Below are 115,343 nucleotides of genomic sequence, written 5' to 3' on the forward strand. Positions count from 1 at the left end.
GCCTGCACGCACGCTGGCAGAACCGGTGCGGTACCCTGCGTGGGTGTTAAGTTGCCTGGAACTCGATTGATCACTGGTCGCGCGGCTGGCGGAAAAACCGTAGTCGAACTCGGCGTTCTCGCCCAGGAAGCCGTTGATGCCCACTTGCTGCTGGCTGCCCCGTGTATCGCCACTGTCCCGAGACAGCGAAGTATTGATGGTCGGCGACCTCGGTTCGCTCCCCAGCGGCATCGATAACGTCAGCATGTAGCGGTTATCGATGCGCCCGGGTTGGCCGATACGCCCGAAAAACACATCGTCACTGAGCTCGCTTTGAGTCAGTTGTCGCGTGTCCTGGACCCTTGAGCGCTGCGCCGAGAGGTTCCAGTTGACCTTGTTCCAGGTCGAGCCGTAACTGGCGGTGAATGAAACCTGGCGCCCTTCCTGCCCGCCCCAATAGTCGACAGAGCTGCCGTACAGGCTCAAGGTGCCTATGCCCAACTGCTGGCTGATGGTCAGGTCGAGCCGACTTTTTTGCCGGGCATAACCGTTGACATCACCGGACTGGCGAGCGATTTCACGCACATTCAGTGCATCCGGAAGGTTCAGGTAACCCTCTGTAGAGAACCGGTATGCACCCAGCGCAAAATGCGTACCCGAGGCGGGCAGACTTTTGTTGTAGCCCACGCCCAGGCTTTGGCCGGACAGGCGTCCATGATCAGCCACCTTGGTATGCGAGGTGGCGCCGTCCAGCGAGAAAGCACCGATGGACGTATTCAATGCAATACCGATCTTGCCCTGCTCATAACCGTTGGAAAGACTGCCGCCGCCATACACCGTCAAGTCATCGGTCAAGCCGTGTTGGAGAGTGCCTTGAAAGACGTTTGCGCCCTTGGCATCGATGCCCTTTTGCTGCACCTCACCCAAGGTGGCGCTGTATTTTGTCGTGTCGGCCCGCAGTAATTCCGGGGCCACCGAGTACGGCACGACGAAGGTGTTTCGGCGCCCGTCGACTTCCGTCACGCTGACGATCAAATCACCGCCATAACCCGTGGCATGCAAATCACTGATGACAAAAGGGCCAGGCGCGACTGTCGTCTCATAAATGGTGTACCCGTTCTGGCTGACAGTGACCGTTGCATTACTGTCGGCGACACCGCGTACCTGCGGTGCATAACCTTGCTGCGTCTGCGGACGCATGCGGTCGTCGGTTGCCAGGCTTACGCCTCGCACGCGTACCCCGTCGACAATCTGTCCGTTGCTGAAGGTGTCTCCAATAGTGAGTTGTGATTGCCAGGGGATGATGCTGCGCTGCACATAAGTGGACGTGTTCTGATAAGTCTCAAACCCTGTGCGGTTGCTCCAGGCTTGGGCACCTTGGTGCCGCAAGCGCCAGGCGCCCAGATTAATCCCCGCATTGAGGCCCAGGTAAGTGCGACCGTCGCCTTCACCAGCGGTGACCGCATTGGTACTGAAGTTGTAATTGAGCAGCCCGGCGGTAATGCCCTCATCCAACAACTCGGGGTCAATGTAGCCGCGCATCGACCGGTTCATGTAGGCCTGCGGCACGCTGGCGGCTAACTCAAGGGCGCCCGGATCGAACGAGCTGGACGCCATCGGAATCCACTGCCCCAGGTCGCCGCAATACTGGCCGGCTGCGGCAGGGTTCGCGAGCTCGCGCCCACGGGTATCGGTATCGACTTTATCCATCGCGATACCGATTTTTTCCAATACTTCGCGACTCAAACACGGCTGCGCACCGGTCTTTGCGTGGGCCGCGACGAACTCCACCTCCCTGCGCCCCAAAGCCTGGCCGTTGACCACGATATCTATGCGATATAGGCCAGGACTCATCTGGTTGCCGGTATTGAACCGTGACATGTCAACCGACGATGCCAGGCCGCTGGAGAATGCGTTCAGATCAAAGCTCAACTCAGACGCAAGCGCGGAATCGCTTGCGATTACGGCCGCACTCATCAAACCGCCCAACATCATCTTTCGATGCTGGAATGGCAAAATCGGGGCGCAACGATGCACCCGTACTTGGATGTGACTAGGCATAGTTATGACTTCAGTGGACGCTGAGAAATGTACGTTTGCTTGCGATCAGCAACGTTCCGGGGACGCGTTCAGCGATGCAATACAGCAGGCTGCGCCGATGAAAAGCTGCCGAAATCGTTGATGTAGGTGAAATTCACCCGCGCATCGGCGGGTATTACCTTCGCGGCGTTCGGCACCGGCAACTTCAACGTGCCTCCCGGTTCCACCATCGCTTCGGGCAGTGACAATTTTTTCGCGTCGGGATGGGAGCCCATAAGCAGGTAAATGTCGTTGAAGGTGACGTGATAAGCCGAAGGGTTGTGCACCTGTATCACGGTGTCTTGGGCGACCTGCTCCAGGGACCAGCGCAACAGCCCTGGCGCCTCCTCGGGTGTTCCAGATAACTGCGCCGGGCGAAAAAACACCTTGGTGCGGATACGGAACGCAAACTTGAAGTGATTCCGCTGGCTGTCTTCGAGGGTGGGATCAAACTCATTGGTGGCGCCCGGCACTTCAAGTACGTTCAACCAAAACAGCGACTCTCTATCCGCAGGTAGCGGTGCCTTGGTGTAGGACAAGCGCATGAACTGGCTTTTGCCGGCGTCCAGGCGAAATACCGGGGGAGACAGCACGAAAGGCACATCGCTCAGTGTCGGCGCTGCCTCGGCATCACCTGCGTCCAGCCACGCCTGGACCAGACGGGGTGCGTGTTTGTCATCATTGGTCACTCGTATGGTGACCTCGCGTCGCTGCTCGGGGTAAATCTGTCGCGTACCGTCGATAACTACCCCCGCGTGCGCCGCATGCGAGGCTATGCACAAGGCCAGACTCAGCGCGACGGACACCACGCGATGACTTAAGAACATCATTAAATCCTGCATCGGGTAATCCTTGAAAACAGTTGTCCTGCGCCCGACCGCAGGGTCGAGCGAGGATCTCAGGCAACAAACGCAATGGTTATCAGCGCGGCTGCATCAAGGAAAGGTGACCGAGTACTGCACGCTGCTGGTGACATTGCCCGCGCCTGCCGCTCCGCCATTGGCGATGTAGCGTGCGTAGAACGGTAAGGTCGCCAGACCATTGGTCACGGTGGCAACGGTTGAGTTATTACCTACGCGCAAGTCCATTGGCGTGTTGGAAGCGCCATCGAGAATTTGTACCTCCACCCGCGAGGCGGGTGTTGCAGTGGCGGTATTACGCAGGTTGCCGGTTGCCGGGTTGATGCCAGGGCTGGTCGGCTCGTAACGTACGGCGACCTTGGTACCGTTCGGGCATCCGCCCGAGCCGCCCACATAGACAAAGTAGCGCTTGCTGCCGGCCGTATCGCCTGCGGCCTTGAGGGCCGAGGTTTGCACGCGATCAAGAACGACCGGGAAGTTGGCACCTGAACCTGGCGAGGCTCCGGTGCCGCCGCTGATGGTGCAGGTAGTGCCACTGACCGAGCCGGTGATCGTGATGGTACCGTCTGCTGCATAAGCGGAGCTGGCAGCGAAGCCGCACAAAGCCAGCACTGCAGCCGCCAGAGTGTGTTTTGTCATAATCAGTCTTTCCTTAAAATTAGGGGTCGCGAAACGCACACTTATGACGCAGGAGAGGATCAGCTCTTGCGACGTCCATGGGTGGAGTCTCGTAAAATTTTGTTCCACAGCCCCAAGGAGTTGTCTGTTGCAAAACCTTTCTGACGTGTTTGGCAGGCAAAAAAAAAGCTCCGTACCTTTCGATACGGAGCATGTTCTTGAATTGCCCGAAAAGCCTGACAGGCTTTGGATGGCTAGTCGGCGGTCAATACGCCACGGCGGACTTGATCGCGCTCGATCGACTCAAACAACGCCTTGAAGTTGCCCTCGCCAAACCCATCATCGCCTTTGCGCTGGATGAACTCGAAAAACACCGGGCCCATCAGGGTTTCCGAGAAGATTTGCAGCAGCAGGCGCTTGTCACCTTCGATGGATGAGCCGTCCAGCAGGATGCCACGAGCCTGCAACTGATCCACCGGTTCACCGTGATTCGGCAGGCGGCCTTCGAGCATTTCATAGTAGGTGTCCGGCGGCGCGGTCATGAAGCGCATGCCGATCTTCTTCAGCGCGTCCCAGGTTTTGACCAGGTCGTCGGTGAGGAACGCAACGTGCTGGATGCCTTCGCCGTTGAACTGCATCAGGAACTCTTCGATCTGCCCGGCGCCCTTGGACGACTCCTCGTTCAGCGGGATGCGGATCATGCCGTCCGGCGCGCTCATGGCCTTGGAGGTCAAGCCGGTGTATTCGCCTTTGATATCGAAGTAACGCGCCTCACGGAAGTTGAACAGCTTCTCGTAGAAGTTCGCCCAGTAAGCCATGCGCCCGCGATAGACGTTATGAGTCAGATGGTCGATGACCTTCAGCCCTGCGCCTTGTGGGTTGCGCTCCACGCCGTCGAGGTAGACGAAGTCGATGTCATAGATCGAGCTGCCTTCACCAAACCGGTCGATCAAGTACAACGGCGCGCCGCCGATGCCTTTGATTGCCGGCAGGTTCAGCTCCATCGGCCCGGTTTCGATATGGATTGGTTGAGCGCCCAACTCCAGTGCGCGGGTATAGGCTTGTTGCGAGTCCTTGACGCGGAATGCCATGCCGCAGACTGACGGGCCATGCTCGGCCGCGAAATACGAGGCGATGCTGTTGGGTTCGTTGTTGAGGATCAGATTGATCTCGCCCTGGCGGTACAGGTGCACGTTCTTGGAGCGGTGGGTCGCGACTTTGCTGAAGCCCATGATCTCGAAGATCGGCTCCAGGGTGCCCGGGGTCGGCGATGCGAATTCAATAAATTCAAAGCCCATCAGGCCCATTGGGTTTTCGTGTTGGACGGTCATGGTCGGTGCCTCATCATTCTTGTAGGTAGCAAGGGGTTATTTGCAAGCAAGGATGAGGTGGGAGGGAGGCGCGCAGGACAGGCCTCGCACGCTGCGGGCGAGGAAGTCACCAAAGATGAGGGGGGAGCCGAGTCGCTTCATGGTTACATCAGTCTCTGACGGCTGAGGCTTGCGTGAGCGCAAGTCCATATTCTTGTATGCGTAAATCGATTCTACACAGCGTAAAGATGTTTGTCCGTACTCTTCATCAAATCCCTATTGCCCTTGCCCGTGCAAGGGGTTTGTTACACAGGTAAATGCCAGCCAAAATGAAGGCACCGCCTATCAGCATGGGCAAGGTCAACGCTTCACCCAGCAATAAGGCGCCGCAGATCACTGCGGTCAGCGGGTTAAGCGCGATAAATACACCGGAACGTGTCGTGCCAATCCGCCGGATGCCGTCGTAGTAACCGATATAAGCCAGCGCCGAGCCGAGCACACCCAAATACAGCAGGCTCAGCAGCTGTGAAGGCCCAAGGCTTGCGACCTCTTTGAACGTGAAGTTTCCTGACAGCGCTGTGGTTGCGGTCAACATCAGGGTTCCCAGCAATACCGACCACGTCACGGTCTGCAATGGCCCCAGGCTTGCGTTCAGCCCGCGGGAAGCCAGCGAATAAACGCCCCACGCCGCCACACAACCAAGGATCAGCAAGTCACCCCACCAACTATGGGCGCCTGCCTGCATCAGCTGAGGGTTGCGACTGACAATCACAGCGACTGCGCCAGCCACGCACAATGCAATCCCTATTACCTTGGTGCGATTCAGGTGCTCTTTGAACAACAACCACGACGCCAGGCCAATCACCGCCGGGTTCAACGCCACGATCAATGACGCCCGCGACGCATTGATGTACTGCAGCCCATAAAAGAAGCACAGGTTGTAGATGAAAATCCCGAAGAACCCCAGCGCCGCCAGTTGCGCAAGTTGCCGAAGACTCGGGCGAGCCAGTGGGATGCGTGCGAAGGCCATGAACAGCAACAACGCCAGGCTCGCCAGGATAAAACGCAGGCTCGCGGCCAGCAGCGGATTGAGCTGATCGGCCAGGTAACGACCAGCGATAAAGGTGCCGCCCCAGATCATGGTGACGGCGGCGAGTTTGCAATAGGTCAGGCGATCCGAAGCGGGGCTCATTGGGTTGGCTCAAGTGAAGGAAGATCTGGGTTATTCTTCTGCTAATGATCAATCATCGTAAAATGAGTATTTGCTCATGACCTTGACCCAACTGGAAATTTTCTCACTGGTGGCCGAACTTCAGGGCTTTACCAGCGCAGCGCACCGGCTGGGCATCAGCCAGTCGGCGGTGTCCCATGCGATCAAGGCGTTGGAGCAAGAGCTCGGTGTCGAGCTGTTCCGGCGCCATCAAAACCTGGTGGAGCCGAGCGAGATCGGCCAGCAATTGCTTGGACGCGCCCGTGCCATGCTCGGCCTGGCCAACACGCTGCAACAGGAAGCCGCAGATGCCCGTGGCATGAAGCGCGGCACCCTGCGCGTCGGCTCGTTTGGGCCAACTGCGTCGATTCGCCTGCTGCCCGGTATCCTCAGCCAGTTTCGTGCAGCCTACCCGGGCATTGAGGTCCACGTGGATGAAGGCCCTGACCGGCAAGTGTTGCAGTGGCTGGATGAGCGGCGGATCGATGTAGGCTTTGTGGTCTTGGAGCAGGAGCGCTTCGACACCTTCGCCTTGTTTGAGGACCAAATGGTCGCGTTGTTGCCTACGGAGCACCCACTGGCCGATCGCGATGCCCTGACTCTGCAGGAGCTGTGTGACGACCCTTTTATTCTCACCGAGGCAGGATCGTCGGAACTGGTGTCCCGACTGTTCGGTGCGGCCCAATTACGGCCCAAGGTGCGGTATCGCTGCGCCCAACTGCTGAGCACTCTGGAAGCCGTCAGTCGCGGGGACGGGTTGAGCATCGTGGCCGAGGCGTCGTTGCCACCGCTGGACGACCCGCGCTATGTGAAACGCCCCCTATCCCCTCGTGTACCGCGCCAGATTGGCTTGGCAGTGCTTGATCGGCGCCAGTCATCACCCGCGACGCTGGCGTTCATCGAGATTGCGCAACGCGGTGGTAGGGCAAGCAATTGTCCACCGAGCCATCTATTATCGAAATAATACTGACCGGCCTGCCGGCGCATCCCCTACTCCGCAACAGGCCGCACAACTCATGCCCCTCACCGTCAAAGGCCCGCGAGAGCCAATCGTCCGCTACTCGATCAGCGCCCTCTGCGGTCTGCTGCCAATCCTGCTCGGCTTGGCCATCCTGTATTGGCAAGCAGAAAGAACCCTTGAGCAAAGCACGGCGCAAACCGCCGAGGAAGCGGTGCGCCAATTCGACCTGATGCTCGATAACACCGCCCTCGCCGCGCAGGCCCTGCTGCCGCTGGCAGGCCAGCCCTGCGATAACGGCACGCAATTGGCGTTGCGCGAGCAGGTCACAAGGCGCCCGTTCGTGCGCGCCACGACGTTGTCCTGGCAGAAGAATATCTATTGCAGCTCACTGTTCGGCAGCAACTATGAGTCGCCCGTAAACCCCGACGACTATGTGGACGGTCGGCTTTGGTTGATGAATGGCAACCCGGTGACGCCGGACACTGCGCTGCTGGTGTACCGACTGGTCGACGGAGGCCAAGGCGCGTTTGCTTCAATTGACGGTTATCACCTGACCAACGCCTTGCGCCTGATCAGCCGCTATGCACAGTTGGTCCTGCAAGTGGGGCCCAACTGGCTGGCTGCCGACGGCAGTGTTCATACCACGGAAGTGCCGAAATTTGCCGTAGCCCATCATCACTTGGCCTCGCAACGCTATGGTTACAGCGTCGACGCCGGCATGCCGGACGGCGAGGTCTGGCGTTACATGCAGGCGCGCTATCGTGCGATGTTCAGCCTGGTGGTGTTCTTTGGCGCAATGGCAGGCCTGCTCGCGCATTGGCTGCAAAAACGCTCCTCGGCACCGACCCATGAACTGCGACGGGCGTTGGGCGCCGATGAGTTCATTCCGTATTTTCAGCCGGTGGTACGCGGCGACACCCGCGAATGGGCCGGCTGTGAAGTGCTCATGCGCTGGCAGCATCCCAAGGAAGGCTTGGTACGGCCTGATCTATTTATCCCGCTGGCCGAACATTCCGGCCTGATCGTGCCGATGACCCGCGCCCTGCTGCGCCAGACCGCCGTACAACTGGCTCCCCATGCGGCACGGTTTTGCCCGGGGTTCCACATCGGCGTGAATATCACCGCCCGCCATTGCCTCGACCTGACGCTGGTGGACGATTGCCGTGAGTTTCTCGCCGCCTTCATACCGGGCCAGGTGACCTTGGTGCTGGAGTTGACCGAGCGCGAGCTGATCGAGCCCACCGATATCACCCGTCGCCTGTTCGACGCCTTGCACCAACTGGGCGTCATGATTGCCATCGATGACTTTGGTACCGGCCACTCAAGCCTGGGCTACTTGCGCAACTTCAATGTGGACTACTTGAAAATCGACCAGAGTTTTGTCGCCATGATCGGTGCAGACGCACTGTCGAGGCATATCCTGGACAGCATCATAGAGTTGTCCGGCAAACTGGATCTGGGTGTCGTTGCTGAAGGTGTGGAAACGGTCGAACAATGCGAATACCTGGCTGCTCACGGCGTGGATTTCCTGCAGGGCTATCTGTTTGGAAAGCCACTACCCAGCGATGAATTCATTAAAAACCTGACCAGCCATTGAATAGCCACGTATTAGCGACGTTGAAATAATGTTAGTAAGACAAAAGACATGATTTACTCGTAGCGGATTAACTACTACAATTTTTCTTGCCTGTGCAGAACTCGCAGGACGACGTCCTCTTTGAGTCGCCTTAACGCTATTGGCTAATAGCTTTGTCTGCAGTTGATATCAGCCAACAACACTATTGGAGTACAGATTTTGTCCAGACTCGCCGAATTTCGCGCAGCAGAAAAAGCCCTTCAAGAGCAGCTTGCCCAGCTGGAATCCCTGAAGAACGATGCTGGCCTGAAGAAAGAAATCGAATTCGAAGAAAAACTTCAAGGGCTGATGAAAACCTACGGCAAAGGCCTGCGTGACATCATCCTGATCCTTGATCCAAACCCGGGCAAGGCCAGCGCTGCTGCTGCCAACGCACCAAAACAACGCCGTGCGCGCGTGGTCAAGGTCTACCACAACCCGCACACCGGCGAGCTTATCGAAACCAAAGGCGGCAACCACCGCGGCCTCAAAGCATGGAAAGAACAGTACGGCGCCGCCACTGTAGATTCCTGGCTTCGCGGCTGATTACACCGCACTAATAAAGAGCCCCGCGTCAGCGGGGCTTTTTTATTCAAGGGTTCGAAACCGAACTTAAATAACATTTCATTTTGTTCAAATTCGACGCGCAACACGCACTTAAAGTTTGAGGCTGTCGCGCACCGAACGGACTTCATCCTTACTCGCCTCGTAAGCATCGGCTTGACCCGCGTATGAGAAAACATACGCTTTATCGGTATCAACAGCTCCCACCAATGTTTGTGAAAGCACGTGCCGTCCATTCTCGGTAATCACACAGGTAGTTTCCATGGCCTCAAGCCGACTCAATGTTGTCGAGTGCATTTTGCTGCAGACACTTTGGTAACCGCTCTGGGCAAAATCTTTCTGGATGGACTTGCGCATTTCCAGCAATACACCCTGAAGATTAACGTTATGGCCCGCCTCAGTCGGCGTTGCCGTCAACTCCATCACCATCAGCGTGTTGCCGTTTTCATCGTTCTTGATTGAACGCTGACGCGAAACCGGCTGTGGCGTTGCCGGCGTTTCACCATCACGCACCACCTCCTCGACTTGCCAGCCGCTGGGCCAGTGGATTTCCGGATCCGCCGCCGAAACGAAAGGACTGGCCAACAGCAGGCATACAGCACTCAACAGCGGTTTACGACGTTCGGTCATGCGAAAGATACCCAAGGTTCAAGCGACAAAGTGTGAGGCCCGCTACCCGCTGATCGCAAGACCCGCGTGACCTTTTTCATTTGGCGCAGCAGGCGGGCCTTGCGTATCATGGCCCGGCTGCACGGATGCCAGCCGCAAGCCAAGGGAACGCTCCTCTCACCTGGAGCCGCGTTTGCCCCATTTTTTTCTGGAGGGCCCATGAGCCTGCACGAACTGAACACTTTCCCGGGCGTCACCGCCCAACCTGACACCGCCACCACGAACTTCGTGTTCAACCACACCATGTTGCGGGTCAAGGACATCACCAAGTCCCTGGACTTCTACACCCGCGTACTGGGTTTTTCGCTGGTTGAAAAGCGTGATTTCCCCGAGGCTGAATTCAGCCTCTATTTCCTGGCCCTGGTGGACAAATCCCAGATCCCGGCCGACGCCGCCGCGCGCACCCAGTGGATGAAGTCGATCCCTGGCATCCTGGAACTGACCCACAACCACGGCACCGAAAACGACGCCGACTTCGCCTACCACAACGGCAACACCGACCCGCGTGGTTTTGGCCATATCTGCATCGCGGTGCCGGATATCGTCGCTGCGTGTGAACGCTTCGAAGCCCTGGGCTGCGATTTCCAGAAGCGCCTGACCGATGGCCGCATGAAGAGCCTGGCGTTCATCAAGGACCCGGATGCGTACTGGGTCGAGATTATCCAGCCCACGCCGCTGTAACGAAAAAACCCCATGAGTGATCATGGGGTTTTTCATTTGCAGCTGGGTAGTTACGCTGGCGCGGAGGTGCGGATCAGGTGATCAAAGGCACTCAGGGAAGCCTTGGCGCCCTCGCCTACTGCAATCACGATCTGCTTGTACGGCACGGTCGTCACGTCACCCGCGGCAAACACTCCGGGCAGTGAAGTTTCGCCACGCGCATCAACGATGATTTCGCCACGCGGGGTCAACTCTACGGTGCCTTTGAGCCAGTCGGTGTTAGGCAGCAGGCCGATCTGCACGAAGATACCTTCCAGGTCGATGGTCTTGAACTCGCCGCTGTCACGATCCTTGTATGCCAAGCCCGTGACTTTCTGGCCATCGCCTTTGACTTCACTGGTCAGCGCACTGGTGATCACGTCAACATTCGGCAGGCTGTAAAGCTTGCGCTGCAACACCGCATCGGCGCGCAGCTTGCTATCGAACTCCAGCAAGGTTACGTGGCTTACGATGCCCGCCAAGTCGATCGCTGCTTCCACGCCGGAGTTACCGCCGCCGATCACTGCCACACGCTTGCCTTTGAACAACGGACCATCGCAATGCGGGCAGAAGCATACGCCTTTGGCTTTGTATTCCTGCTCGCCCGGCACGCCCATTTCACGCCAGCGGGCGCCAGTGGCCAAAATCACGGTCTTTGACTTGAGCGTCGCGCCGCTTTCAAAACGAATCTCGTGCAAGTCACCAGGGTTTTTCGCCGGGACCAGGCTGCTGGCACGCTGTAGGTTCATGATATCCACGTCGTACTGACGCACATGAGCCTCCAGTGCGCTGGCCAGTTTCGGCCCCTCGGTTTCCTGTACCGAGATGAAGTTCTCGATGGACATGGTGTCCAGCACCTGACCACCAAAACGCTCGGCGGCAACACCGGTGCGGATGCCTTTACGCGCAGCATAGATCGCGGCCGCTGAACCGGCTGGACCACCGCCGACGACGAGTACGTCAAAGGCGTCTTTGGCGCTGATTTTTTCGGCGGCTTTTTCAATACCACTGGTGTCGAGCTTGGCGAGAATTTCTTCCAGGCCCATGCGGCCCTGGCCGAAGTTCACGCCATTGAGGTACACACTTGGCACCGCCATGATCTGGCGCTCGTCGACTTCAGCCTGGAACAGCGCACCGTCGATGGCGACGTGACGGATGTTCGGGTTGAGAACGGCCATCAGGTTCAGCGCTTGGACCACGTCCGGGCAGTTCTGGCACGACAGCGAGAAGTAAGTCTCGAAGCTGAACTCACCTTTAAGGGCGCGAATCTGTTCAATCACTTCGACACTGGCCTTCGACGGGTGGCCACCGACTTGCAGCAGGGCCAACACCAGCGAAGTAAATTCATGGCCCATGGGGATGCCGGCGAAACGCAGGCTGATATCGGCACCTGGGCGGTTGATGGAGAACGACGGTTTACGCGCGTCATCGCCATCGGTTTTCAGGGCGATCAGCGTGGTGAGGCTGGTTACGTCCTGCAGAAGGGCAAGCATTTCCTGGGATTTCGCGCCGTCATCGAGGGAGGCGACGATCTCGATCGGCTGGGTGACCCGTTCCAGGTATGACTTCAACTGAGCTTTAAGATTGGCGTCCAACATACGGGCGATTTCCTTTAATTCTGGGTATAAAAAAACGCCCGAGCGAATCTCGCCCGGGCGTTTTTGAGGGCGGTTGCAGCTTACTTGGTAGGTGCGGAAACCCGCCCTTGATGCTTCATAGACTTAGATCTTGCCGACCAGATCCAGGGACGGAGCCAAGGTGGCCTCGCCTTCTTTCCACTTGGCTGGGCACACTTCGCCTGGGTGGGCAGCGACGTACTGGGCAGCTTTGATTTTGCGCAGCAGCTCGGAAGCGTCACGGCCAACACCACCGTCGTTCAGTTCAACGATCTTGATCTGACCTTCTGGGTTGATCACGAACGTACCGCGATCTGCCAGGCCAGCTTCTTCGATCAGCACGTCGAAGTTGCGGGAGATGGTCAGGGTTGGGTCGCCGATCATGGTGTATTGGATCTTGCCGATGGCTGGCGAGGTGTTGTGCCAGGCAGCGTGGGCAAAATGGGTGTCGGTGGAAACGCTGTAGATTTCGACGCCCAGTTTCTGGAATTCGGCGTGGTTGTCAGCCAGGTCTTCCAGCTCGGTTGGGCAAACGAAGGTGAAGTCGGCTGGGTAGAAGAAGAACACCGACCACTTACCTTTCAGGTCAGCATCAGACACGTCTACGAAGTTGCCGTTTTTGAACGCGGTAGCTTTGAACGGTTTTACTTGGCTGTTGATGATAGGCATCGTTGACTCTCCGTCAGGGGTTAAGAAGTTGATGGGGTGAATCCTACCCACTCTTTCCGACGCTGGCTCATTGGCAAACCTGATGCTGACGATTGGTTTTCCCTATCAGGAGACTGTATTAATAGAAGAAATCTCAAAGCAGCGGTTGAGTCGCCAATGTCATGCCGAGGAAGGGCGTCGCTTCAACATAGCGCATGGCGGATTTCATGTCGTTCCAGCCGACATAACTCATCAACGACTTCAAATCCCAGCCGCTGCGATGGGCCCAGGTGGCAAAGCCCCGACGCAAGGAATGGCTGGTGTACTGCTCGGCGGCGATGCCTGCGCGCTCCAGCGCCTGACGCAACAACGGGATCACGCTGTTGGGGTGCAAGCCCTCCTCGCCCAGGTTGCCCCAACGGTCGATGCCCCGGAATACCGGACCACGCACCAGCGCTGCTGCGCTGAGCCATTCGCTGTAGGCCTGAACGGGGCACAGGCGCAGCAGCGCAGGCGTGTGATAGGTCTTGCCGAGGTTGTCGCGGTCACTTTTGCTGCGCGGAAGGTACAGGCTGATGCCGGTTCCGGGTGTGGCCTGAACATGTTCAATGCTCAGTCGACACAACTCATCGCTACGAAAGCCACGCCAGAAGCCGAGCAGGATTAACGCGGTGTCGCGCTTGGCACGGAGCAGGCGCGGCTGATCGTGTGCGTGGGCTGCCTCTTGCGCTTCAGCGTCAAGCGATGCAACCACCTGCTCCAAATGCTTGAGCTGCAATGGCTCGGCCTGCTTCTCCTGCACAGGGTGCACGGCGCGAATACCCTTGAGCACTTTGCGCACCACGGGGGCTTTGGTCGGGTCGGGGAACCCCTGGCTGGTGTGCCATTGCGCAAGCGCCGACAGCCTCAGCTTCAGCGTGTTAACCGCAAGCACGCCCGCATGGGCCGCCAGATAGCGCGCCACGCTGTCACTGGTGGCCGGCAGAAACCCGCCCCAGCTGACTTCAAAGTGCTCAATCGCCGCGCGGTAGCTACGGCGTGTGTTGTCGCGGGTGGCAGCGTTGAGATAACGATCAAGATCGCTCATGGGAGGCCTATTCGTACTGCGGGCATGCGTTTCTGCGCGTGAAGCGCTTATGACGCGGGATAATACGCCAATATCCCATCTGAGAAAGCTTGATTTTTAAGGACTTTATATTCGTGATATAGTACGTATATACATACCATGTACCACAATACTAAATCGACGGAGACCCCATGGCTCGCGGCGGCATAAACAAAGCAGTAGTTCAAACGGCACGCCTGGCGATCCTTGCCCGCGGCGAGAACCCAAGCATCGACGCAGTACGCATCGAAATGGGCAATACCGGTTCGAAAACCACGATCCATCGCTACCTGAAGGAGCTGGACGACAGCGAAAGTCGCCTAACCATCACCGAAGCGCCGATTGACGACGAGTTGGGTGAACTGGTTTCGCGACTGGCTCAGCGCTTAAAGGAGAAGGCTCAAGAGCCGATTGACCTGGCCTTGGCGCAGTTCGAACAGCAGAAAGCCGCCCTACTCGCCGAGCTCGACGCGCTTCAAGAGGCCCACGGCCAACTCAAGCAGCAATTCGATATTCAGGCCGCGGCGCTGGCCGAAGAAAGCGCTGCGCTGCAAACAGCCAGTACCAGCCTTCAGACCGAGCAAACCCGTAATGCAGGGCTTAGCCAGGCGTGCAGTGATTACGAGCTGAGGATTAGCGATAAGGACGAACAGATTCGCTCACTGGAAGAAAAGCACCTTCACGCCCGCGACGCGCTGGAGCACTACCGCAATGCAATCAAGGAGCAACGCGAGCAGGAGCAGCGGCGCCATGAAGGCCAGCTGCAGCAGGTACAGGCGGAACTGCGCCAGGCCCAACAAAGCGCTATGGTGCGCCAGGATGAGATCACTCAACTGCATCGCGACAACGAGCGCCTACTGATCGAGCATCGGGTGACGGCGAAGGAATTGACGACGCTGCAGGAGCAAACCCGCAAAGATCAAGCGCAGCAGGCGAAGCTGAGCGAACAGATGAACCAGATAGATAGCGAGCGCGCCCTGCTTCAAGAGCGTCTGCGGGTAGCCGTGCTGGAAAGCCAGTCACGCCAGGAAGCACTGACCGAACACCAGCACGCCAACAAGACCCTGGAACTGGACCTTATCAAGGCTCAGGCCAGTATCGAGGCATTGCGACTGGCGGCCGTCGTTGCAACGGCGCCAGAGGCAACGCCTAAAGCCTGATCAGTCCGCCACAGGCGTGCGCATGGTGACGAACTCTTCCGCCGCCGTAGGGTGCACGCCGATGGTTTCATCGAAGTGACGCTTGGTGGCGCCGGCCTTGAGCGCAATCGCAAGGCCCTGGACGATCTCACCGGCGTCCGGGCCGACCATATGGCAACCCAGCACCTTGTCGGTGTCGGCATCAACCACCAATTTCATCAGGGTTTTCTCCTGGCAATCCGTTAGGGTCAACTTCATTGGCCGGAAACGGCTTTCGAAGATCTGCACCTTATGGCCGTTCTTTTTCGCCTCTTCTTCCGTCAAGCCGACAGTGCCGATATTCGGCAAGCTGAATACCGCCGTCGGAATCATTGCGTAATCCACCGGGCGATATTGCTCAGGTTTGAACAAACGACGCGCCACGGCCATGCCTTCAGCCAGCGCCACCGGCGTCAGCTGCACGCGACCGATCACATCACCGATAGCCAGGATTGACGCTTCGGTAGTTTCGTACAGGTCATTGACCTGAACAAAGCCACGCTCATCCAACTCGACGCCTGTGTTTTCCAGCCCCAGGTTATCCAGCATCGGACGCCGGCCCGTGGCGTAGAAGACGCAATCAGCTTCCAGCACACGACCGTCCTTCAGGGTGGCCTTAAGACTACCGTCGACTTGTTTTTCAATGCGTTCGATATCGGCATTGAATTGCAGGTCCAGGCCACGCTTGGTCAGCTCTTCCTGCAGGTGCTTGCGCACCGCACCATCAAAACCACGCAGGAACAGATCGCCGCGATACAGCAGCGACGTCTTAGCACCCAGCCCATGGAAAATACCCGCGAACTCAACGGCGATATAACCACCACCAACCACCAGCACGCGCTTGGGCAGCTCTTTAAGGAAGAACGCCTCGTTGGAGCCGATGGCGTGCTCACGCCCTGGAATATCCGGAATCTGCGGCCAGCCGCCAGTTGCGATCAGGATGTGTTTGGCGGTGAAACGCTCGCCATTGATCTCCACTTGATGTGGATCAACCAAGCGCGCATGCCCTTCATGCAGGGTCACGCCACTGTTGACCAGCAAGTTGCGGTAGATGCCATTGAGGCGGTTGATCTCGCGATCCTTGTTGGCGATCAGCGTCGCCCAATCAAAATTCGCCTCCCCAAGGGACCAGCCAAAGCCACTGGCCTGCTCGAAGTCTTCGGCAAAATGCGCGCCGTACACCAACAGCTTCTTAGGTACGCAGCCCACGTTAACGCAGGTGCCGCCCAAATAACGGCTTTCCGCCACGGCTACCTTGGCGCCAAAGCCCGCAGCAAAGCGCGCCGCACGAACACCGCCGGAACCGGCGCCAATCACATACAGATCAAAATCGTAGGCCATTTCACTCTCCTCGGCAGGACATCAGCATACCGACTTACATGGGGCTGAAAAACGAAAAAGCCACCCGAAGGTGGCTTTTTAGCAGCGGGCAAGCGTGAATCAGTAAGCCTTGCCAGTCTTGTAGAAGTGCTCGTAGCAGAAGTTGGTTGCTTCGATGTAGCCTTCGGCGCCACCGCAGTCAAAACGACGACCCTTGAACTTGTACGCGATCACGCAACCGTCTTTGGCCTGCTTCAACAGGGCGTCGGTGATTTGGATTTCACCACCCTTGCCTGGCTCGGTTTCTTCGATCAACTTGAAGATGTCCGGAGTCAGGATGTAACGACCGATGATCGCCAGGTTCGACGGTGCATCTTCAGGCGCCGGCTTCTCAACCATGTCGCGTACGCGGATCAGGCCATCACCAATGTCGTCACCGGCGATCACGCCGTACTTGTTGGTCTCTTGAGGATCAACTTCTTGAACCGCAACGATGGTGCAACGGTATTTCTGGTACAGCTTGACCATTTGGGTCAGTACGCCGTCGCCTTCCAGGTTCACACACAGGTCGTCCGCGAGCACCACGGCGAACGGTTCGTCACCGATAAGCGGGCGACCGGTCAGGATGGCGTGGCCAAGGCCTTTCATCTGGGTCTGACGGGTGTAGGAGAACGAGCACTCGTCCAGCAGCTTGCGGATACCGACCAGGTATTTTTCCTTGTCGGTGCCCTTGATTTGGTTTTCCAGCTCGTAGCTGATGTCGAAGTGGTCTTCCAGGGCGCGTTTACCACGACCGGTAACGATGGAGATTTCGTTCAGACCGGCATCCAATGCCTCTTCGACGCCGTACTGAATCAGTGGCTTGTTTACCACCGGCAGCATCTCTTTAGGCATGGCCTTGGTCGCTGGCAAGAAGCGAGTGCCGTAACCGGCTGCTGGGAACAAGCATTTCTTGATCATATAAGTCCTTACAAAGGGCTGTGCGTACGGAATTCGGCGCAGTCTAATCACGCCGCAGTCACCTTACAATGGGTCCTGCTGGCGTTGCGATGTCAACATAGAGAAAAAATGTCGGCGTAAGTTCCACTTATCTTACGAAGAACGTTTGCACCGCCACGGCAAAAAATGCCCCGCGCCCCTGTTTAAAAGAGCGTAAACCCTTTTAGCACGCTTTCAAGGCCGGAACACTGCCTTGGAATAACTTGCGCGGCTGCTCGGCATTTGGCGCTATCATGATGACCTTGAACCAGACCACGAGATTGTTAATAGATGTCAGAACCCAAAGGCGTGAACGGCTACCTGATCACCAAGCGAGCAGACGGCTGGCACCTGATCAACTTCCACGGCGACAGCGTCGCGGGCGTTTTCGAGACCGAGAGCATGGCGATTGCCGTAGCCGAAGTGTTTGTGGATGAAGCGGGCCACGCGTCGAGCAAACGACCGAAGACCAAGTAAGCCTACAGGCCTACGCAAAAAGCCCCCGATTTAAGGGGCTTTTTTTGTGTTTATCTGTACCTAGATGGCAGTTAGCTATAATCTGCCGAAAACGCCCCACGACAGTGTCAGCGCCCTTCCCACACCCTCGACGACGAACACTCATGAACAAACTTCTGGCACTGACTGCGGTACTGGCGCTTGCCGGCTGCACCACCACTTCTGATGTCTACCTAAAAAACGGCGAGCAAGGCCTGACCATCGACTGCTCCGGCGAAGCCAACTCTTGGGCCAGCTGCTACGAAAAAGCCGACGCCTCCTGCGCAGGCACCGGCTATCGCATCGTCGGCACAGAGGGCACGCCATCCTTGAAGGAAAGCGACAAGACCTTGGGCCAGGACGTCGGCAATTTTAAAAACCGCAGTGTGGTGGTGGTCTGCAAGTAACTGCAGGCTACAAGTGGATCTCGGCAAACTTGATGCCCAGCTCCCTTAGGATCTCGGTCAGCTCATCAAGGCTGGCAAAGGATTCGACCTCATCCTGATCATCGACCAGGAAATAACTGCGCCCCCCGCTTTTCTTGAAGAACACGATCCATTCGCCAAGGTCGGCAGGATTCTGGATGACATGGGTCGCCGAGATTTGCCCCTCGGCATGCCGGGCTTGGACGTGTTCACGCTTCATATCTGATTTTTCCACAACGGCATCAGCCAGAAATGCATTCTTCCCCGGCCTTCTTTACGTCGCCCGGGCGGATCGGCACGTTGGACATGCTCTCGTACAGCTTGATGCTGCTACCACTGGAACGCTCGTCAATTTCGAAAATCGCCGAAGGATCGGCCGAGAACTTCTGTGGAACGATCACCTGCACGCCACCGTCCTTATGCGGTTCGATCTGGGGCGGCCGGCGGGTAGTAGATAGTTTCCGAACCACACACGCGGCGTATTCCTGGGGTTTCTTCCCGGAAATGACCGCCAGCGTCGGTGGGGTCTGCTTGATATCTGCAACCGAAGCACACCCACCTATCGCCAAGGCCAGAACCAACACACTCCACTTCATACAAAATCTCCACTTAAAGACCCTACGACAGCCGGGATGGTAATTTTCTCCCGCCCACGTAGGATTTATCCCTGATTACTCGGTAAATAACTGTTTTAAATTGTCGACGACGTTGAAGACAGGCCGATAATAAACGCGCTGGGGCTGATAAACTCCATCTTAACCTACGTATCGTTCTGATTTTTCAGAAAAAGCCCTTCTGGAGACACCCTCATGAAATTCATTCACCAGCGCGAGCACCTCAATGAGGGAGATATCGTCGTCATCGAATGCTCGCAGACTTGCAATATCCGCCTGATGAGCGATGCGAATTTTCGCAGCTTTAAAAATGGCGGCCGTCACACTTACCACGGCGGCGCGTTCGACAAGTTTCCCGCCAAGATCACTGCTCCCAGCACCGGATTTTGGAACATTACCCTGGATGTAGTGACCCGCCGCGCCATCAGCGTTACGCGCAAAGCCGCGCTGTCCCACAAGATTCGCATTGTACGTCGCACCAGCACCAAGCTGAGCTGATTCGAACACGCCACAGGAAATCACCGTGACCACCACCAAATACGTAATCAAGTACAAACTCAACGGCGAACGCCGCTTTGAGTTCGCCCAACTGACGACCAACAGCGTGGAAGAGGCCTTGCAGGCTTTGGCGAAAATCCATGATGCCAGTGATGTGATCACCGACATCAACGTGAGCAAGGCGCTGTAAGAACATGCCCGGCCCCACAGCCGACCTTTTCGCCGATGACGCCTTGCAACAACCCGCAGGGCGCGAGCAAATTGGTGAACAGTCCTACGTATTACGGGGCTTCGCCCTGCCGTGGATTGAGCGGCTTCTGCCCGAGTTGCGGCGCGTGCTGGCTCAATCCCCGTTTCGGCAAATGGTCACCCCTGGTGGTTTCACCATGTCCGCGGCGCTGAGCAGTTGCGGCGCCCTGGGTTGGACCACCGACACCAGCGGTTACCGCTACAGCCCGCTGGACCCGCGCAGTCAACAACCGTGGCCGGCACTGCCCGATGTTTTGCGACAACTTGCCGTCCTGGCGGCGGCAGACGCCGGGTTTATCGACTTCGCGCCCGACGCTTGCCTGATCAACCGCTACGTACCAGGCGCCAAAATGTCGCTGCATCAAGACAAGAATGAACGTCAGTACAGCGCGCCCGTGGTGTCGGTTTCGCTGGGGTTACCGGCGATTTTCCTTTTTGGTGGACACCAGCGCAGTGACAAAACCCAAAAGGTCTCGCTGTTCCATGGCGACGTGGTTGTCTGGGGCGGCGTTGACCGCCTGCGTTTCCATGGTGTGATGCCGATCAAGGAAGGCGTGCACCCGATCATGGGCCCGCAACGCATCAACCTGACTTTTCGCACCGCTGGCTAATTTGAGCGCAAGCTTCGGAGTGCCTGACCGGCGCGGCACGGCTAATCTGGCCGGGATCCGTCAAGAGTGCCGAACATGACTACCGAACAAGATCCGCGCTGGGCGGCGATACTCGCCCGTGATTCCAAGGCCGACACGCTGTTCGTCTACGGTGTGAAAACCACCGGCGTGTATTGCCGTCCCAGCAGCGTCTCGCGCTTGCCGCGCCCGGAAAATATCGAATTCTTCGACACACCCGCGCAGGCCGAAGCAGCCGGTTATCGTCCCAGCAAACGCGCCGCCGGTGATCAGACTCAACGGGCCGCGCAAGACGCACAACGGGTGGCCGACGCCTGCCGCCATATCGAGCAGGCAGAAATCCCACCCAACCTCAACACCCTCGCCACCCTCGCCGGGCTGAGCCCTTTCCATTTCCATCGGATCTTCAAAGCCGTCACCGGCTTGACGCCGAAGGGCTACGCCAGCGCACATCGCTCACAAAAAGTGCGCAACGGACTCAAGGCAAAACAGACGGTGACCAATGCCTTGTACGACGCTGGCTTCAACTCTAATAGCCGCTTTTATGAATCAGCCGACCAGTTGCTGGGGATGAAACCCAGTGACTACAAGGCCGGCGGCACCAACAGTGCAATCCTGTTTGCTGTCGGAGAATGTTCACTGGGTTCGATTCTGGTGGCCCAGAGCAGCCGCGGGGTGTGCGCGATCCTGCTAGGGGATGAGCCGGACCAACTGGTGCGTGACCTGCAAGACCAGTTTCCCAACGCTGACCTGGTGGGAGCCGACCACAACTTCGAACAGCTGATCGCACACGTCGTAGGTTTCATCGAGGCACCCGCCCTCGGGCTGGATTTGCCGTTGGACCTGCGCGGCACCGCATTCCAGCAACGGGTCTGGCAGGCGTTGCGCGATATACCGGTAGGCGACACCGCGAGCTATGGGCAAATTGCCGAGCGCATTGGCGCGCCCAAGTCGTTCCGGGCTGTAGCCCAGGCCTGCGGCGCTAACTGTTTGGCGGTCGCGATTCCGTGTCACCGCGTGGTACGGAGCAATGGTGATCTTTCCGGCTATCGCTGGGGCGTTGAGCGCAAGCAGCAATTGCTCGACCGTGAACGCGACCACTAAACCCGCACGAAAACGCAACGTCGTCCAGTGAATAAAACGGACTGGCCGCACAGCGGATGCCCTGCTAAAACAGCGAAAAGTCCGACGATCGCTGGAGACGCACCCCATGAGCAACTGGCCAGACACGCGCATTCTCGACCTATTGGGCATCGACCTGCCCATCATTCAGGCGCCCATGGCCGGTGCCACTACCGCTGCAATGGTCATTGCGGCCTGCCAAGCCGGTGCACTCGGCTCAATGCCTGCGGCGACACTGAGTATCGAGCAACTGCGCGAGGCGCTGACCACTATTCGCCACGCCAACGCCCGCCCTATCAACGTCAACTTCTTCTGCCACCAGCCGCCCGAAGCAGATGAAGCGCGGGATCGCCGCTGGAAGGCGTTGCTGGAGCCTTACTACCGTGAATTGGGCGCTGACTTTGAAGCGCCTCCCCCTGTCAGTGACCGCGCCCCGTTCAACGACGCTGCCTGCCGGGTAGTGGAAGAATTCCGACCCGAAGTCGTCAGTTTCCACTTCGGCCTGCCGGAAACATCCTTGTTGGACCGGGTAAAAGCCACCGGCGCCCGGGTGTTGTCGTCGGCCACCACAGTGGAAGAGGCCGTTTGGCTTGAACAGCACGGTTGCGACGCAATTATCGCCATGGGCAGCGAGGCCGGCGGGCATAGAGGATTATTCCTCAGTGATGACCTCAACACGCAGATAGGTCTGTTCGCCCTCTTACCCCAGATCGTCGACGCCGTGAAGGTGCCAGTGATTGCCGCCGGTGGTGTTGGCGATGCACGGGGTATTGTCGCGGCGTTTGCCTTGGGGGCGAGCGCGGTACAAATCGGCACAGCGTATTTATTCACGCCTGAAGCGACGGTCAGCGCGTCCCATCACCGCGCACTGCGTCACGCACAGGCCAGCGAAACTGCGCTGACCAACCTGTTCACCGGCCGTCCGGCGCGAGGCATCGTCAACCGGGTGATGCGTGAACTGGGTGCAATCAACCCGGCAGCACCCGCGTTTCCGCGTGCTGGCGGCGCTTTGATGCCCCTCAAGGCCAAGGATGAAGCGGGTTTCAGCAACCTGTGGTCAGGCCAGGCACTGCGCCTTGGCAAAGACATGACGACCTACGACCTGACCCGCGAACTGGCCGAACAAACGCTGGCCAAACTTAAATAGCCCAGAAATAGGTGGCAACTTTGCGCTGTACCGGGGATGGTTAACCGCTATATATTCCAATACATAGCGGTTAGCCCTTCTCCCTAGAACAAGCCGTACATCCCAAGGAGCTGCTTCATGATGATTCACGCCTCACGCCTTGCCTTGCTGGTCGCTGCATTCTCTTTCGGCTCCGCCCACGCTGATGAGGTGCAAGTGGCCGTCGCCGCCAACTTCACCGCGCCGATCCAGGCTATTGCCGCCGACTTCGAAAAAGACACCGGCCACAAGCTGGTTGCTGCCTACGGCGCGACCGGGCAGTTCTACACCCAGATCAAGAACGGTGCCCCGTTTGAAGTGTTCCTCAGCGCCGACGACACCACCCCGCAAAAACTCGAAAGCGAAGGCGACACCGTCAAAGGCACGCGCTTCACCTACGCCGTGGGCACCCTCGCGCTGTGGTCGGCCAAAGACGGCTATGTGGACGCCAAGGGTGAAGTCCTGAAGAAAAACGACTTCAAGCACCTGTCCATCGCCAACCCGAAAGCCGCACCTTACGGCCTGGCCGCGACCCAAGTACTGGCGAAAGAAGGCCTGACCGAGAAGGTCAAGGACAAGCTCGTCGAAGGCCAGAACATCACCCAGGCATTCCAGTTCGTGTCCACCGGCAACGCAGAGCTGGGTTTTGTCGCCTTGTCGCAGATCTATAAAGACGGCAAAGTCACCAGCGGTTCGGCGTGGATTGTCCCCGCAGCCATGCACGACCCGATCAAACAAGACGCGGTGATCCTCAACAAAGGCAAAGACAGCGCCGCTGCCAAAGCGCTGGTCGAGTACCTCAAAGGGCCGAAAGCCGCTGCCGTCATTAAGTCCTACGGTTACGAGCTGGCCAAATAAATGCCCCTATCGAGTGCCGATTTTTCCGCTATCTGGTTGACCATCAAACTGGCGTCACTGACCACCGTGATCCTGCTGGTCATCGGCACTCCAATTGCCCTGTGGCTGTCGCGCACCCGCTCCTGGTGGCGCGGTCCCATCGGCGCGATAGTGGCCCTGCCGCTGGTGTTGCCACCCACGGTAATCGGCTTTTACCTGCTGCTGACCATGGGCCCCCATGGCTACTTCGGCCAGTTCACCCAATGGCTCGGCCTGGGCACCCTCACCTTCAGTTTCGCCGGGCTCGTCATTGGTTCGGTGATCTATTCCATGCCGTTCGTGGTGCAGCCGTTGCAAAACGCCTTCTCCGCCATCGGCACTCGCCCATTGGAAGTGGCCGCGACCTTGCGCGCCAATCCATGGGATACATTCTTTACGGTCATCCTGCCCCTGGCGCGCCCGGGGTTTATCACTGCCTCGATCCTCGGATTTGCCCACACTGTCGGTGAGTTTGGCGTGGTGCTGATGATCGGCGGCAATATCCCGGACAAGACCCGCGTGGTCTCGGTGCAGATCTACGACCATGTTGAAGCCATGGAATACGCCCAGGCCCATTGGCTGGCCGGCGCCATGGTGGTGTTCGCGTTCCTCGTGTTGCTGGCGCTCTACTCCAGCCGTAAAACCAAGATGGGCTGGAGCTGATGTCGATGATTGATGTACGCCTGCAACTCAACTATTCCGGCTTTGCCCTGGAGGTGGACCTCCATCTTCCAGGGCGTGGTGTCACCGCGCTGTACGGGCATTCCGGCTCCGGCAAGACCACCTGCCTGCGCTGCATCGCCGGGCTGGAGCGCGCCGCCGACGGTTTTATCCAGGTCAACAATGACGTCTGGCAAGACAGCCGCAGCGGGTTGTTCGTACCGCCTCATAAGCGCGCGCTGGGTTATGTGTTTCAGGAGGCCAGCCTGTTCCCGCATTTGTCGGTGCGGGCCAACCTGGAGTTTGGTCTCAAACGCATTCCCCGCCAGCAGCGCCGGGTGGACATGGCCCAGGCCACGGAGCTGTTGGGGATCGGTCACCTACTTGAGCGAAACCCCCAGCACTTGTCCGGCGGTGAACGCCAGCGCATCGGCATCGCCCGCGCCTTGCTCACCAGCCCGAAACTGCTGTTGATGGATGAACCGTTGGCCGCCCTCGACAGCCAGCGAAAAAATGAAATCCTGCCTTACCTGGAACGCCTACACGACGAACTGGACATCCCGGTGCTGTACGTCAGCCATGCCCAGGATGAAGTCGCGCGCCTGGCCGACCACATCGTGCTGCTCAGTGACGGCAAGGCGTTGGCCAGCGGCCCGATCGGCGAAACCCTGGCGCGGCTCGACCTGCCGTTGGCGCGGGGCGACGATGCCGGCGTGGTGATCAACGGCACCGTCAGTGCCTATGACGCGGACTATCAGTTGCTGACGCTGCATCTGCCCGACAGCGCCCTGTCCATGCGCGTGGCCCATGCACCGCTGGCCGTGGGCAAAGCGCTGCGGGTCAAGGTGCAGGCGCGAGACGTCAGCCTCAGCCTGCAAGGATCGGAACCGAGCAGCATCCTCAACCGCTTGCCGGTAACGGTCATCCAGGAAATACCCGCAGACAACAGCGCCCACGTACTTGTACGCCTGGAAGCCGAGGGCACGCCCCTGCTGGCGCGCATCACCCGCTTCTCCCGCGACCAGTTGCACCTGCATCCTGGCCAGACGCTGTGGGCACAAATCAAGGCAGTCGCGGTACTGGCGTAACCATTTGGCACGACCGCAAAACGCTGTGGTCAATCAGACATACCGGCCTGATTTGTTGCCAAGGAACCCGCTATGCCTGACTCCGCGATCCCCGCCGACCTGCCCCGCGACCTGCATTACGTTGACGACACCCAGCCCGGCATTCGCCGCAAACATGTGCGCGGCAAGTTCCAGTATTTCAATGCCAAGGCTGAGCGCATCACAGACAAGGACGAAATCAAACGTCTGAACGCCCTCGCCGTCCCGCCCGCCTACACCGACGTGTGGATCTGCGCCGACCCGCGTGGCCATCTGCAAGCCACCGGACGCGACGCCCGTGGACGCAAGCAATACCGCTACCACCCACGCTGGCGCGAAGTGCGCGACACCGACAAATACTCACGCCTGCAAGCGTTCGGTAGCGCACTGCCCAAGCTGCGCAAGCAGCTGGAAGCGCAACTGGCCGAACCCGGTTTTACCCGAGAAAAAGTGCTGGCCACGGTTGTGATGCTGCTGGACGCCACCTTGATCCGAGTCGGCAATACCCAGTACGCACGCGACAACAAGTCCTACGGTTTGACCACGCTGCGTAACCGCCATGTGGACGTCAAGGGCAGCGAGATTCAGTTCCAGTTTCGCGGCAAAAGCGGCGTGGAGCATCAGGTCAGCGTCAAGGATCGACGCTTGGCGAATGTGGTCAAGCGCTGCATGGAATTGCCCGGGCAGGATCTGTTTCAGTATCTGGACGAAGACGGCGAGCGGCGCACCGTCAGTTCCCATGATGTAAATGCGTACCTGCACAGCCTCACCGGCGCCGACTTCACCGCCAAGGACTATCGCACCTGGGCCGGCACCGCCATGGCGCTCGCCGTGTTGCGTGAGTTGGAGTGGCAGCCCGAATCCGACGCCAAACGGCATGTGGTGGCCATGGTCAAGGACGTGGCCCGGCAGTTGGGCAATACACCGGCAGTGTGCCGCAAGTGCTATATCCATCCGGCAGTGCTGGAGCATTTCAGCCTGGGCGAACTGCACACCTTACCCAAGCCTCGGGTGCGCAAAGGGCTCAAGGCTGAGGAAGTCGCACTGGCCATGTTCCTTGAACAGCTCGCCAAGGCGAGTTAGGCTCTGTCTCCTTTCTGCCCCATGGGATGACCGCCGACGTGAACCACTAAGCCTTCCAGAATGTACCTGCAACGAGCCGCCTGGCGTGCTTGTTGGCCTGTTCGACATTGCTTTGGAGGTGCTGATGACTCACGTCAACCGGCTGCCCGCGTTGGTTTCCCTGCAACACCTATCTTTCCAATTCGCCAACGGCGAAACCCTGCTGGAAGACCTCACGCTGTCCATCGACCTTACGCCCACCGGGATTGTGGGGCGCAATGGCCGGGGCAAAAGTGTTCTCGCCAAGCTGATCGCCGGGTTGCTTTCACCCTCCTCCGGCGCGCTGGATCGCCCGCCAAACGTGGCATATGTGCCACAGGCGGTTGTCGTCGAACCGGGGGATACCGTCGCCCAACTCACGGGAATCGCAGACGCCTTGGCGGCGTTGGAGCGCATGGCCCAAGGCACCGCCAGCGTGGAAGATCTGGCATTGATCAATGAACGCTGGGACCTCGCCGACCGCTTACGCAGCGCTTTGGATACAGCGGGGTTGTCACAGCTGAGTGCCAGCACGCCTGCCGAGCAACTCAGCGGTGGCCAACTGGCGCGGGTTGTGGTGATCGGTGCGCTGTTGTCTGCGCCGCAGTTGCTGGTGCTTGATGAGCCCACCAACCACCTCGACAGCGCAGGCCGCTCGTGGCTGCTGCGGGTTCTGGCTGATTGGCGTGGCGGCCTGGTGGTGGTCAGCCATGATCGGCAGTTGCTCAATAGCCTGGGGCGCATCATCGAGCTGTCGCCCCTCGGCGTGCGGGTGTATGGCGGTAATTACGATGCCTATCGCGTGCAACGAGACAACCAACAGCAGGCCGCTGTCGCCGCATTGGAGCACGCACGCCTGGAGCGCAGCCGCGAACGCAAGCGCCTGCAAAAGGACCACGACAGCCTGCAACGCAACGCAGCCCACTCCCGCAAGCAGGCGCAAGTCGCCAACATTGACCGTTTCACCAAGGCACGCTGGAAAGGCGCAGCCACACAAATCGTCAGCACCGTACGCAGCGCCCATCGGCACCGCAAAGAAGATCTGGACAGCCACGTGCGCCAGGCTTACGAGCGGGTGCAGGATGAGTCAACAACGTTGCTCGCATTACCGGCGTCGACGGTGCCCAGCGGGCGCACAGTCGCGACCTTAATCGATGCCCAACTGCCGTGGCTGCCCGCGAGGTGCGTCAACATGCACCTCACAGGCCCGGTACGTGTCGCGGTGCATGGGCCGAACGGTTGCGGCAAGTCCACGCTGCTCAAGCTGTTGGCTGGCCAATGGCAAGCGGTCACGGGGCAATGCCGCGTGCACGTGCCCAGTGCCTACATTGATCAGCATCTCACCCTGCTGGACAACCAGCGCTCGATCATCGAACAGCTCAACCTGCTCGGTACGCCGCTGACCGAAGCCGAGTTGCGTGCGCGCCTGGCCTTGCTGCAACTGGACGCCCTGCGCGTGACACAACCCGCGGTGCAACTCAGCGGCGGCGAACGTTTGAAAGCCGCGATGGCGATTGCCCTGTGGCGCCACGTGCCCGCGCAACTGTTGCTGCTCGACGAGCCTACCAATCACTTGGACCTGGAATCGGTGAGGGCTTTTGAGCAGGCGCTGCAAGGGTTTAGCGGAGCGATGGTGGTGGTGTCTCATGATGAGGCGTTTGTGCAGGCGATCGGGCCGACGCACCGCTTGAACTGGACGCAGGAGGGCTGGCGCCTGGAAGCTGTCTGAGGTCATTGCATGCGTGGTCAAAGCGCCCTACCGTAGTGGCCGGATAATCTCACCGTGGAGCCCGGTCCTATGCTGCCTTCGTCCCGAAAGCCTTACGTCAATGCTGCACTTGCCCATCGACAGCGTTGGCGCGGCCGGGTCGGCATGATGCTGGTGGCCAGTCTTTCGGTGCTGGCGGGCATGACCGACGCCATCGGTTTTATGGCCAGCGGCGACTTCGTTTCGTTCATGAGCGGCAACACTACGCGCCTTGCGGTGGCAATCAGTGCCGGGGACTTGGGGCTGACGGCGCGATTGTTATTGCTGGTCGCCACCTTCGTGGTCGGCAACGCATTGGGCGTAGTAGTGAGTCGTTTTGGCAAGCGGCATGCACTACCTTTGCTGCTGTGTATTGCTGCGTTGTTGTGCGCAGGCGCGCTGTGGCCGTCAGACGATACCTTGCCCGCGTTGCTGGCAGCCATCATTGCAATGGGCATGCTTAATGCGGCCGTCGAAGAGGTCAACGGTTTGCCCGTAGGCCTTACCTACGTCACGGGTGCGTTGTCTCGTTTTGGCCGTGGCCTGGGGCGTTGGATGCTGGGCGAGCGTCGCAATGGCTGGCGGGTGCAGTTGATCCCGTGGGGCGGGATGTTTGTGGGGGCCGTGATCGGCGCGTTGCTGGAGCAGCAGATGGGCCTGAAGGCGTTGCTGGTCAGCGCTGTGTTGGCTGGGGTGTTGGGGGTGGTGTCACTGAAGATCCCTCGTCGCTGGCACTTGGGTTTCATGCCGCGATAAGGGGAAAAGATGCTCGCCCGACAATTTGGCCTCGACGTCCTTGTACTGGTAAAGAGCCATCAAGCCGGGCGAGCAGTGAGAATGATAAGCGAATGTCCGGCGGCTGTCCCGCCGGGCGTTTCCTAAACAGACTAAGGCAAGGGACTACAGACAAGTCGCCAGCGCGGCCAAACGACGCTTGGCGGGCATCTCATCCTCGGCGGCGTAGTATTTGACGGACGATCCGGCACCCGCGCTTTGCACGTCGACGAAGTAATCGCCACCGGTGGTGTAGACGGTGAAACCACCCGCCCCGTTCGGCTCTTTGAAGCCGCCGGCATCGACGCCAAACACGCTTTCATCCTGCCAGCCAAACTGGATGCACTCGGCAACCACCAGGGTGGCCTTGTCCGATGCCAGAGTCTTGTAGGGGGCTCCCGAACGGGCTTCGTTCATCTTCGAACCTGCGCAGCCGGTCAGTGCTGCCAATACCAATGCGCCCATTACCACCTTGTACATGCCATCGCCTCCATTAAAAAAGCGCGACTGTAGCATTGCCGCGCAGCTGACTGACGCCTGGATGAACTTTGTTTCACTGTGACGCAGGAGCGTGCCATCTATAGTGGCTTGGCTCATTTTTAGAAGTCTCCCTTCTGCCCGCCCTCCCGCGGGCTTTTTTTTGCCTTCGCGTCAGAGCCACCAACGGAACAGATAGAACAACGCCATGCTCAGCAGCACCGTGAGCAGCACATTGCGCGTCCAGAACATCAACGCGACCGCACTGATACCCGCCAGCAAATAGGGGTTGGCCGGGCTCAGGTTGAGCTGATGGTCAGCGAGAAAAATAATTGGCCCGCAAATCGCTGTCAGCATCCCCGGCACGGCAAACCCGAGAAACTCCCGCGCCCCACGGTTGAGGCGCACCGGCAGGCGCGGTTCGATAAACAGGTAGCGGTTGAGAAATACCACCAGGCCCATGGCCACAATCATCAGGTAAATCATCGCTGCCCTACTCCCAATCGCTTGCAGACAAACCCTGCGCTCATGCCCAGCACGCCGGACACCACCACCGCTGACTCCCAGTGCAGGAAACTCAGCCACACCGAACACAGCAGTGACACCGCCACGCAGACCACGGTCGGCACATCCCGCACAACGGGAGTGATCAGAGCGATAAACGTCGCGGCAATAGAAAATTCCAGGCCCAGTTGATCAAGACCGGGAATGCTTTTGCCCAACACGATACCGGCCAGGGCGAACAGGTTCCAGGCGATATAAAACGTCAGGCCGACGCCCAAGGCATACCAGCGATTGAAGGTCTGGCGATCATAGTGGCTGACCAGTGCGAAGAACTCATCGGTCAGTAGAAACCCCAGGCTCATGCGCCAACGGCTATTAAGTGCCGACAACGTGGGGCGCATATGCATGCCGTACAGCAAATGCTGGGACGTCAGCAGCAAGGTGGTCAGCACGATGGAAATCAGGCTGGCGCCACTCTTGACCATCCCGATGGCAACCAGTTGCGCAGCACCGGCGAACACAATGGCGGAAAGGCCTTGGGCCTGCAGCGGGGTGAATTGCGCATCGATGGCCATGGAGCCGGCCAGCAGCCCCCAAGGGGCACACGCCAGGGACAGGGGAATAACGGCGATGGCGCCGCGAGCGAAGGCGTAATGAGGTAAGGCAGTAGGCATGGAGACGGCTCATCGACAGACAGTCGACAAGCATGCCAGCGTAATCAGGGAGTTGTCTTGAACGATCTTGCTCAAGCGAGCTTTACAGAGACCTGCTCCACCGAGTCGCGAGCTTCACGCAATTCGTAGGCGTCCTGGTTCAGACGATGAATCGTATTGAGCAAGCGTTGACGCAGCACTTCATCGCCGAGCTTTTCGACGGCGCGCATCAGGTCAAACGCCGCGGTTTCGTTATTTTCCGCGACGGAATCCAGGGTCTTGCGCAGGTTACGAGTGGCACGGGTCACGCGGGGTCTTCCTTCTTCAGCAATGGGCGGGCACTTTAGGACATTCGTGTTTCATTTTAATTTCAATCACTTGTGGTTGATTTGTCGGTGTTTGATCCACGTCAATTGAAACAAGGTTTGGCTGAAATATCGGGAAATACGTATATTCCCTAACCCCCTTCATACAACCCGCCATGGTTGCAGACCACAACGGGCCAGCACCTGCCGCTGAGCCACCGGAGCGTTAATTCATGCTTGTCGCCGTTGCTATTTTTATCGCCACCATCGTCCTGGTTATCTGGCAGCCCAAGGGGCTTGGCGTCGGCTGGAGCGCCACCTTGGGCGCGATCCTGGCCCTCGCCTGCGGCGCGGTCAGCCTTTCGGACATCCCCGTGGTATGGCACATCATCTGGAACGCCACCGGCACGTTTGTCGCGCTGATCATCATCAGCCTGCTGCTGGATGAAGCCGGTTTCTTCGCCTGGACCGCGCTGCATGTGGCGCGTTGGGGCCGTGGACGCGGCCGTCGCTTGTTTGCCTATATGGTGCTGCTCGGTGCGCTGGTGTCGGCGCTGTTCGCCAATGACGGCGCGGCACTGATCCTTACTCCGATTGTCATGTCGATGCTGCTGGCCCTGCGTTTCTCGCCGGCGGCGACCCTGGCGTTCGTCATGGGTGCAGGCTTTATCGCCGACACTGCAAGCCTGCCGCTCGTGGTATCGAACCTGGTGAACATCGTCTCGGCGGACTACTTCAAGATCGGCTTCAACGAATATGCGGCGGTGATGGTTCCGGTCAACTTTGTCAGCGTCGCGGCCACGCTGGCGGTGTTGCTGTGGTTCTTCCGCCGCGACATCCCGCAAACCTACGACCCCGCCGACCTAGCCGACCCCGCCAGTGCCGTCCACGACCGTGCCACCTTCCGCGCTGGCTGGTGGGTGCTGGGCATCCTGCTGATCGGCTGTTTCGCGCTTGAGCCACTGGGCATTCCCATCAGTGCGATTTCCGCCGTATGTGCCGTGCTCTTACTGGTCATCGCCGCCAAGGGCCATAAGATCTCCACGCGCAAAGTGCTGAAGGAAGCGCCGTGGCAGATCGTGATCTTTTCCTTGGGCATGTACCTGGTGGTCTACGGCCTGCGTAATGCTGGCCTCACGGATTACCTCGCCACCTGGCTCGACACCTTCGCCGAGTACGGCGTGTGGGGCGCGGCCATGGGCACCGGTGTGCTGACGGCCTTGCTGTCGTCAGTCATGAACAACCTGCCCACAGTGCTGATCGGCGCGTTGTCCATTGAGCACAGCCATGCCGTGGGCGTGGTTAAGGATGCGATGATCTACGCCAACGTCATCGGCAGCGACCTGGGCCCGAAAATCACCCCCATCGGCAGCTTGGCCACATTGCTGTGGTTGCATATCCTGGCGCGCAAAGGCATCACCATCACTTGGGGTTACTACTTCAAGGTCGGGATTGTGCTGACCTTGCCGGTGCTGCTGGTCACCCTCGCCGCCCTCGCCCTGCGTCTGAGTATCTGACGGAGAATGCCGATGAAAGCCCTGCAACACGCCTGGCTTGGCAACTACGAAGTCAGCAGCACGGTTTGCACCGGCTTGACGTTCGCTCGCCATAGCCACGACGAGTGTGTGATCGGCGTGAACCTGGTGGGCGAGGAGAAAGTCTGGCTGGACCGCAGGGAATTCGACGCGGGGCCGGGCAGCATTACGCTGTACAACCCAGGGCAGATTCAAGGCGGCGGTGCGGCGGATGGCGCGCCCTGGCAGTTCGTCAGCCTCTACGTCACGGCGGATCAATTGGCCGCGGACTTGGGCTTGGCGCACCTGGAGTTTGATCGCCCGTTATGTTTTCAACCGCTGCTCGCGCAACGCCTGGCGGCGGCGGTGAAAGGCGCATTGAGCGTCGACGCCTTGGTTCGCGAGCTGAACGAAGACGCCTTGGTGTCGCTGCTGGGAGAGGTGGTCGCGATCAGCGGCGTGCGTCTGCCCAGCACCCCTGCCACGGCTAACCCCATGGTCAGCCGCGCCCAGGAGTTGCTGGCGGCGCACCTGCATCAATCGCTGCCGTTGGACCACCTCGGCGATGAGTTGGGGCTGTCCAAGTTCCACCTGCTGCGCGCCTTTCAGAAAGCCACCGGGCTAAGTCCTCGACAGTGGGCCATGCAACTGCGCACCCGTCGCGCCAAGGGTTTGTTGCGCATGGGCGCGCCAGCCTCGGACGTCGCCCATGACCTCGGGTTTGCCGACCAGAGCCACCTCAATCGGCATTTTCGCGCGGCTTACGGCATGACCCCGGGTCGTTACCAGAGCGTCGTGAAACGTTGAACTGCGCAATCTGGTTCAAGACACCCTCCAACCTGCGTCTCACACTGCCCCCATCAATTGAAGGAACGCGGGCATGTTGACGATCTTTTTCTACGCGCTGGTATTCGGTTTTGTGTTTTGCCTCTCCCCTGGCGCCGTGCTGGCGGAGACCTTACGGCGCGGCTTGCTCCATGGCTTTACTCCCGCGCTGATGGTGCAGATCGGCTCACTGGTCGGTGACGCCGTCTGGGCCGTGATCGGCCTGACCGGCATTGCCCTGCTGATCCAGCACGACGCCGTGCGTGTGCCGCTGACCATTGTCTGCGCGCTGTACCTGGCGTGGCTCGGCGTGCGTAGCCTGATCGACGCTTGGCGGTTGCCTGAAGCCGGCAGCGCACCGGCCAGCTCCGGGCAGAATGCCTTGGCGGTGGGCGCGGCGATCTCGTTGGCCAATCCGAAGAACATTGTTTACTGGGGGGCATTGGGCAGTGCCTTGTCTGGCATTGTCGGCGCCACGCCCAGCCATGGGCAAACCTTGATGTTTTTTGCAGGCTTCATGCTGGCATCGGTGTTGTCCTGCTTTCTGATCGCGGCGCTGGTTAACCTGTTACGCAAAAACGCTTCGCCCCTGTGGCAACGCATCAGTTATGGCGCCTGCGGGCTGGTATTGATATATCTGGCGATTCTCGCCGCGCACGGTATATGAAGTTATATAGCCAACAACTTCCGACGCGTTCTGTCTGAATGAAGTCTGAACACTGGTCAGTTTAATTAATCATGCGTTGACATTTTGTAACTGTCTGAGTAGATTGCCCCTGCCCGCAACTGGGGCCTTTTTTAAACCTCACAAAAGAAGCCAATGGACACAGTATCTAGTCGCTGTCCGAGCACCGCATTTGCGGGCGTCGGGCGCCAAACCCAGAATATGACAGGACTCGTCTCCCCGGTCCGGTAAGCTGCGCTAGAGCTTGATGCTCCACCGTAACTGCCTCACCGGATGCCCGTCCGGTCCCGAGGTGTGTTATGACCTTCCAACTCCTTGTTTTACCCGATGTACGCACGCTGGCCGCTGCCCTGCGCGCCAAGCCAGGCCGAGCACCCGCAGGCTTTTGCCCTGCCCGGTCGACCTTTGTTGCACCCTCCCCTCAAGTGCATCCAGCCCGACCGCTGGCGCACTGGCGTATCTGCCCGCAAAGCGGCCAATTGATGCAGCACTGGGAACATGCCGACCCTCAAGACCCGCAGAGACCGAAGGTTTCCAGCCTGGCTCACGCTGGCTTGATGCTCGGTCTGTATGTGAGCGCTCGCGCCGCCTGACCTGGCTGAAAACAGCAACTTTCTTATTAATTCCCTGGAGTTCTTTATGAACGCATCCAGTCGTAGCCCGCTGCACGTTAGTTAACTAACGCGCTGTTGGCGGGCCTTATAGAAGTTATGTGAACACTTTAATAAAACCGATCGCGAAGTCCGCGGCTCGGCATGCTTTTGCTCGCCTGTATTCAGGTAAGTACCGGGTATGTTTTGTCGAGAATTGGCGACAGGAGTACAAACAATGAGCGCCGTAAAAAACACGCCACTGAGCAAGAAAAAGAGCACCTGCGAAGGCACCAAACTGTCGATGCGTGCCGCCCGCGAAGCCCAAAACGGCCTGCAAGCCACCCTGGCCAACGTACGCGCCACCCAGGATGGCCTGACCGAATTGGACGCCTCTGCACGTCTGCAACGGGAAGGCGCTAACGAAGTCGCCCATGACAAGCCGCCGCACGCCCTCATCCAGTTCCTGCACGCACTGAACAACCCGTTCATCTACGTGCTGCTGACCCTGGGCGCCATCAGCTTCTTTACCGATTGCTGGCTGCCGATGCAGGAAGGCGAAGACGCTGACCCGACCAAAGTCATCATCATCATGACCATGGTCCTGCTCAGCAGCCTATTGCGCTTCTGGCAGGAGCACCGCTCGGCAAAATCCGCCGAGGCCTTGAAAGCCATGGTGCGCACCACCGCCACCGTACTGCGCCGTGAGCAAGTGGGCAGCCAACCGACCCTGCGCGAAGTACCGATGCGCGAGCTGGTGGCGGGCGATATCGTGCAACTGTCGGCCGGGGACATGATCCCCGCCGACATCCGCCTGATCGAATCCCGAGACCTGTTTATCAGCCAGGCCGTGCTCACCGGCGAAGCCTTGCCGGTGGAGAAGTACGACACCCTGGGCGACGTTACGCAAAAAACCGCCGGACCGGTGATCGCCGACCAAGGCAACCTGCTGGACCTGCCCAATATCTGCTTTATGGGCACCAACGTGGTCAGCGGCCGGGCCACGGCCGTGGTGGTGGCCACTGGACCGCGCACCTACTTTGGCTCCCTGGCCAAGGCGATTGTCGGCTCGCGAGTGCAGACCGCGTTCGACCGTGGGGTCAACAGTGTCAGTTGGCTGCTGATCCGCTTCATGCTGGTGATGGTGCCCATCGTGTTCTTCCTCAACGGTTTCTCCAAGGGTGACTGGGGCGATGCCTTCCTGTTTGCGCTGGCGGTTGCCGTGGGCCTCACCCCGGAAATGCTGCCGATGATCGTCAGCGCCAACCTGGCCAAGGGCGCCACGGCCATGGCCAAGCGCAAAGTGGTGGTCAAGCGCCTCAACGCGATCCAAAACTTCGGCTCCATGGACGTGTTGTGCACCGACAAGACCGGCACCCTGACCCAGGACAGAATCATCCTCGAACATCACGTCAACGCCTTTGGCCAGCGTGATGATGCCGTGCTGTCCCTGGCCTGGCTCAACAGCTACCACCAGAGCGGCATGAAGAACCTGATGGACCAGGCGGTGGTGCAGTTTTCGCAACAGAACCCGACATTCCAAGTGCCGTTTGCCTACAGCAAGGTCGATGAGTTGCCCTTCGACTTTGTACGCCGCCGCCTGTCCATCGTGGTCAGGGACGCGGCCGGCGACCATCTGCTGGTGTGCAAAGGCGCCGTGGAAGAGATGCTGGGTATTTCCACCCATGTAATGGACGCTGGCGCCGCGGTGCCGTTGGATGAGCGCCGTCGCGAGCAACTGCTGTCAATTGCCAACGATTACAACGAAGACGGCTTTCGCGTGCTGGTGGTGGCGACTCGCACGATCCCCAAGGCGTTGGCACGCCAGCAGTACACCACCGTCGATGAGCGCAACCTGGTGATCCACGGTTTTCTGACCTTCCTCGATCCACCGAAGGAAACCGCCGGCCCTGCGATTGCCGCACTGCAACAGATCGGCGTGGCGGTCAAAGTGCTGACCGGCGACAACGCGGTCGTCACCAGCAAGATCTGCCGTCAGGTCGGCCTTGAGCCCGGCCAACCGCTGCTGGGCGTTGAAATCGAATTGATGGACGACGTCACCCTGGCGCGCCGAGTAGAGGAACGCACGGTATTCGCCAAACTCACGCCGTTGCAGAAATCCCGTGTGCTCAAGGCCCTGCAAGCCAACGGCCATACGGTGGGCTTCCTCGGGGACGGCATCAACGATGCCCCTGCGCTGCGCGATGCCGACGTGGGCATCTCGGTGGACAGTGGCACCGACATCGCCAAGGAGTCGGCGGACATCATCCTGCTGGAAAAAAGCCTGATGGTGCTGGAGGAAGGCGTGCTCAAGGGCCGCGAAACCTTCGGCAATATCATGAAGTACCTGAACATGACCGCCAGCTCCAATTTCGGCAACGTGTTCTCAGTGCTGGTGGCCAGTGCGTTTATCCCGTTCATGCCGATGCTGGCGATCCACTTGCTGCTGCAAAACCTGATGTATGACATCTCCCAGCTGGCGTTGCCGTGGGACAAGATGGACAAGGAATACCTGGCCAAGCCACGCAAGTGGGACGCGAAAAACATCGGCCGTTTCATGCTGTGGATCGGGCCGACCTCGTCGATTTTCGACATCACTACCTTTGCGCTGATGTGGTACGTGTTTGCCGCCAACAGCGTCGAGATGCAGACGCTGTTCCAGTCCGGCTGGTTTATCGAAGGACTGCTGTCGCAAACCCTGGTGGTGCATATGCTGCGCACCCGCAAGATCCCCTTCTTCCAGAGCACGGCCGCATGGCCGGTGCTGATGATGACCTGCTTGGTGATCGTACTGGGGATCTACGTGCCGTTCTCGCCCCTGGGCACCCTGGTGGGCTTGCAGCCACTGCCACTGGCTTACTTCCCATGGCTGGTGGGCACCTTGCTCAGCTACTGCTGCGTGGCCCAACTGATGAAAACGATCTACATCCGCCGCTTCAAGCAGTGGTACTGATCACCCCTGCCGTTTAAACGGTGGCGGCCGCTGGGCCGCCACCGTGTCTTACAAGGAATCGGACTATGCGCATCTTGATCTGTGCAGGTCGTCATTACGCCGACACCAAAAAGTCTCGCCAGGTGCTGGACGCCTACCATCGCCTGCGCCCGGTGCAAGTACTGATCCACGGCGGCAACCAGTTTCTCGGCAGCGATATCGAAGAATGGGCCCGTGAAATCGGTATCGACGTGGTGCGTTACCCACCCAATTGGCAACGCCACGGCAAGCAGGCAGAACGCCAACGCAACCACTTCATGCTGACCGACAGCCACCCCGACGTGGTCATCGCCTTGCCGGGCGGTGAGGACACATCGGAGCTGGTCTGCCAGGCCCGAGCCAGCGGCATTTCGGTGCTTACCGTAGAAAACTGAACCCAAGCGAGGTGCGTCATGCACAACCCACACACCCCAAAGCGCCCTGACGGGTTTGCCAAATACCGCGCGCGTCACCGCCGCGATGTGCGCCACAGCCTGCTGCTGTTGCCGCCGGCCAAACGCCGTGCGCTGCGGCGCAATCTGATCTTTATCGGCCTGGCCCTGAGCGTTGTTTTGCTTATCGCCGTCGTGTCGAAGGCCAATGCGGCAGGCGCTGCCTACGCTGGGCTTTTAAGCTGCTGCTCAAGTTGCAGCTGCATTTGAGGATCAATGCTCAGCGTAGCCGCCAGCTCATCCAGATAATTGCGCTCTGCGTCCTGCTGATCATCCACCAGCATCACACTGGCCAGGTACACCTCGGCCGCTATCGCCGGGTCATGTGCGAATTCGGCAAAATCCGCAGCATCCAAGGGCTTGGCGACTTCGGCGTCGAGCCACTGCTGCAGTTGCGGGTCGTCGGTGTGCTTGCCCAGTTCAGTGGAGATCATTTGCTGCTCTGCGTCATCGATCCGACCGTCGGCCTTCGCCGCGGCAATCAAGGCACGCAACACTGCATGGCTGTGGGCCTCGGCTTCGAGGCCACCCAGCTGGTCGACTGTCTGAAAGGACGACTGCGGTTTGGAGGCCTGCTGACTCTGCCATGCCTGATACGCCTTGAACGCCATCATCCCCAACGACGCCAACGCCGCGTAATTCATCCCGCCGGAGCGCCCCTGTGCAGAACGTGTCGCCGCCCCGCCACCGAGCATGCCGCCGAGGCCGCCTAACAATCCACCCAGACCGCCACCGGCCGAAGCATTGCCGGTGCTGGTACCCTTGAGCAAACCGCCGAGCAGCCCGCCCAGGCCGCCGCCCGCAGCGCCACCGCCGGACTGCCCGGCGCGCAGCAGTTGTTCGAGTAGGTCACTTGTGTTCATGGTGTCACCCTTGCGCGCGTAGAATTGGCGTTCAACAACCATAGTCCGCCGCTGCCGAAACTCCATGACCGCCGAGCGGGCGCGTATTCAAGCAGGGAAACCCGTGAACCGAATCGAGCAGATTGCGCTGATGGCGACCTACAACCAGTGGATGAATCGCAAAGTCTATGACGCCGCCGCCAGGCTTTCGGATGCGCAATTACGCACGGACCGTCATGCTTTTTTCGGCTCGATACTCGGCACACTCAACCACCTGGCGCAGGGAGACACGGTCTGGCTCAAACGCTTCGCCCAGCACCCGGCAGGCTTTACAGCGCTGGCCCCACTGGAAGCCATTGCCATGCCCGTCGACCTCAAGCATCTGGCCTTTGCCGACCTTAGCGCGCTGGCTGCCCGTCGTACCTGGCTGGACCAACTGATCATCGATTGGACCAAGACCCTGCGCGAGCCTGATCTCGACCTGCGCTTGCATTACCACAACATGCGTGGCGCCGCCGCCGACAAGCCCTTTTCCAGCCTGCTATTGCACTTTTTCAATCATCAGACCCACCACCGGGGCCAGGCGACCACCTTGCTGACCCAGGCCGGAGTGGATGTCGGCGACACGGACCTGCTGGCACTGATCGACTGACGGCAGCGCGCTGCTGAGCAGGCTAGAGCCATAAACGAACGCCTAGGCAACTGTGAGGTCGTAATGACAGGTGCCGGGATCTTTCTGCGCCCGCCCTCTTCGCACCCGTCGTGGGTTTACCGATGGGTGCACCCCATAAGAAGGAGACGCTTACATGGTCATTCACTTCAAGGTCGCCGGGCATCTGGCTTGCGGCCACCACGGTACCAACCTCCCCTCCAGCGCTGAGCTGAACCGGGTCAAGTGCCGTACCTGCCGCAACACTGAGGCCTACAAGGAAGCCCGCCGCACCCAACGCAATGCCGCTCGGCGTGCTTCGCGCAAAGCCAAGTCCCCCACCGCCACTGACTGGCGCAGCGCCTGGACCCAACGTCTCACCGACCTGCCAGGGTTGCAGCGTTTGCCCAGAGGGTTCAGCGGCCAGCCTTTCGTATAGGCCTGCACACGCAAGCCCCGGCTAAACCGGGGCTTGTTTGCGATCGCTCTGCCTTTCTGCTGAAGATTCATGATGCCCATCTGTGATTCTTGTGTTCGGGTAGCAGAAACCTACTGGACTCTCTTTTAAAACCCCTGTAGCCCACTGATCTTTCGAGCTTTTTCATCTTGCTCGATGCCCAACAAAGGTGCGTTACGGCCTTGCGCATACGCGCCTTGATCTATATATTCCCAACCCTGCTACACCGCGCTACCGCCCGAATGGCGAAACTGGTAGACGCATGGGACTTAAAATCCCCCGCTCGTAAGGGCGTCCCGGTTCGATTCCGGGTTCGGGCACCATAGATATCAAGGGCTTGCATGATTAACGTCATGCAGGCCCTTATCTTTTGCGCTCCGCAATTTTTGACACTGCTTCGCAACTCCCTTCCCTGGCGTTCCGCCGACGCAAATCAAATCGGCATACTTCACCGACTACTTCGCTGTTCTCATGACTGCATAGCAAAAAAGCCCAGCAATCGCGCTGGGCTCAGATAGGGAAACTCAGTAAAAAATATGTGCCGTGCTACTTAACCCTTGCAAAACTTCTGTGGCGACTCCGTACCTGCGAGGGGATCCCGCCACCACCAGCATGGCGATAGACGAAGAAACCGAAGCAACCAAGTCTCTGCCCTAGCCAGGTCCGCCCATACACTCTGCGGTGCTGGAAAGCATTGCTCCCGCCTGCTGCACCAGCTTTCTCCACTCATCGCTGGTGATGAGTTCGGCAAGCTCCATGGCGTCAGCCCGCCGCAACAATCCAAAATACTTAACCTCTGCGTCCGTTTGACTTACGGCCTGTGTAAACAGGTCGCGCCAGGCTGTCATGGCTAGTCTTCGCTGTGCCTCTCTCATCGAGGGCCCCTAATGGTGAGATGAGTCAGTATGTATTAGGTTGCCGGGCGCGTTCGGCGTGATCTCGTTATTGCCGACCAATGGCGGCCATAAGCCATTAATCGCGAGGTTTTGGCTCAGTCACGGGAAGATTCGACTGAAAGTAGTGGGTCCGTTCGCACTGATCGTTGGCGTTTGCTGGACGATCTTCGCGCTGAGCTTCTTGTATCTGCCCTTCGGAGCGCCATCTATTGAGTCGGGAATCCTGACGATTACAACTTCCCCAGGTATTACATAGAGCTGGCTACGTGCGTTGCTTTCTGCTTTTGCGACATCCTTTTCACCTTGCATTTACAGGACAGGGTGCTAAATCACCCTACTCCTTTGAAGAATTCCCTTTAGGCCCGCCCACAAGCGGGCTTTTTTTTGCCCGTTAGAAAGGCGCCAGATCCTCTTCGGGCTCAAGCTCGGCCTCCAAACCGCGACTGCCGTACGCGCACAACAATCTGACTACCCGCAACGAACCTTCCTACAACGCGAATTGTCGAAATGTGGCTTTGGTCACCCGTCTGCGCGCCCACCTATCAGGGAGAACCCAGCAGCCATCACCGGCTAATAGTCGGCGTGGTACCGGTTTTCTCGTGCCCGCTAGATAAAAGCCAACTATTCACGCGACATCTCAAGAGGCAAAGGAATCGTGCCCGAACAAAAAATGCATGCCTGCAACACAATTGATGAGTCCTTGGGAAATGCAAAATTGCCCGTAGAGCGGCTAGAGTCTTTAACATTTCTGCGCTTTGTTGCAGCCATCGTAGTGGTTCTTTTCCATTACGGAAAAGAAACGCAAATTTACGCAAGCTTGCCAACGATACTGAATTGCGGGCCGATCATGGTCACTTTCTTTTTCGTACTGTCAGGCTTTGTGCTCGCCCTATCGAATACAAAAAAGAACATTCCAACCTCACAATTCTATGTAAACAGAGCCGCCAGGATATTGCCCATTTATCTAATAGCGCTACTGGCTTACATGGCAATAACAAGCAGCTCACTAAACGGCAAATTTTTTATATCCGCCGCCCTTATTCAAGCGTGGCTCCCAAAATACGCAACGACTTTAAATTACCCTGGCTGGTCTGTTTCAGTTGAGATGTTTTTCTATTTGATTTGCCCCTTGCTGATTTTTGTCAGCAATATAAAAAAACACGTACGCCTCAAGGTGTGGCTGGCGTCTTCGCTACTCCTTTGGGTTTTCAGCCAAGTCGTGCTCAGCTACTACAGCCGTACAGACCCCTATGGCAATACCAGTCCGCGCCTGCACTCGCTGATCAATTATTTTCCACCGTCACACCTGTGCAGCTTTGTCCTTGGGTTCACTGCCGGGCTCATATTCAAAGCAGGCGTATTGCGCAACGTCGTCGGGGAGAAGACTGCGCTCGTTCTCAGCATCGTGTTGTTCGCCATTATCGGCAAGATAATTGATTACGGCCCAAGAATAGATGACGCCATCGGCGCGCACTTAGCGTACGGAAGTAGTTTCACAGCTATCCTGTTTGCCCCAGCGATTTACTTTTGCGCCATAGCAAACAACTTACTAAAAAAAGCCCCCTTCATACCCGTGCTTGTCATACTCGGAGAATCCAGCTATTCGCTTTACATACTGCAAGCGCCGGCTCACCTTGCTTTCCAAATGCTGCCGACTCAGTTTCTTTTTGAATCCAGTACGATTAATTTTTCAGTCTTTGTCATCTTTTTAATTTCGCAGTCCATCGCTTCATACTTCCTGATTGAAAAAACCCTTTCAAAAACGATCAAAGTTTTTTATGCAAAACGCATGAAGCGTTCACCCGTTAAAACTGAAGCCGTAGCCTGAGAATATCGCCTCGCCGTTCTCCCGTGCTCACGCGACGACAGATTGAACACTGACCGTATTTGCATCATGCAAGCGTGGGCTTGGCTCTTGAGGCGCCGTTTACACGGCGTAAAGCAACCGCGCACCTGTTCCAAACGCACGCACACGGTGCGTCGTTTCTACCCAGGTGACATTTTTCGGAGCGTGACCAGCGTCGTCATACACACTGGTTTCCTTTAAAATCATAAACATAGCGTTTATGGCCTGAAGCTTGCTTTTAAGCTATCGCCGCGCCATGCGGCACTCGTTTCCCCCATCCTCTCAGGGTGGGCGACCCAGCCTCAACGATGCGGCTGGTGTCTCCAAGTGAAGCGAATCACATATCCAGCCGACAGCGCCGTCGGTATGTGAAATCAGGCCCTCCTTCCCCGCCTGCATTTCTTCCCAGACCTTCTTTCCTTCATTGCAAACCGTCATGCCCGGCGCTTTTCCTGGCGTGCTTCGGGCTGCAGTGGATAGGGAGTCCGGGTTTCAGGAGTCTTCCGAATGGCTATGAATCGTCGTGCTTTCCTGCGTGCATCTGCGATTTCCGCGGCTGCTGTGTCCACGTTGAGCCTCAAGAGTTTCTCGGCGTTTGCTGCCGACGACGCGATCAATATCGCCTCGCTGTATGACAACTCCGGCGGCCTCGACATCTACGGCAAACCCATCGTCGATGCGCTGACCTTCGCTGTCGAAGAACTCAACAGCGCCGGCGGCTTGCTCGGCCGCCCGCTCAACCTGATCAAGTACGACACTCAGTCGAACATGCAGCTTTACGCGCAATACGCCCAACAGGCCGCGCTCAAGGATCGCGCGGCGGTGGTGCACGCCGGTATCACGTCGGCGTCGCGGGAAGTGGTGCGTCCGGTGCTGGACCGCTACAAGACCCTGTATTTCTACAACAACCAATACGAAGGCGGCGTATGTGACCGCAACTTCTTCGGCACCGGTGTCACACCCGGCCAGACCGTGGAGAAGCTGGTGTCCCATGTCACCAAGAAGTGGGGCAAGAAGGTCTACATCGTCGCGGCGGACTACAACTACGGGCAGATCGTCACCGCCTGGGTCAAGAAGTACGTCGAGCAAGCGGGCGGCGAAAGCGTCGGCATCGAGTTCTTCCCACTGGACGTGACCAACTTCGGCGCGACGATCTCGAAGATCCAGGAAGCCAAGCCGGACTTCGTCTGGTCGGCGCTGGTGGGCGGCGCGCACATGTCGTTCTATCGCCAGTGGAAAGCCGCAGGCATGACCGGCAAGCTGCCGATTGCCTCCACCACCTTCGCCGGCGGTAACGAGCACATCGTGCTGTCGCCGGAAGAATGCAACGGCATCCTGATCTGCCAGAACTATGTGCAGGAACTGGCCACGTCGCAGAACCAGGCGTTCGTCGAGCGCTTCCATAAGCGCTTCGGCGCGGACTATCCGTACATCACCGAACTGGCCATGGGCGCTTACCAGGGCATGATGCTGTGGGCCGAAGGCGTGCGCCAGGCAGGTACGGTGGAGCGCATGGCCGTGACCCAGGCCCTGGAAAAAGGCATCAGCCTGGACCTGCCCAGCGGCAAGGTCAGCATCGACCCGGCGACCCACCACTGTGTGCTCGACGTGCACATCGCCGAAGTCCGCGACCGCCGCCTGGAGGTGGTCGAAAGCTTCGCCCAGCAAGCGCCGTCCGACACCGCCGCGGTGTGCGACCTGGTGAAGAACCCGCGCGACGCCAAACAATACAGCATCGCGCTGTAAGGAGGCCGACATGGATTGGGCTGCCATTTTTTCCCTGCAAATCGTGGGCGCCATCGCCACGCTGGTGCTGCTGAGCATTGGCCTGGCGGTGGTGTTCGGAATGATGAAAATCATCAACCTCGCCCACGGTGAATTCATGATGCTCGGCGGTTACGTCGCCGTGCTCGCCACCCACAACCTGCACGTACCGATCTGGATTTCGATCCTGGTGCTGGCGCCCTTGAGCGTGGGCCTGTTCGGCATGCTGGTTGAACGCCTGCTGGTGCGACACCTGTATGGCCGCATGATCGACACCATGCTCGCCACTTGGGGCCTGAGCCTGGCACTGACCGGCGCCGCCACCATGCTGTTCGGCAACACGACGGTGGGCATCAGCTCGCCGTTGCCAGGCATCACCGTGGGCGCTTATCAAACCAGCGGCTACGGCCTGTTTGTGATCGCCGTGGCGGTCGCCGTGCTGCTGGGCATGTGGGCGCTGCTGCGGTTTACCCACTTCGGCCTGTGCGCCCGCGCCACCATGCAAAACGCCAAGATGGCCGCTGCACTCGGGGCCAATCCGGGACGGATCTACAGCCTGACCTTTGGCCTGGGCGCGGCGCTCGCGGGCTTGGGCGGTGCCGTGCTGGCGCCGCTTACCGGGGTGATTCCCACCCTCGGCGCCAGCTACATCGCCAAGGCCTTCATCACCGTGATCGGCGGCGGCAGCGCAGTGATCACCGGCACCCTCACCGCCGCCGGTGGCTTCGGCGTGATCAGCCAGGTGGTGACGTTCTTCAGCACTCCGGTGTTTGGTGAAGTGGCGTTGCTGCTGGCGGCCATTGTGCTGATTCGCGTACTGCCCCAGGGCATTACCGGTCGATTCTTTCGGAGGGCGTTCTGATGCCTGTTGATACCCGCACCCTGTTACCGGTGCTCGGCTGCGTCGTGGCTGCGCTGCTGGTGGCGGTCCTGCCACAGTGGCTGGATCTGTTTACCCTGCTGTCCTTGACCATCTACTTGGTGATGGCGCTGCTGGCCCTGAGCCTGGCGTTTATCTGGGGCTTCGGCGGCATCCTGTGCTTTGGTCAGGCGGCGTTTTTTGGCCTGGGCGCCTATGCCTATGCCATCGGTGTGCTGAACATCGGCGACAGCACTTGGCCGGTGCTGCTGGCCATCGCAGTGCCCGCCCTGGTCGCCGCCGCCATGGGTTACTTCATGTTCTACGGCGGCATCAGCGACGTGTACCTGGGGGTGATTACGCTGGCGGTCACGCTGATTCTGTTCAACGTGATGAACTCCACCTCGGGCTCCGAATACCACATCGGCAGCGCACTGCTCGGCGGTTTCAACGGCATTCCGGCGATTCCCACCCTCAACATGCCGTTCAACCCTGAACGTGTGCTCGAACCGGAAACCCTGTTTCAGGTAATCGGCGCCGCGCTGATCCTCTGTTACCTGGGGCTGCGCGGGCTGCTCGCCAGCCGCTTCGGCAAAGTGGTGGTGGCCATTCGTGAGAACGAACAGCGCGCCGGTTTGCTGGGCTATGACACGCGCCTGCACAAGTTGATCGTGTTCAGCCTGGGTGGCGGCATCGCCGGGCTCGCGGGTTGCCTGTTCGCCAACTGGGGCGCGTTTGTCAGCCCAGGCGTGTTCGGATTGGCGCAATCGGCGCAGATCATCATCTGGGTCATCGTCGGTGGCCGTGGCACCTTGTTCGGGCCGATCCTGGCGTGCATCGGCATCCAGGCGCTGATGGCGCGCCTCGGTGAACAGCAGCATGTGGACAGCGGCTTTGTACTCGGCCTGATTCTGCTGGTGTTCGTCATGTTGCTGCCCCGTGGCTTGCTGCCGACCTTGACCGGTTGGGTAGCGCGTGTTTTCCAACGTCGCCCGCAACCGACACCTGCACAGGAGCGCGCACTATGAGCCTGTTGCAAACCCAAGGCCTGGGCGTCAGCTTCGGCGGCGTTCACGCGGTCAAAGCCGTGGATTTCACCCTCAAAAGCGGCGAACTGCGTTGCCTGATCGGCCCCAATGGCGCCGGCAAAAGCACCTTCTTCAAGATGCTCAGCGGCCAACTCAAACCCACGCGCGGCGTATGCCACTTCAAGGGCCAGCGCATTTCAGGGCTGGCGCCGCACCATGTCGCCCGGCTCGGCATCGGCATCAAAACCCAGGCCCCCAGCGTCTTCGACGGCCTGGATGTGCTGGAAAACCTGCGCTTGGCCGCCAGTCGCCGACAAGCGCCAAACGAAGCCCGCGCCACTGCCGAGCAGACCCTGGAACGCATCGGCCTGGTCGACTTGCGCGCACGCCTGGTGGGCGACCTGGCCCACGGCCAACGCCAATGGGTGGAGCTGGGCATGATCCTCGCCTCGCGCCCGGAGTTGGTATTACTGGACGAACCCGCCGCCGGCATGACGTACCAGGAAGTGCGCAAGACCGCCGCGCTGATCAAAGAAATCAACGCCCACAGCACCGTGGTGGTGGTCGAGCACGACATGGAGTTCATCCGCCTGATCGCAGGCACCGTCACCGTGTTCAACCAAGGCGCAATCCTCGCCCAAGGCAGCTTTGCCGAAGTGACCCAGGACCCGGCCGTGCGCGAAGCGTACTTGGGCAAGCAGGAGATCAAACATGCTTGAAGTCATCGGTCTATCCGCCGGTTATGGGCGTATTCCCGTGTTGCGTGACATCCGCTTGAGCTGTGCCGCCAACACCTGCGTCGGTGTACTGGGTCGCAATGGCATGGGCAAGACCACCCTGTTGCGCGCCTTAATGGGCGAAATCCCCGCCATGGCCGGCAGCCTGCATTTTGCCGGAGAAGACTTAAGCAAAGCCGCCGCCCACCAACGCGCCCGCGCCGGCATCGGCTATGTGCCCCAGGGCCGGCAGATATTCCCGTACCTGAGCGTGCGGGAAAACCTGCGCATGGGCTGCGTGAAGGACTTCGCCGCAGCCGACGCCACCATCGAACGCATCCTCGCGTACTTCCCGCGCCTGCACCGCTTGCTCGACCAGCCCGGTGGCGCGCTGTCCGGCGGAGAGCAACAACTGCTGGCCCTCGCACGCTGCCTGTGCGGCAACCCGAAAATCATCCTGCTGGACGAGCCCACCGAGGGCATCCAGCCATCGATCTGCGACGAAATCATTGAAACCCTGCAGCGCCTGCGTGTGGAACAGAATCTGGCGGTGATCCTGGTGGAACAGGACATCGAATTTCTCAGTGCCCTGTCCGACCGCATTCTGATCATCGAGAACGGCCAACTGGTGGACGAGGTCGACCCGGCTCACACCAGCGCCGAAGCCATCGCTGAGCGCTTCATGGGCTTTCATGCATAAGGAACCTGCCATGTCTATTCAACGCCCTACCCTGGCCGATCTCACCGAAGTCGGCCACAGCCTTGGCCTGCAAATGGCCGAGCCGCTGCTGCACGAATACGCGAACATTCTCGACGCCGTGTGGCAGGACTACGACCGCCTGGATGGCATCGCCAACCCGCCATTGCCCCCCCGTTACCCTCGCGGCCCTGGCCAGGTGCCGCAGCACAACCCTTACAACGCCTGGTACGTACGCACCGAGATTCAGGGGGCACCAACGGGCAAGTTGGCCGGCAAGCGCGTGGCGCTCAAGGATAATATCTGCCTGGCCGGCGTGCCGATGATGAACGGTGCATCGACCCTGCAGGGCTACGTGCCGGACATTGACGCCACTGTCGCGACACGTGTGTTGGACGCTGCCGGACAGATTCTGGGCAAGGCCCATTGCGAGTTCTTTTGTGTGTCGGGCAGCAGCCATACCAACGCCACCGGCGCAGTGCACAACCCGCGTAATCCGGGGCATTCCACCGGCGGTTCGTCGTCGGGCTGCGCGGCGCTGATCGCGGCCGGCGAAGTGGATCTGGGCATCGGCACTGACCAGGGCGGTTCGGTCCGCATTCCGGCGGCCTACTCCGGTATCTACGGCATGAAGCCGACCCATGGGTTGATCCCCTACACCGGGATCATGCCCATCGAGATGACCCTGGACCACGCCGGCATCATGAGTGCCAACCTCGCCGACAACGCGCTGCTCTTGGAAGTGCTGGCCGGCGCCGATGGCCTCGACCCCAGGCAGGACCGCGTCGTGCCGACCGAAGCTTATACACAGGCCCTCGGCAAAGGCTGCAAGGGCCTGCGGATCGGTGTGGTGCGCGAGGGCTTCGGGCATGCCAACTCCGAGGCCGATGTGGACGCGGCGGTGCGCCGTGCCGCTGCGTTGTTCGTAGACCTCGGGGCACGGGTGGAGGGCATCTCGATACCGCTGCACGCCCTGGGCCACGCCATCTGGACACCCATCGCGGTGGAAGGCACCACCCAATTGCTGCGCGGCTACAATTACGGCTCGAATTGGAAAGGCCTGTACGTAGAGAGCCTGATGAACGCACAGCAAGACTGGCAGACCCAGGCTGGGCAATTCCCGCACGACCTGAAAACCTGCCTGCTGGCCGGTGAATACGCGTACACCCGTTTTGGCGGCCAGTACTACGCCAAGGCTCAGAATGCTGCACGGCAATTACGTGCGGCCTACGACCAGCAATTGCAGGACTTCGATGTGCTGCTGATGCCCACCGTACCGCTCAAGGCGCCAACATTGCCGACAGCAGACGCCTCACCCAGCGAGTGGGTGCAACGGGCCCTGGAAATGAACGCGAACACCGCGCCCTTCGACGTTACCGGCCACCCTGCCCTGTCACTCCCGTGTGGGCTTGCCAGTGGCCTGCCAGTGGGCATGATGCTGGTGGCGCGGGACTACGACGAAGCCACGCTGTACCAGGTCGCGCACGCCTTTGAACAACATATCGACTGGGAAAGCCTGATTTCATGAGCGCCTCTGACTACAAAGTCGGCCTGCTGTTTTCCGAGAGCAGCCTTACCGCTGCCTCGGAAACCACCCAGGCCAATGCCACCCACCTGGCGATCGCCGAGGTCAACGACGCCGGCGGCATCCACGGACGACCACTGGTGCCAGTGGACGGCCATCCCGGCGCGGAACCGTCGGACTACCGCGACAGCGCCCTGCGCCTGTGTGACGAGCACCAGGTGCAGGTGTTGTTCGGCACCCACATGTCGAGCACCCGCAAAGTGGTGTTGCCGGTGGTCGAGAGCCGCCGCCGACTGCTGTTCTACCCGACCCTCTACGAAGGGTTTGAATACTCACCCTGGTGTTACTACACCGGTTCCGCACCGAACCAGAACTCAGTCCAACTGGCGCAGTACGTACTGGCGCATTTCGGCAACCGCGTGCTGTTTGTCGGTGGCTCCTACGTGTACCCGTTCGAGTCCAACCGCATCATGCGCGAACTGTTCGAACAGGCCGGTGGCGAAGTGGTGGACGAGATCTACTTGCCGTTCCACGCCACCGCCGAGGACTTCGAACGGGTGATGCAACGGGCGCGGGCCACGGCACCGGATGCGATCTACTCGACCATCGTCGGCAGCGATATTCCGGCCCTGCACCGCGCGTACCGACAGGCCGGTTTCGACCCGGCGTGCATGCCCATCGTCAGCCTCGCGACCAACGAGGTCGACGTGTTGCACATGAGCGATGAAGAGGCCGAGGGGCATGTGTCGGCGGCGCCGTGGTTCTCCAGCCTGGCGACGCCTGCCAGCCAGGCGTTCGTCGCACGTTACCGAGCGCGCTTCGGTGACACGGCGCCGCTGACGGCGGGCGGTGAGGCGGCCTACTTCCAGGTGCATCTGTTCGCCGAGGCAGCGCGGCGGGCCGAGGGTTCGTCCATCGAAGCGCTGCGCAAGGCCTTGGCCGGTGCGCAGCTCGACGCGCCCCAGGGCCGCGTGCAGATCGACCCGGACACCCAGCACACTTGGCTGTGGCCTCGTATTGCGCGTCTCGACCACCAACGCCGTTTCGAGCTGGTGGTGCAGAGCGAGCAGCCGGTGAAACCCAGCCCTTACATGGTCGATTACCAGCTGGATGTGCAGCCATGAACAGTGGGAGTGCGAGATGACCCAGGCACCTTCGCTGTTGCGCGAACTCAAGGGCCTGCGCGTGCTGGTGATTCACCCGGTAGATGCCGAGGCCCGCGTGGTGCTGGACCAGTTGCAGCGCATCGGTTGCATCGTTGAGCAATGCTGGCCGGTGCCTGCGCATTTGCCGGAGCACACCGATGTGGTCCTGCTCGCCGTGGAACTCAGCCAGCGCCTGAATACCCAGGCGCTGGTGGAAGGTTTGAGCGAACAGGCCCCGCCGATCATTGCCGTGGTGGGCTATGAAAACCCGTCGATGTTGCAACTGGTGCTGGAAACCCAGCCGGCAGCCGTGATCGAGCGCCCACTGCGACCCTTCGGCTTGTTAACCCAATTACTGATGGCCCGCGCTGCCTGGCGTGCGCGCATCGACATGCTGGCGCAACTGCGCAAATTACAGACCCGTCAACCGGCGGTGTCGAAGATCTCCATGGCCAAGGCCCTGCTCATGGCCCGCCATCGCATCGGCGAAAACGACGCTCACCGGCGCCTGCAACGCGATGCCATGGCCAGCCGCACCAGCATGGAAGCGGTGGCCCAGACGATCATCGATGCCGGCCTGCCCCCTCAATCAGAATAAGCAGAGGTTATTCATGCAAGCATTCAACTTCAGCACCACCGCGCACCTGATCTGCGCCAGCGGCGCCGCCGACCAATTGGCCGAACAGTGCGCCGCCCGTGGTGCACGCAACGTATTACTGGTCACCGACGCAGGCATCCTGCGCCACAACCTGCTGGATTCAGTCTTGCCCGGTTTCACCGCTGCGGGGATCAACCTGCAGGTGTACAGCGACGTCCTCGCCGACCCGGCCGAAGAGCTGGTGCTGGCGGCCACTGAACAAGCACGTGCAATCGGTGCCGACCTGATCGTCGGCTTCGGCGGCGGCAGCTCCATGGACACCGCCAAGCTGGTCGCCTACCTGGCACACCCCGAGCAACGCCAGACCTTGAGCGACATCTACGGCGTCAACCAGGCCAACGGCGCGCGTCTGCCGTTGATCCAGGTGCCGACCACGGCCGGGACCGGTTCTGAAGTCACGCCGATTTCCATCGTCACTACCGCCACTGGTAAATCCGGCGTGGTGTCCCAGCAACTGCTGCCGGACCTGGCGATCCTTGACGCACAACTGACCGTCGGCCTGCCCGGCCCGGTCACCGCTGCCACCGGCATCGACGCGATGGTGCACGCCATCGAGGCCTACACCAGCAAGTTGCGTAAAAACCCGATCTCGGACCTGCTGGCCCGTGAAGCCCTGCGCCTGCTCAGCGCCAACCTTGAGCAAGCCGTGCGCGCGCCGCAGGACCTTGAAGCGCGCCAGGCCATGCTGCTGGGCGCTTGCCTGGCCGGCCAGGCTTTCGCCAACGCGCCGGTCGCGGCGGTGCATGCATTGGCTTACCCGCTGGGCATCACATTCCACCTGCCCCACGGGCTGTCCAACGCACTGGTTCTCAACCCGGTGCTGACCTTCAATCTGTCCCACGCCCATGCGCTCTACGCCGAACTGGCGCCGTGCGTACTGGGTGAGCGTCTGCTGCCAGGAGATGGCGCCGCACAACTGATTGAAGAATTGCGCAGGATTCACGAAGCGGTCGGGCTGCCTTTGCGCTTGAGAGACGCCGGAGTCACTTTGGAAAGCCTGCCGGAGCTGGCCCGCAGTGCGATGCAACAACAGCGACTGCTGGTGAACAATCCACGGCCCGTGCTTGAGGAGGACGCGTTGGCGATTTATACCGCAGCCTATTGAAAATCTGGCGTGGCAACTTCGCCAATCTGGACCTCGGGCTGGACTTCAACCTGGGCCGATCCTGGCAAATGGGCGTCTCCTACAAGACCGCTCTGGGTAGCGACGAACGAAACGACACCTTCCGCATCGGCGTGGATGGCAAGTTCTGACGCGCTTACTGGTGATAGCAGTGGGTCAGTCAATGCAACAGTGACTGACCCACTGTAAGGGCGGAGCCCTAGGCCGCCGTTACCGCAGCAACGGATATGTACCCAACCCGCCTACACCCTCCCCCCAATCAACACAACCATTCCCCCCCACTGCCTGACCCTGATCGGCAAACTCTGTTCCAGCGCCTCCAACGTCTGCTGCGCATCATCCAACGGAAACCGCCCTGTCACCCGCAACCCCGCCACTGCCGAGTCCAGCCGTACGATGCCATTGCGGTAGGGCCGAATCGCATCCACCACGCTCGCCAATGTCTGATTACGCACCACCAACCAACCCTCCAACCAAGCGGTCTCACTGGTCGCCATCGGCACCTGAGTGAGAATCCGCTGATGATCAAACACCGTGCTCTGATGCATCGCCACGCGCTGCTGCGTACCGCCTTCGAGATGCAACACCACATCGCTATCGAGGGTGACCAGACGCAAGGCCGCACCCTGCTCGCTCAGCATCAAGCGACCGCTGGCGCCAGTGATACGTCCGGCACGGCTACTGACCTGCAACGGGCGCGAGGCATTCACTAATATCTCGCCTGCACGCAGCTCCAGGCTGGGCTGCCCGTTGGCGAGCGTCGCGATCACCTGGCTGCGGGCATTGAGTTTGAGCGTCGAACCGTCGGGCAACTGCCAGGTACGTCGCTCGCCCGTGCCGGTGGCGTATGACTGCCCGCCCGGTTCAAAGCGCGTGACCCAACCCACACCCGCCGCCAGCCCCAGCGCACACAAGCTGGTGCGCAGGAACGCGCGGCGACTGTTGGGCTGTTCCAGGCTGCGCAACAGTTGCGAGCTGGAGCGTCCGCGCCACGGCGAAGCCTTGAGTTGATCCAGCCCTGCGATCAGTTGCGCGTAGACCTGACGATGATGGGCCGAAGTGCCACGCCACACCTCCAGCGCCGCTTGCTGTTCGACACTGAAATCTCCGGACTGGATCTGCACCAGCCAACCAATGGCCTCCTCGGCCACCGGGTCGTTCAACGCTCGTTTGCTCACTCGTTCAACCCTAGGTAACAGGCGCGCAGGGCCTGGGTCATCAATTGGTGGATGCGCCCCAGCGACAGGCCGAGCCGTTCACTGATCTGCGCGTAGGTCATGCCGTCCAACTGGCTGTGCACGAACACCGCCTTGGCTTGCCCTGAAAGGCCATCCAGCAGCCGGTCGATGGCCAGCAGGCTTTCGATCAGGATCAACTGTTCCTGGGGCGACGGGTGAACGTGTTCAGGCACTTCGGCGAGGATTTGCAGGTAGGCTTTTTCCAGATCGCGACGGCGCCAGCCCTCATACATCAGGCGCTGGGCGATGGTGGTGAGCAGCGCGCGCGGTTCGCGAATGGCCGTGGGATCGGGCAGCATCCACACCTTGAGGAAGGTCTCGGCGGCGATGTCCTCGGCGCTGTGGCTGCTACCGGTGCGGTACGACAAGCGCGCGCACAACCAGCTGTAGTGCTGTTGGAAAATCTGGCCGATGAGGCGGCTCTTGAGCAAGGCATTCGGGTCCATAGGTCCATAGTCTTCATGGACTGCACACGCCAGCGGACAAGTGGTGGTGGGCCTGTCGGTTTGAGGTAGACCTGCATCCAGGCAGGTGAGTCCAGTTTGCCCCAGCGGGCATCACCGGATAAAAGAATAAAAACATCCAATAAGCTGCATTTTCTGCATAACCCTTGGCACCCCTGCAGGCACGCAAAAGCACCGCCTGCGAGCGCCGCAGGCGGTGTGGTGAGTCACTCAGTTAGCGGCTAATTGCGCCTCCGTACGCTCCTGTTCACGCAGCGGGCGCACCAGCCAGGCGACCACTGCGGTCAGCACCAGCAGGATCGCGGCCAACACCCAGAGCACGCCGTGGAACGCACTGTCATAGCCGCCGATAAACAGGCTGTGCACCGTGCCGGCCTGTTCCGTACTCAGGGCTTGCAACGACCCGGTGAGATTGCCGGCGGCCACGTCATCGATCCAGCGTTGCAGGGTCGAGGGATCGGGCGCCAGGCGGCTCAAGGTTGTGCGCAATTGGCTGTCCAGCAAGGTGGCCAGCAACGAACCATACAACGCCACAGCAATCGCCTCGCTGCCCAGGCGGAAGGTGTTAAGCAAACCGGCAGCCATCCCGGCTTTTTGCTCGGGCACGGTCTTGAGCGCCAGACCATCCACCAGCCCGGCCGACAATCCCATGCCAATGCCCACCAGCAGTAACGGCACTGCCAGTTGCCACAACGCCACGCCAACCTGGCTGACCAGCGCCAACGACACGACGCCCACCAGCAACGCAATTAGGCTGACCTTGAGAATGCCGATCGCCGACACCCCACGCGCCGCCCACTTGCCGGCCAGAATCGGGCAGAACAGCATTGGCACCGTCAGCAGCAACATCGCCAGGCCTGCGTGGGTCGCGCTCAATTGCAGTACGCCGAACAAGTAGCTCGGCAAGTACGTCAGCAGCGTCACAAAGCCAAACGATGCCGCCACAGTGACCAACGCCAGGCCGACAAAAGGCCCGCTTGCCAGCAGCGACAGGTCCAGCATCGGCTGGCGATGGCGGCGCTCCTGCCAGGTAAATACCGCCAGCAACACCGCCGCGACCGCGACCAGGCCCAGCACGCCCGGGCTGCTCCAGCCCCACTGCGAGCCCTGCACGATGGCAACCATCAGCGCCAACAAGGCCAACACAAATAACGTCGCGCCCGGCACATCAAAGCGTGCAGTGCGTTCTGCCAGTTCGCCGTCCCGCGTGATCAAAGGGGTGCCCAACAGCACAATGACCAAGGTGACTGCGTGCGCCCAGAAAATCGCGCGCCAGCCGACGCTGTCCAGCAGTAAGCCGGACAAGGTCGGCCCCAGGCTCACACCCAGCCCCGCAACGGTGCCGAACAAGGCAAATGCACGTAACCGCGCCGGCCCACTGAAGTGGGTGGAGAGGATGGCAATGCCGCACGAGAAAATCGCCGCCGCACCAATCCCCGCCAGCCCCCGTGCCGCGTCCAGCAACCACGCGCTGTCGGCCACCGCAGACAGCACCGAGGCCACCACATACAGCGACGCACCGGCGACAAAACAGCGCTTGCGCCCGAGCCGATCAGCCAGCGCGCCCCAGGCCAGGGTGAAGCAGGCAAACGCCAGGTTGAAGGCGTTGACCACCCATTGCAGGCTGGTCAACGGCGCCTGGATATCGGCGCCGATGGCCGGCAACGCGAGGGCCGTGCCGGAGATGGAGCTGGGCACAACGAAGATCGCCAGCAGGATGATCGAGAGTAGAGCCGTGTCGGCAAACGAGTTTTTCATGGGTCCTTCCAGGGTCAGGTTGAAGTGAAACCGTGCACCGGCAAACGCACCGGTCGGCGCAGGATGATGCCGTCGACCCAGGGCACCTGGTCCGCCGGCACCGCCAGGCGCAAGTTGGGAAAGCGCTGCACCAGAATCTGCAACACCGTGGTGATTTCCAGGCGCGCGAGGGCCGCGCCCATGCAGTTGTGCATGCCGTAGCCGAACTGCAAATGCCGCGCGTCGTTACGGTCCAAGCGAATCGCCAAGGGTTCAGGAAACACCGCTGGGTCACGGTTGGCTGCGAATGCATCGGCGTAGATGATGCTGCCCTCTGGGATCAACCCCCACGGCCCGTCAAGGTCGACACTGGCCAGGCGCGGGAAGGTCGAGATGGTGCCCAGGGGGATCACGCGCAGCAGCTCTTCGACAGCATTCGGGATCAGCGCAGGGTCGTCCACCAACTGCTGCCACAGCTCGGGCGCGGCCAACAGGGTGTACACCGCCTTGGTGAGCACGGTAAGAATGTTCTGGTCGCCGCCGATCAGCACGCCGAGCAGGATGCCCACCAACTCCTTGTCGTTGAGTGGCGGTTCACTGTCGTTGCGGGTGGCGACGAAACGCTGGATCAGCCCATCGGGATAGGTAGGGCGCGCGCCCGTCACCAGGTCGGTGAGGTAGTTGTAGACGCCCCAGAATTGGTTCAGCAGCTCCGGCACATCTGCATCCGACGCGACCTGCACCGTATGGCTGAGCGGCCGATAGTATTCACGGTCACTCAGGGGGATGCCGAGGAGTTGGCAGTCCACCGTCGCAGGAATGTGATCAAGCACCTGGGCAAACAGGTCTGCACCGGGGGCCTGGCGCTGTAATACATCCAGGCGCTCATGGGTCGCCTGCTGCACTTTTTCCGCCAGCAACGCCACCCCACTGGGGCTGAAATCCCGCGCGACCACTTTACGCAGGCGGCCGTGATCGGGAATGTCGTTGTTAAGCAGTAACTCTGGCGGCGTGATGGTGGGCAGAAAACTCGCACCGTCTTCTTCGTTGCACGGAGCGCGAATGGCGCGGTTGTCCAGCAGCAACGCCTGCACGTGTTCATAGCGGGTCAGGTGATACGCCAAGTGGCCGCTGGGCAAGAGGATCCTGGGCAAGCCATTGGCGGGGCTGGCGGGTTGATAGGCTGGCGGCGCATCCAGGTTGGGGATGCGCGCCACGGTGACTGGCGGGGTGGTGACGACGGCGATATTCATCAGGCAGGCTCCCCGACAGGTTGCAACAGGTTCACACCGGTCAGGCGCTGCAACTGGGTAAGGGCCTGGTGGTTGTCGATAAAGTGCAGCACTTGCCAGCCCAGCGCGACGGCGGCGTCGATGTTTTCGGCCACGTCATCGATCAACAAACTGTCAGCCGCGCTGACGCCTGAACGTGCGGTGGCGACCTCGAAGAACGCCGCTTCCGGCTTGCGGGTGCCTTCCCGGCTTGAATCTACGATCAGGTCGACCACCTCGTCCAAACCCACCATCGCCCGCCAGTGCTGCTCCCACTCCACCACGTTGTTGGTGAGGATGCCCACACGCAAGCCAGCACGCTTGAGCGCACGCACCGCGGCCACCAACGGCGCATTGGCCGGCACTCCGGCGAACCAATGCTCGCCAAAGGTTTGCAGGCGCGCACGGGACAAATCAATCTGCGGGTCGCGGCGCCGCAATGCCAATTCCAGGCGTTGGCCCCACTCCTTTTCGGTGAGCAAAGCGCTCTCCACCGGCGCCAGCATCGGCACGCCCAGTTCCTCGGCCACATCACTCATGGCCTGTTGCAGCACGCGCGGGGCCAAGCCGGTCTTGACCTGATACTGCTCGAACAACGCGGGGATCGGCGGCGACAGCACGCCCCCGAAATCGAACCAGATAAACTTCAAATCGCTCATCGCACACCCCCCGCAACCAAGGCCAACGGCTGGCTGGCCGCCACGGGCAACAACTCAAGCTCGGCTGTGGCAATCACCACGCCGCCCTGCTCCACGTCCAGGGCCAGAGTGATGCGCCCGTGTTCATCGATTGCCAGGGCATTGAGATCGGCACGCACCCGTGTCGGCAAACCGAACTCGCCGAAGCGGGTGAACACCACATGGCAACTGGACAACAGCCACTGATCAGGGGCGGCCTGCAATTGCCGATCCGCCACCACCAAGGCCGCTTGCCGGAAACCTTCGAGCAGCAGCATGCCGGGGATATGGTCGAGGGGATGGTCGAAGATCGCCGGGTTGTTAAGGTCCACAATCAGCGGCGCCACCAGGCGGTCGGCGCCCTGCTCCACGTCCTTGCCCAGCACCACGTTGTTCAGCCAATGGCGCCCTACCGCCGACGGGCTCAACGGTGGCGGCAGTTGCGCCAACGGGTCCGCGTCGGCGGGAATCGCCGCCAGGCCACGGGCGCGCATCTTGTTCCACGAAGCGCCGCTCATCCAACGGATGCTCATGCGCTCATGCCGTGCGGCGACTTCGCCATTGATGCTCAGGGACATGTTCAGGGTCACGCCACTGCGCTCGCCATGGCGCAGGTATTCGTCCACCACAAACACATCGATCTGTGCCGACGCCGGGCGATCCCCCACCACCAGCAAACTGCGCTCGGTGACGCGAGTGACACTGTCCAGGTAAATAAACTTGTCCTGGGCACTCACATCCAAGAACGCATGAGAGATATAGATCGACGCCTGGCGGAACACTTCCAGCAATAACAACATGTCGTAGTGTGCCGAACGATGCGTATGTTCACTGAAGTAACTGTGGGTACGCGGTAGTTGGGCGCTGCAGCGGAAGTGACCCTCTTTTACCAACTCCGCGCCCGTCAGGAAGACTTCGCTGACAGCAGCACGGTGCACCATGCTACGCGGCACAGTGTTTTCGCAATGGATCGCCGGCGCTGGGCTGGCTGGATTTAGAACGGACAATTCAGACATGGGCATCTGTCTCCTGATGAGCTTTTCCGTAAGCGTGCAGACCGCTGTACAAGTCCATGACTTGTGAGCTTTGCGCGGACAACCCGATCTGGCTGTCAGTACCCTTGTGCAGATACTCCCTTATATTTTCACTGCACACTTAGATCAGTTTGATCGAAGCTTATAAGCGCAACTAAATGATCTAGAGACCGAACTAAGTGTTCTAACTTAGCAGTGAAAAAAAGCCCACGAAGTTGCTCAAGGTCGTAAAGAACATCACGACCCGGAGCAGATTGGCATGTTGAAAACAGGATTCACCCTGGCGCCCCTGGCGTGCGCATTGGCCCTGGGCGGCCTGGCGCTGCCAAGCCTGGTGCTGGCGCAAAACGATGCGGCCGCCGTACACAAGGTCATTGAGTTCAATATTCCCGCCGGGCCCCTGGATGAAGTGCTGCTGAGCATTTCCCAGCAAAGCGGCCATTCCATCGCTTTTGATCCGCCGCTGGTTGAAGGCCGCGCAAGTCGTTCGATCCAGGGCCGCTTGAGCCAGGAGCAGGCGCTGGGGATCGCCTTGAGTGGTTCACAACTGGGCTTCAGCCAGACCGCCAGTGGCGCCGTGTTGATCCATCGCCTGACGGACACCAGTACACCTGCAGCCGCGATCAGCAGCGAACCGGCCGCGCCACGCCTTAAGTCGGTTGAAGTGATCGGCACCCGCCGTAGCGATGTCACCGCCCTGCAAAGTGCGGCACCGGTGGATGTGATCAGCAACGAACAACTGGAGCGCAGCGGCACCGATAACCTGGCTAAGGCCCTGGAAACCCTGGTGCCGTCAGTGAACTACCCGCAAGTCAACGGCACCGATGGCGTGTCGTCGCAGCGGCCGGTGTCGCTGCGCGGCTTGGCGTCTGATCAAGTGCTGGTGCTGGTCAATGGCAAGCGTCGACACGCCTCGGCATTCGTCAACACCAAGGCCACCTTGGGCCGGGGTTCCCAGGCGGTGGACTTGTCGACGATTCCAGTCAGCGCCGTCGACCATATCGAAGTGCTGCGCGATGGCGCCTCGGCCCAATACGGCTCCGACGCAATTGCCGGGGTGATCAATATCGTGCTCAAGGAGCAGGATCACGGCGGCGCGGTGCAAAGCACCTTTGGCCAATACACCAAGGGCGATGGTTTTCGCCGCTCGGTCGGTGGCTGGACCGGTTTCACCTTGCCCGGCGACGGCTTCCTCACCCTCAGCGGCGAGGGCCTGCGCAGCGAGCGCACTTCCACCGGCGGCACCGATGGCCGGCAGTTCTACCCAACTGCAGATGCCCGCGAAGCGGATGCCGACCGTCATTGGCGCTACGGTTCTCCGGGGCTTGAGGATTGGAACCTGGCGCTCAACACCGGCCTGTCACTCAACGATGCGGTCGACCTCTATGGTTTCGCCACTTACCAGGACCGCACCGGTGAATCCCAGGCCACCTTTCGCCGGCCTATCGACGCCAACAACCTGGTGGCCGTGTACCCCAACGGATTCCTGCCCCTGCTCGATGTACGTTCGCGGGATGCGTCGGTCACTGGCGGGGTGAAACTCCGCGATGACAGCCTGGGCAGCTTCGATCTCAGCGCCAACTACGGCCGCAATCGCATCGACTACCACCTCAGTGATTCGCTTAACGCCAGCCTCGGACCTGCCAGTCCCACCAGCTTCAACGCCGGCGCGTTGATCAACGAGCAAACCAACGTCGGTCTGGACCATGTGAAGGAATTCAAGGTGAGCTGGGGCGCGGGTCCACTGGTGTTTTCCAGTGGCCTGGCGTGGCGTAACGAAGCCTATGAAGTGATCGCCGGCGACCTTGCATCCTGGACCCATGGCACGGCCCTGCCCACCCGTGCCGGCGGCGCCCAGGGTTTTCCCGGCACCCAGGACAGTGACGAAGGCCGTTATGCACGCCATGTGTTCGGCGGCTACCTGGGCCTGGAGCAGCAGGTCACCGACAAACTGCAACTGGGCCTGGCCGGGCGCAGCGAGCACTACGATGATTTTGGCACCACGACCACCGGCAAGTTTTCCGTACGCTACGACCTCACCCCGCAGTGGGGCCTGCGCTCGACGGTAAGCAGCGGTTACCGCGCGCCGACGTTGGGTCAGATCGGCACCTCGGCGACCCAGACCGAATTCAAGGCCGGCGACCCCACGGCCTATCAGGTCGGCACCGTCAGCGTGAACACGCCGGTAGCCCGGGCGTTGGGCGCCAGTGACCTGAAGCCGGAAAAATCCACCAGCCTGTCCCTCGGTGTGGTGTGGCAGCCGCTGGAGCGCGCGAGCGTCAGCGTCGACGCGTATCACATACGCATTCAGGACCGTATCGCCCTGTCGGAAACCCTCAGTGGCACCCAGGTCAGCCAGATCCTCGCCAGCCAAGGCTATGGCAACTACTCCGGCGTGAGCTTTTTCACCAACGCCCTGGACACCAAGACCAGCGGCGTCGATGTGGCCGCCCACTATCGTCTGGACCTGGACGACGCCAGCCAACTGACCCTCAACGGCGCGTTCAACTACAGCAAGACCCAGGTCACCGATATCAAAGACAACCCCGGCCCCCTCGCCGGCACCGGCATCACGTTGATCAACCGCGAAGCCCTCAGCTACGTGGAAAGTGCCTCGCCCAATACCAAGCTGATCCTGGGGGCCGACTGGCGTAAAGGCGCGTGGCAGGCGAGTTTCAACACGATCCGCTATGGCACCTACACCCTCGATTCCAACCTCGGCGAAGCCCGCGACCAGACGTTTTCCGCGCAGTGGGTGAGCAATGCCAGCGTGTCCTACGACATCAGCCAGGCCCTCACCCTGACCCTGGGCGGCAACAATATTTTTGACAGCTACCCCGACAAGATCGACGTGGCCAACCGCTTTGTCGGTGGGCGCGTGGCCTACCAGAGCATCTCCCCGGCCGGTGCCGAAGGCGCCTTCTACTACGTGAAAGCCGACTACCGCTTCTGACCCTCATTAAGGAGTTCCCATGAGCTTTGATCCTGTGCGTTTTACCCAAGAGTTCGAGCATGACTTTGCACTGGCCAAGCAGTTGCTGATCAAGCATCAGGTGCTGTCGGGCAATGAGGCGGGAAATATCAGCCTGCGTGTTCCCGGCGAAGAGCGGCTGGTGATTGCCTCGTTGAGCGGGGCTGACAGCGGTGTGGCGGCGATTGTGGATTTCGAGTTGCAGCGCAGCCAGGGCAGCCTGACTGACAACCTCAAAGAGGTGGCGGCACTGCATGTGGCGATTTATCGCGAGCGGGGCCAGGTGAATGCGGTGATTCATACGCACTCGCCGTATCTGACGGCGTTTGCGATTGCGGGCCGGCCGTTACGGGCCCATGCCTCTCAGTTGTTGGGGATTCTGGATGAGGACCAGGAGGTGCCACTGACGGCGTGGTGGCCGCGGTATGCGCCGGAGCCGGTGGTGGCGGCGTTGCGCGAGCATCCGCGGGCGCCGGCGGCGTTGCTGGCTAATCATGGTCCGTTTGCCTGGTCCGAGCGGGGGGTGTTGGCGGTTACGCGGTTGTTGATCAATTTGGAGGAGGCGGCGTATTTGACGTTTTTGGCGCAGCAGCTCGGTACTCCGCAGCCGTTTCCCAGTGGCGCGGCGCAGCGGTCGCGGTTGGGGTGGAGTGCGACATGAGCGGTGTTGCGACTGACACGGCACGGTCTGGATTTGGGAGGGGTGGTGCGACGATTCGACTGGCTTTCGGTCGTGGGTTATCGGTGTGCATATCCGTTGCTGCGGTAACGGCGGCTTTGGGTTCCGCTCTTACAGCGGCTCACTTTTGGAAGAGCCCAAACGTAAGCAAAAGGCTCTCGCCCCACCACTCGGTGCCTCGCCTAGGCTCGGCATGCCCTCACTCCGGCCAGCGTGGTCGACGGGGCGCTGTAGATCAAAAGCCAGGTCAAAAGCCGGATCAAAAGCATCGCTTTGCGGGCTTCCGGCCGGGTGGGTTGGTTGCGGCGGTGCTTGCTTTCAGTGTGCTTTCGGCTCACGCCGAGGTTTTGCTCGAACGGGCTCAATCCCGTGGCACGCTCAATGTCTGCACCAGTGATGAGTTTCCTCCGTTCAAGATGCTGGATGCCCAGGGCAAGCCCAGTGGGTTGATCATGGATTTGATTGTTGATCTGCAGCAGCAGTTGTCTGCTCGGGTCGGTCAACCGTTGAAGTTGTCGTTGGTGCAGGTCAATCCGCTCAATCGTTTGTTGTTTCTCGATCAGGGACGTTGCGAGGTGTTGGTGACGTCCTTGTTGGACACGCCAGCCCGGCGTCGGGAAGTGGATTTTGCCAGTCCGGGGTTTTATAGCTCGGCGGCCACGGTGTTTGCGCCGAAAAGTACGGCGGTGCCCGATTGGGAAAGTCTGCGCGGCAAGACGCTCTGCGCGCCGGCCACAAGTGTGTGGGTGCGGCCATTCGAAAGCCGCTACGGCGTGCAGTTCGCGTCGTTTAACGGCACCGCCGAGGTGCGCAAGGCGGTGGCTGACAGTCGCTGCCTGGGGGCGATGGGGGATGATGCGTTGTACAGCGCCCTCGCCCGTCAACCTGAGTGGGCCGACTACGAGGTCAAGCTGCCGGGGCAGGCACCGGCGCCGTGGGGGATTGCCCTGCGCAAGGGCCAGCCGGAGTTGTTGGCGGCGGTGTCGAACATTGTCGAAGGCTGGCATGCCAAGGGTCTGATCATCGCCTTGGAGCAGCGTTACGGTCTGGCGCCGAATGCCTGGGTCGCGCAGCAGCATGCGCAGGCACGCCATGAGTGAGGTCAACCTGCGCCTGTGGCTGGAACAGCATGGCCTGTCGCTGAGCATCGTCTGGGACCCGATGGACCGTCAGCGTTTTCTGCTGGGCCTGGGCCTGACCTTGCTGTTGTCACTGGCAAGTATCGCGCTGTCGCTGTTGATCGGTGTCGTCGGCGCCGCCGGCCTGGGTTCGCGCCAAGGTCTGTGGCGCGGGATCAGCGGCGCGTACGTGGCGTTGTTTCGCAACACGCCGCTGTTGGTGCAGTTGTTCTTTTTCTACTTCGGCGTCGGTGCGTTACTGCCGTTGGTGGACGGGGTGCGCCTGCTCAACGGCACGCAGTGGGCGATCATTGTGATCGCCCTGCACAGCGGCGCGTTCCAGGCAGTGAACCTGCGCGCCGGGATTGATGGGGTGCCACGCGCCACGCTCCAGGCGGCCGCCGCCCTGGGTATGCAGGAGCGCACCGTGCTGCGCCATATCGTGCTGCCGCTGGCGCTGCGCAATAGCCTGCCGGCGATGGGCAATACGGTGGTGCAGACCATCAAGTCCACCTCCATCGCCTACGCGATCGCGGTGCCGGAGTTGCTCTATGCGAGCAACCGAATCTGGTCGGATAACTTCAACGTCGCCGAGATGATGCAAGTGCTGTTGCTGGTCTGGCTGTTGTTGATCGGCCTCAGCAGTTGGCTGTTGCGCCGCCTGGAGTATCACCTGCGCCTGCCGGGCCAGGAGTTGCCGAATGCTGTCTGAACCTTCGCCACTGATGCTGCTGTGGCAGTGGGCCCCGGCGCTGCTGCAAGGCTTTGGCCTGAATATCCTGATGGGCGTCACCGCCATGTTGGTGGCGACGGTCTTCGGCGTCCTGCTTGGCAGCCTGCAAGTCAGTGCTCGCCCGGCTCTGCGCCGTGGTGCCGGACATCTGAGCCGTTTGCTGCGCAACCTGCCCTGGCTGGTGGTGATGTTTTACGTGGCCTACTTGCTGCCTTACGAAGTGCAGTGGGCCGGGCGCTGGTGGCAGTTGCCGGACTGGCTGAAAGTCGCGCTGGGCCTGGCGTTGCCCGCCATCGGCTACGTCTCGGAGATTGTGCGCGGAGGCGTGTACGCGGTGCCGTCGGGCCAGTGGGAGGCCGCCCAGGCCTTGGGGCTGCGCCACGGCCAGGCCCTGCGCTACGTGATCATTCCGCAGACCCTGCCAAGCCTGGTAGCGCCGTGGATGAACCTGTATTGCGCGGTGACCATGTCCACTTCCCTGGCCAATCTGCTGGGGGTGGAAGAGCTGATGACCACCCTGCAATCGCACCTCTCCAGCCAATTGCGCAGCGACCTGCTGCTGCCCGCCTATGGCGTGGTGTTTATCGCGTTCTTTCTCTACATCTATCCCCTTTCACGCTGGGCCAAACGGCTGGAACGCCGATGAGCCTTTCGACGAGTACCACGACCATGCGCGACGACACCCTGTTGACCCACCTCGGCCGTGATCCGGCCAACCATGCCGGTACCGTCAACACCCCGGTGTATCGCAGCTCGACCTTTATCTGGCCCGACACCAGCACCCTGACAAACCACCTCCAGCAGGCCGATGACCCGCACTACCGCGGGCATATCTATGGACGTAACGGCAACCCCACCACCGCCGCGTTCGAAGACGCCGTGGCCGAATTGGAGGGAGGCTTTCGAGGGCTGATCATGCCCAGCGGCCTGGCGGCGATTGTCGGTGCGGTGTTGGCCGTGGCGCGGGCCGGCGACCATATTCTGGTCACCGACAACTGCTACTGGCATGCGCGCCAGGTGTTCGACCAAATCCTGCCGCGCTATGGCATCCAGGCCAGCTATTTCGCGCCGATGCTCGGCGCGGATATCGCCGGCTTGCTGCGCCCGAATACACGCCTGGTGTATGCCGAAGCGCCCGGTTCAAGTACGTTCGAAGTGCAGGATATTCCCGCCCTCGCCCACGCGGCCCACGCCCATGGCGCGCTGCTGATGCTCGATAACACCTGGGCCACGCCGCTGTTTTTCAAGGCGTTTGAACACGGCGTGGATATCTCGATCCATGCCGCCACCAAGTACCTGGTGGGCCACAGCGACGCGATGCTCGGCGTGATCGTCACCACGCAAGCGCTTTACCCCGGCGTGCGCGAAACCGTGCGTCAGCTGGGCTATATCGCCAGTGCCGACGACGCCTACCTGGGCCTGCGTGGCCTTCGCACCCTCGGCGTGCGCCTGCGCCAGCACGAGCGCTCGGCACTGACCGTTGCGCAGTGGTTGCTACAGCGTCCGCAAGTCGCCCAAGTGCTGCATCCGGCCTTACCGGGCGCGACGGGACACGACGTGTTCAAACGCGACTTTCTCGGTTCCACCGGCCTGTTCGGCGTGGTGCTCAAACCCATCTCAGAACCGCAAACCAAAAGCTTTCTGGAAAGCCTTCGGCTGTTCGCCATGGGCGCCAGTTGGGGCGGTTTCGAAAGCCTGATCCGCCAGCAGCAACGCCACCCTTCGGCCCAGATTGAACCCGGCGTGTTGCTGCGCCTGCACGTGGGCCTTGAAGCCGTCGAAGACCTGATCGCCGACCTGCAACAAGGCCTTGAACGCCTGACTGTCACCCCACCTGCCCCAAGGAGTCTGCCATGAGCCAAACACTGCCCACCCACTACAGCATTTGCCCGCTGCTGGTCGCGTCCAACATCGCCGTGGAACTCGGCTGGCTGGATGAGGAATACCAGCGCGTCGGTGCCGAAGCGATCTACCTGCGCTCGCTGCCCGATAACCAGGGTTGGCTGCCGCACTTCACCCATGGCGAGTCGCGGTTGATTCGTGACGGCGGCGCCGTGCCCGCCCTGTGGGCCCGTGCGGACCAGGCCGACACGCTGCTGGTGGCCACCACCGCGAGCCAATGCGCCGGGCAGATTCTGGTACGCGCCGACGGGCGTATCCGCCAGGTCGCGGACCTATTCGGCAAACGCATCGGCGTCCCGGTCAGCCGTAACAAGGCGCGGGTGGATGTGCTCAAGGCGCTCGCCGAGCATGGCCTGTTCAATGCGCTGCAACTGGCCGGACTGGAGCCGTCTCAAGTGCGGCTGATCGAGCTGGAGGACGAAGGCGATCCCCACACTTTGCAGCCGGCCGCGCGGCCATCGGCGTTCTGGGCGCAATTGCACGGCCTGCACGGCAAGCCGGGCCAGGAAGTCCGTGCATTGGCTGAAGGCCGTGTGGAGGCGGTGCATATCGCCGCGGGGCACGTGCCGGCGTTGCTCGCCAGCGGTGAATTCACGGTGATCGAAGACCTGGAGCGCTACCCCGACTGGACCCTGAAAAACCACAACGGCCCCTACGCCACCACCGTCAACCGTGCCTTTGCCGAACAACACCCCCAGGTAGTCGTGGCGTTCCTGCGTGCGGCGATCCGCGCGGGGCGCTGGATCAACCAGCACCGCGAGGCCGCCGCTGAGTTGTTCACCCGCGTGACGTTCCTGCCGGATGCCGGGTTTATCCGCCAGGCCATCGCCGAGCTGGATTTTGTACCGCAACTGGGCCCGCAGAACCTCGCCGCGCTGGAGCTGAAAAAGGATTTCCTGGTGCAGCGCGGTTTCTTGCAGAACGACTTCAGCGTGCATGAGTGGGCCCGGCCCGACTTCCTCGCCCAGGCCCACGCCGGGCTCTAACATTCCAACCAAGGACGAACAATGATTGCTCAGTACCGTAAAACCCTGCTCGCCAGCCTGCTGCTGGCCGACTCCACGTGGGCCGCGCAATCCGCCAGCTCCACCGAACCGCAACTGAGCAAGGTCGAGGTGGTCGGCGCACGCGTCACCGAAGCCAGCGCCGCCATCGGCGAAGATAAGATCAGCAACACCCTGAGCATCTCGCACCAGGCGCTGCTGTCGGCGCCGGCGGGCACCTCGGGGCTGAAAATGCTCGAAGCGCTACCGGGCTTCAACGTGCAGGTCAACGATGCGCTGGGCTTGTATGAGTTCGGCAACTCGGTGTTCGTGCGGGCGTTCAATTTGCAGCAGATCGGTTTTTCCATCGACGGCGTGCCGTTGGGCCGTACCGACCAGTTTGGCGGCAGCCCGATCTATCGCTACGTCGACAACGAAAACACCGAACGGGTCACGGCCTCTACCGGGGCCGGGGATGTGTCGCAATCGGGCTATGCGTCACTGGGTCCGTATGTGGATTACCAGACCAGCAACCCCACGGTGAAGCCTGGCGTGAGCCTGTCCTATACCTTGGGCAGCGACAGTCTGCGGCGCAGTTTCGTCAAGTTGCAAAGCGGCGAATACCAAGGCCTGTCAGCGTATTTCAGCCGTTCAAAAATCGACGGCGACCTGTGGCGCGGCCCCGGTACCATCGATCGCGAACACTTGGAGGCCAAAGTGCGTTATCGCTTCGGTGATCGCGATGAAGTGTGGCTGCGCGCGGTGCACAACTCGTTCTACGACTATGACTCGCCCTACGTCAGCATCGCCCAGTACGACGGCAGCGCCAACGACCTCTTCGGGCGTTCGGGCCGTTACTTCGCCTACCTGGACAGCCTTCCCGATCTACCCGAAAGCGTGCCGGGTGTGCGCTACAGCAACACCGGCTACAACCAGTTCTACAAACAGGCGGTGAACCAGCGGCGCGACACCTTGTACAGCCTCGGCGGCCAGTTCGAGATCCGTCCGGACCTGCTCAACTACACCACCCTGTACTACGAAGCCAAGAAGGGCTTTGGCGTGTCGCCCGAGGCCTACGCCACCTCCCTGGCGCTGCACAATGCCGAAAGCAATGTGGACGGTCTGTTCACCCCCAAAGGCGTGCAATACGGGCTGTCGTCCCTGAGCGGGCACCGGTTCGGGGGGCGTACCGGGCTGCAATGGGAAGTGGGTCAACACCAGATCGACACCGGGCTGTGGGCCGAGACCGATGTGTTCAACCGCCAGCAAGGCCGCTACAACCTCACCGATGGCAGCCCGGCTGGCGAGCCGCTGTTCAATGAACCGGTGCACCTGCAAGGGGATTTCAGCTCCACGCGCAATTCGTTGCAGTACCACCTCAAGGACACCTGGACCCTGCTCGATGATCGCCTGCGCCTGCAATTCGGCTTCAAGAGCCTGAACCTCAAGTACCGCATCGAGGGCTATCGCAACGCCGGTGACTACATCAACAACCGCCAGCCGCGCCTGGCGACCCAGTGGAACGACGCCTTCCTGCCCCAGGCCGGGCTGGTCTACAACCTCACCGACGACACCCAAGTGTTCGCCTCTTACTCGGAAAACATGGCCCTGCCCCGTGGCGCCGACGACATTTTCCGCGCTGCCAGCCCCAGCGCACCGCCGCCGGATGCCGAACGGGCTAAGAACTACGAGGTGGGTTATCGCATCAACCGTCCGACCTTCAACGCCGCCTGGGCGCTGTACCGCACCGACTTCGACAACCGCCTGCAAGCCTTTGCCTCAGCGGTGCCCGGCAGCAGCCAGGTGGAAACCTACTACCAGAACGTCGGCAAGGTGCAGGCCTACGGCACGGAGCTGAGCGGTCAATGGAAACCACCGATCCTGGCCGACAAGGTAGTGCTCAACGGCAACCTGACCTACAACAAATCCACCTTCCAGAACGATGCCGCCGGCCTGTCGATCCGTGACAATGACGTGCCCGACAGCCCCCGCTGGCTGGCACAGGCCGGGGTTACTTACGAGCTGGCACCGTGGGCGTTGCTTAACTTTTCGGCGCGCTACATCGGCGAGCGCTACAGCAACTTCACCAACAGTGAATCGGTGCCCGGCTACACCCTGTACAACGCCTACCTGGACCTGGGCGGCGAGCGCGTGCATTACGGCCCGCTGAAAAACGTCAAGTTGCGCTTTAACGTCGACAACCTGTTCGACAAGGACTACCTGGGCTACATCCTCACCAGCACCAGCGGCCCCGCCGTGTTCCGACCCGGCTCGCCGCGCACCTTCCAAAGCACCTTGAGCATGGAGTTTTGAACATGACCAAGCGCCTGCTGATCCTCGCCTTGTTGCCGTTTCTGGCCCACGCGCAAGTGAGTCCCACGACCCTCGCCCTGCACCAGCGCCTGCTGGTGCTGGACAGCCACCTCGACACACCGCTGACCCTGACCCGCCCCGGTTGGAACATCCTGGAGCGCCACGACTACGAACAGGACGGCAGCCAGGTCGACCTGCCGCGCATGCGCGAAGGCGGCCTGGATGGTGGCTTTTTTGCGGTCTACACCCCTCAGGGCCCACGCACCGAGGAGGGCCGTGCCTACGCCAGCGCGTATGGCCTGGCCACCCTCACGCGCATCCGCGACGTCATCGACCGCAACCCCGACAGCTTTGCCCTGGCCCTCACCGCCGACGACGCCCGGCGCATCGCCGCCCAAGGCAAGCGCGTAGTGTTTATCAGCATGGAAAACGCCGACCCGCTGAGCTCCGATCCCGAGTTGCTCAACACTTACTACCGCCAAGGCCTGCGCATGCTCGGCCTGGTGCATTTCATGAACAACGACCTTGCCGACTCGGCCACCGCCCTGCCGGAATGGAAAGGCCTGAGCCCCAAGGGCCGCGACCTGGTGCAGCGAGCCAACCGCCTGGGCATCCTGCTGGACGTGTCCCACGCCAGCGACGCGGTGTTCGACCAGATGCTGGCGTTGTCCAGCGCCCCACTGATCGCCTCCCACTCCAGCAGCCGCGCGGTCAACCCGCACCCGCGCAACCTCGACGACAACCGCGTGCGCCAACTGGCGGCCAAGGGCGGTGTCATCCAGGTCAACGCCTACAGCGACTACCTGATCCCCCTCACGCCCAACCCGGAACGCAACAAAGCCATGGCCGCCCTCGGTGCACGCTTTCACAACCTTGCCGCCCTGGGTCCAGAACAGATCAAGGCGCTCTACCAAGAACGCGACACCCTCAACCAACGCTTCGCCCAACCCAAGGCGAGCCTGGATGTGTTCATGAAGCACCTGCTGCATTTGCTCGAAGTGGCCGGCCCCGATCACGTCGGCATAGGCGCCGACTGGGATGGCGGCGGTGGCGTGACCGGGCTGGAAGATGTCAGCCAGTTGCCGGTAATTACCCAGCGGTTGTTGGATGCCGGGTATAGCGAGGCGCAGATCGCGAATATCTGGAGTGGGAATTTGTTGCGGGTGTTGCAGGCGGCGCAATCCGCCGCCCTGTAGCGTTAACCTACTGCCACCCTCCCCCCATCACCTTATACAAACTCACCCGATTACTCTGCTCCGCCAGGCGCAGGGTGATCAGGTCCTGCTGGGCGCTGTACAGCGAGCGCTGGGAGTCCAGGGCTTCGAGGTAGCTTTGCGAGCCGGCGCGGTAGAGCGCGTCGGACAGGTCGTAGCTCTTCTGGCTGGCATCGGTCAGCGCTTGCTGGGCGGTGAGGCGTTGGTCCAGGGTGCTGCGCACGGCCAGGGCATCGGCGACTTCCTTGAATGCGGTTTGCAGGGTTTGCTGGTAGGTCTGCACTTGAATCTCTTTCTCGACCTTGGCCGCATCCAGGGTCGCGCGGTTACTGCCGGCATCGAAGATCGGCACGCTGATACTCGGGGCGAAGGTCCAGGCGCCGCTGCCGGCCTTGAACAGGCTGGACAGTGACGAACTGGCGGAGCCCGCATTCGCGGTGAGGCTGATGCTGGGGAAAAACGCCGCACGGGCCGCGCCAATGTCGATATTCGCGGACTTGAGGCTGTGCTCCGCCGCGAGTACATCGGGGCGTCGCTGCAACAGGCTCGATGGCAGCTCGGCCGGCACCTGCACCAACGCCGCCGCCGATTGCAGATGGGTGTCGGGCAGCAGGGCGTCGGGAATGTCGCTGCCAACCAGCAGGCGCAAGGCGTTGCGGTCCTGGAGAATCTGGCTCTGATACTCGGCCACATCGACCCGCGCTGACTCGACGGTGGTTTGCGCCTGGGCCACAGCCAACGCCGTGGAACCACCCAGGGCGTGGCTGCGCTGGGTCAGTTCGTAGGTGGATTGCTGGCTGGCCAGGGTTTCCTCGGCCAGTTGCAGGTGCTCGTTGTCGGCGGCCAGGGTCAGCCAGGCGGTGGCCACTTCGGCCACCAGGCTGATTTGCGTGCTGCGCCGGGTTTCGGTCAGTGCCAGGTAGTCTTCCAGCGCTTCGTCCTGCAGGTTCTGCACGCGGCCGAACACGTCGACTTCATAGCTGCTCAGCCCCAGCTGGGCACTGTAGTCGTGGCTGGTGACGGCCGTGCCGCTGCTGGACAGCGAACCCGGCGTGCGGCTGTGAGTACCGCTGACGCTGGCGTCGATGGTCGGGAACGCCGCGGCCCGCTGGATGCGGTATTGCGCCTGGGCCTTCTCGATATTCAGGCTGGCCAGGCGCAGGTCGCGGTTATTGGCCATCGCCAGGGTTTGCAGTTGTGCCAAGCGGCGGTCGGTAAAGAACTGCTGCCACTGGATGTCGGCCGGCACCTCACCCTGCACGCCCGCTTGCCATTCGCCAGGCACCGGGGCTTCAGGCTGTTGATACTGCGGCGCCAGGTTGATGCAGCCGCTCAGGACCAAGGCGGCCACTAACGGACAGAGAAAGCGGATCATGCGTCACCTTTTTCGACAGTGGGCGTCGTGCTGACACGGCCAAAGCGGCGGCGGATCAACACAAAAAACAGCGGTACAAAGAAGATCCCCAGCACCGTGGCGCTGAACATGCCGCCCAGCACACCGGTACCGATGGCGCGACGCCCGGCGGAACCTGCGCCACTGCTCACGGCCAGGGGCAGCACGCCGAACATGAAGGCCAGCGAGGTCATCAGGATCGGCCGCAAGCGCTGGCGCACGGCAATCAGCGTCGCCTCGCGAAGGCTGTTGCCCTGCTCTTGCAGGTGCTTGGCAAATTCGACGATCAGGATCGCGTTTTTCGCCGCCAGCCCAACGGTGGTCAGCAGGCCGACCTGGAAGTACACGTCATTGCTCAACCCGGTCAATCGCGTGGCCAACACCGCGCCAACGATGCCCAGCGGCACCACCAGAATCACCGAGAACGGCACCGACCAGCTCTCGTACAGTGCGGCCAGGCACAGGAACACAAACAGGATGGACACCGCATACAGCAACGGCGCCTGGGATCCGGAAAGACGCAGTTGGTAGGACTGGCCGGTCCACTCGTAGCCGATGCCATCGGGCAGTTGCCGAGCAATCGCTTCCACCGCGTCCATCGCAGCGCCGGAGCTCACGCCGGGCGCCGGGTCGCCTACCACTTCCAGGGAGGATGTGCCGTTGTAGCGCTCCAGCAAAGGCGAGCCATAGCTCCAGGCACTGCTGGCAAATGACGAAAACGGCACCATTTCACCGTTGCTGTTGCGCACGAACCAGTGATCCAGATCCGCCGCTTGCATGCGGGTGCTGGCGTCGCCCTGCACGTAGACCTTCTTCACGCGGCCCTGGTTGAGGAAGTCGTTCACATACGTGCCGCCCAACGCCGTGGACAAGGTGCTGTTGATGTCGCTGGTGCTCAGGCTCAAGGCCCCCGCCTTGCGGTCATCGATGCTGATTTTGAGTTGCGGTGCGTCGTCCAGGCCATTGCTGCGTACGCCCAGCAGGCGCGGGTCTTGCCTGGCCAGCGCAATAAACTGCTCGCGCGCCGCCACCAACGCATCGTGGCCAAGACCGGCGAGGTCCTTGAGCTGCAAATCAAACCCTGAACTCTGGCCCAGGCCGCGCACGGCGGGCGGTTGCATCACGAACACATCGGCATCGCCAATGCTTGCCAGTGCCAACGTGGCGCGTTGGGCAATCGTAGCGGCATCGTCTGAGCGCTCACTCCAGTCCTTCAAGCGAATAAACGCGCGCGCGGTGTTCTGGCTGTTGCCGCCCATGCCCAGCCCGCTGATGCTGATCATCGCCTCGACTTCCGGCTGCTTGAGCATGTACTGCTCGAACTGGTGCAACACCGCCTGGGTACGGCTGTCGGTGGCCCCCACCGGCAGCTGGATTTGCGCCATGAGAATGCCCTGATCCTCATCCGGCAGGAACGAGGTAGGCAAGCTGGCGTAACCCGCCGCCATGGCTGCAGCGATCAGCGCGTACACCACCAGGCTGCGGCGTGAGCGTTGCAGGACACCGCCAACCAACGTTTCATACGCGCGGGAGCAACGATCAAAGGAACGATTGAACCAGCCGAAAAAGCCCCGTTGAACGGCGTGCCCTGGTTTGAGCAGCGTGGCGCACAGTGCTGGCGTGAGGGTCATCGCAACCACCACCGAAAGCACCATGGCCGAGACGATGGTCACCGAAAACTGCCGATAGATAATCCCGGTGGAGCCCCCAAAAAACGCCATGGGAATAAACACCGCACTCAACACCAGGGCGATGCCGACCAGCGCGCTGGTGATTTCATCCATCGACTGCCGCGTGGCCGCCAGGGCCGACAAGCCCTGCTCGGCCATCACCCGTTCGACGTTTTCCACCACCACAATCGCATCGTCGACCAGCAACCCAATGGCCAGGACCATGGCAAACATGGTCAGGGTATTGATCGAGTACCCGAACAACGCCAACACGCCAAACGTGCCCAACAGAACCACCGGCACCGTGATCGCCGGGATCAGCGTAGCGCGCAGGTTTTGCAGGAACAGGAACATGATCAGCACCACCAGCACGATGGCCTCGCCCAGGGACTTGACCACTTCCTCGATGGACAGGCTCACAAAGGGCGTGGTGTCGTAGGCGATCACGTTCTTCAATTGCATTTCAGTGGGGTAAAACGGCGCCAGCTCCTTGAGCTTGGCCTTGACCGCCTCGCCCACGTCCAGCGCATTGGCGCCCGCCGCCAGTTGCACGCCCATGGCGGCGGCCGGCTTGCCGTTGAGGGCCGAGTTGATGTCATAACTCTCGCTGCCCAACTCCACGGTCGCCACGTCGCCGAGCAGCACTACCGCGCCGTCGCTGCTGGACTTGATCACCACGTTGCGGAACGCTTCGGCCGTTTGCAGCTTGCTGCGCGCGCTGATGGTGGCATTGAGTTGCTGCCCCTTCACCGCCGGCAATGCGCCGAGTTGGCCGGCTGACACTTCGGTGTTTTGCGCCTCCAGCGCAGAGCTCACATCCGACGGCATCAGCGCGTATTTTTCCAGTAGCGCCGGGTCCAGCCAGATGCGCATGGCGTAGCCAGAACCGAGGGTCTGTACGTCGCCCACGCCGTCGATACGGCTGATGGAATCGAGCAAGGTGCTGGAGATGTAGTCACCAATCTGGGTCCCGGTGACGCTGGGATTATCCGAGGCCAGGGCGGCAATCATCAAAAAGTCCGAACCGCCCTTGGTCACGGTCAAGCCTTCGCTCTGCACCGACTGCGGCAAGCGCGATTCGGCCTGTTGCAGCTTGTTCTGCACCTGCATCTGCGCCACATCCGGGTCGGTGCCGGCGCCAAAGGTCAGGCTGATACTGGCGCTGCCCGCCGAACTGCTGGAGGCGGACATGTAGGTCAGGTTGTCCAGGCCTTTCATTTGCTGCTCGATGACCTGGGTCACCGAGTCTTCGACGGTCTTGGCCGACGCGCCGGTGTAGGTGGCGGAAATACGCACGGTGGGCGGCGCGATGTCCGGGTACTGCTCCAGCGGCAACTGGCTGATGGATAACGCACCGCCGAGCATGATGACGATGGCGATGACCCAGGCGAAAATCGGTCGATCAATAAAGAAACGCGCCATGTTCAACCCTCCTGCGCCAGGGCGCCGGCATCTGCGGCCTGGGTCTGGACCACGGCGCCGATGCGGACTTTTTGCCCACCCTCGACGATCACCTGGTCACCGGCCTTCAAACCGGCGGTCACCCACCACTGGTTGCCCACGGCGCGGTCAACGGTGAGCACGCGTTGCTCGACCTTGCCGTCAACCACCAGCAACACCGAGGTCACGCCGCTGGCGCTGCGGCTCACGGCTTTTTGCGGAATCAGGATCGCCTGGTCATCGCGGGCCTGCTCCAACACGCCGCGCACGTACATGCCGGGCATCAGCAAATGCTCCGGGTTGTCGAATACCGCGCGCAAGGTCACGGTGCCGGTGCCCTGGTTGACGCTGACCCCGCTGAACTTGAGGCGGCCGTCGTGGTTGTAGGCGCTGCCGTCATCCAGCTTGAGGCTGATGCGGGCCTCGCCGTCAGCGTTGGCCTGCAACACGCCACTAGCCAGGTCGCGCTTGAGGGCCAGCAATTCGGTAGTGGACTGGGTCACATCCACATAGATCGGGTCGAGTTGCTGCACGGTCGTGAGTGCGGTGTCCTGGTTGGCCACCACCAGCGCACCGGGTGTCACGGTAGACGTTTCGATGCGCCCCGCGACCGGCGACGTGATGCGGGTATAGGCCAGGTTGATGCGGGCGGTGTCGAGGTCGGCCTGGGCCACCTGCACGTCAGCGGCGGCGGTCAGCAGGGTGGCCTGTGAGTCCTCGTTGGTTTGCTGGCTGATGGCGTCGATCTTCACCAACTGGGCGTTACGCGCGGCGGTGGTCTGTGCCGACTTTAACGTGGCGCGCGCCTTGGCCAGGCTCGCCTGGGCCTCAGCCAGCGCCGCTTTGTACGGTGCCGCATCTAGTTGGTACAGCGCCTGCCCGGCTTTCACCTCGGCGCCTTCGACAAACAGGCGCTGTTGCACGATCCCGCCGACCTGCGGGCGAATCTCGGCGACCATAAAGGCCTGGGTACGCCCGGCCAGTTCAGTGGTCCGCACCTGGCTCTTGGGTTCCACGGTGATCACCGAGACTTTGGGGGCAGCGACTTCGGGCGCGGGGTCGCCAGCCGAGCAGCCACCGAGCAGCACCAGAATGATGACGGACAGGAGAACCGCGGCGGTTACCAGGTATTTGGCGAAGAATTTGGTCGACATAGTTGCCTCTGCAAGACGGGGTGGTGCAAGCCTTACCCTCATGCTGCAAGGCAAATGTGCAGGAAAATTGAAGATTGCCGACCTGGGTTGAATCTTTCGTCCGTGGGGGCCTAAATGGACGCGTCCCTTTTGTTACGGCCCCCATTCATGAAGTTGAGTATCTCCACCAAGTTGTTTGTCGCGGTGCTGGCCGGTGTGTTGCTGGTCATCCTGAGCATGGGCCTGGCCACCAGTTGGAGTTTTGGTCGGGGGTTCCTGGGCTTTATCAATGAGCAGGCAATGGAGCGCATGGCCCAGGTGGTGCCGCGCCTGGCCACGGCTTACCAACGTGAGGGCAATTGGGACTTTCTGCGCAATCGGCCGGATCGCTGGTTTGACGTCATGCGGCCCGACCCGGATGCCGCGCGTGCGACGGATGATTTGCGCCCCCCGCTGGCCTCGGACTTGACCGGTGCACTGTTTCGCATCGCCCTCCTCGATAAAGACAAGAAACGCGTCACCGGTTACCCGGCCATTGGCGAAGATGCGCTGGTACAGCCCGTGGTGGTGAACAGCGAAACCGTCGGCTGGCTGGCCGTCACGCCATTCCAGAGCGTGACCGAAGCCGGCGGCGAACGCTTCCAGCAGTACCAACTGCGCACCAGCCTGGTGATCGGCGTGTTCTCGTTGCTGCTGGCGATGCTGATAGCCTGGTGGATCGCCCGCACACTGCTGGAGCCGGTCAAGCGCGTGGCCGCCGCCACCCACCGCTTGGCCAGCGGCGACTACAGCAGTCGCGTGGCCGTGGCCTCCGACGACGAAGTCGGCCAACTGTCCCGCGACTTCAACCAATTGGCCTACACCCTGGAGCGCAACGAGAAAATGCGCCGAGAATTTATGGCCGATGTCTCCCATGAACTGCGCACCCCGCTGTCGGTTCTGCGTGGCGAACTGGAGGCGATCGAGGACGGTGTGCGCAGCCTTGACCAAAGCTCAATGAAGTCGCTGCAAGGCGAAGTCAGCATGCTCAGCAAGCTGGTGGATGACCTGTATGAACTGTCGCTGGCGGACGTAGGCGCCCTGACCTACCGCAAGGCCCCATGCCTGCTGAACGACCTGCTCGAAAACAGCCTGGCGATGTACCGGGACCGCTTCACCGCCCGCCAGTTGCAGATCGACCTGGAGTTGCCGCGCCAGCCCGTGGAGTTGCTGGCGGATGCCAGTCGCTTGCAGCAATTGTTTTCCAACCTGCTGGAAAATGCCGTGCGCTACACCGACGTCAACGGCACGTTGCGCATCAGTGTCGGTGTCGACCGCGACACGGTGCGTATCGACTTTCTCGACTCCGGGCCGGGCGTGTCCGCAGACCAGTTGCCGCGCTTGTTCGAGCGGTTCTACCGCGGCGAGTCATCGCGCAACCGTGAGCATGGCGGCGCTGGCCTGGGCCTGGCAATCTGCCGCAGCATCGCCAACGCCCACGATGGCAGCCTGGTTGCCGACCACTCGCCCTATGGCGGCCTGTGGCTGATCCTGCGCCTGCCCCGGAGCCTGTGAACCATGAACGATGAACAGCCGATCCTGATCGTCGAAGACGAACCCAAACTCGCCGCCCTGATGCGGGACTACCTCGAGGCGGCCGGCTACACCACGCTGTGCCTGGACAATGGCCTGCACGTGGTGCCCGCCGTGCGCGCCCACGAACCTAAATTAGTCCTGCTCGACCTGATGCTGCCCGGCCGTGACGGCATGCAGCTGTGCCAGGACCTGCGTGGTTTCAGCGCGGTGCCGATCATCATGATCACCGCCCGCGTCGAAGAAGTGGACCGCCTGCTCGGCCTGGAACTGGGCGCCGACGACTACATCTGCAAGCCCTTCAGCCCCCGTGAAGTGGTGGCGCGGGTCAAGGCCATCCTGCGCCGCAGCCCGCAGTTGCTGGACACCAGCGCGCCACGCCTGCTGATCGACGAGGCTCGCTACCAGGCCTCGCTGGACGGCATCACGCTGGACCTCACGCCCCTTGAATTGCGCCTGCTCAACACCTTCGCCCGCGCCGCCGGCCGCGTATTTTCCCGCGACCAATTGTTGGATCACATCTATTCCGACCACCGCGTGGTGACCGACCGCACGGTGGACAGCCATATCCGCAACCTGCGGCGAAAGCTGGAACAGGTGTGCCCTGGAGAAACGCCGATTGAGTCGTTGTATGGGGTGGGGTATCGGTTTCAGTTGGCTGAAAAGCGGCCACATGCCTGAAAACACTGCGGGTTCAAATGTGGGAGGGGCGGTGCGACGATTCGACTTGCCCCGGATAGCGGTGTGTCAGTCACTGATTTATTAACTGACCCACTGCTATCGGGGGTCGGGGGCAAGCCCCCTCCCACATTTGGTGCTTGGAGGATTGGGGTTACATCGGCGTGCTGCTGATAACCCGCAACGCCAGGCCCTCGTACGCATCCAGGGTAATGGTGAACTCACCCTCCGCCGTCAGATCCCCTTCAACCCGTTCGTTGATGATGTCCACCACCATCCCCGCCGCGATACCCGGCAGGTTGAGGGTTTCGGTGATCGGCGTCGCGCCGAAGTTCAGCGCGGTGATTTGCGTGCCCTTCCCGGCCGGCAAGTCGTGAACCATGATCAGCAGCGCCGGGTTTTCCACGTCTGGCACCAGGATCTGACGGCTGGCGGCGATGTCGTAGGCGCGGCGTACGGCTAAGATTTTTTGCAGCTGCGAGGCAAATGATTCGGGGTCCAGCAACTGGCTGTTCAGGCTGCCGTACAGGCTTTTCGAGCGCGGCATCTGGCCGGCCGACAATTCTGCGTCCGGGTTCAGGTCTACCAGGTCGTAGGCGCCGCGATGAATCCAGCGGGTGTCGCCGTCCTGCATCAAGTGCTCAACGTCGTCGGCCGCCAACGGCAGCGCCCCGACCAAATCCCAGCCGGACAAGGCAAACACCCCTGGCTGCATGGCGTTGTACATCACCAGCAGTAAATGGATCTGGCGGATCTGTTCGATATCCGCAGGCGTAATCGCGTCCAGGTCACGAATGCCCAGCGCCGCCGTGATGATGCTCGCCGTGGTGCAGGACACGCCATTGGTGACGAACTTAAGGTTGTACGGCGCATGCTCGCCCGTCAGGCGTTCGTACATCTGTTCGCGAATGTGCTCGCGCAGGATATTGCCGGGGAAGGTCTGGCCTTGGTAAAGGAAGCTGTCGTTGGCGTGCAGGGTCCAGAAGTGCACCAGTTCAAGGGTCAACTCGTCGTGATTCTGCAAGGCATGGATCAGCGAGCCAGGGTCGATGCCCTGACGGTGCATTTCACGCAGCATCAGGCGCAGGAACTCGGCATCGCCCATCAGCAGTGCATGCTGGTACGCGGGACGGGTGATGAAGTCATAGGACAGGTCGGCGCCGCCGTGGGACATGGAGGCGATATCGTCGACAGTGAGATTCAGCTCCTGAAAACTGAACCCTCCCGCCTTGCGAATCGCCCCGCCGAGCAGTTGGTTGCCGGTGATCGACAGGGGATGGCTCTCCGACCAGGCCGTGCCATCGAGCTTTCGTTCCACACCAAGGAAGCCGTTGGCGTCCAGGCGCAGGATCTTGGCACCCATCACGTCGATGGCGTGCAGGGCGTCGCCGATGATCATCTGCTGCGCGGCGAAGGTCGGGTCCAGCCAGTTGAGTGACGGCTGACCTTCCTTGAAGTAATGCAGGTACACCCAGCGACGCGGCTTGCCATCCACGCCGATGACCACGGGCGTGGTGCTCCAGTCGGTTTCCTTCACGCCAGGCTCAAAGAAGATCACCCGCTGCAATTGGCCGACGATGTAGTGCTTGTCGCGCAGGGCGTCCACTTGCAGCGGGCTGAGGTTCTGCGCATCGCGGCCCTCGGCCACGTCGGGCAGCAACGGCCAGTCTTCCTCACGAATTTCCACCATGTGGTAGAGGCCGGGGTAATCCTCGTACGCCATTTCGGCCAGGCGGAAATCCGCGCCCTTGCCGGTGTGGGACGGGATCACATCGTCAATGATCACCGCGTTGTGCGCCGCCGCCATGCGCGTCAACGCCTGCAACTGCGCCTCAGTGCCCAGCTGCGGGTCGATCTCGAAGCTGATGCGGTCGAAGTTGCCGTCGATGGTCGGCGTGTGCCGTGTCCCGCTCAGGCCACCGGACTTTTTCAGCGGGCCGTTATGAATGCCTTGGATGCCGATCTTCGACAAGGTATGCCACAGGGTTTCATCCCCCAGCGCCTCCAGCACCGTACCGCCCTCACGGGTCACGATCGAGGCCGGATAGGCGGTGAACCACACCGACGAGAGGGCCGTGGCGTCGCGCGGCCGTGTCTGTGCAAAGGGCTGCTGCCACAACCGGCCCTGCCCCGAATAGAGCTTGGCGCGCTGGCGGGCCGCATGCAGCATCGATTGTTCTACCAGCCAGTTCACATGGTTGTTTTCAGCAGCGGTCATAAGCTCGGTACCTGTCGTCGTGAAACGTTACTCGTAGACATATGAGGGGTACGGAGCCCATTCGTTGCATTGCAATGGCCGTCATTACGCCGTGGATCGACAGGATCGATTCTGAACAGAGCGGCCGCTCCCACAACGGATCGGCGTCGGCTATTTGACCAACCGCTTCTCCTTCGAGGGGCGATAGCCGAAATACGAGCTGTAGCACTTGCTGAAATGGCTCGGCGACACAAATCCGCACGCCACCAGCACTTCCACCTGTGACAACTCGGTGTGCTGCAACAACCGACGCGCTTCCGTCACTCGCAATTCCATGTAGTAGCGCTGCGGCGTGGTGCCCAGCTGTTCCTTGAACAACCGCTCAAGCTGGCGGCGGGAACGACCCGCGTAGACGGCGAGCTGGTCCAGTTCCAAAGGCTCTTCGAGGTTGGCGTCCATCAGCTTTACCACTTCACGCAACGGCGCGCTGACGCTGACATTTTCAGTGGGTTTGATACGCCGGTAGCGGGACTCCTCAAACGCCAGGATGTCCTCGATACCTTCGACCAGTGCTTTGCCATGCAGGCTCTTGATCCAGTCCAGGGCCATATGGAAAGCGCCTGAAGGGCTGGAGGCGGTCAGGCGGTCGCGGTCGATCACGTAGGGTTCACTGGTGACGTCGGTGGCTTTGGACACTTCCGCCAGCGCCGGGCGGTGTTCGGGGTGGATGGCGCAACGGTAGCCCTGCAACAGCCCTGCGCGACCAAGAAACCAAGCGCCGTTCCACAACCCCGCGAGGTGCACGCCGCGCTCGCCAGCGCTGCGCAGCAGTTGGATGAAATCCTCGCCGGCCTTGAGTTCAGTGCGAAAACCGCCGCAGATCACCAGCAAGTCCAAATCATGCAGCGCAGCAGCATCAAGGCACGCATCGGGGCGGATGACCAGACCCAGGTCGCTGATCACTTCGCCGTCGCCCCAACCAAACGTCCGCGAAGCGAACAGATCGGGACGCAGCAGGTTGGCGGTGACGAAGGTGTCGAGGGTCTGGGTGAACGCCGGAAGCGAGAAGTGTTCGAGCAACAGGAAGCCGACACGGGTGACCGATGCCGGTTGCGGGGTTTCATTGAGGTAGCGCAGGTTCTTGCCTTTCATGCCGCCGCTGAATTGACGTCTTTCCATCGAGGGTTGGCCCACTGTTATTGTTGATGCCGTGGGCGCCATCTTAGGGGGAAATGCGTTGGCTGTCTCAGGCGCTGATCTTGTAAAAAGCACAGCCCCCGGAAGCCCGTGGCAGAACAGTACAAGGCCCATCTGATACGGTTTTTTCTTTGTTATCTGCGCCTGTATTGAAATGCGCTCAAGGCGGACAATACCCCCAATCCTTATTCCCTTCCCTTCGGAGGCCTTATGACCAAGATGGCGATTTTCCTGTTCGGTTTTTTAGTGCTGACCATCGGCATCGGCCTGCTGGCGACGATCTCACCGGTCTAGCGCTTAACTGGCAAACAACATCGGGTACAGCGACAGCACCAGCAACGCGGCCATGGACCAGTTGAACAGCCTCAGCCAACGCGGCTCACGCAACACATTGCGCAGGCCGCTACCACAGCCCACCCACACGCACACGCTGGGCAGGTTCACTACCGCAAACACCAACGCAATCACCAGCACGTTGGTGACATAACCCTCGGCCGGCGTGTACGTGGTGATGGCTCCCAGCGCCATGATCCACGCCTTGGGGTTCACCCACTGAAACGCAGCGGCGCCGAGGAATGTCATGGGCTTACCGTGTTCGTCACTGCTGTCGGACATGCCGCCTGCCGTCGCAATCTTCCACGCCAGGTACAACAGGTACGCGGCGCCGACATAGCGCAATACGGTGTAGGCCCAAGGAAACACCTTGAACACTTCGCCCAATCCCAGGCCGACCGAAATCACCAGCAGCATGAAGCCGATACTGATCCCCAGCGCATGGGGCATCGAGCGGCGAAACCCGAAGTTAACCCCCGAGGCGAGCAACATGGTGTTATTGGGCCCAGGGGTGATCGAGGACACGAAAGCGAACAGCACAAAGGCTGAGAGCAGGCTGGTGGACATGAACATGAGGCAGCATCCAAACAGGGGTTGTATGCAGGCGACAGTAGTGGGTTATGGCCTCCACTGCCCCATACAGCCATGCGCGGATTGAGGCGTACACTTTTCACAAACCTTTCACAGACGACCGAATAGGGTAGACCCAGCTCCTAATGAACATCCCTTTTAGCCCGCACTCCCCATCGCGGGCTTTTCTTTGTCCGCGATTTATCCCAGGCAAAAAAAAGGCAGGTCATTGTTCATGACCTGCTCTCGTTGACTAACGGTTAACGCTGACCACCACCGCCGCCAGGGCCGCCGCCTTGACCATGACCACCACCGCCATGGCCGCCGCCACCACCACCGCCCGGAGGCATAAACATCCAGCAGCCCGACAAGGAGGACAACAGCGCGACAACAACAGCCGCCTTGGTAAGGTAATTCAACTTCATGACAACGCTCTCTGCTTTACAAGGTTTGGTGTACGTAAAGTAAGACCGCTGTAAATGAAGTCCGTCACGGCTTTCGTGTAACGTCTTGGTAGGGTTTGTGTTGTAGTGGATACACGTATGAGCAGTGGGTTTGAGTTAACCGGGGCGATTTAGATGATCAATATTCGTGCAGCGACTGAAGCCGATCTCGATAGCTTAAGGGCATTGGGCTGCGAGACCTATCAACAGCATTTCTCGTCCTTGTGGTCCCCTGATGGCATGCGGGATTTCCTGGATCAGGATTTCTCACGCGACGCGTTGAGCCGATCACTCGACCTGCCCGAGCGTCAGTCATGGCTTATCGCCTCAGATGAACGGGGCACACCCATTGGGTTTTCCAAGGTCAACTGGTCGACACCAACGCCAATCACTGGTGAGCTTGGCGCAGAACTGCAAAAAATCTATTTCCTCAAAACCGCTGCCGGACTTGGCTACGGCAAGCAACTTTTGCAGTTTATCTGCGATCAGGCAGTGCAGCGTGGAGAGCACTTACTGTGGCTGGATGTGCTCAAGAGCAATTCAAACGCCCGACGGTTTTACGAAGCGTTTGGGTTCCGGCAGATCGGTGAGATCCCATTCGATACGGATTTGGCGGAAGTCGGGATGGTTGTCATGGGCCTTGAGCTGAATCGGCACCAAACGGAGAAATAAATGGAAGACTTGATACAGGGCCTCGACGGGCCCAGAACCGCCCAGCAGGAATTGTTCTACGACCTTGAAGATGCCGCGGCTGTTATTGGATGGTCAGTCATGGAGTTGACCACCCTGGCGTCCAAAGGCAGAACGCCGGATGAGGCGGCAGCATTGATGAGAATGTGCGCGCTGCTGGCAAATCAACAGGCAAAACTAGCGGCGTATGCGGATGAGGTTAAGGGGCTGCGCATCAACCGGTCGTGAATCAACGCGGCGGGTCTGGCCGGAACACCGTCAGCGCGCCAAGCGTGGCTGCGAACGCGCCGAGAAACGTCGAGGTGTAGCTGGGAATAGCCCAAAGCATCAAACAGTGAACGACCAGCAGGAATGCAGCCAAGAGGCGGATTTGCAGGTTTGAGAATCTGCTGCCGTATCGCTCAGCGGCGCTGTTGAAGTATCTGATCCATTTCATAAGAAGACTCCTGACTGGGCAAAGAATGATTCTAACCGAGTGAACGACTGCAACTTTTCACCAGGCAATAAAAAACCCCGTAGACGTTAATCTACGGGGTTTTCAAGAGTGGAGGCCGAGGTCGGAATCGAACCGGCGTAGGTGGATTTGCAATCCACTGCATAACCATTTTGCTACTCGGCCTCAAACGATTAATGCCCTGGTTGCTGACATTCACCGCATAAAAACTTGAGTGGGCTACAAAGCCATGCCTCTACTCTAACTCATTGAATACATTGAAGTTTTTAATGCTTCGTTGCGTTCGATGGGCGCCATTATGTACTCATTTGCCAATGCCTGCAACCCCTTGATTTCAAAAATATTTCGCATTGGCATCAAGGGGTTGCGTGCCTGCCCTACTCCTTGATGCGCTGCGACTGGTATTGCGGGTCGGCCTTGATCTGGGCGTCGGTGAACGGCAGTGAGCGCAGTTTTTTCTCGGAGAACGCTTGGGTCTGGTCCTTGGCGTATTTCGATGCGGGGTTGCTGGACAGGGAGAACGTCAGTACGCCCTGGGCGTGTGGGCCTTGGTCGTCGAAGGTGACGATTTGCAGGTAGCTGCTGCCGCTGACTACTTCGCGCTTGCCATCGGCACGGGGCACGGTTTGCATGGCGTTGTAGATCCCCAGTTCCTGCGGGCCGCCGTGGATCGGGGTTTGGCCGGAGACTTGGACATCACCCCATTTACTACCGGGCTTGAGGCCGAGCTTGGCGACGTCTGCGGCAGAGGCCTGCATGGCTTCGCGCAGGGCCTTGGCGACCGGTGCACGGTCGATGGCCAGGCCGCGCGGTGTGGTCAGGGGTTGGGCCGGGTCGAAGGCAACGCGCCAGGCATCAGGGATTTGCTCCAGCTGCTCCACCAAGTTGATGAAGTGCACCAGACCCAGGCCGCTGTCGAGGTTGGCGTGCCGGTCCCAGTCTTTGAGGCTGGTGCACAGCGGCTTCAGTGCCGCCGCATCGGTGCCGAGGTGTTTGGCGCAGAACGCCAGCAAATCCGGCATGACCTGGCCGGCCAGGTACACCTCGTTGTCCATTACCATGTTTTGCAGGTCGGCAACGCTGATCGGTTGCTTATCCAGGGATTGCAGGCGCTGCAGGGCAAACCGCGCTCGCGGGCCCAGGCCGATGTTGTCCTGGCTGATCACCGGTGAGAAACCTGCCAGCGGCGCCTTGGGGTTGACCATCCAGGCCGAATCGTTGGAGTGCTGCACATAGTCAGTGCGCTCCAGTTGCGGCAGTTGGTCAGCCGGAAAGATGCCGGGCTGGGCTGAGCGTGGGTCGACGTCCCAGGCGCAGGCGCTGTGGGCGCCGTCGAGCATGATCATTTGCAGGCCGGCACGTGGATCGCTGCACTGGGCAAGCTTGGCCGCGCTGACGTTGGGCACCACCGAGAGATTCATGTACAGGCTCTGACCCTGATCGTCGGCGGCCAGGGTGTTGACCCATGGGATGCCTTGCAGGGTGTGCACCGAAGTTTGCAGCTCGTTGAGGCTGCCGGCGCGGTTCATCGCGTACCACTGTTGCAGGACGCGATCGTTGCCAAGGTTGGCGTCGCGCAGGCTGAACGCGTAATGGCTGTCCCAGTCCAGCTTGCCAGGCCATTGCACGACGGGGCCGAACTGCGAGCTATAGACCGGATGAACCACGGGTTTAACACTGCCGTCCGCTTGCTTGACCTGCACCGTCACCGAGGTTTTTTCCAGGGGGACGGACTTGCCATCGAGCATGTAGCGCGTCGAGTCCTTCGGATCCAGGGTGAGGCGGTACAAGGTGAAATGCTTGGACGTGTCGACCGTATGGGTCCATGCCACATGCTGGTTAAAGCCAATGTTGACCACTGGCAAGCCCGGCAACGCGGCGCCCATCACGTCCAATTGGCCTGGAATGGTCAGGTGCATCTCATAGAAGCGCATGCCACCCACCCACGGAAAGTGCGGGTTGGCCAGCAACATCCCACGCCCATTGAACGAGCGCTCACGGCCCACAGCCACCGCGTTGCTGCCACGATCAAGGGTGAAACGCTGCTGGTTAGCCGCAGCCAATTCAAATGCCCTGGCGTTGGGCTGCACGCTGGCAGTGGCTTGAGGCGGCGCCGCGCCAACCAGCGCTTCGGCGAATTGGCCGACACCGCCTTCCACCAGCAGCCGGCGGGTCAATTTCACCACGTCTTCAGCGACCAACGGGCGTACCCATGCCGCCTGGCACTGCGCGGGAGCGCCCTGCTCTTTCAAGTAACGGTTGTAGCCAGCGACGTAACCTTCGATACGGTCTTTTATCTCGGGGCTCTGGGCTGTCCAAAAGGCCGCCACCGTCTCTGGCGTATTCAGCCAGGAAAAAAACACATCACTGGCCAGATTGTTGCGCTCTTCCAGGGTTGACTGATCGGGGCCGAAAAACTTTGCCCGCTCGCCATTTACCGTGACCACCTCATTGGCCAGCAGGCACAGGTTGTCCTGGGCATAGGCATAACCAATGCCGAACCCCAGGCCACGCTCATCGTTGGCACGAATATGCGGCACCCCATAACTGGTACGCCGGATATCTGCCGATGCCTGCGCCACCTGCTCGCGCGCCGATGCGGCCAGGCTCAACCCCAGCAATAGCCCTGCCACACCCATCCTGGACAACCCGTTGGAAATAATCACGCAGACTCCACAGTCAAATTGAACACCCTCACCGGGGGCAGTTACCCCACCGTAAGAACGCACAAAACCGGGAGAAATTTAGCGACGCGGCCGCTTTATCTGAAGGACGCTGGTTGTGACAAAACCGACACTGACGAAATTTCTACATCCAACACTTCATGATTTCGCTCGCTCGTTCGTCTTATTAGTAAGAGCGCCATCTTTTTCCTGATCAGGCTCTGATAAGGAGTTTTTTGCATGTACAACCCGCAAGTGCCCACGGACGGACATTCATCGGTTGCCGACGCCAACTTTGGCGGCGGCACGCAAGTGTTCGGCAAAGCGCCCGAACAGCATGGCAACCAGCGTATTCGCCACTTACTTAAGTGTTTCGGTTTGCGCACCAGCCTGATTCGGCTGAAGGTCATCGACGCCCTGCTCACGGCTGCCGACAGCCAGCGCACTCTCGGGGTGCGCGGCGTGCACAGCCACTTGCTGAACCTTGGCATCCCGCTGTCGTTTCTCAGCGTGCGCGAGGTGCTCAAGCGCCTGTGCAGCGAGGGCGTGATCACCCTCAATGCCGATAAGAGTTACAGCCTCCACGAAGAGGCTGCCAAGGTGCTCGAAGGACGCGCCTGAAGTCAGAGCTTCATGCCCATGCCTTCACGCTCAGAGCTTGACCTTGCGACGCATGACGCCGTTGATCACCACCACGATCACCGCGACGGCAATGGCGATGGTCTGGAAAGTTTTCTCACTGATGACCCCGGTGTTCTGCAAGTAGGACAGGCCAAACATCGTCCCCAATACAGCCAGGGCAATCAGAAGTGAATATTTCAAACGTTGCTTTTGGGTCATGACAAGTTCCTGAACTTGAAGAGTGTATCCATTGTTTGAAGCCTTCCCTGCCAACACCGGCCCTGGGGCAGGCATAGGCCGGGCCGACAGGCGCTCATATTACAGGCGATGAAAAGCTTTGGCTCGCCCTGGGCCGGATTGACCTGCAAACGCCTTACGGCAATCTGAGCCATCACATCGAGACACAGGGCTGATTTACCGGTTTCATAAAAGACTTTTCACGCCGTTGCCAACACTTAATTTTACAGACCTCGGTATTTCCGCAAGGAACCTCGCAGGGTGTTTTCTACACCCAATCGGGGACGTCTGAGGAAAAGGGAACCTCCTCATGAAAGACGCTTATTACAGCTTGTCTGAAAAGGTGACCACCCCATGTTGAATGTTCACACACCCACTCAAACCCCATCTCAGCCTCACCTACCGCCCCCGCCTATCAATAATCAATCGCCTGGTTTACACGCCAGCAATCCTTCAGCAAACCTCCAAACCGGCGCGTCCTCCCCCCGCCTCTCACGTGCCAGCACTGGCTTGAAACAGATGATGGCGGACAACCAGAACCTCAGGAGCCTAGGACAAAAACTCAGCGAAACGGCAACACGCTTAGGTGTGAATGCCACACCGCAAGCGATCCTCGCCGCGTTGAAGGCGACGCCGATGGATATTCAACCGGGTTCGTCCTACCCGATAGAAGCAGACGCGGCCGTCACGCTCGACGCCTACATCACGTCCAACAACTTGATGCTCCCCAATAACCATTTCGGCCTGATTGCCTTGGCAGACGCCGTCTCCAACCGGGCGTTAAAGCATCCACTGGGCAATTTAGGCGGTGGGCTGTCCTGGCCGATACCAATGAGCATGCGCAACGAAAAGGCGCTACTTGGTACGCTGAGGCACTACGTGGCGCAGCATCCGAACCCAGCGCAGATAGGCGTAAGCCTTGGCGTTTTGGAATACCTGAACAGCAACCAGCCACCTTCCGGCGAAGCCGCCACCGATCCGGCGAAAGCCTTGGTCGCTATCCTGACCACCCCACGGGCACAGGCGCTGGGGCAAGCCATTCAGACCAAATTGAACGGCGTTGCAACTGACACCAGCGTCAACGAATACACGCTGACCGCTATCAACCTGGCGCTGGATCCAGAATCGATTGACCACGCCCACCCCAGCGCAATCGCCAGTTTCAACCTCGCACAGGACGCACACTGGGGCAAACCCGCCTCGGCCGTGGTGACCAGCCTGAGCCAACACCTGATAAAAAAACGCAAAACATCCGCCGCAATGGCCAGCGTTGGCGCGTACGTGCTTCTGGCAAGGAAAGCCCCCGAATTACTGATCAAGGACCTGCCGGCCAGCGTGACGTATGGCAGCACCGCGTGGCTCAACCTGTCGATCGCCGCCGCGACGATAGAAGCGCAAACACCGGGAAAGGTGCCGAACATGACCTTTGCCCAGGTCATGTCGGCCGCTGAAGGCGCCAGCCTGCAAGACCTGTCCATCACCCAAAAAGCGCAAAGTGCGGCCCTGCGGGTCTGGGGCGTCGTAAACGGCGTTATCAGCCAGGCCGAAGCCGATCGGTACAACGATGCCGACATCGACAAGGTCAAAACCGCTTTCAATCAACAAGCGAATTTACGGCTAGAAGCCACCGGCCAGATCCAAACCGACATGCCCAGCCGTAAAGACATCGCGTTGGCCAAACTAAAAGAACGTTTTGGCGAGGATGTCCCGTTTGAAGAGAAGCTGCTAACGGTCAAGGACACCAGCCAACCCTACGCGCAACCGCTCTACGACCCCAATCGAGCGCCAGCAGGCCACCATTCGCTCTTGGATATCGCCATGAGCGGGCTGGATCAGTTTTCGTGGGAAACCAAAGACCCGCGCATCCTTGACGCACTGGAAGGTAAGTCCCTGGCATTCGATGTAAACGCCGTCTTTAATTCTCAACTTTCCCAAGCAATCAACTCACGCAAACAAGGCATTGGTACGACGGTCAAACACTTGATCGCTCAGCTCCCGCTGGCAGACAGGCAAAACCTGGAATACGGGAAGCTGGAGTTCTATCAAAACAATACATACCAGTTGGGTATGGGGTTCACTGGCAGAACCCTTGTAGAGAAAAACGAACAACTGCTGGTTAAAGCCACCGGGGGCAGCGGCGAAACGGTTTACGCGATCGACCTTAAGCAGGGTTCCATCACCACGGTCCCAGGCACCGTATTGACCAAAGAACGTGATCGCGAGTCAAACCTCGTCTATCCAATAGAGCAGTTCCTCCCAACCAACGCCGATGACACCGTTTGGCAGCCAAACAACACTGCGGGGAATCCACTGTCCGTTCCCGACAGCTTTTCAAGCAACCGAACGCAATCCATTGCCGATGCGTTTGTCGAACACCTGGATATTGATAACAAGGACGTGGTCAAGCAGGCCAGGGGAACCACCACCTACGATCAACAGATGGACGTCGAGGAGAAACTGGCGGATTTCTTTCTCGACCTGATTCCCCTGAGATCGGCCATCGTCAACTTCAAGAACGGCAACGTCCTGGACGGTGTTGTCGATCTGGGGATGGATATTTTCGGATTCGTCACTGCCGGCGCAGGTGCAGCAGCGAAAATTGGGAACGTTGCGGTCAAGGGCTTCAGCGCGACAACCAAGGCGGTTCGGGTGGCAAAAATTTTGGGAACCACGCTCATCGGTGAGCTCAACCCAGCGAGCGGGCTGGGTGATCTGGTGCAGGGAGGCGCCAAGCTGATCGGCAAAGGCATCGACACCATCAAGAAAACCAGTGGGGCCTTTAATATGGCAAGGGTCATCGCCAACGAGCATGGGCCCATTACTCACGGCACCTTCAAGATCGCCGACCAGACCTTCCGGGCCGACACCATCCTGTCCAACGGCCAACGGTATGCCTACGACCCCGCGGCGATGAAGCCCTACGGCACGCCTTTGGCAGACTTCAACCCACTCGACACCTTGGCACCCGGCTCCCCCCATACCCACTCCCCGTCCCCTGCACAGCACCGTCATCGATACAACCCTATGGCCTCCATCGCGCGCCCAGTGCGAGTCAGAAAGCCGTTGCCCGTCGGCGACTACGCAGAAAGTATGCGCGGCAAACTGGAACCGGATCATTTCAAACCCGACACCAAGATGGCGACCATTCAAAAGTTCAAAGATGAAATGAAGGACTATTTTGACGCCATCCAGCAGGCGGGCCTCCCGACGCGACCGACCATCCCGCACATCGCCGGCAACGTCCCTGTCCCTGACCTGATCGAAACAGCGTTGAAAGCCTCGCAAGGCGTGGTATTTGGAGAATCCCACAAGCAGATGGCGAGCTTCCGGGCACTGTTCGATAACGTCGCCACACTAAAAAACGAGGGCGTTAAAAGAGTTTACTTCGAGGGGTTGATAGATATGCCCCAAGGGCTTGTCGACGACGGAATTGGCATCCTTGGTCAAAGCAAGCAGCTTCGAAGCGGCCCGACATTCCAAGAGTTACGCAAAAAGCTGGAGGATAACGGCATAGAGGTCTTGCCTCTTGATCACTACTACCTCACCCGCCACAAAGACCTACGCGGCTTTAAGAAGCCGACCACTACTGGCTCCGCGTCGATCACGCGGCTTGAAGAGTTCAACTATTACGCCGCTGAAACCATCCAGGCCACCTCAGGTGCTGATAAGTGGGCTGCATTGGTTGGGCATTCACATATGAACACCTCCGAAGGTGTGCCCGGCCTCGCTGAGTTGACCGGCAGCATCGGCATTGGTGTGTTTGACAGGCCCAGCGCCACGAACCATTTCGGAACCAGAGTCCTGGGCCATCCACAGGATCCCACCAAACCGGTCGGCAGCGGCGGTATCCCCGGCGATCTCCAGATTTACATCAAGCCGTAAACCCAAATCCCACCCGGCACACTAGCGGTCACAGCGCATGGCCCACCCCTAGCGCTGCAACCCCGCGCCGGGTGGGGCGCGCCGCTCAACCCATTATCGGCACGGTTTACCGAGACAACTGTCCATGGGCTCCCAGTTGAATGGCCAATCCCAACCGTTTAGCCCTTCACTTTATTTGCACGAGCGTACCTAAAGCTAAGCGTTGCCAAGCCGATAGCCCAACGAAGCTCTAAAAAAGCCGCGTCGATAATAAACGCTTCGTAAGGACGACCCCATGCCCCCAATGCGCTCTATCCAAGCCCGCTATACCCTGTTTCTGGTGCTGTTCGTCCTGGTGCTATTCGTGTTGACCGTCGTGGGTATCGGCCAGTTGGTCGCACCCAAGCTGCGACAGACCGAAGAACAGGTGGTGCTCAACCGCATCAGTGAGGTGGCAGAACAAATTCAGGGCGAACTGAACAAGGTTCAGGCCCAGCAACGCACCATCACCCAAACTATTCCACTGCTCGACAGCGATGCCATCGACAAGGTCCTGCCAGGCCTGGTCGACCAATATGGTGAACTGAAGGTATTTGGTGGTGGTATCTGGCCGCTGCCCAACCAGCGCACGCCGGGCCGCAACAAGCACAGCACGTTCTGGCACCGCGATGCGTCGGGCAAGCTGGCGGTGAACACGTTCTGGAACAGCGACCCCGCGCCCAACTATTACGACCAGAGCTGGTACAAAGGCGGCCTCGCTTCGCCGCGCGGGCAATGCGCCTGGGCGGCTGCCTACAAAGACGACGCCAGCCAGGAGCCGCGCACCAACTGCGCCATGGCGATCCAGCGTGACGGCGCCGCCTATGGCGTGGCCACCATCGACGTGACCCTGGGTTTCTTCAATGACCTGGTGGCCAGCAAGGAAAAAGACATCGGCGGGCAAATGCTGATCGTCGAGGGCGATGGCAAGATCATCAGCAACAGCTCGCGCCTGAGCAGCCCCGTGGTGTTGAAGAACATCAGCGAACTGACCTCCACCTCGGCATTTGCCACCCAGGTCAGCAAAGCCCTGGCCCATCGCGACCAGGCACTGCAACGCAGCGAGTTCGACAATGGCGGCGTGGCCAGCACCTTCTATCTGCGCCCCATCGAAGGCACGCCTTGGTTCCTCGCCACCGCCCTGCCCACTTCACTGATCACTGCCCAGCGCGATGACGTGCTCGGCAGTCTGGCGCTGTTGCAAATCCCAATGGTGTTGCTGCTGGTGCTGCTGGCGGCGTATGCGATCCGCCAACTGGTGCAGCGCATGAAGATCCTCAAAACCAATATCGACGCGCTGTCCGCTGGCGATGCCGACCTCACGCGACGTATCACCATCCGCGCCGAAGACGAACTCGGCGCCATCGGTCACTCGGTGAACCACTTCATCGTCTACCTGCAAAACATGATCGGCGAAGTCACCCAGGCCACTGGCGCGATGTCGTCAGGCCTTGAGCAATTGCAACGGACCTCGGCCCACACCAACCAGATCCTGGTGCGTCACGCCTCGGAAACCGACCAGACTGTCACCGCTATCACCGAGATGAGCTCCACCGCCGACAACGTCGCGCAAAACGCGGCCGAAACCGCCTCGTTCACTCAGCGCGCCAATGAGCACGCCGATCGCTCCCGCGTGGTCGTTGGGGAAGCATCCACCAGTGTCAGCGCCCTGATCGGCGAAGTTGCCAGCGCCACCCACACCGTGGAAAACATGCGCCAGGACGCCGCACGCATCACCGAGACCCTCGGGGTGATCGGCGCCATTGCCGGCCAGACCAACCTGTTGGCCCTCAACGCCGCCATTGAAGCGGCGCGGGCCGGTGAACAAGGTCGAGGCTTTGCAGTGGTTGCCGACGAAGTGCGCGCCTTGGCTGCGCGCACTCAGGCAAGCACCTCGCAGATCAACGAGATGCTGGCACGCCTGACTGCCGGGGTGAGCTCCTCGGTCGCGGCCATGGAAAATACCCAGGCCAGCTGCCAATCGGCAGCGGATGCCACGGCGCGGGTCAACGCCGGGCTGGATGAAATGGCGGGTTCCGTGAGCCATATCAACAACCTCAGCACGCAGATCGCCACAGCCGCCGAGCAGCAAAGCGCGGTGACCGAGGAGATCAACCGCAGCATGGTGCAAATCCGACACATGGTCGAAGAGTTGGTACAAAGCGGCCATGCCACCGAAACCAATACCCAGAGCCTGCTGGATGCCAACGGCCGGGTGATCGCCTTGATGGGCCGCTTTAAAGTGCGCTGATCAATTCTCTAAAGGCTCCCGTGCAAAGCGCGGGAGTCGGACTATTCTGACAGTTCCAAGTGTTAAGCCCCGCCACACAGGAGGTGTGCCATGCGCGCTGTCGAGCAGTCGTTCCGCTTGGAGCGGATCAGTCAGGAACGCTTTATCCAAGCCCCCATTGACGCTGTTTACGACTACGTGACCCAACCGGATCGCTGGCATGAATGGCACCCCACATCCCTCGGGGCCGACACCGGCACCACCGGATCGCTCCCCGCCGGTGCACGCTTTACCGAAATGATCGACCTGCTGGGTGTACGCGTGCCCATGAGCTACCGCGTGCAGATCGCCCGTCGTCCCGACGAGTTCAAGACGGTGTTCACGTCCCTCGCCGTCGATGGTTCCATCCACTATTTCCTGCTGCCCTTTCACGACGGCACGCTGTTCAAGCGTGTGCTGACCTATGAAACCGAATTGCAGTTGGCCAGCCTGCACGAACGCATGATCGAACTATCAGCGATTGCGCTGGACCAGCTCAGGCTCCGCCTGGAAAACGTCAACCTTGTATAACTTTGAAACATTACAACGGCGCCCCCTTCAAAAAAGCGCGGAGAATGCCCGGCTTACTGCCTGGTCTTGGACGAAAACCTGATGAAAACCCCATTGCGATTGGCCCTGCTTTCAGCCCTCTTCACCACCACCCTGGCCCAGGCCGCTGACCTCATCCCCATCGACGTGCACCGTGACGCCAACTGCGGCTGCTGCAAAAAGTGGATCAGCCACCTGGAAAGCAACGGCTTCAAGGTCAACGACCATGTCGAAGCTGACATGAGTGCCGTCAAGCAACGCCTGGGCGTGGCCCCGCGCCTGGGCTCCTGTCACACCGCCGTGATCGACGGCAAATTCGTCGAGGGCCACGTGCCCGCCGATCAAGTGCTTGCCTTGCGCAAGCGCGACGACCTGCTGGGCATTGCCGCACCGGGCATGCCGATGGGTTCGCCCGGCATGGAAATGGACGGGCGCAGCGAGGCCTATCAAGTCATCGGGCTGACCCGGGACGGCAACGATGTCGTGGTGGCTGAGTACCCGGCGCACTGATCGATGCTGATGGGTTACCTCGGGCTGTTCTTCGCCGCCTTTGGTGCGGCGACCTTACTCCCATTGCAATCCGAAGCGGTGCTGGTAGGCCTGCTGGTCAGCGGGCATTACGGGTTGTGGTGGCTGCTGGGTATCGCAACCCTGGGCAATGTTCTCGGGTCGCTGGTCAACTGGTGGCTGGGCCGCTGGGTGGAGCACTTCAAGGGTCGGCGCTGGTTTCCGGTCAGCGACAGGCAACTGGAAAAAGCGCGCACCCATTACCAGCGCTGGGGACACTGGACGCTGCTGCTCAGTTGGGTGCCGATCATTGGCGACCCGCTGACGTTGGTGGCCGGGGTAATGCGTGAGCCCTTGTGGCGGTTTCTGCTGCTGGTGACCCTGGCTAAAGGCCTGCGCTATGCCGTGCTGGCCGCCGTGACCTTGCAATGGGTGTTAATCCCCACTTAATCCCTCGCAAAGAGCATCCGGACACCCTTCCTGGAGCCCCGCCCATGCCTCTATTCCGCGCTTTTTGCATCGCCGGCCTGCTGACGGCCAGCACAGCGACTGCGCTCGCGGCCACCTACGGTCCCGAGCTGCAAGGTTTCCAGTACCCCTACCCCCTTGAACATTTCCAATTCCAATCCCAAGGCGAATCCCTGCAAATGGGCTACATGGACGTGCCGGCCAAAGGCACCGCCAATGGTCGCGCCGTCGTGCTGATGCACGGCAAAAATTTCTGTGGTGCAACGTGGGAAAGCTCGATCAAGGCCCTGAGTGATGCCGGTTACCGAGTGATCGCACCGGACCAGGTCGGTTTTTGCAGCTCCAGCAAACCCGAGCACTACCAGTACAGCTTCCAGCAGTTGGCCCTCAACACCCACCAACTGCTGGAAAAGCTCGGCATTCAAAAGGTCACCCTGCTCGGCCACTCCACCGGCGGCATGCTCGCCACGCGTTACGCGCTGATGTACCCCGAGCAGACTGAGCAGTTGGCGCTGGTCAACCCCATCGGCCTGGAAGACTGGAAAGCCCTGGGCGTGCCTGCGCTCAGCGTCGACCAGTGGTATGCCCGTGAACTGAAAGTCAGCGCCGATGGGATTCGCCAATACCAGCTCAACACGTACTACGTCGGCCGCTGGAAGCCGGAATACGAGCGGTGGGTGGATATGTATGCCGGCCTGAGCAACGGCCCGGGGCATACGCGGGTCGCATGGAACTCGGCGTTGATTTACGACATGATCTTCACCCAGCCGGTGTACTACGAATTCAAGAACCTGCAGATGCCTACCCTCTTGCTGATCGGCACCTCCGACAACACCGCCATCGGCAAGGACGTCGCGCCGCCCGAGGTCAAAGCTAAGCTCGGCAACTACGCGGTGTTGGGCAAAACCGTGGCCAAGCTGATCCCCCACGCAACGCTGGTGGAGTTTCCCGGCCTGGGCCACGCGCCGCAGATGGAAGAACCGGCGAAGTTTCACCAGGCGCTGTTGCAGGGTTTGAACGCGCTTTAATCCAACCTTTTTCGAGGCACTCGTGAATGTCGGTACAAATCGCAGTCATTGATGATTGGCAGAATGTGGCCCGTGACGTGGTGGATTGGTCGGTGCTGGAGTCGGTCGGCCAGGTGCACTTCCTGCACGATTACCCGGCCGATACCGCCGTAATGATCGAACGTCTGCAAGCGTTCGAAGTGATTTGCGTGATGCGTGAACGCACCCCATTCGACGCCGCGCTGTTGCAGGGGCTGCCCAACCTCAAGTTGCTGGTGACCGGCGGCATGCGCAACGCGGCCATCGATATCCCCGCCGCCAAGGCCCTGGGCATTCACCTCTGCGGCACCGACAGCTATAAACAGGCGGCGCCGGAATTGACGTGGGCGTTGATCATGGCCTCCACCCGCAACCTGCTGGCCGAGGCCAACTCCGTGCGCGCCGGGCACTGGCAGGTTGGCCTTGGCGGCGACCTGTACGGGAAGACGCTGGGCATCCTTGGTCTGGGCAGCATCGGCCAGAAGGTCGCGCAATTTGCCCAAGTCTTCGGCATGCGCGTGATTGCCTGGAGCGAAAACCTCACGCCGGAGCGTGCGACACAAGCCGGTGCGACTTGGGTCAGCAAGGAAGACCTGTTCAAACAGGCCGATATCCTGACCATCCACCTGGTACTCAGCGACCGCACCCGCGGCCTGGTGGATGCCGAGGCGCTGGGCTGGATGAAACCGACGGCGCGTCTGGTGAATACCGCGCGTGGGCCGATTGTGGATGAGCAGGCATTGGTTGAGGCATTGAGCCGTGGTCGCCTGGCGGGGGCTGCACTGGATGTGTATGCCGAGGAGCCGTTGCCGCTGGATCATCCGTTCCGCCACTTGCCCAATGTGCTGGCCACGCCCCATGTAGGCTATGTGAGCGAGCAGAATTATCGGCAGTTCTACCAGCAGATGATCGAGGATATCCAAGCCTGGGCGAACAACGCGCTCATCCGGCCGATTGGCTGACGCACCAATACGGGGCGCCTCTCACCGCAGAGGCGCACGCCGCCCCTGTGGTGAGAGGCTTGCTCAGAAAATAAGCTCACATCCTCCTGTCCACGGCCGCCACAACCCCTGTGGTGAGCAGGCTTGCCCTGCGCCGGAGTGCGAAGCGCTCCCAAATGGTTCACCTTGCTGCATCAGGTACATGGGCGGTGCCCCTAATGGGGCTGCTTCGCAGCCCAGCGCAGGGCAAGCCTGCTCACTACAAAATACGGCTCAGCCCCACTCCACAGTCGCAAACAACCCTGTGGTGAGAGGCTTGTTCAAAAAATAAGCTCACAACCTCCTGCCACAGGCGCCACAACCCCTGTGGTGAGCAGGCTTGCTCAGAAAATAAGCTCACAACCTGCTGCGACAGGCGCCGCGACCTCTGTGGTGAGCAGGCTTGCCCTGCGCCGGAGTGCGAAGCGCTCCCAAATGGCTCGCCTTGCTGCATCAGGTACATAGGCGGTGCTCCCAATGGGGCTGCTTCGCAGCCCAGCGCAGGGCAAGCCTGCTCACTACAAAATACGGCTCAGCCCCACTCCACAGTCGCAAACAACGCTGTGGTGAGAGGTTTGCTCAGAAATAAGCTCACAACCTCCTGCCCACAGCCGCCACAACCCCTGTGGTGAGCAGGCTTGCCCTGCGACGGAGTGCGAAGCGCTCCCAAATGGTTCACCTTGATGCACCAGGTACATAAGCGGTGCCCCTAATGCGGCCGCTTCGCAGCCCAGCGCAGGGCAAGCCTGCTCACTACAAAACCCAGGTCAAACCGCATTACCTCGAAATACACCAGTGCCCCACAGACAATTGGCTAATAACCACTGACTCTCAGGTTAAAAGTTTTTTGTCCTACAAAATCTTCCCAGAAACCCTACAGGCTATGAGGATCTGTCCTAGACTGATGACCGATGGGTCCGTTCCAAAACAAAAACCCCGCAAAAAATCTAAACTTTCCGACTCTGCCATTGGTCCAGTTTTAAGGTAAGGCGAGCACACACGCTTCACAGCACATGCCCGTCCATCCAATCTTTTTTCGCAATCCGTGCAACTGGCATACGCCTTGCCAGTTTGTACAGTGCTTGTGCGCCTGGCCGCAGGATGCGGCCAATCGGAGCTAGTGGCAGCGGGCCATTAGCCGACCAACAAAATGGGAGTGCATTATGATCAGTGCCGCAGTAGATACTCAGGGAGAGCGTTTCAGTCAGCCTGCAGGGGGGCCTACGTCGTTGGCCGACCTGCCAAGCTCTGTGCGGCCGATCGTGAGTCACAACCCGAATCGAAAGAAAGTGCTGTTTGTCACGTCCGAGTTTGCTGACCTGGTGAAAACCGGTGGCTTGGGCGACGTCTCCGCGGCCCTGCCCCGTGCCATGGCTCACCTGCATGATGTGCGCGTGTTGATCCCCGGCTACCCGCAGGTCATGGAAAGCGACAACCCGATCCACATCATCGGTGAACTGGGCGGCCATGCCGCGCTGCCGCCATGCAAGATCGGGCGTATGGACCTCAAGGACGGCCTTGTCATTTATGTGTTGATCTGCCCCGAGCTCTACGAGCGTGAAGGCACGCCTTACGGTGCCAACAATGGCCGCGACTGGCCGGACAACCATATCCGCTTCGCCCGCCTGGGCCTGGCCGCCGCCGACATCGCCGCCAACCTCGCACAGATTCACTGGTGCCCGGACTTGGTGCACGCCCACGACTGGCCTGCTGGCCTGGCCCCGGCGTATATGCACTGGCGTGGGTCACGTACGCCGACCCTGTTCACCATTCATAACTTGGCCTATCAAGGTGTGGTCAGCCTGGCCTCGACGCCAGAGCTGGGTATCCCGCCCCACGCCCTGCAGCAGGAAGGCATGGAGTTCTACGGCAAGATGTCGTTCCTCAAGGCCGGCATGGCTTATTCCAGCCATATCACCACGGTGAGCGCCACCTACGCCCAGGAAATCACCACCCCGGAATTTGGCTGCGGCCTCGACGGTTTTCTCGCCGCCAAGACCCAGCAAGGCCTGCTCAGTGGTATCCCCAACGGTATTGATGAAAGCTGGGAAACCTCCACCGACGAGCACCTGACGCACAACTTCAATATCGGCGACTGGGAAGGCAAGGCAATCAATGCCGCCCACGTGCGCGAATTGTTCGGTCTGCACGATTCCACCGGCCCGCTGTTCGCCGTGGTCTCGCGTCTTGTCTACCAAAAAGGCCTGGACCTGACCGAAGCGGTGGCTGGCTTCATCGTTGAGAACGGCGGCCAGATCGCAATCATCGGGCGCGGCGAACCGGAAGAAGAACAGGCCATGCGTGAACTGGCCCTGCGCTTCCCGGGCCAAGTCGGCGTGCGCATCGGCTTCAACGAAACCGACGCGCGCCGCATGTTTGCCGGCAGCGACTTCCTGCTGATGCCATCGCGCTACGAGCCCTGCGGCTTGAGCCAGATGTACGCCCAGCGCTTCGGCTCACTGCCTGTGGCACGCAATACCGGCGGGCTGGCAGACACTATCGAAAATGGCGTCACCGGGTTCCTGTTCAATGAATCCACGGTGGAAAGTTATGAAGAAGCCCTGAGCCGCGCGTTCAAGGTCTTCGCTTTCCCAGGCCTGCTCAACGCCATGCGTTGCCGTGCCATGACCCAACCGTTCAATTGGTGCCAGGCAGTCGAACCCTACGCCGAACTCTACGAACAACTTGTGGCCAAGGCCCTGGGGAAATCAGTCAAGTAATCAAGGGAGGCCTCTATAGATGCCGTTACGGACTCTAGAAACCTGGCCCCACGGCGCAATCATGCTGGACGCGCAACACACGCGTTTTGCCTTGTGGGCGCCAGACGCGTTTTATGTCAGCGTTGAATTGGAAGACGGCAAATCAGTTGCCATGCTGCCGCAGGCAGAGGGCTGGTTTGAAGTAGAAATAAAGTGCCCGGCGGGCACGCGCTACCGCTACAACATCGACGGGGAAAAAGACGTGCCCGACCCCGCATCCCGGGCCCAAGCGTGCGATGTGCACGGTTGGAGCCGGGTGGTTGACCCCCTAGCCTATAAATGGCGGCACAGCCAATGGCAAGGTCGCCCGTGGCATGAGGCGGTGATCTACGAGCTGCATGTCGGCGCAATGGGAGGCTACGCCGGCGTGGAGAAACACCTGCCACGCCTGGCCGAGCTGGGCGTCACGGCCATTGAGTTGATGCCCTTGGCGCAGTTCCCCGGCGAACGCAACTGGGGCTACGACGGGGTTCTACCCTACGCGCCCCATTCTTCGTACGGCACGCCTGAGCAGCTCAAGCACTTGATCGACAGCGCTCACGAGCACGGCCTGGCCGTGATCCTCGACGTGGTCTACAACCACTTCGGTCCTGACGGCAACTACTTGGGTCAATACGCCCAAGGCTTCTTTCGCGAAGACGTGCACACCCCCTGGGGCGCGGGGATCGATTTCGAGCGCCGCGAGGTGCGCCACTTTTTCCTCGACAACGCACTGATGTGGCTGATGGAGTACCGCTTCGACGGCCTGCGCCTGGATGCCGTGCACGCCATCGACAATCCCGGTTTCCTGCAACAACTGGCACAGCGTGTGCGCCAGCAGGTCGACACCGGTCGCCACGTTTGGCTGGTGCTGGAGAACGAATTCAACCAGGCCAGCCTGCTGGAGCATGATTTCGATGCACAGTGGAATGACGACGGCCATAACGCGCTGCACGTGCTGCTCACCGGTGAAACCGACGCCTATTACAGCGACTTCGCCGCAGACACAACAGCCAAGCTGGCGCGCTGCCTGGGCGAAGGGTTCATCTACCAAGGCGAGACCACACGCCATGGCCACACCCGTGGCGAACCCAGCGCGCACCTTCCACCCAGTGCCTTTGTGCTGTTTTTGCAGAACCACGACCAGATCGGCAACCGCGCCTTGGGCGAACGCCTGCATCAACTGTGCTCGCCTCAGGCACTCAAGGCCGCGACCACGTTGCTGCTGCTGTCGCCGATGATCCCGCTGATGTTCATGGGCGATGAAGTCAACGCCAAAGAGCCCTTCCTATTTTTCACCGACCACCACGGCGAACTGGCCGAAGCGGTACGTGAAGGCCGGCGCAACGAGTTTGCCGACTTCGCCGCGTTCCAGGATCCCGAGCGACGCGAACGCATCCCTGACCCCAACGCCCTGCCTACCTTCCAGCAATCAAACCCGACATTTACCGACAGCGAACAGGCGCAGTTCTACCGCCAACTGCTGAGCCTGCGCCATCGCCACCTCGTGCCGCACCTGCCCGGCAGTGTGGCGCTGGGCGCGCAAGTGCTGGCGGACGGCGCTGTAACAGCCCGCTGGCGATTGGGCAATGGCAGCCTGTTGCAGATCGACCTGAACCTCAGTGCCACGCCCGTGAATCATCCGGCGCCGGAGCACCTACTTTTTGCCACGCCTGCTGAGCAAGGCGCGCAACTGCCGCCGTACAGCGCGCGCGTCAGCCTTTCCCCTGTTGGAGAACACCCTTGAGTGAAGCGAACCTGGAAATCCTCGCCAGCCGCGCAGGCCTGGCCGTCGATTGGATCGACGCCAACGGCCGCCCGCAACGCGTGACACCCGATGCCCTGCGCGCTGTCCTCAAAGGCCTCGGTCATCCGGCCGACAGCGACGCAGAGATCAATACCAGCCTGCTGGAACTGGAGCGGGCGCAACAAGACAAACACCTGCCGCCCTTGATGACGGTCGACAGCGGCGACGGCCTTGACTTGGCGCACTACTTCGAACCCGACACCCTGTGCCGTGTCAGCCTGGAAGACGGCGAAACCCTGGACCTGCGCCTGGACGGCGCCGCCGTGCTGCCGGGCATCATCGCCCTGGGCTACCACCAGGTGCACATTAACGACCAGACCTTCACGCTGGCCGTCGCCCCCACTCACTGCTACAGCGTCGCCGACTCGGTCGACAGCCAGCCCGCCCGCGCCTGGGGCCTGAGTGCGCAGCTGTACTCGCTGCGCCGTCTGGGCGATGGTGGCTTCGGCGACACCCTGGCCCTGGAACACCTGGCCCGTTCTGCCGCCGAGCGCGGCGCCGATGCCCTGGCAATCAGCCCGATGCACGCGATGTTCAGCGCCGACACAGGGCGCTACAGCCCCTATTCGCCGTCCAGCCGTTTGTTCCTCAACAGCTTGTATGCCTCGCCCGGCTGCATCCTTGGCGAACGTGAAGTGCGCAACGCCATCGACGCCCTTGGTCTGGAGGATGAGCTGCACGCACTGGAGCAACACACCCTGATCGACTGGCCCGCCGCCGCCAAGGCCAAGCAACGCCTGTTGCGCGCGCTGTACGAAGACTTCCGCCACGGCCAGCATCCGCAACATGCCGATTTCCTGAGTTTCCGCCAGGCCGGCGGTGAAGCCCTGGAAAATCACTGTCGCTTTGAAGCGGTGCAAGCTGTGCGCGCGGCTGCCGGCGAAGCGCTCGACTGGCGCCACTGGCCGCAGGAGTGGCGTACCCCGCAGAGCCCGGCGCTGGCGAAGTTTGCCGAGGACAACCGAGAAGAGATCGGCTACTTCGCCTTCACCCAATGGCTGATCGCCCGCTGCCTTGAGCGCGCGCAACAAGCCGCCAAGGGCAGTGGCATGGGCGTTGGCTTGATCGCCGACCTGGCGGTGGGAGCTGACGGCGGTGGCAGCCAGGCCTGGAGCCGCCAGGATGAACTGCTGGCCAACCTGACCGTGGGCGCGCCGCCGGACATCCTCAACCGTGCGGGCCAGGGCTGGGGCATTTCCGCGTTCTCGCCGGAAGGCCTCCAGCGCAATGGGTTCCGCGCATTTATCGAGATGCTGCGCGCCAACTTCGCCCATGCCGGTGGTTTACGCATCGACCATGTGATGGGCCTGCAACGCCTGTGGGTCATCCCCATGGACGCATCCCCTCGCGAAGGCGCTTACCTGTATTACCCGGTGGACGACCTGTTGCGTCTGTTGGCGCTGGAATCTCACCGCCATCAAGCCATCGTCCTCGGTGAAGACCTCGGCACTGTGCCCGACGGCCTGCGCGAAAAACTCAGCAGCCGCTCTATCCTGGGGATGCGTGTGCTGCTCTTCGAGCAAGGCCACGATGGTCAGTTCACGCCGATTCTCGACTGGCCGAACAACGCCCTGGCCACTACCAGCACCCACGATTTGCCCACGCTCAATGGTTGGTGGCACAGCCGCGACATCGATTGGAACATCCAACTCGGCCTGATCGATGCGCCCACCGTGGAGCAATGGAGCGAACACCGCCTGCGCGAACGCCAGGCCCTGCGCCAGGCCTTGAGCCAGGACCCGCAGAACTTCGTTGACGAGATCCGTAACGAAACCGACCACATGATCGACGCCAGCGTGCGCTACCTCGGCCATACCCGTGCGCCGTTGGTGCTGTTGCCACTGGAAGACGCCCTGGGCGTCGAAGAACAAGCCAACCTGCCCGGCACCACCGATACCCATCCCAATTGGCGCCGACGCCTGGCGGGTGAGGCTTCAAGTTTGCTGGACAATGCCGGAGCCGCGCGCCGCCTTGAACTATTGGCCGTCGCGCGCAACCAGGCCTATGAGCGTGACCGATGAAGACACTGCCCCTGCGCGCCACCCAGCGCCTTCAATTTCATAAAGGCTTTACGTTGGACGATGCGGTGCCGCTGGTGCCGTATTTTGCCGAGTTAGGCATCAGCCATCTTTACGCTTCGCCCCTGCTAAGCGCCCGCGCCGGGTCCATGCACGGCTACGACGTGGTCGACCCGACCCGCGTCAATCCGGAACTGGGCGGTGAACCCGCCTTGCGCCGCCTGGTCGCCGCCCTGCGTGAACACGACATGGGGCTGATCCTCGATATCGTCTCCAACCATATGGCCGTTGGCGGTGCCGATAACCCGTGGTGGCTGGACCTGCTGGAGTGGGGCCGCCTGAGCCCGTACAGCGAGTTCTTCGACATCCAGTGGCACTCGCCCGACCCGCTGCTCAAGGGTCAACTGTTGATGCCGTTTCTGGGCAGCGACTACGGCGAAGCGTTACAGACCGGCACCCTGACATTGCATTTCGATGCGGTCCACGGCGCATTTTATGTCGAGCATTACGAGCATCGCTTCCCGATCTGCCCACGGGATTACGCGTTGATCCTGGGCAGCGATGAAACGCTCAAACCCCTGGCTGACCGTTTCGCCGCCCTCGCCTATCAGGACGACACCTACGCCGAAGCCGCCTGGCTCAAGCAGGCACTGGCCGAGCGGGCGACTGAGGTCCTGGCGGCTATCGAAGACCGCTTGACCCAGTTCGATGGGCGCCAACCCGAGGGTTTCAACCGCCTGCATCAGTTGCTCGAACAACAGGCCTACCGTCTGGCGAGTTGGCGCACGGCGGCAGACGATATCAACTGGCGGCGCTTCTTCGACGTCAATGAGCTGGGTGGCCTGCGCGTAGAACGCACGGCGGTGTTCGAGGCCACCCACGGCAAGATTTTCGAACTGATCAGCGAAGGTTTGGTGGATGGGTTACGTATCGACCATATCGACGGCCTGGCCGACCCGCGGGGTTATTGCCGCAAGCTGCGTCGCCGAGTGGACGCCCTGGCACCTGGGCGGCACTTGCCGATCTTTGTCGAGAAGATCCTCGGTGAAGGCGAAACCCTGCGTGAGGATTGGTGTGTGGACGGCACCACCGGTTATGAATTCATGGACCAACTGTCCTTGCTGCAACACCAGCCGGACGGCTTTGCACCGCTGGCCGAGCTGTGGACACGCCATACCGAACGGCCCTCAGCGTTTATCGAAGAAGCCCGTCTGGCCCGCCAGCAGATCCTCAACGGCTCGTTGGGCGGGGACTTTGAAAGCGTCGCCCAAGCGCTCCTGCAAGTGGCCCGCGACGATGTGATGACCCGCGACCTGACCCTGGGTGCGATTCGCCGCGCCCTGCAGGAACTGATCGTGCACTTCCCGGTGTACCGCACTTACATCAGCGCCTTGGGCCGCAGCGCCGCCGACGACGCGGTGTTCCAGCAGGCCATGGACGGTGCCCGCACCACCTTGAGCGAGGGCGACTGGCCGGTGCTGGATCACCTCGAAAAATCCCTCGGCGGCCAGCCTTGGCGCCAACGTCCGGTGGGCCGTGAGCGCAAGATCCTCAAGCATGCCTGCGTACGCTTCCAGCAACTGACCTCGCCCGCGGCCGCCAAAGCCGTGGAAGACACCGCGTTCTATCGCTCAGCGGTGCTGCTGTCGCGTAATGATGTGGGCTTCAGTACTGAGCAGTTCAGCGCACCGTTGACCGAATTCCATTCGATCAACCAACAGCGCTTGGAAGCCTTCCCGGATAACCTGCTGGCCACCGCCACCCACGACCACAAACGCGGCGAAGACACCCGCGCTCGACTGGCAGTGCTCAGCGAGTGCGCCGACTGGTACGTGGAACAGGTTGAGCAGTGGCGCACCCTGGCAGCACCGTTACGCAGCGATGCCGACACGCCGTCGGCCGGTGATGAGCTGATCCTCTACCAAGTGCTGCTGGGCAGTTGGCCGCTGGACCAGGGTGATGACTTCGACGGCTATCAACAACGCCTCTGGCAGTGGCAACAAAAGGCCCTGCGCGAAGCCAAATTGAACAGCAGTTGGAGTGCGCCCAACGACGCCTACGAACAAGGCGTGGAAGCGTTTCTGTCGCGTCTATTGCTCAGTGAAGAAGGTCGCACGTTGCGCACCGCAATTGCGGCGGCTGCCCAGGCGATTGCCCCGGCCGGGGCGCTCAACGGGCTGGCGCAATCCTTGCTTCGCATGACTGTGCCGGGTGTACCAGACCTGTACCAGGGCGCGGAGTTCTGGGACTTCAGCCTGGTGGATCCGGACAACCGTCGTCCGGTGGATTTCAGTGCACGACAACGGGCACTCGAGACCCCAACGGACATCGGCGAACTGTTGTTCAACTGGCGTGACGGGCGCATCAAACAGGCGGTGATTGCCCAGGTGCTGGCCTTGCGCAAGGCCCAGCCTGAGCTGTTTCGCAACGGTACCTACACACCGCTGGAAGTGGTCGGCCAGCATGCCGAGCGGGTGGTCGCATTCTGTCGCGAACACCAGGGCAAACGCCTGCTGGTAGTGGTTCCACGCTGGTCACATCACTTGCTGGAGAACGGTGTGTATCCCCAGATCAATGCGCAGGTTTGGGGCGATACGCTGCTGAAATTACCGTTCGCCGCACCAACTCAAAACTGGAAGGGACTTTTTCATACAGGCGCAGTCACACCAGACAAGGAGCTGTTGATCAGCACTGCCCTGGGGGATTTCCCGGTCAATGTCTTTATCAATCCTGATGATCAAGAAAGCTGAAAATTTTCTGTGAGGAGCATTGTGATGAGTACTGAAGACAAACGCATACGCGAACTGGCGCATCAGATCTGGGAGTCTGAAGGTAAGCCCCATGGTGAAGATGCGCGCCACTGGGAGATGGCGCGCAAGCTGGCCGAAGCCGAAGCGCTGACGCCGAGTAAACCCAAGGCTGGCGCCAAGCCGAAGGCCGCGCCCAAGCCGCCCGCCAAAGCCAAACCGCCGGCTCCGGTTGCCAGCAAGCCGACACCTCCTGCGGCGAAAAAGCCCTCGGCTCCGAAAAAGCCAAAGCCTTAATCCTATCAACCGCCTGCCGACGCGTTCGGCAGGCGGTTACTTCATCACACTGATTGTGAGCTGAACGTTCGTCAGCCTGGCGGCGTTCGGCCTGAAAAAAGACCCTTGCAGGAGCAACTTGAATGAGCAAACCCGACAAAAACCAAGCGACGCAGGAACATGAACCGTCGCGGATTCGCGAAGGTTTGCCCTTCCCGCTCGGTGCCACCTGGGACGGCCTGGGTGTCAACTTTGCGCTGTTTTCGGCCAACGCCACCAAGGTGGAACTGTGCCTGTTCGACGACGCCGGCGAAGTAGAGCTGGAGCGCATCGAGCTGCCGGAATACACCGACGAAATCTTCCACGGTTACTTGCCCGATGCCCATCCAGGACTGATTTACGGTTATCGGGTATACGGCGCCTACGATCCGGCCAATGGTCATCGTTTCAACCACCACAAATTGCTGATCGACCCCTACGCCAAACAGCTGGTAGGTGAGCTTAAATGGTCCGAAGCACTGTTCGGCTACACCATCGGCCATCCCGACGACGACCTCAGTTTCGACGAGCGTGACAGCGCGCCGTTCGTGCCCAAGTGCAAGGTCATCGATCCGGCACACACCTGGGGTAACGACCAGCCGGTGCGGGTGCCATGGGACCGTACGATCATTTATGAAACCCACCTGCGCGGCATCAGCATGCGTCACCCCTCGGTGGGTGAATCCGTGCGCGGCACGTGCGCCGGGTTGATGGAAGACGATGTGCTCAAGCACATTCGCCAGTTGGGTATTTCGTCGGTGGAGCTGCTGCCGGTGCACGCCTTCGTCAACGACCAGCACCTGCTGGAAAAAGGCATGACCAACTACTGGGGCTACAACAGCATCGCGTTCTTTGCCCCCGACCCGCGCTACCTGGCCAGCGGCAAGATCGCCGAGTTCAAGGAGATGGTCGCGCACCTGCACGAACAGAAGCTGGAAGTGATCCTCGACGTGGTCTACAACCACACCGCCGAAGGCAACGAGCGCGGTCCGACCCTGTCCATGCGCGGCATCGACAATGCCTCGTACTACCGCTTGATGCCTGACGACAAGCGCTTCTACATCAACGATTCCGGCACCGGTAACACCCTGGACTTGAGTCACCCGTGCGTGCTGCAAATGGTCACTGACTCCTTGCGGTACTGGGCCAACGAGATGCATGTCGACGGTTTCCGCTTTGACCTGGCAACGATCCTTGGCCGCTATCGCGATGGTTTCGACGAGCGCCACAGTTTCCTCGTGGCCTGCCGCCAGGACCCGGTACTGCGTCAGCTCAAACTGATCGCCGAGCCTTGGGACTGCGGCCCGGGCGGCTATCAAGTGGGCAATTTCCCACCGGGCTGGGTGGAATGGAACGACCGTTTCCGCGATACCGTGCGCGCATTCTGGAAAGGCGACGACGGCCAGCTCGCGGACTTCGCCGGGCGCATGACCGCCTCGGGCGAGATGTTCAATCATCGCGGTCGCCGCCCGTACAGCTCGGTGAATTTCATCACCGCCCACGACGGTTTCACCCTGCATGATCTCGTGTCGTACAACGACAAGCACAACGAAGACAACGACGAGAACAATCAGGACGGCAGCAACAACAACCTGTCCTGGAACCACGGCGTTGAAGGTCCCACCGACGACCCGGAAATCAACGCGCTGCGCCTGCGCCAGATGCGTAACTTCTTCGCCACCCTGCTGCTGGCCCAAGGCACGCCGATGATCGTCGCCGGTGACGAATTCGCCCGAACTCAGCACGGCAACAACAATGCCTATTGCCAGGACAGCGAGATCGGCTGGGTCAACTGGGAACTGGACGATGACGGCAAGTCGCTGCTCAAGTTCGTCAAACGCTTGATCAAGCTACGCTTGGCCTACCCGATCCTGCGACGTGGACGCTTCCTGGTCGGCGACTATAACGAAGACATCGGCGTGAAGGACGTAACCTGGCTCGCACCCGACGGCAACGAAATGACCACCGAACAGTGGGAAGACAGCCACGGTCGCTGCCTCGGCATGTTGATGGACGGCCGCGCCCAGGAAACCGGGATTCGTCGCGCCGGTGCCGATGCGACCTTGTTGCTGGTGGTCAACGCGCACCACGACATGGTCAATTTCCGCCTGCCGCCAGTGCCCGAGGGTGAGTTCTGGACCTGCATGCTCGATACCAATGACACCGCAGTACGCGGTCAGGAACGCTTTGATTTTGAACATGAATACGCGGTGACCGGCCGCTCGCTGTTGTTGTTTGAACTGCAGCGCGAAGACGAGGTGTGAGATGGCTTTACACGGATTCCTTCAAGGCTACCGGGGTTATGCGGACACGCAAGCCCTGGGGGATGCCCTGAAGGCGCTTCAGGAAGAAGGCCTTGACCAACTGCCGCTGCCCGGCAGCGGGCAGACCTTGGCACGCTTCAGTCGCCTGGCCCAGGTCGCCGGGCATGACTTGCGCCTGTGCAAGTTGTTTGAGGGTCATACCGACGCGTTGGCGATCATTGCAGAACTGGACAGCCCCCTGCCGCCCTTGGGTAGCACGTGGGGCATGTGGGCCGCCGAACCGCCGAGTGCCAAGGTACGCGTGCGGCGCGACGGCCATCGGCTGATGGTGGACGGTCGTAAAGCCTGGTGTTCCGGCGCGGCCGTGGTCAGCCATGGGTTGCTGACGGCCTGGGATGAAGAAGAGCGGCAGCAACTGGTCGCTGTCGAGATGCAGCAGCCGGGCGTAACTGTGACGAAGGACGGCTGGCACGCGGTCGGCATGGCGGCGACGGGCAGCGTTGAAGTGGTCTTTGAGGGGGTGCGCGGCATTGCCGTCGGCCACCCCGGTGAGTACCTCACCCGCCCCGGCTTCTGGCAAGGCGGGATTGGTATTGCGGCGTGCTGGTATGGCGCCGCGCAACGCCTGGCGGAAGTCTTGCGTGAGCAATGCGCCAAACGCCCGGAACCCCATGCCCTCGCCCACTTGGGTTCAGTGGACAGTGCGCTGAACGGAGCCGCCTGCGTTCTGCGCGCCAGCGCCGAGCACATCGACCTTGAACCTAAGGCTGATGCCCGAGTGCTGGCCCAGCAGACGCGGGCTTGCATTGAAGACACGGTCGAGCAAGTGATGCACCACGTGGGGCGTGCCGTCGGTGCAGGCCCCTATTGCAAGGACCCGCACTTTGCGCAGTTGATGGCGGATTTGCCGGTGTACCTGCGCCAGAGTCACGCCGAACGTGACTTGGCCGGCCTGGGTGAGCTGATCGCAGGCGAACCCACAGGGAGGTGGCAGTTATGAAACCCAACCCGATTGTCGGCCAAGGCACCCCACTGCATCACTGGCAGGCCTCGCCGCGGATGGCCGAGTTGCCGCAGATCAGCGTCGAACAGTTAGTACCTGAAGGGCATCGCGCCGTGATCATCGCGCCCCATCCGGATGATGAAGTGCTGGGCTGTGGTGGTCTGTTGCAAGGTCTGGCGGCGCTCGGTCGGCCCATACAGCTGATTTCGGTGACCGACGGCAGCGCCAGTCACCCCGGCTCTCGGCGCTGGCCCGTAGAGCGCCTGAGCGTGGTGCGGCCCCAGGAATCAGCGCAAGCCCTGCATCGGCTGGGTTTGCCATTGCACAGTTTGAAATGGCTGCGCGCCGGGTTTACCGACAGCAAGGTAGCGGCGCGAGAGGACGAATTGAGCGCCTTTATCCAACGCTACCTCAAGCCCACGGATGTGCTGTTTACCACGTGGCGAGAAGACGGCCACTGCGACCACGAAGCCGTAGGCCGCGCCAGTGCCAAGGCCGCCCAAGCGGTGGGCGCTACGCTGTACGAGCTGCCGGTGTGGACGTGGCACTGGGCAACCGCCGAAGACAGCCAAGTGCCGTGGCACCGCGCGCGCAAAATCCCTCTGAGCTGCGAGTCGGTGGCCCGTAAGCGCCACGCTATTCACGCGTTCGCCAGCCAATTGGAAGGTGACCCGCAGATCGGCCTGCCCCCGGTGCTCGCGCCCTATGTGGTGGAGCGCTTGCTGCAACCGTTTGAAGTGGTATTCGTATGAGTGTGGCTACGCCGTATTTCGACCAACTGTTCGCCGAAAATGATGACCCTTGGGCGTTTCGTCAACGCTGGTATGAGCGACGCAAACGCGCATTGACCCTTGCTGTGCTGACGCGTCCGCGCTATGCCGCCATTTTTGAGCCGGGCTGCGCCAATGGCGAGCTGAGTTTCGAACTGGCGCCACGCTGTGATCGCCTGCTGTGCTGTGACACCGCCGCCGCCGCCGTCAGCCTGGCGCGCAGCCGTTTGTTGGGGTTCCCCCATGCCGAGGTGCAACAGAGCCGCCTGCCGGAACAATGGCCGACCGAGCGCTTCGAGCTGATCGTGCTCAGCGAGCTGTGTTACTACCTCGACGCAGACGATTTAGGCCGCGTGATCGACCGCGCCCTCGCCAGCCTGACCGACGACGGCCAACTGCTGGCGTGCCACTGGCGCGTACCGATTGAAGGCTGTCCGCAGACAGCTGAGCAGGTGCATGCCCTGCTCCATGAACGACTGGCAATGCCGCGCATCGCCAGCTACCACGAACAGGATTTTCTCCTCGACCTGTGGTGCCGCGATGGCACCTCGGTCGCTCGCCATGAGGGCCTGCGATGATCGGCGTTCTGATCCCGGTGCATAACGAACAAGCGCTGTTACCCGACTGCCTGGACGCCGCGTTGATCGCGGCCCGCCACCCTGGCCTGCAGGGCGAAGCGGTGCAGATCCTGCTGGTGCTCGACAGTTGCAGCGATGACAGCGCAGCCATCGTCCAGAGCTATCCGGTGCAGCACTTCGAAGTGCAGGCGCGCAATGTTGGGCATGTGCGCGGGCTGGGTGCGCGGCATCTGCTCAATCAGGGCGCACGCTGGATCTCCTGCACCGACGCCGACAGCCGCGTCGCGCCTGATTGGCTGGTAGCGCAGTTGGCGCTGAACGCCGATGCGGTATGCGGCACGGTGACGGTGGACGCGTGGAGCGAGGGCTTCGACCCGGCCGCGCAGATCCGCTACCTCCAGGGCTATCAGGCGCAGGACGGGCATCGGCACATCCACGGCGCCAACCTGGGGGTGAGCGCGGGTGCTTACATTCGCGCAGGCGGCTTCGAACCCTTGGCCTGCCATGAGGACGTGCAATTGGTGCGCAACCTGGAACGCTGTGGCGCCTCTATCGCCTGGAGCAATACCCCGCAGGTGATCACCAGTGCGCGCCTGGAATCCCGCGCCCAAGGCGGGTTTGGCGATTATTTGAAGAGCCTGATGCCGGCGTCGTGAAAAAATCCATATTACAGAATGTAAAAGCGGCGAATCCTTGTCTATGCTGAAGACGCCTTGCTGGTCATTCAGGGTTGAATGGCCACGCACCCATCACGGCGGAGTCTGTGGTGAATAAATAGAGTCGTCCCGTCAACGGGGCACGACCCAGCACCAATCCACAAGGATGTAACGCTCATGAAGTCTGCCTCCCTCAGTGAAGGCCGTCGCGGCCCCGCGCAAATCTGGAACACTGCGCCGCAGCTGGCGCAAATCGCCCCTATCTCTGCGACATCGCTGGTCCCGGCCGGTGCACGGGTGGTGGTCATCGCGCCCCATCCGGGCGACGAAGTGTTGGCGTGCGGCGGCATGCTGCAACTGCTCAGCACCCTTGAATATCCCCTGCAACTGATCTCCATCACCGACGGCAGCGCCAGCCATCCCGGCTCACATCGGTGGCCGGCCAGCCGCTTAAGCGTCGTGCGGCCCCAGGAAAGCGCCGAAGCGCTGCGTCGCCTGGGCATGCCCATGCATAGCCTGAAATGGATTCGCGGTGGGTTTTGCGACAACGCCCTGTCGGCCCGTGAGCCGCAACTGAGCCAATTCATCGCGCGCTACTTGCAAGCGGGCGATGTGGTGTTCACCACGTGGCGCAACGACGGCAACCCCGACCACGAAGCGGTCGGCCGCGCCAGTGCGAAGGCGTGCAATCTCGTCGGTGCGCAGCTGTATGAACTGCCGATCTGGGCCTGGCACTGGCCCGCGCGCGAGGGTGCAATCATCCCCTGGCAACGGGCGCGCAAGGTGCGCCTGGACACATGGAGCGTTGCGCGCAAACTCCACGCGGTACATGCCTATGCGAGTCAACTGGTGGGTGACCCGCAGATCGGCCTGGCGCCGATGCTGGCGCAGGTGTTGTTGGATCGCATGCGCGAGCCTTACGAGATCGTCTTCGCATAGCCGCCGACTCGTCCGTACCTGTTATTTCTCACAGTAGCGACGCGAGGGATGTGCGTCTAAGGTTCAAAACGTGCTGCACAGGTGAGGTGCAGTCGAGAAAGCCATGCCAACCCTTTGCATTGGCCGGTGTTTTCGAAGCAGGTAACTCGTATTCCCTGCTCCGTATCGCGTTCGTTGTTGCCATGGTCCTTAACCGTGCCTGTCATCAGGCACCGTGGAGTCAGGTCGCATTGAGCGAGGACGGATCATGAGCAAACGACTTCCCCAACGGACCGGCGCCAGCCTGATTATGGCGTCAGCAGCATGGCTGTTGAGCTGTTCAAGCACTGCTCAGGCGTGCACCTTCACCATCACGCCAGGTGACGATGTGGTGACCTGCACCAGCGGCGCGGGGGGCAACCTCATTGATGCGCAAGGTAACAACAGTCTGATATTTCCCTCCGGCAACGGCAGCGTGTTGGGCGTCGGTTATGGCGCGGGCAATGACCTCATCGAGATGAACACCGCGGATGCGGTCATCGGCACCAGTGGGGTCAACATGGGCGATGGCGCGAATATCTTTCGCCTGTTCCAGGGGGCGGTCAACAGTGTGATCTTGCAGGGCTCCGGTGCCGATGTGATGCAAATCAGCGGCGGTACGGCCGGTGGAATTTTCCAGGGCGCCGGATTGGACAAATTCTCCATGAGCGGCGGCACGATCACATCCCTTGCCCAAGGGGATGGCATCGACGACTTCGCCATGAGCGGCGGTACCATCACAGGCGCCTTTGAAGATGGCGACCACGGATTGATGACCGGCGGCAGCATCGGACGCGTCGACATGAAACTCGACAACAACCTGTTTGATATGCGCGGCGGCACCGTTGTCGGCAACTTCGTCACCGGCTTTGGCGACGACACGATCCTGGTATCGGGCACCAGTTTCATTGGCGGTAACCTCAGCGTCAGCGGCGGGGCCGACATCATCGTCATCAAGGGTGGCAGGATTGCCGGGGAAATTCGCATGAGCGCGGGGAATGACCAGTTCGAGTGGAACGGCGCGGGCCAACTCGACTCGGCAGTACTGCTGGCCGGCGATAACGACACGGCGCTGCTGAAAAACCTGACAGAAGCCATTGTCGCCCCTACTCCCGTTGTGGACGGCGGAACGGAGAACGATACCCTGACGTTCGACAACAGCCAGGTCAGCACACCGCAACGTTATCAGAACTGGGAAATCGTCAACCTGGACAACAATTCGAGCTTGTCCCTCGGCGGCACCTTCACACTGGGTGATGCCGCTACCGGGACCGGCACCATGAACGTGAATGGCAGCTCGGCATTACGGGTCAGTACAGGGATCATCAACCCGTTTACCGCCGGCCAACTGACGACCCTGAACAACAGCGGCCTGATCGACATGACCACCGGCAGCACCAGCACCGGCGATACCCTGACGGTCAATGGCAACTACAACGCCAGCGGCGGCCAACTCGCGCTGCAAAGTGTATTGGGTGGCGACGGTTCGCCCAGCGACAAACTGGTAATCAGCCAGGGGACCATCCAGGGGAGTACGAGCATTCGCGTCACTAACCTCGGCGGCGCAGGCGCCGCTACGCTGCAAGATGGTATCCAGGTGGTGCAGGCGCTCAACGGCGCCACCGGCAGCGGCACCGCCTTTACCCTTGGCGCGCCGGTGTCTGCCGGCGCGTTCGACTATTACCTGTTCAAGGGCGGCGTCACCGCCGGCACCGCAGAAAACTACTACCTGCGTTCGACCATCCCGGTGGTGCCGCCGAACCCGGTCATTATCGTGCCGTTGCCTGTCCCCATTCCCGATGAACCACCACTGCCGCCCAACCCTGGGACAGAGCCGATTCCCATCTACCGCCCGGAAGTGCCGCTCTACGCCGCGCTGTTTCCCGCCGCCCAGCAAATCGTGCAAGGCATGCTCGGCACCTTTCACCAGCGCATGGGTGACCAGAGCCAGCAACAGCAGGCCGGCGCTTTATCGGCCGGGTGGGGTCGGGTCTACGGCAACAGCAGTCGCCAGAGTTTCGCCGGCACGGTGAGCCCGACGTTGGACAGTTCGGTAACGGGCTTCCAGGTGGGCAGCGATCTCTATGCCAGCGCC

At 60.6% G+C, this 115,343-nt stretch carries 104 protein-coding genes, 2 tRNA genes and 1 pseudogene (2 of these 107 cut by a window edge); 72 read left to right on the top strand and 35 right to left on the bottom strand.

The window, feature by feature from the left end:
• The 5 genes from G9Q84_RS13015 to G9Q84_RS13035 form a co-directional block, all read right to left on the bottom strand.
• On the bottom strand, window positions 1-1,956 hold the 5' portion of the coding sequence (locus tag G9Q84_RS13015; protein ID WP_242461435.1) for a fimbria/pilus outer membrane usher protein. The gene continues 645 nt to the left of window position 1, outside the view; 1,956 of the gene's 2,601 nt are visible here — the first part of the coding sequence; it begins with the start codon at window positions 1,954-1,956; its stop codon lies beyond the left edge, outside the window.
• Between the two features lie 152 nt (window positions 1,957-2,108).
• A complete protein-coding gene (locus tag G9Q84_RS13020; protein WP_233896805.1) occupies window positions 2,109-2,900 on the bottom strand; it encodes a fimbrial biogenesis chaperone in 792 nt (263 codons plus the stop codon).
• Between the two features lie 93 nt (window positions 2,901-2,993).
• On the bottom strand, window positions 2,994-3,557 hold the full coding sequence (locus tag G9Q84_RS13025) for a fimbrial protein (protein WP_032885692.1): 564 nt from the start codon (window positions 3,555-3,557) through the stop codon (window positions 2,994-2,996).
• 233 nt (window positions 3,558-3,790) lie between these two features.
• A complete protein-coding gene (gene hppD, locus G9Q84_RS13030) occupies window positions 3,791-4,867 on the bottom strand; it encodes a 4-hydroxyphenylpyruvate dioxygenase (protein WP_032885693.1) in 1,077 nt (358 codons plus the stop codon).
• A gap of 247 nt (window positions 4,868-5,114) precedes the next feature.
• Window positions 5,115-6,038 (bottom strand): DMT family transporter, encoded by a 924-nt coding sequence (locus G9Q84_RS13035; RefSeq protein WP_181643474.1) that lies wholly within the window; start codon window positions 6,036-6,038, stop codon window positions 5,115-5,117.
• 76 nt (window positions 6,039-6,114) lie between these two features.
• On the opposite strand from G9Q84_RS13035, the gene G9Q84_RS13040 reads away from it, so the two are divergent.
• The 3 genes from G9Q84_RS13040 to G9Q84_RS13050 all read left to right on the top strand — a co-directional run bounded on the left by G9Q84_RS13040 (window position 6,115) and on the right by G9Q84_RS13050 (window position 9,178).
• Window positions 6,115-7,020 (top strand): LysR family transcriptional regulator, encoded by a 906-nt coding sequence (locus G9Q84_RS13040; protein WP_181643475.1) that lies wholly within the window; start codon window positions 6,115-6,117, stop codon window positions 7,018-7,020.
• A gap of 52 nt (window positions 7,021-7,072) precedes the next feature.
• Window positions 7,073-8,614: an EAL domain-containing protein gene (locus tag G9Q84_RS13045; protein WP_181643476.1), complete on the top strand. Its 1,542-nt coding sequence runs from the start codon at window positions 7,073-7,075 to the stop codon at window positions 8,612-8,614.
• Between the two features lie 198 nt (window positions 8,615-8,812).
• Window positions 8,813-9,178, top strand: a complete 366-nt coding sequence (locus G9Q84_RS13050; RefSeq protein WP_032885697.1) for a histone-like nucleoid-structuring protein, MvaT/MvaU family — start codon at window positions 8,813-8,815, stop codon at window positions 9,176-9,178.
• Between the two features lie 111 nt (window positions 9,179-9,289).
• On the opposite strand, the gene G9Q84_RS13055 is transcribed toward G9Q84_RS13050, so the two are convergent.
• Window positions 9,290-9,826 carry a DUF4946 domain-containing protein gene (locus tag G9Q84_RS13055; RefSeq protein WP_181643477.1) on the bottom strand — a complete coding sequence of 179 codons (537 nt, stop codon included), beginning with the start codon at window positions 9,824-9,826 and terminating at the stop codon, window positions 9,290-9,292.
• 198 nt (window positions 9,827-10,024) lie between these two features.
• On the opposite strand from G9Q84_RS13055, the gene gloA reads away from it, so the two are divergent.
• Window positions 10,025-10,546, top strand: coding sequence for a lactoylglutathione lyase (gene gloA / locus G9Q84_RS13060; RefSeq protein ID WP_032885699.1), 522 nt, complete (start codon window positions 10,025-10,027; stop codon window positions 10,544-10,546).
• Window positions 10,547-10,596: 50 nt separating this feature from the next.
• Here the strand turns inward: gloA and ahpF are convergent, their stop codons facing one another.
• From ahpF to G9Q84_RS13075, 3 genes are all read right to left on the bottom strand, one after another.
• Window positions 10,597-12,162, bottom strand: coding sequence for an alkyl hydroperoxide reductase subunit F (ahpF, locus tag G9Q84_RS13065; RefSeq protein ID WP_032885700.1), 1,566 nt, complete (start codon window positions 12,160-12,162; stop codon window positions 10,597-10,599).
• A gap of 123 nt (window positions 12,163-12,285) precedes the next feature.
• Window positions 12,286-12,849, bottom strand: coding sequence for an alkyl hydroperoxide reductase subunit C (gene ahpC / locus G9Q84_RS13070; RefSeq protein WP_032885701.1), 564 nt, complete (start codon window positions 12,847-12,849; stop codon window positions 12,286-12,288).
• A gap of 133 nt (window positions 12,850-12,982) precedes the next feature.
• On the bottom strand, window positions 12,983-13,915 hold the full coding sequence (locus G9Q84_RS13075; RefSeq protein ID WP_179178952.1) for a site-specific integrase: 933 nt from the start codon (window positions 13,913-13,915) through the stop codon (window positions 12,983-12,985).
• Window positions 13,916-14,085: 170 nt separating this feature from the next.
• On the opposite strand from G9Q84_RS13075, the gene G9Q84_RS13080 reads away from it, so the two are divergent.
• Complete coding sequence (locus G9Q84_RS13080; protein WP_181643478.1) at window positions 14,086-15,093, top strand: DNA-binding protein; 1,008 nt, start codon at window positions 14,086-14,088, stop codon at window positions 15,091-15,093.
• On the opposite strand, the gene gorA is transcribed toward G9Q84_RS13080, so the two are convergent.
• The gene (gene gorA / locus G9Q84_RS13085) at window positions 15,094-16,452 is read right to left on the bottom strand and encodes a glutathione-disulfide reductase (protein WP_181643479.1); all 1,359 of its coding nucleotides are present in this window, start codon (window positions 16,450-16,452) and stop codon (window positions 15,094-15,096) included.
• Window positions 16,453-16,551: 99 nt separating this feature from the next.
• Window positions 16,552-17,391: a UTP--glucose-1-phosphate uridylyltransferase GalU gene (gene galU, locus G9Q84_RS13090; protein ID WP_003212579.1), complete on the bottom strand. Its 840-nt coding sequence runs from the start codon at window positions 17,389-17,391 to the stop codon at window positions 16,552-16,554.
• A gap of 309 nt (window positions 17,392-17,700) precedes the next feature.
• Between galU and G9Q84_RS13095 the strand changes: the two genes are divergently transcribed.
• Window positions 17,701-17,886 (top strand): hypothetical protein, encoded by a 186-nt coding sequence (locus tag G9Q84_RS13095; RefSeq protein WP_003191311.1) that lies wholly within the window; start codon window positions 17,701-17,703, stop codon window positions 17,884-17,886.
• Between the two features lie 143 nt (window positions 17,887-18,029).
• The gene (locus G9Q84_RS13100) at window positions 18,030-18,311 is read left to right on the top strand and encodes a hypothetical protein (RefSeq protein WP_032885705.1); all 282 of its coding nucleotides are present in this window, start codon (window positions 18,030-18,032) and stop codon (window positions 18,309-18,311) included.
• 7 nt (window positions 18,312-18,318) lie between these two features.
• On the opposite strand, the gene G9Q84_RS13105 is transcribed toward G9Q84_RS13100, so the two are convergent.
• Window positions 18,319-18,549: a hypothetical protein gene (locus tag G9Q84_RS13105; protein ID WP_032885706.1), complete on the bottom strand. Its 231-nt coding sequence runs from the start codon at window positions 18,547-18,549 to the stop codon at window positions 18,319-18,321.
• Between the two features lie 22 nt (window positions 18,550-18,571).
• Window positions 18,572-18,925: a hypothetical protein gene (locus G9Q84_RS13110; RefSeq protein WP_032885707.1), complete on the bottom strand. Its 354-nt coding sequence runs from the start codon at window positions 18,923-18,925 to the stop codon at window positions 18,572-18,574.
• Window positions 18,926-19,138: 213 nt separating this feature from the next.
• Between G9Q84_RS13110 and G9Q84_RS13115 the strand changes: the two genes are divergently transcribed.
• The 11 genes from G9Q84_RS13115 to G9Q84_RS13165 all read left to right on the top strand — a co-directional run bounded on the left by G9Q84_RS13115 (window position 19,139) and on the right by G9Q84_RS13165 (window position 28,852).
• Window positions 19,139-19,441, top strand: coding sequence for a DUF1883 domain-containing protein (locus G9Q84_RS13115; RefSeq protein WP_181643480.1), 303 nt, complete (start codon window positions 19,139-19,141; stop codon window positions 19,439-19,441).
• A 25-nt stretch (window positions 19,442-19,466) separates the two neighbouring features.
• Window positions 19,467-19,631 carry a hypothetical protein gene (locus tag G9Q84_RS13120; protein ID WP_095184721.1) on the top strand — a complete coding sequence of 55 codons (165 nt, stop codon included), beginning with the start codon at window positions 19,467-19,469 and terminating at the stop codon, window positions 19,629-19,631.
• A gap of 4 nt (window positions 19,632-19,635) precedes the next feature.
• Complete coding sequence (gene alkB / locus G9Q84_RS13125) at window positions 19,636-20,301, top strand: DNA oxidative demethylase AlkB (protein ID WP_122765182.1); 666 nt, start codon at window positions 19,636-19,638, stop codon at window positions 20,299-20,301.
• Window positions 20,302-20,376: 75 nt separating this feature from the next.
• The gene (ada, locus tag G9Q84_RS13130) at window positions 20,377-21,423 is read left to right on the top strand and encodes a bifunctional DNA-binding transcriptional regulator/O6-methylguanine-DNA methyltransferase Ada (protein ID WP_181643481.1); all 1,047 of its coding nucleotides are present in this window, start codon (window positions 20,377-20,379) and stop codon (window positions 21,421-21,423) included.
• 106 nt (window positions 21,424-21,529) lie between these two features.
• Window positions 21,530-22,588, top strand: coding sequence for an NAD(P)H-dependent flavin oxidoreductase (locus G9Q84_RS13135; protein ID WP_181643482.1), 1,059 nt, complete (start codon window positions 21,530-21,532; stop codon window positions 22,586-22,588).
• Between the two features lie 117 nt (window positions 22,589-22,705).
• Window positions 22,706-23,464 carry a molybdate ABC transporter substrate-binding protein gene (gene modA, locus G9Q84_RS13140; RefSeq protein ID WP_095184717.1) on the top strand — a complete coding sequence of 253 codons (759 nt, stop codon included), beginning with the start codon at window positions 22,706-22,708 and terminating at the stop codon, window positions 23,462-23,464.
• Window positions 23,465-24,145, top strand: a complete 681-nt coding sequence (modB, locus tag G9Q84_RS13145; RefSeq protein ID WP_032885713.1) for a molybdate ABC transporter permease subunit — start codon at window positions 23,465-23,467, stop codon at window positions 24,143-24,145. It begins immediately after the preceding gene.
• 5 nt (window positions 24,146-24,150) lie between these two features.
• Complete coding sequence (modC, locus tag G9Q84_RS13150; protein WP_122757660.1) at window positions 24,151-25,230, top strand: molybdenum ABC transporter ATP-binding protein; 1,080 nt, start codon at window positions 24,151-24,153, stop codon at window positions 25,228-25,230.
• Between the two features lie 72 nt (window positions 25,231-25,302).
• Complete coding sequence (locus tag G9Q84_RS13155; protein WP_032885714.1) at window positions 25,303-26,331, top strand: DNA topoisomerase IB; 1,029 nt, start codon at window positions 25,303-25,305, stop codon at window positions 26,329-26,331.
• A gap of 124 nt (window positions 26,332-26,455) precedes the next feature.
• Window positions 26,456-28,078, top strand: coding sequence for an ABC-F family ATP-binding cassette domain-containing protein (locus G9Q84_RS13160; protein WP_181643483.1), 1,623 nt, complete (start codon window positions 26,456-26,458; stop codon window positions 28,076-28,078).
• A gap of 69 nt (window positions 28,079-28,147) precedes the next feature.
• Window positions 28,148-28,852, top strand: coding sequence for a YoaK family protein (locus G9Q84_RS13165; RefSeq protein ID WP_032885715.1), 705 nt, complete (start codon window positions 28,148-28,150; stop codon window positions 28,850-28,852).
• A gap of 144 nt (window positions 28,853-28,996) precedes the next feature.
• Here the strand turns inward: G9Q84_RS13165 and G9Q84_RS13170 are convergent, their stop codons facing one another.
• From G9Q84_RS13170 to G9Q84_RS13185, 4 genes are all read right to left on the bottom strand, one after another.
• On the bottom strand, window positions 28,997-29,350 hold the full coding sequence (locus G9Q84_RS13170) for a hypothetical protein (protein ID WP_032885716.1): 354 nt from the start codon (window positions 29,348-29,350) through the stop codon (window positions 28,997-28,999).
• 171 nt (window positions 29,351-29,521) lie between these two features.
• A complete protein-coding gene (locus tag G9Q84_RS13175) occupies window positions 29,522-29,833 on the bottom strand; it encodes an AzlD domain-containing protein (protein ID WP_032885717.1) in 312 nt (103 codons plus the stop codon).
• The gene (locus G9Q84_RS13180) at window positions 29,830-30,525 is read right to left on the bottom strand and encodes an AzlC family ABC transporter permease (protein WP_181643484.1); all 696 of its coding nucleotides are present in this window, start codon (window positions 30,523-30,525) and stop codon (window positions 29,830-29,832) included. Before G9Q84_RS13180 ends, G9Q84_RS13175 begins: the two co-directional genes overlap by 4 nt.
• Before the next feature lie 71 nt (window positions 30,526-30,596).
• Complete coding sequence (locus G9Q84_RS13185) at window positions 30,597-30,812, bottom strand: hypothetical protein (RefSeq protein WP_003191339.1); 216 nt, start codon at window positions 30,810-30,812, stop codon at window positions 30,597-30,599.
• Window positions 30,813-31,042: 230 nt separating this feature from the next.
• Between G9Q84_RS13185 and G9Q84_RS13190 the strand changes: the two genes are divergently transcribed.
• The 7 genes and pseudogenes from G9Q84_RS13190 to G9Q84_RS13220 all read left to right on the top strand — a co-directional run.
• A complete protein-coding gene (locus tag G9Q84_RS13190) occupies window positions 31,043-32,326 on the top strand; it encodes an arsenic transporter (protein ID WP_099602524.1) in 1,284 nt (427 codons plus the stop codon).
• Between the two features lie 12 nt (window positions 32,327-32,338).
• Window positions 32,339-33,130 carry an AraC family transcriptional regulator gene (locus G9Q84_RS13195; RefSeq protein ID WP_181643485.1) on the top strand — a complete coding sequence of 264 codons (792 nt, stop codon included), beginning with the start codon at window positions 32,339-32,341 and terminating at the stop codon, window positions 33,128-33,130.
• A gap of 73 nt (window positions 33,131-33,203) precedes the next feature.
• The gene (locus tag G9Q84_RS13200) at window positions 33,204-33,815 is read left to right on the top strand and encodes a LysE family transporter (protein WP_181643486.1); all 612 of its coding nucleotides are present in this window, start codon (window positions 33,204-33,206) and stop codon (window positions 33,813-33,815) included.
• Between the two features lie 317 nt (window positions 33,816-34,132).
• Window positions 34,133-34,426 carry a hypothetical protein gene (locus tag G9Q84_RS13205; protein ID WP_081797647.1) on the top strand — a complete coding sequence of 98 codons (294 nt, stop codon included), beginning with the start codon at window positions 34,133-34,135 and terminating at the stop codon, window positions 34,424-34,426.
• 235 nt (window positions 34,427-34,661) lie between these two features.
• Window positions 34,662-37,376 (top strand): magnesium-translocating P-type ATPase, encoded by a 2,715-nt coding sequence (mgtA, locus tag G9Q84_RS13210; protein WP_181643487.1) that lies wholly within the window; start codon window positions 34,662-34,664, stop codon window positions 37,374-37,376.
• A gap of 65 nt (window positions 37,377-37,441) precedes the next feature.
• Window positions 37,442-37,789 (top strand): DUF2493 domain-containing protein, encoded by a 348-nt coding sequence (locus G9Q84_RS13215; RefSeq protein WP_095184707.1) that lies wholly within the window; start codon window positions 37,442-37,444, stop codon window positions 37,787-37,789.
• An 18-nt stretch (window positions 37,790-37,807) separates the two neighbouring features.
• Window positions 37,808-38,047: pseudogene (locus tag G9Q84_RS13220) on the top strand (hypothetical protein); the annotation flags it as partial.
• Here the strand turns inward: G9Q84_RS13220 and G9Q84_RS13225 are convergent.
• Window positions 38,011-38,709 (bottom strand): tellurite resistance TerB family protein, encoded by a 699-nt coding sequence (locus G9Q84_RS13225; protein WP_181643488.1) that lies wholly within the window; start codon window positions 38,707-38,709, stop codon window positions 38,011-38,013. The pseudogene G9Q84_RS13220 and the gene G9Q84_RS13225 sit on opposite strands and share 37 nt — an antisense overlap.
• A gap of 103 nt (window positions 38,710-38,812) precedes the next feature.
• Between G9Q84_RS13225 and G9Q84_RS13230 the strand changes: the two genes are divergently transcribed.
• The 14 genes from G9Q84_RS13230 (at window position 38,813) to G9Q84_RS13295 (ending at window position 52,182) form a co-directional block, all read left to right on the top strand.
• Window positions 38,813-39,340, top strand: a complete 528-nt coding sequence (locus tag G9Q84_RS13230) for a DinB family protein (RefSeq protein WP_122765251.1) — start codon at window positions 38,813-38,815, stop codon at window positions 39,338-39,340.
• Window positions 39,341-39,494: 154 nt separating this feature from the next.
• Window positions 39,495-39,776: a hypothetical protein gene (locus tag G9Q84_RS13235; RefSeq protein ID WP_032885726.1), complete on the top strand. Its 282-nt coding sequence runs from the start codon at window positions 39,495-39,497 to the stop codon at window positions 39,774-39,776.
• A 254-nt stretch (window positions 39,777-40,030) separates the two neighbouring features.
• A tRNA-Leu gene (locus G9Q84_RS13240) sits at window positions 40,031-40,117 on the top strand.
• A gap of 1,228 nt (window positions 40,118-41,345) precedes the next feature.
• Entirely contained in the window at window positions 41,346-42,518 is a 1,173-nt protein-coding gene (locus G9Q84_RS13245; protein ID WP_181643489.1) for an acyltransferase family protein, read from the top strand.
• A gap of 525 nt (window positions 42,519-43,043) precedes the next feature.
• Window positions 43,044-44,282 (top strand): urea ABC transporter substrate-binding protein, encoded by a 1,239-nt coding sequence (locus G9Q84_RS13250; protein ID WP_099602532.1) that lies wholly within the window; start codon window positions 43,044-43,046, stop codon window positions 44,280-44,282.
• A gap of 10 nt (window positions 44,283-44,292) precedes the next feature.
• Window positions 44,293-45,162 carry an ABC transporter permease subunit gene (locus G9Q84_RS13255; protein WP_032885732.1) on the top strand — a complete coding sequence of 290 codons (870 nt, stop codon included), beginning with the start codon at window positions 44,293-44,295 and terminating at the stop codon, window positions 45,160-45,162.
• A complete protein-coding gene (locus tag G9Q84_RS13260) occupies window positions 45,162-46,187 on the top strand; it encodes an ABC transporter permease subunit (protein WP_032885733.1) in 1,026 nt (341 codons plus the stop codon). The genes G9Q84_RS13255 and G9Q84_RS13260 overlap by 1 nt, the downstream gene beginning before the upstream one ends.
• A complete protein-coding gene (locus G9Q84_RS13265) occupies window positions 46,184-46,906 on the top strand; it encodes an ATP-binding cassette domain-containing protein (protein WP_181643490.1) in 723 nt (240 codons plus the stop codon). The genes G9Q84_RS13260 and G9Q84_RS13265 overlap by 4 nt, the downstream gene beginning before the upstream one ends.
• Window positions 46,899-47,603 carry an ABC transporter ATP-binding protein gene (locus tag G9Q84_RS13270; protein ID WP_095184701.1) on the top strand — a complete coding sequence of 235 codons (705 nt, stop codon included), beginning with the start codon at window positions 46,899-46,901 and terminating at the stop codon, window positions 47,601-47,603. The genes G9Q84_RS13265 and G9Q84_RS13270 overlap by 8 nt, the downstream gene beginning before the upstream one ends.
• 10 nt (window positions 47,604-47,613) lie before the next feature.
• Window positions 47,614-49,128 carry an amidase gene (locus tag G9Q84_RS13275; protein WP_181643491.1) on the top strand — a complete coding sequence of 505 codons (1,515 nt, stop codon included), beginning with the start codon at window positions 47,614-47,616 and terminating at the stop codon, window positions 49,126-49,128.
• Window positions 49,125-50,249, top strand: a complete 1,125-nt coding sequence (locus G9Q84_RS13280) for a transporter substrate-binding domain-containing protein (protein ID WP_181643492.1) — start codon at window positions 49,125-49,127, stop codon at window positions 50,247-50,249. The genes G9Q84_RS13275 and G9Q84_RS13280 overlap by 4 nt, the downstream gene beginning before the upstream one ends.
• 16 nt (window positions 50,250-50,265) lie before the next feature.
• Complete coding sequence (locus tag G9Q84_RS13285; RefSeq protein WP_095184698.1) at window positions 50,266-50,868, top strand: ANTAR domain-containing response regulator; 603 nt, start codon at window positions 50,266-50,268, stop codon at window positions 50,866-50,868.
• 13 nt (window positions 50,869-50,881) lie between these two features.
• Window positions 50,882-52,033, top strand: a complete 1,152-nt coding sequence (locus G9Q84_RS13290) for an iron-containing alcohol dehydrogenase (protein ID WP_181643493.1) — start codon at window positions 50,882-50,884, stop codon at window positions 52,031-52,033.
• Window positions 52,030-52,182, top strand: a complete 153-nt coding sequence (locus G9Q84_RS13295) for a hypothetical protein (protein ID WP_155989950.1) — start codon at window positions 52,030-52,032, stop codon at window positions 52,180-52,182. The genes G9Q84_RS13290 and G9Q84_RS13295 overlap by 4 nt, the downstream gene beginning before the upstream one ends.
• 111 nt (window positions 52,183-52,293) lie before the next feature.
• Here G9Q84_RS13295 and G9Q84_RS13300 read toward each other — a convergent pair whose 3' ends face one another.
• The 6 genes from G9Q84_RS13300 to G9Q84_RS13325 all read right to left on the bottom strand — a co-directional run bounded on the left by G9Q84_RS13300 (window position 52,294) and on the right by G9Q84_RS13325 (window position 58,454).
• Window positions 52,294-53,229 (bottom strand): FecR family protein, encoded by a 936-nt coding sequence (locus G9Q84_RS13300; protein ID WP_181643494.1) that lies wholly within the window; start codon window positions 53,227-53,229, stop codon window positions 52,294-52,296.
• Window positions 53,226-53,735, bottom strand: coding sequence for a sigma-70 family RNA polymerase sigma factor (locus tag G9Q84_RS13305; RefSeq protein ID WP_181643495.1), 510 nt, complete (start codon window positions 53,733-53,735; stop codon window positions 53,226-53,228). Before G9Q84_RS13305 ends, G9Q84_RS13300 begins: the two co-directional genes overlap by 4 nt.
• A gap of 228 nt (window positions 53,736-53,963) precedes the next feature.
• A complete protein-coding gene (locus G9Q84_RS13310; RefSeq protein WP_122680944.1) occupies window positions 53,964-55,511 on the bottom strand; it encodes an MFS transporter in 1,548 nt (515 codons plus the stop codon).
• Between the two features lie 14 nt (window positions 55,512-55,525).
• Window positions 55,526-56,743, bottom strand: coding sequence for a cytochrome P450 (locus G9Q84_RS13315; protein WP_095184694.1), 1,218 nt, complete (start codon window positions 56,741-56,743; stop codon window positions 55,526-55,528).
• Window positions 56,743-57,420 carry an HAD family hydrolase gene (locus tag G9Q84_RS13320; RefSeq protein ID WP_181643496.1) on the bottom strand — a complete coding sequence of 226 codons (678 nt, stop codon included), beginning with the start codon at window positions 57,418-57,420 and terminating at the stop codon, window positions 56,743-56,745. The genes G9Q84_RS13315 and G9Q84_RS13320 overlap by 1 nt, the downstream gene beginning before the upstream one ends.
• Window positions 57,417-58,454 (bottom strand): ScbA/BarX family gamma-butyrolactone biosynthesis protein, encoded by a 1,038-nt coding sequence (locus tag G9Q84_RS13325; protein ID WP_181643497.1) that lies wholly within the window; start codon window positions 58,452-58,454, stop codon window positions 57,417-57,419. The genes G9Q84_RS13320 and G9Q84_RS13325 overlap by 4 nt, the downstream gene beginning before the upstream one ends.
• 277 nt (window positions 58,455-58,731) lie before the next feature.
• On the opposite strand from G9Q84_RS13325, the gene G9Q84_RS13330 reads away from it, so the two are divergent.
• From G9Q84_RS13330 to G9Q84_RS13370, 9 genes are all read left to right on the top strand, one after another.
• Window positions 58,732-61,425, top strand: coding sequence for a TonB-dependent receptor (locus G9Q84_RS13330; RefSeq protein ID WP_181643498.1), 2,694 nt, complete (start codon window positions 58,732-58,734; stop codon window positions 61,423-61,425).
• A gap of 19 nt (window positions 61,426-61,444) precedes the next feature.
• A complete protein-coding gene (locus tag G9Q84_RS13335; protein WP_181643499.1) occupies window positions 61,445-62,104 on the top strand; it encodes a class II aldolase/adducin family protein in 660 nt (219 codons plus the stop codon).
• A gap of 326 nt (window positions 62,105-62,430) precedes the next feature.
• A complete protein-coding gene (locus tag G9Q84_RS29550; protein WP_143521224.1) occupies window positions 62,431-63,222 on the top strand; it encodes a transporter substrate-binding domain-containing protein in 792 nt (263 codons plus the stop codon).
• A complete protein-coding gene (locus G9Q84_RS13345) occupies window positions 63,215-63,952 on the top strand; it encodes an amino acid ABC transporter permease (RefSeq protein ID WP_203219272.1) in 738 nt (245 codons plus the stop codon). Before G9Q84_RS29550 ends, G9Q84_RS13345 begins: the two co-directional genes overlap by 8 nt.
• Window positions 63,942-64,619, top strand: coding sequence for an amino acid ABC transporter permease (locus G9Q84_RS13350; protein WP_181643501.1), 678 nt, complete (start codon window positions 63,942-63,944; stop codon window positions 64,617-64,619). The genes G9Q84_RS13345 and G9Q84_RS13350 overlap by 11 nt, the downstream gene beginning before the upstream one ends.
• Entirely contained in the window at window positions 64,616-65,830 is a 1,215-nt protein-coding gene (gene metC / locus G9Q84_RS13355) for a cystathionine beta-lyase (protein WP_241089473.1), read from the top strand. The genes G9Q84_RS13350 and metC overlap by 4 nt, the downstream gene beginning before the upstream one ends.
• Window positions 65,827-66,861: an ABC transporter substrate-binding protein gene (locus G9Q84_RS13360; protein WP_181643502.1), complete on the top strand. Its 1,035-nt coding sequence runs from the start codon at window positions 65,827-65,829 to the stop codon at window positions 66,859-66,861. The genes metC and G9Q84_RS13360 overlap by 4 nt, the downstream gene beginning before the upstream one ends.
• 21 nt (window positions 66,862-66,882) lie before the next feature.
• Entirely contained in the window at window positions 66,883-69,171 is a 2,289-nt protein-coding gene (locus G9Q84_RS13365) for a TonB-dependent receptor (protein WP_181643503.1), read from the top strand.
• A 2-nt stretch (window positions 69,172-69,173) separates the two neighbouring features.
• The gene (locus G9Q84_RS13370; protein WP_181643504.1) at window positions 69,174-70,367 is read left to right on the top strand and encodes a dipeptidase; all 1,194 of its coding nucleotides are present in this window, start codon (window positions 69,174-69,176) and stop codon (window positions 70,365-70,367) included.
• A 7-nt stretch (window positions 70,368-70,374) separates the two neighbouring features.
• Here the strand turns inward: G9Q84_RS13370 and G9Q84_RS13375 are convergent, their stop codons facing one another.
• Genes G9Q84_RS13375 through G9Q84_RS13385 form a run of 3 tightly spaced genes read right to left on the bottom strand, consistent with a single transcriptional unit; the run spans window position 70,375 to window position 76,042 of the window.
• Window positions 70,375-71,760 carry an efflux transporter outer membrane subunit gene (locus G9Q84_RS13375; protein WP_181643505.1) on the bottom strand — a complete coding sequence of 462 codons (1,386 nt, stop codon included), beginning with the start codon at window positions 71,758-71,760 and terminating at the stop codon, window positions 70,375-70,377.
• Complete coding sequence (locus tag G9Q84_RS13380; RefSeq protein ID WP_181643506.1) at window positions 71,757-74,870, bottom strand: efflux RND transporter permease subunit; 3,114 nt, start codon at window positions 74,868-74,870, stop codon at window positions 71,757-71,759. The genes G9Q84_RS13375 and G9Q84_RS13380 overlap by 4 nt, the downstream gene beginning before the upstream one ends.
• 2 nt (window positions 74,871-74,872) lie before the next feature.
• The gene (locus G9Q84_RS13385) at window positions 74,873-76,042 is read right to left on the bottom strand and encodes an efflux RND transporter periplasmic adaptor subunit (protein ID WP_181643507.1); all 1,170 of its coding nucleotides are present in this window, start codon (window positions 76,040-76,042) and stop codon (window positions 74,873-74,875) included.
• Between the two features lie 147 nt (window positions 76,043-76,189).
• Here G9Q84_RS13385 and baeS point away from each other — a divergent pair, with 147 nt between their 5' ends.
• Together baeS and G9Q84_RS13395 are read left to right on the top strand one after the other, a co-directional pair.
• Window positions 76,190-77,575 (top strand): sensor histidine kinase efflux regulator BaeS, encoded by a 1,386-nt coding sequence (baeS, locus tag G9Q84_RS13390; RefSeq protein WP_181643508.1) that lies wholly within the window; start codon window positions 76,190-76,192, stop codon window positions 77,573-77,575.
• A gap of 3 nt (window positions 77,576-77,578) precedes the next feature.
• Entirely contained in the window at window positions 77,579-78,274 is a 696-nt protein-coding gene (locus G9Q84_RS13395; protein WP_122765210.1) for a response regulator, read from the top strand.
• Window positions 78,275-78,425: 151 nt separating this feature from the next.
• Here the strand turns inward: G9Q84_RS13395 and treS are convergent, their stop codons facing one another.
• From treS to G9Q84_RS13415, 4 genes are all read right to left on the bottom strand, one after another.
• Window positions 78,426-80,489 carry a maltose alpha-D-glucosyltransferase gene (gene treS, locus G9Q84_RS13400; protein ID WP_095184679.1) on the bottom strand — a complete coding sequence of 688 codons (2,064 nt, stop codon included), beginning with the start codon at window positions 80,487-80,489 and terminating at the stop codon, window positions 78,426-78,428.
• A gap of 150 nt (window positions 80,490-80,639) precedes the next feature.
• Window positions 80,640-81,620 carry a GlxA family transcriptional regulator gene (locus G9Q84_RS13405; protein WP_095184678.1) on the bottom strand — a complete coding sequence of 327 codons (981 nt, stop codon included), beginning with the start codon at window positions 81,618-81,620 and terminating at the stop codon, window positions 80,640-80,642.
• 342 nt (window positions 81,621-81,962) lie between these two features.
• The gene (locus tag G9Q84_RS13410) at window positions 81,963-82,571 is read right to left on the bottom strand and encodes a LysE family translocator (RefSeq protein ID WP_095184677.1); all 609 of its coding nucleotides are present in this window, start codon (window positions 82,569-82,571) and stop codon (window positions 81,963-81,965) included.
• 257 nt (window positions 82,572-82,828) lie between these two features.
• Window positions 82,829-82,993, bottom strand: coding sequence for a hypothetical protein (locus G9Q84_RS13415; RefSeq protein WP_163034964.1), 165 nt, complete (start codon window positions 82,991-82,993; stop codon window positions 82,829-82,831).
• Window positions 82,994-83,146: 153 nt separating this feature from the next.
• On the opposite strand from G9Q84_RS13415, the gene G9Q84_RS13420 reads away from it, so the two are divergent.
• Window positions 83,147-83,683, top strand: coding sequence for a GNAT family N-acetyltransferase (locus tag G9Q84_RS13420; protein WP_181643509.1), 537 nt, complete (start codon window positions 83,147-83,149; stop codon window positions 83,681-83,683).
• Window positions 83,684-83,929 (top strand): hypothetical protein, encoded by a 246-nt coding sequence (locus G9Q84_RS13425; RefSeq protein WP_032885235.1) that lies wholly within the window; start codon window positions 83,684-83,686, stop codon window positions 83,927-83,929.
• 1 nt (window position 83,930) lies between these two features.
• Here G9Q84_RS13425 and G9Q84_RS13430 read toward each other — a convergent pair whose 3' ends face one another.
• The 3 genes from G9Q84_RS13430 to pvdQ form a co-directional block, all read right to left on the bottom strand.
• Window positions 83,931-84,137, bottom strand: a complete 207-nt coding sequence (locus tag G9Q84_RS13430) for a hypothetical protein (RefSeq protein ID WP_099602557.1) — start codon at window positions 84,135-84,137, stop codon at window positions 83,931-83,933.
• Between the two features lie 109 nt (window positions 84,138-84,246).
• Window positions 84,247-84,320: transfer RNA gene (locus G9Q84_RS13435), tRNA-Cys, on the bottom strand.
• A gap of 212 nt (window positions 84,321-84,532) precedes the next feature.
• Window positions 84,533-86,821 (bottom strand): bifunctional acylase PvdQ, encoded by a 2,289-nt coding sequence (gene pvdQ / locus G9Q84_RS13440; RefSeq protein WP_181643510.1) that lies wholly within the window; start codon window positions 86,819-86,821, stop codon window positions 84,533-84,535.
• 237 nt (window positions 86,822-87,058) lie between these two features.
• Here pvdQ and G9Q84_RS13445 point away from each other — a divergent pair, with 237 nt between their 5' ends.
• A complete protein-coding gene (locus G9Q84_RS13445; RefSeq protein ID WP_032885241.1) occupies window positions 87,059-87,439 on the top strand; it encodes a hypothetical protein in 381 nt (126 codons plus the stop codon).
• Between the two features lie 30 nt (window positions 87,440-87,469).
• Here G9Q84_RS13445 and G9Q84_RS13450 read toward each other — a convergent pair whose 3' ends face one another.
• Window positions 87,470-87,658, bottom strand: a complete 189-nt coding sequence (locus G9Q84_RS13450; RefSeq protein WP_032885243.1) for a hypothetical protein — start codon at window positions 87,656-87,658, stop codon at window positions 87,470-87,472.
• Between the two features lie 537 nt (window positions 87,659-88,195).
• On the opposite strand from G9Q84_RS13450, the gene G9Q84_RS13455 reads away from it, so the two are divergent.
• The 19 genes from G9Q84_RS13455 to G9Q84_RS13545 form a co-directional block, all read left to right on the top strand.
• On the top strand, window positions 88,196-91,558 hold the full coding sequence (locus tag G9Q84_RS13455) for a membrane-targeted effector domain-containing toxin (RefSeq protein ID WP_181643511.1): 3,363 nt from the start codon (window positions 88,196-88,198) through the stop codon (window positions 91,556-91,558).
• Between the two features lie 274 nt (window positions 91,559-91,832).
• Entirely contained in the window at window positions 91,833-93,827 is a 1,995-nt protein-coding gene (locus tag G9Q84_RS13460) for a methyl-accepting chemotaxis protein (protein ID WP_181643512.1), read from the top strand.
• Window positions 93,828-93,917: 90 nt separating this feature from the next.
• The gene (locus tag G9Q84_RS13465; RefSeq protein WP_181643513.1) at window positions 93,918-94,376 is read left to right on the top strand and encodes an SRPBCC family protein; all 459 of its coding nucleotides are present in this window, start codon (window positions 93,918-93,920) and stop codon (window positions 94,374-94,376) included.
• Between the two features lie 81 nt (window positions 94,377-94,457).
• A complete protein-coding gene (locus G9Q84_RS13470) occupies window positions 94,458-94,904 on the top strand; it encodes a DUF411 domain-containing protein (RefSeq protein ID WP_032885249.1) in 447 nt (148 codons plus the stop codon).
• Between the two features lie 3 nt (window positions 94,905-94,907).
• On the top strand, window positions 94,908-95,351 hold the full coding sequence (locus tag G9Q84_RS13475; protein WP_179178922.1) for a YqaA family protein: 444 nt from the start codon (window positions 94,908-94,910) through the stop codon (window positions 95,349-95,351).
• Window positions 95,352-95,395: 44 nt separating this feature from the next.
• The gene (locus G9Q84_RS13480) at window positions 95,396-96,397 is read left to right on the top strand and encodes an alpha/beta fold hydrolase (protein WP_181643514.1); all 1,002 of its coding nucleotides are present in this window, start codon (window positions 95,396-95,398) and stop codon (window positions 96,395-96,397) included.
• 26 nt (window positions 96,398-96,423) lie between these two features.
• Entirely contained in the window at window positions 96,424-97,377 is a 954-nt protein-coding gene (locus G9Q84_RS13485; RefSeq protein WP_181643515.1) for a D-2-hydroxyacid dehydrogenase family protein, read from the top strand.
• Window positions 97,378-98,558: 1,181 nt separating this feature from the next.
• The gene (gene glgA, locus G9Q84_RS13490; protein WP_081797612.1) at window positions 98,559-100,115 is read left to right on the top strand and encodes a glycogen synthase GlgA; all 1,557 of its coding nucleotides are present in this window, start codon (window positions 98,559-98,561) and stop codon (window positions 100,113-100,115) included.
• A 19-nt stretch (window positions 100,116-100,134) separates the two neighbouring features.
• Window positions 100,135-101,880: a malto-oligosyltrehalose trehalohydrolase gene (treZ, locus tag G9Q84_RS13495; protein ID WP_032885254.1), complete on the top strand. Its 1,746-nt coding sequence runs from the start codon at window positions 100,135-100,137 to the stop codon at window positions 101,878-101,880.
• The gene (gene malQ / locus G9Q84_RS13500) at window positions 101,877-103,961 is read left to right on the top strand and encodes a 4-alpha-glucanotransferase (protein ID WP_032885256.1); all 2,085 of its coding nucleotides are present in this window, start codon (window positions 101,877-101,879) and stop codon (window positions 103,959-103,961) included. Before treZ ends, malQ begins: the two co-directional genes overlap by 4 nt.
• On the top strand, window positions 103,958-106,708 hold the full coding sequence (locus G9Q84_RS13505; RefSeq protein WP_181643516.1) for a malto-oligosyltrehalose synthase: 2,751 nt from the start codon (window positions 103,958-103,960) through the stop codon (window positions 106,706-106,708). The genes malQ and G9Q84_RS13505 overlap by 4 nt, the downstream gene beginning before the upstream one ends.
• 24 nt (window positions 106,709-106,732) lie before the next feature.
• On the top strand, window positions 106,733-107,002 hold the full coding sequence (locus G9Q84_RS13510; protein ID WP_095184657.1) for a DUF2934 domain-containing protein: 270 nt from the start codon (window positions 106,733-106,735) through the stop codon (window positions 107,000-107,002).
• A gap of 122 nt (window positions 107,003-107,124) precedes the next feature.
• On the top strand, window positions 107,125-109,284 hold the full coding sequence (gene glgX, locus G9Q84_RS13515) for a glycogen debranching protein GlgX (protein ID WP_032885261.1): 2,160 nt from the start codon (window positions 107,125-107,127) through the stop codon (window positions 109,282-109,284).
• A gap of 1 nt (window position 109,285) precedes the next feature.
• Window positions 109,286-110,284 carry an acyl-CoA dehydrogenase family protein gene (locus G9Q84_RS13520; protein WP_122765221.1) on the top strand — a complete coding sequence of 333 codons (999 nt, stop codon included), beginning with the start codon at window positions 109,286-109,288 and terminating at the stop codon, window positions 110,282-110,284.
• Window positions 110,281-111,039 carry a PIG-L deacetylase family protein gene (locus tag G9Q84_RS13525; protein WP_032885263.1) on the top strand — a complete coding sequence of 253 codons (759 nt, stop codon included), beginning with the start codon at window positions 110,281-110,283 and terminating at the stop codon, window positions 111,037-111,039. Before G9Q84_RS13520 ends, G9Q84_RS13525 begins: the two co-directional genes overlap by 4 nt.
• A complete protein-coding gene (locus G9Q84_RS13530) occupies window positions 111,036-111,635 on the top strand; it encodes an SAM-dependent methyltransferase (RefSeq protein WP_099602614.1) in 600 nt (199 codons plus the stop codon). The genes G9Q84_RS13525 and G9Q84_RS13530 overlap by 4 nt, the downstream gene beginning before the upstream one ends.
• A complete protein-coding gene (locus tag G9Q84_RS13535; protein ID WP_095184653.1) occupies window positions 111,632-112,291 on the top strand; it encodes a glycosyltransferase family 2 protein in 660 nt (219 codons plus the stop codon). The genes G9Q84_RS13530 and G9Q84_RS13535 overlap by 4 nt, the downstream gene beginning before the upstream one ends.
• 177 nt (window positions 112,292-112,468) lie before the next feature.
• On the top strand, window positions 112,469-113,230 hold the full coding sequence (locus G9Q84_RS13540; protein WP_032885266.1) for a PIG-L deacetylase family protein: 762 nt from the start codon (window positions 112,469-112,471) through the stop codon (window positions 113,228-113,230).
• A gap of 247 nt (window positions 113,231-113,477) precedes the next feature.
• Window positions 113,478-115,343 carry the 5' portion of an autotransporter family protein gene (locus tag G9Q84_RS13545; RefSeq protein WP_181643517.1) on the top strand. It continues 699 nt past the right edge of the window, so the window shows 1,866 of its 2,565 coding nt (coding positions 1-1,866); the start codon lies at window positions 113,478-113,480; the stop codon falls past the right edge of the window.

Source organism: Pseudomonas sivasensis, from assembly GCF_013778505.1.
GTDB lineage: Bacteria > Pseudomonadota > Gammaproteobacteria > Pseudomonadales > Pseudomonadaceae > Aquipseudomonas > Aquipseudomonas sivasensis.

Bases quoted from the DNA above. Each gene is read 5' to 3' on its own strand.
- G9Q84_RS13020 (WP_233896805.1), bottom strand. From the start codon at position 2,900: ATGCAGGATTTAATGATGTTCTTAAGTCATCGCGTGGTGTCCGTCGCG.
- G9Q84_RS13025 (WP_032885692.1), bottom strand. From the start codon at position 3,557: ATGACAAAACACACTCTGGCGGCTGCAGTGCTGGCTTTGTGCGGCTTC.
- hppD (WP_032885693.1), bottom strand. From the start codon at position 4,867: ATGACCGTCCAACACGAAAACCCAATGGGCCTGATGGGCTTTGAATTT.
- G9Q84_RS13035 (WP_181643474.1), bottom strand. From the start codon at position 6,038: ATGAGCCCCGCTTCGGATCGCCTGACCTATTGCAAACTCGCCGCCGTC.
- G9Q84_RS13040 (WP_181643475.1), top strand. From the start codon at position 6,115: ATGACCTTGACCCAACTGGAAATTTTCTCACTGGTGGCCGAACTTCAG.
- G9Q84_RS13045 (WP_181643476.1), top strand. From the start codon at position 7,073: ATGCCCCTCACCGTCAAAGGCCCGCGAGAGCCAATCGTCCGCTACTCG.
- G9Q84_RS13055 (WP_181643477.1), bottom strand. From the start codon at position 9,826: ATGACCGAACGTCGTAAACCGCTGTTGAGTGCTGTATGCCTGCTGTTG.
- gloA (WP_032885699.1), top strand. From the start codon at position 10,025: ATGAGCCTGCACGAACTGAACACTTTCCCGGGCGTCACCGCCCAACCT.
- ahpF (WP_032885700.1), bottom strand. From the start codon at position 12,162: ATGTTGGACGCCAATCTTAAAGCTCAGTTGAAGTCATACCTGGAACGG.
- ahpC (WP_032885701.1), bottom strand. From the start codon at position 12,849: ATGCCTATCATCAACAGCCAAGTAAAACCGTTCAAAGCTACCGCGTTC.
- G9Q84_RS13075 (WP_179178952.1), bottom strand. From the start codon at position 13,915: ATGAGCGATCTTGATCGTTATCTCAACGCTGCCACCCGCGACAACACA.
- G9Q84_RS13080 (WP_181643478.1), top strand. From the start codon at position 14,086: ATGGCTCGCGGCGGCATAAACAAAGCAGTAGTTCAAACGGCACGCCTG.
- gorA (WP_181643479.1), bottom strand. From the start codon at position 16,452: ATGGCCTACGATTTTGATCTGTATGTGATTGGCGCCGGTTCCGGCGGT.
- galU (WP_003212579.1), bottom strand. From the start codon at position 17,391: ATGATCAAGAAATGCTTGTTCCCAGCAGCCGGTTACGGCACTCGCTTC.
- G9Q84_RS13095 (WP_003191311.1), top strand. From the start codon at position 17,701: ATGTCAGAACCCAAAGGCGTGAACGGCTACCTGATCACCAAGCGAGCA.
- G9Q84_RS13100 (WP_032885705.1), top strand. From the start codon at position 18,030: ATGAACAAACTTCTGGCACTGACTGCGGTACTGGCGCTTGCCGGCTGC.
- G9Q84_RS13105 (WP_032885706.1), bottom strand. From the start codon at position 18,549: ATGAAGCGTGAACACGTCCAAGCCCGGCATGCCGAGGGGCAAATCTCG.
- G9Q84_RS13110 (WP_032885707.1), bottom strand. From the start codon at position 18,925: ATGAAGTGGAGTGTGTTGGTTCTGGCCTTGGCGATAGGTGGGTGTGCT.
- G9Q84_RS13115 (WP_181643480.1), top strand. From the start codon at position 19,139: ATGAAATTCATTCACCAGCGCGAGCACCTCAATGAGGGAGATATCGTC.
- alkB (WP_122765182.1), top strand. From the start codon at position 19,636: ATGCCCGGCCCCACAGCCGACCTTTTCGCCGATGACGCCTTGCAACAA.
- ada (WP_181643481.1), top strand. From the start codon at position 20,377: ATGACTACCGAACAAGATCCGCGCTGGGCGGCGATACTCGCCCGTGAT.
- G9Q84_RS13135 (WP_181643482.1), top strand. From the start codon at position 21,530: ATGAGCAACTGGCCAGACACGCGCATTCTCGACCTATTGGGCATCGAC.
- modA (WP_095184717.1), top strand. From the start codon at position 22,706: ATGATGATTCACGCCTCACGCCTTGCCTTGCTGGTCGCTGCATTCTCT.
- modB (WP_032885713.1), top strand. From the start codon at position 23,465: ATGCCCCTATCGAGTGCCGATTTTTCCGCTATCTGGTTGACCATCAAA.
- modC (WP_122757660.1), top strand. From the start codon at position 24,151: ATGATTGATGTACGCCTGCAACTCAACTATTCCGGCTTTGCCCTGGAG.
- G9Q84_RS13155 (WP_032885714.1), top strand. From the start codon at position 25,303: ATGCCTGACTCCGCGATCCCCGCCGACCTGCCCCGCGACCTGCATTAC.
- G9Q84_RS13160 (WP_181643483.1), top strand. From the start codon at position 26,456: ATGACTCACGTCAACCGGCTGCCCGCGTTGGTTTCCCTGCAACACCTA.
- G9Q84_RS13165 (WP_032885715.1), top strand. From the start codon at position 28,148: ATGCTGCCTTCGTCCCGAAAGCCTTACGTCAATGCTGCACTTGCCCAT.
- G9Q84_RS13170 (WP_032885716.1), bottom strand. From the start codon at position 29,350: ATGTACAAGGTGGTAATGGGCGCATTGGTATTGGCAGCACTGACCGGC.
- G9Q84_RS13175 (WP_032885717.1), bottom strand. From the start codon at position 29,833: ATGATTTACCTGATGATTGTGGCCATGGGCCTGGTGGTATTTCTCAAC.
- G9Q84_RS13180 (WP_181643484.1), bottom strand. From the start codon at position 30,525: ATGCCTACTGCCTTACCTCATTACGCCTTCGCTCGCGGCGCCATCGCC.
- G9Q84_RS13190 (WP_099602524.1), top strand. From the start codon at position 31,043: ATGCTTGTCGCCGTTGCTATTTTTATCGCCACCATCGTCCTGGTTATC.
- G9Q84_RS13195 (WP_181643485.1), top strand. From the start codon at position 32,339: ATGAAAGCCCTGCAACACGCCTGGCTTGGCAACTACGAAGTCAGCAGC.
- G9Q84_RS13200 (WP_181643486.1), top strand. From the start codon at position 33,204: ATGTTGACGATCTTTTTCTACGCGCTGGTATTCGGTTTTGTGTTTTGC.
- G9Q84_RS13205 (WP_081797647.1), top strand. From the start codon at position 34,133: ATGACCTTCCAACTCCTTGTTTTACCCGATGTACGCACGCTGGCCGCT.
- mgtA (WP_181643487.1), top strand. From the start codon at position 34,662: ATGAGCGCCGTAAAAAACACGCCACTGAGCAAGAAAAAGAGCACCTGC.
- G9Q84_RS13215 (WP_095184707.1), top strand. From the start codon at position 37,442: ATGCGCATCTTGATCTGTGCAGGTCGTCATTACGCCGACACCAAAAAG.
- G9Q84_RS13225 (WP_181643488.1), bottom strand. From the start codon at position 38,709: ATGAACACAAGTGACCTACTCGAACAACTGCTGCGCGCCGGGCAGTCC.
- G9Q84_RS13235 (WP_032885726.1), top strand. From the start codon at position 39,495: ATGGTCATTCACTTCAAGGTCGCCGGGCATCTGGCTTGCGGCCACCAC.
- G9Q84_RS13250 (WP_099602532.1), top strand. From the start codon at position 43,044: ATGGCTATGAATCGTCGTGCTTTCCTGCGTGCATCTGCGATTTCCGCG.
- G9Q84_RS13255 (WP_032885732.1), top strand. From the start codon at position 44,293: ATGGATTGGGCTGCCATTTTTTCCCTGCAAATCGTGGGCGCCATCGCC.
- G9Q84_RS13260 (WP_032885733.1), top strand. From the start codon at position 45,162: ATGCCTGTTGATACCCGCACCCTGTTACCGGTGCTCGGCTGCGTCGTG.
- G9Q84_RS13265 (WP_181643490.1), top strand. From the start codon at position 46,184: ATGAGCCTGTTGCAAACCCAAGGCCTGGGCGTCAGCTTCGGCGGCGTT.
- G9Q84_RS13270 (WP_095184701.1), top strand. From the start codon at position 46,899: ATGCTTGAAGTCATCGGTCTATCCGCCGGTTATGGGCGTATTCCCGTG.
- G9Q84_RS13275 (WP_181643491.1), top strand. From the start codon at position 47,614: ATGTCTATTCAACGCCCTACCCTGGCCGATCTCACCGAAGTCGGCCAC.
- G9Q84_RS13280 (WP_181643492.1), top strand. From the start codon at position 49,125: ATGAGCGCCTCTGACTACAAAGTCGGCCTGCTGTTTTCCGAGAGCAGC.
- G9Q84_RS13285 (WP_095184698.1), top strand. From the start codon at position 50,266: ATGACCCAGGCACCTTCGCTGTTGCGCGAACTCAAGGGCCTGCGCGTG.
- G9Q84_RS13290 (WP_181643493.1), top strand. From the start codon at position 50,882: ATGCAAGCATTCAACTTCAGCACCACCGCGCACCTGATCTGCGCCAGC.
- G9Q84_RS13305 (WP_181643495.1), bottom strand. From the start codon at position 53,735: ATGGACCCGAATGCCTTGCTCAAGAGCCGCCTCATCGGCCAGATTTTC.
- G9Q84_RS13310 (WP_122680944.1), bottom strand. From the start codon at position 55,511: ATGAAAAACTCGTTTGCCGACACGGCTCTACTCTCGATCATCCTGCTG.
- G9Q84_RS13315 (WP_095184694.1), bottom strand. From the start codon at position 56,743: ATGAATATCGCCGTCGTCACCACCCCGCCAGTCACCGTGGCGCGCATC.
- G9Q84_RS13320 (WP_181643496.1), bottom strand. From the start codon at position 57,420: ATGAGCGATTTGAAGTTTATCTGGTTCGATTTCGGGGGCGTGCTGTCG.
- G9Q84_RS13325 (WP_181643497.1), bottom strand. From the start codon at position 58,454: ATGTCTGAATTGTCCGTTCTAAATCCAGCCAGCCCAGCGCCGGCGATC.
- G9Q84_RS13330 (WP_181643498.1), top strand. From the start codon at position 58,732: ATGTTGAAAACAGGATTCACCCTGGCGCCCCTGGCGTGCGCATTGGCC.
- G9Q84_RS13335 (WP_181643499.1), top strand. From the start codon at position 61,445: ATGAGCTTTGATCCTGTGCGTTTTACCCAAGAGTTCGAGCATGACTTT.
- G9Q84_RS13345 (WP_203219272.1), top strand. From the start codon at position 63,215: ATGAGTGAGGTCAACCTGCGCCTGTGGCTGGAACAGCATGGCCTGTCG.
- G9Q84_RS13350 (WP_181643501.1), top strand. From the start codon at position 63,942: ATGCTGTCTGAACCTTCGCCACTGATGCTGCTGTGGCAGTGGGCCCCG.
- metC (WP_241089473.1), top strand. From the start codon at position 64,616: ATGAGCCTTTCGACGAGTACCACGACCATGCGCGACGACACCCTGTTG.
- G9Q84_RS13360 (WP_181643502.1), top strand. From the start codon at position 65,827: ATGAGCCAAACACTGCCCACCCACTACAGCATTTGCCCGCTGCTGGTC.
- G9Q84_RS13365 (WP_181643503.1), top strand. From the start codon at position 66,883: ATGATTGCTCAGTACCGTAAAACCCTGCTCGCCAGCCTGCTGCTGGCC.
- G9Q84_RS13370 (WP_181643504.1), top strand. From the start codon at position 69,174: ATGACCAAGCGCCTGCTGATCCTCGCCTTGTTGCCGTTTCTGGCCCAC.
- G9Q84_RS13375 (WP_181643505.1), bottom strand. From the start codon at position 71,760: ATGATCCGCTTTCTCTGTCCGTTAGTGGCCGCCTTGGTCCTGAGCGGC.
- G9Q84_RS13380 (WP_181643506.1), bottom strand. From the start codon at position 74,870: ATGGCGCGTTTCTTTATTGATCGACCGATTTTCGCCTGGGTCATCGCC.
- G9Q84_RS13385 (WP_181643507.1), bottom strand. From the start codon at position 76,042: ATGTCGACCAAATTCTTCGCCAAATACCTGGTAACCGCCGCGGTTCTC.
- baeS (WP_181643508.1), top strand. From the start codon at position 76,190: ATGAAGTTGAGTATCTCCACCAAGTTGTTTGTCGCGGTGCTGGCCGGT.
- G9Q84_RS13395 (WP_122765210.1), top strand. From the start codon at position 77,579: ATGAACGATGAACAGCCGATCCTGATCGTCGAAGACGAACCCAAACTC.
- treS (WP_095184679.1), bottom strand. From the start codon at position 80,489: ATGACCGCTGCTGAAAACAACCATGTGAACTGGCTGGTAGAACAATCG.
- G9Q84_RS13405 (WP_095184678.1), bottom strand. From the start codon at position 81,620: ATGAAAGGCAAGAACCTGCGCTACCTCAATGAAACCCCGCAACCGGCA.
- G9Q84_RS13410 (WP_095184677.1), bottom strand. From the start codon at position 82,571: ATGTTCATGTCCACCAGCCTGCTCTCAGCCTTTGTGCTGTTCGCTTTC.
- G9Q84_RS13415 (WP_163034964.1), bottom strand. From the start codon at position 82,993: ATGAAGTTGAATTACCTTACCAAGGCGGCTGTTGTTGTCGCGCTGTTG.
- G9Q84_RS13420 (WP_181643509.1), top strand. From the start codon at position 83,147: ATGATCAATATTCGTGCAGCGACTGAAGCCGATCTCGATAGCTTAAGG.
- G9Q84_RS13425 (WP_032885235.1), top strand. From the start codon at position 83,684: ATGGAAGACTTGATACAGGGCCTCGACGGGCCCAGAACCGCCCAGCAG.
- G9Q84_RS13430 (WP_099602557.1), bottom strand. From the start codon at position 84,137: ATGAAATGGATCAGATACTTCAACAGCGCCGCTGAGCGATACGGCAGC.
- G9Q84_RS13445 (WP_032885241.1), top strand. From the start codon at position 87,059: ATGTACAACCCGCAAGTGCCCACGGACGGACATTCATCGGTTGCCGAC.
- G9Q84_RS13450 (WP_032885243.1), bottom strand. From the start codon at position 87,658: ATGACCCAAAAGCAACGTTTGAAATATTCACTTCTGATTGCCCTGGCT.
- G9Q84_RS13455 (WP_181643511.1), top strand. From the start codon at position 88,196: ATGATGGCGGACAACCAGAACCTCAGGAGCCTAGGACAAAAACTCAGC.
- G9Q84_RS13460 (WP_181643512.1), top strand. From the start codon at position 91,833: ATGCCCCCAATGCGCTCTATCCAAGCCCGCTATACCCTGTTTCTGGTG.
- G9Q84_RS13465 (WP_181643513.1), top strand. From the start codon at position 93,918: ATGCGCGCTGTCGAGCAGTCGTTCCGCTTGGAGCGGATCAGTCAGGAA.
- G9Q84_RS13470 (WP_032885249.1), top strand. From the start codon at position 94,458: ATGAAAACCCCATTGCGATTGGCCCTGCTTTCAGCCCTCTTCACCACC.
- G9Q84_RS13475 (WP_179178922.1), top strand. From the start codon at position 94,908: ATGCTGATGGGTTACCTCGGGCTGTTCTTCGCCGCCTTTGGTGCGGCG.
- G9Q84_RS13480 (WP_181643514.1), top strand. From the start codon at position 95,396: ATGCCTCTATTCCGCGCTTTTTGCATCGCCGGCCTGCTGACGGCCAGC.
- G9Q84_RS13485 (WP_181643515.1), top strand. From the start codon at position 96,424: ATGTCGGTACAAATCGCAGTCATTGATGATTGGCAGAATGTGGCCCGT.
- glgA (WP_081797612.1), top strand. From the start codon at position 98,559: ATGATCAGTGCCGCAGTAGATACTCAGGGAGAGCGTTTCAGTCAGCCT.
- treZ (WP_032885254.1), top strand. From the start codon at position 100,135: ATGCCGTTACGGACTCTAGAAACCTGGCCCCACGGCGCAATCATGCTG.
- G9Q84_RS13505 (WP_181643516.1), top strand. From the start codon at position 103,958: ATGAAGACACTGCCCCTGCGCGCCACCCAGCGCCTTCAATTTCATAAA.
- G9Q84_RS13510 (WP_095184657.1), top strand. From the start codon at position 106,733: ATGAGTACTGAAGACAAACGCATACGCGAACTGGCGCATCAGATCTGG.
- glgX (WP_032885261.1), top strand. From the start codon at position 107,125: ATGAGCAAACCCGACAAAAACCAAGCGACGCAGGAACATGAACCGTCG.
- G9Q84_RS13520 (WP_122765221.1), top strand. From the start codon at position 109,286: ATGGCTTTACACGGATTCCTTCAAGGCTACCGGGGTTATGCGGACACG.
- G9Q84_RS13525 (WP_032885263.1), top strand. From the start codon at position 110,281: ATGAAACCCAACCCGATTGTCGGCCAAGGCACCCCACTGCATCACTGG.
- G9Q84_RS13530 (WP_099602614.1), top strand. From the start codon at position 111,036: ATGAGTGTGGCTACGCCGTATTTCGACCAACTGTTCGCCGAAAATGAT.
- G9Q84_RS13535 (WP_095184653.1), top strand. From the start codon at position 111,632: ATGATCGGCGTTCTGATCCCGGTGCATAACGAACAAGCGCTGTTACCC.
- G9Q84_RS13540 (WP_032885266.1), top strand. From the start codon at position 112,469: ATGAAGTCTGCCTCCCTCAGTGAAGGCCGTCGCGGCCCCGCGCAAATC.